The organism is Thauera sp. 2A1, from assembly GCF_009469595.2.
Classification (GTDB): domain Bacteria; phylum Pseudomonadota; class Gammaproteobacteria; order Burkholderiales; family Rhodocyclaceae; genus Thauera.
Genome location: NZ_SSXV01000005.1, coordinates 115,344 through 230,686, shown reverse-complemented (window position 1 = coordinate 230,686; position 115,343 = coordinate 115,344). Strand labels below are relative to the sequence as shown.

Genomic DNA, 115,343 nt, shown 5'->3' with positions numbered 1-115,343 from the left:
CGCCATCTGGATCAGCATGCCGGCCAGCGGCGCGAGGATCATCATCGCGATCGACACGATCGGATTGGGCCTGTCCTCGCTGTCACGATTGCCGAAGAACATGCCGAAGTTGGCCAGCATCGAGATCGCGCCGGCGACGGTGGCCGAGATTGTCGAGATCAGGATGTCGCGGTTCTTCACGTGCGCCAGCTCGTGCGCCATCACGCCGCGCAGCTCGCGCTCGGACAACATGCGGATGATGCCGCTGGTGGCCGCAACCGCAGCATGCTCCGGGCTGCGGCCGGTGGCGAAGGCGTTGGGCTGGTCCTCGTCGATGATGTAGACCTTGGGCATCGGCAGACCGGCGCGCTGCGCGAGGCCCTGCACCATGTTGTACAGATAGGGTGAGGTGGTGGCGTCGACTTCCTGCGCGTTGTACATGCGCAGCACCATCTTGTCCGAGAACCAGTAGGCCCAGACGTTCATCGCGCCGCCCATCAGCAAGGCCAGCAGCATGCCCTGCCTGCCGCCGATCGCCGCGCCCATCGCGCCGAACAGCGCGACGATGCCTGCCATCAGGATGGAGGTCTTGATCCAGTTTCCGAACATTGCGGCCTTCCTCTCGAATGAGTCCGTTTCAGCGCCCCATGTGGGGCCGCTGCGCCGCAATCTCAAGCGGCATGCGTTCCGCCGGTGGTGAAACGCTCGCCGACAGAGACCGCGAAACCGCGCAGGAATTCCCCTGAGGCCAAGCGCCGGCTGCCGGGGCGCTGTAACAGCGTGCAACGCAGTGCCCCCTTGCCGCAGGCCACGACGATGCCATCGTCACCGGCTGCGAGCACCGTTCCCGGCACGCCATCGGCATCGACCACCTGCGCCGACCAGAACTTGACCACGGTGTCGCGCAGCGAGGATGAGAGGCCGGGGAAAGGATCGAAGGCGCGCATCGCGCGCTCGATGTCGACTGCCGGCCTGGTCCAGTCGATGGAGGCCTCCGCACGGCCGATCTTGGCGGCGTAGGTGACGCCCGCTTCAGGCTGCGGCGTGGCGACGAGGCCGCCAGCCGACAGCACGCCGAGCGCCGCGACGATGCATTCGCCGCCGAGCGCGGCGAGGCGGTCATGCAGCGTGGCGGTGGTGTCGGTCGGCAGGATGGGCTCGGCACGGCGCAGCAGCATCGGCCCGGTGTCCAGCCCGGCATCCATCTGCATGATGGTGATGCCGGTCTCGGTGTCGCCCGCCTCGATCGCGCGGTGGATCGGCGCCGCGCCGCGCCAGCGCGGCAGCAGCGAGGCGTGGATGTTGAGGCAGCCCAGGCGCGGCAGATCCAGCACAGCCTGCGGCAGGATCAGGCCGTAGGCGGCCACCACCAGCACGTCGGGCGCACAGGCGACCAGGCGCGCGCGCTGCTCTTCGGTGCGCAGCTTCTCCGGCTGGTCGACCGCGATGCCTCGCGCCAGCGCAAGCTGCTTCACCGCGCTGGCGGTGAGCTTCATGCCGCGCCCGGCAGGTCGATCGGGCTGGGTGAGGACGAGCGGCACGTCGTAGCCGGCGTCGAGGATGGACCGGAGCGCGCGCGCGGCGAACTCGGGCGTGCCGGCGAAGGCAACGCGGAGGGGAGATGTCATCAGCGGACGGAAAAGGAAAGACCGGTGTGCAGGAAAGCGGACGGGATGCCGCCGCGCTCAGGCGGTGATGCGGGACTTCTTCGCCAGCTTGGACTTGATGCGCGTCTGCTTCAGCGCCGACAGGTATTCGACGAAGACCTTGCCGTCGAGATGGTCGAGCTCGTGCTGGATGCAGACCGCGAGCAGACCTTCGGCCTCGAGCTCGAAGGCTTCGCCCCTCTCGTTGAGCGCCCTCACCTTCACCCGCTCGGCGCGCCTCACGCTCTCGTAGATGCCGGGCACCGACAGGCAGCCTTCCTCGCACACCTGCTCGCCGGAGCGCTCGACGATCTCGGCGTTGATGAAGGCCATCAGCCCCGACTTGTCCTCCGTGACATCGATCACGACCACGCGCTTATGCACATTGACTTGCGTGGCGGCCAGGCCGATGCCCGGCGCCTCGTACATGGTTTCGGCCATGTCATTGATCAGTTGACGGATTTCGTCATCGACGGCGGCCACCGGCGCAGCCTTGGTGTGCAGCCGGGGATCGGGGTAGCGGAGGATGGGTAGGAGAGCCATGAATGCTTGCCGGGTTAAGCCTTTGAGTGCAGAATTTCAAGCGATTTGACATGCATTTGCATGTGCTGCGCCGGGTCGTGGCGGCGAGCATACGCCACGCGCCGCGGCCCGTTCAAACGATCGCGTTTTCACGAGCCTTGGACTCGTGAGGGTCGGCGGCGTTCCGGAGCGATCCGGACCACGCCGCGCCCCCCACCAACCGGAATCGAGCAATGATCCGAATTATATTCCCTCTCCTCGTCGGCATCGCGACGCTGCTTGCCGGGAACGCAGCAGCAGCGGGCGGCGCAACCCTGAGGAGCGATGCGCCCGACAGCCATGTGGTGGTGAAGGGCGACACGCTGTGGGGGATCTCCGGCCGCTTCCTGAACGAGCCCTGGCGCTGGCCGGAAGTCTGGCGCATGAACCGCGACCAGATCCGCAACCCGCACCTGATCTATCCCGGCCAGGTGATCCTGCTCGACCGCAGCGGCCCCTGGCTGAGCGTGGGCCGACGCATCGGCGGCACCCGCGACGACAAGCTCCATCCGAAGGTCTACAGCGAAGCGCTCAGCGAGGCGGTGCCCACCATCCCGCTGCAGGTCATCGAGCCCTTCCTCACCAAGCCGCTGGTCGTCGACCAGGCGCGCATCGACGGCGCCGCCACGATCGTCGCCACCGAGACCAGCCGCGTGCTGATGGGTTCGGGCGACACCGTGTTCGCCAAGAACGTGCGCGACGACGTCAAGGTGTGGCAGATCCTGCGTCCCACCCGACCGCTGGAAGATCCGGTGACGCACAAGGTGGTGGCCTATGAGGCGAATCACCTGGGCACGGCGCGGGTGAGCGAGTTCGGCGCGCCGGCCACGCTGGAGATCGTGTCGGCAGTGGAAGAGATCCAGGTCGGCGACCTCATGGTGCCGAGCGAGCAGCCGTCCGTGTTCGCCTATGCGCCGCACGCCCCGACGCAGGAGGTCGACGGCCGCGTGATGTCGATCTACCGCGGGGTGACGGAAACCGGGCGGTTGAACATCGTCACGCTCAACATCGGCGAGCGCGACGGGCTGGAGCGCGGCCATGTGCTGGCCCTGCACCGCAACCGTGGCGTCGCCGAATTCAAGGGCGACGAGGGCAAGGAAACCTTCGTGCTGCCGGACAAGCGCTATGGCGTCGGCCTCGTCTTCCGCGTGTTCGACCATGTCGCCTACGCGCTGGTGATGGAATCCGACGGTCCGGTGGTGATCGGCGACATGGTGCGCAAGCCCTGAACCCGAGCGATCTCCCGCGCTTGACGCCCGCCGAAGACCTTGCCGACTGGCTGCGGCTGACATCCATCCCCGGCCTGGGCGGCGAATCGCAGCGCCGCCTGCTCGCGGCGTTCGGCCTTCCCGGCCATATCTTCGCCGCAGGCCGCCCTGCGCTGTCGGGTGTCGTCGGCGGCGAGGCGGCCGACCTGCTGCTGTCACCACCCAGCCAGGCGGTCATCGACGCCGCCCTGGCCTGGGCGGCAGAACCCGGCAACCACGTCCTTACCTTGGCCGACGCCGGCTATCCACGCGCCCTGCTGGACATCGCCGACCCGCCGGTGCTGCTCTACGTGAAAGGCGATCCCGCGATGCTGCAACGCCCGGCGGTCGCCATCGTCGGCGCGCGCTCGGCCACCGCGCAAGGCGAAGCCAATGCCGAGGCCTTTGCCCGCGCGCTGAGCGAGCACGGACTGACCGTCGTCAGCGGGCTGGCGCTGGGCATCGACGCCGCAGCGCACCGCGGCGCCCTGGCCGCCGGCGAAGGCGGCACGGTGGCGGTGATCGGCACCGGTGCCGACCGCATCTACCCGGCGCGCAATGCCGCCATCGCGCGCGACATCGCCGCTCACGGCGCCATCGTCAGCGAGCTGCCGCTCGGCACCAATGCGCTGCGCCACAATTTCCCACGCCGCAACCGCCTCATCGCCGGCCTCGCGCAGGGCGTGCTGGTGGTGGAGGCGGCGCTCAACAGCGGCTCGCTGATCAGCGCGCGGCTGGCGACCGAGAACGGTCGCGAAGTGTTCGCCATCCCGGGTTCCATCCACTCGCCGCTGTCGCGCGGCTGCCACCGGCTGATCCGCGAAGGCGCCAAACTGGTGGAGACGGCCGAGGACGTGCTGGAGGAGCTGCGCGGCCGCCTCGGCTGGGCGGCGCAGACGCCCCGGACGCCCCGGGCACAACTCACAGCCGACAGAAGCGCCACTGCCGCGGCCGCGCCACCGCCTCGCCAGGCACCGCTGCCGATCGACGAGGACGCGGCCCGGGTGCTGCAGGCGATGGGCCACGACCCGGCGGACATCGACCAATTGGCGGGGCGCTGCGGCTTGACGGTGGACGCCCTCTACGCCATCCTCCTTGCCCTGGAACTGGATAGTCACATCGCCCGCTTGCCGGGCGGCCGCTTCCAGCGCGCCTGAACGGCGCAGCAACCGCACGACTCGCCAGGCTGCAGGCGGGCACCGTCGCCCAGGCACGCGACGGCAATTCAGGAGGCCTCCTTGTTCGACATCCTCGTCTATCTGTTCGAAAGCTACATCCACGCCAACGCCTGCCCCGAGTCCGAGCAGCTCGCACGCAAGCTCGCGGCCGCCGGCTTCGAGGACGACGAAATCTCCGAAGCGCTCGAATGGCTCGAAGGCCTGCGCCGCGTCACGCGCGAGCTGCAGCCGGGGATCGCGCCGGCGGAAGATTCGGTGCGGCTGTACGCCGACGACGAATGCGCGCGCCTGAGCACGGAATGCCGTGGCTTCCTGACCTTCATGGGCAGTTCCGGCGTGCTGGACGCTGCCAGCCGCGAACTGATCATCGAGCGCGCAATGGCGCTGGAGGGCTTCTCGATCACGCTGGAGCGGTTCAAGGTGATCGTCCTGATGGTGCTGTGGCAGCAGGAGCATCCGATGGACACGCTGATCGTTGACGAGCTGCTCACCGATGATGACGAGGGTGAATTCCAGCCGGTGCTGCACTGACCGGCCGGTGGCGACCACCCTCTTGCCTGTCCGCCGGACCGCTCCTTATCATCCGCCGCTTCCGAACCCCTATGCGGGATGCCTTTCGGCGTCTCCAAGCTGGCCTCGAGCATGAGCAAGCAACTGATCATCGCGGAAAAGCCCTCCGTCGCGCAGGACATCGCCCGTGCGCTGGGCGGCTTCACCAAGGAGAAGGACTACTTCGAGTCCGACGACTACGTCTTGTCGTCGGCCGTCGGCCACCTTCTCGAGCTCACCCTGCCCGAGGAATTCGAGGTTAAGCGCGGTAAATGGACCTTTGCCCACCTGCCGGTCATCCCGCCGCACTTCGCGGTGAAGCCGATCGAGAAGACCGAGGACCGCCTCAAGCTGCTGACGCGGCTGATCAAGCGCAAGGACGTCACCGGCCTCATCAACGCCTGCGACGCGGGCCGCGAGGGCGAGCTGATCTTCAACTTCATCGCCCAGCACGCCGGCGCGAAGAAGCCGATGCAGCGCCTTTGGCTGCAGTCGATGACCGCGCAGGCGATCCGCGACGGCTTCGCCCACCTGCGCGCGGCACAGGACGTCGAGGGCCTGCGCAACGCCGCGATCTGCCGCGCCGAATCCGACTGGCTGATCGGCATCAACGGCACCCGCGCGATGACCGCCTTCAACTCGAAGACGGGCGGCTTCCACCTCACCACCGTGGGCCGCGTGCAGACGCCGACGCTGGCGATGGTGGTCGAGCGCGAGGACCGCATCCGCAAGTTCCAGCCGCGCGACTACTGGGAGCTGGAGGCGCGCTTCGGCTGCGCCGCCGGCGAATACCCCGGGCGCTGGTTCGACGAGAAGTTCAAGAAGCCCGAGGGTGACGAACACGCCACCGCCTTCCGCCTGTGGGAGAAGGCACAGGCCGAGGCCATCCGCGCCAAGTGCGAAGGCAAGCCGGGCGTGGTCACCGAAGAGGCCAAGCCCTCCACCCAGCTTTCGCCGCTGCTGTTCGACCTCACCAGCCTGCAGCGCGAGGCCAACGGCCGCTTCGGCTTCTCCGCCCGCGTCACCCTGCAGCTGGCGCAAGCGCTGTACGAGAAGCACAAGGTGCTGACCTACCCGCGTACCGACGCGCGCGCCCTGCCCGAGGACTACCTCGGCACGGTGAGCGAGGTCATGCGCACCCTGCCCGACCAGTACGCGCCCTTCGCCAACGAGATCACCAGGCAAGGCTGGGTGAAGCCGAACAAGCGCATCTTCAACAACGCCAAGATCTCCGACCACTTCGCCATCATCCCCACCGGCACGCTGCCGAAGAACCTGTCCGACGCCGAATACAAGATCTACGACCTGGTCACCAAGCGCTTCCTCGCGGTGTTCTACCCGGCTGCGGAATACCAGATCACCACCCGCATCACCCGCGTCGAGGGCGAGGCCTTCAAGACCGAGGGCAAGGTGCTGGTCAACCCGGGCTGGCTCGCGGTGTATGGCAAGGAAGCCGCGAATGACGAGAAAGATGCGAAGGACGGCGGCGGCCCGCAACTGGTGCCGGTGAAGCAGGGCGAGACCGTGTCCACCGAGGACATCCTGCTCAAGTCGCTGCAGACCAAGCCGCCGGCGCGCTTCAACGAAGCCACGCTGCTCTCCGCCATGGAAGGCGCCGGCAAGATGGTGGACGACGAGGAGCTGCGTGCGGCGATGGCCGAGCGCGGCCTCGGCACGCCAGCCACCCGCGCGCAGATCATCGAAGGCCTGATCACCGAGCAGTACATCCACCGCGAAGGCCGCGAGCTGATCCCCAGCGCCAAGGCCTTCTCGCTGATCACCCTGCTGAAAGGGCTGGGCGTCACCGCGCTGACCTCGCCGGAGCTCACCGGCGGCTGGGAATACAAGCTGGCGCAAATGGAGCATGGCAAGCTCAGCCGCGAAGCCTTCATGCAGGAGATCGCCGAGATGACGCGCGAGGTCGTCGAGCGTGCCAAGCGCTACGAGTCCGACACCGTGCCCGGCGAGTTTGTCACCCTGCAGACGCCGTGCCCGAAGTGCGGCGGCGTGGTGAAGGAGAACTACAAGAAGTTCGCCTGCCAGGCGTGCGACTGGAGCACCTGGAAGATCGTCGCCGGCCGCCAGTTCGAGTACGACGAGATCGAAACCCTGCTGCGCGACGGCAAGGTCGGTCCGCTGCTGGGCTTCCGCAACAAGATGGGCCGGCTGTTCAACGCCGACATCGTGCTCAACGACGAAAAGCAGCCCACCTTCGACTTCGGCCAGCCCAAGGAAGGGGAGGAAGCCGAGGCAGTCGATTTCTCGGCCCAGCAGCCGATCGGCGCCTGCCCGAAGTGCGCCAGCCGCGTGTTCGAGCACGGCATGGCCTACGTCTGCGAAAAGTCCGTCGGCCCGGCGAAGAGCTGCGACTTCCGCTCCGGCAAGATCATCCTGCAGCAGCCGATCGAGCGCGAGCAGATGGCCAAATTGCTCGCCGAGGGCAAGACCGACCTGCTGAAAGGCTTCGTGTCGGCCCGCACCCGGCGCAAGTTCTCCGCCTTCCTGGTACGTGGCAAGGACGGCAAGGTGAGCTTCGAGTTCGAAGCCAAGGCGCCGAAGGCGAGCACGGCAAAGAAAGCTGCCGGAGCTGAAGGCGCGGCTGAAGCGGCGCCCGCAGAGGAAAAGAAGCCCGCCACGCGCAAGCGCGCAAGCAAGGCTTCCTGACTCAGGGCTTTACGCGGCCCAGCATCCGCACAGGCCGCGTTGCGGGGGTGGGGTTACCCCCTCCTGGGCTGCGGAACTCGCCTTCGCTGCGCTCGGCTCAGACAGTCCTCGCCCCTCCGGGGGTAACCCCACCCCCGCAACGCCGATCAAGCACCGGCCAAAAAGCTCCACCCCAAGACAGCACCCACGTCCCAGGGCGGAGCCGAAAGCTCACTCCTCCAGCAAACTGCGCAGCATCCAGGCGTTCTTCTCGTGGATCTGCATGCGCTGGGTCAGCAGGTCCATGGTCGGCTCGTCGCCCACCTTGTCGGCCAGCGGCACCACGCTACGCGCGGTCTTCACCACCGCCTCCTGCCCCAGCACGAGCTGGCGGATCATCTCCTGCGCATTCGGCACGCCTTCCGGCTCGGCCATGCTGGTGAGTTTCTGGAATTCCTTGTAGGTGCCCGGCGCCGGGAAACCCAGCGCGCGGATGCGCTCCGCGATCAGATCCACCGCCAGGGCCAGCTCGTTGTACTGCCCCTCGAACATCAGATGCAGCGTGTTGAACATCGGGCCGGTGACATTCCAGTGGAAATTGTGCGTCGTCAGGTACAGCGTGTAGCTGTCGGCGAGAAGACGCGAAAGCCCTTCGGCGATCTTCGCGCGATCCTTCTTGTTGATGCCGATGTCGATATCCATTTACGTCCTCCTTGTCGCTGATGAGTCGCTGAAAACACGGCGCAAAGCCGTCCGGAACGCTTCGATGCTATGCCGAGCGAAGGTTTGGCGCCAATCGAACGTGGGAATCGCCCTCATGCCGAAGGCCTATCACGTTGGACTCAGGCCGCATCGAGCACCGGTACCCGCCCGACCGGCCGCACGCCCGGCAGGGCCGACTCCATGATCGCCGCACGCAGGATGTCGATCGCCCCGCTGCGCGGATAGGTCACCCGCCAGGCCAGCGCAACACGGCGCGACGGCTCGGGATCGGAGAACGGACGCACCGCCACCAGCGGCGTCTGCATCGTCATGTCGTCGGCCGCTGAACTCGGCAGCACCGTCACCCCCAGCCCGGTCGCCACCATGTGGCGGATCGTCTCGAGCGAGCTGCCCTCCAGCGTGCGCTGCAGCCCGCCCACGTTGCGGCAGCTCGGGCACACCTCCAGCACCTGCTCGCGGAAGCAGTTGCCCGCGCCCAGCAACAGCAAATGGTCGTCGGCCAGATGCTCCGGGTCGATGTGCGTCTCCGCCGTCCACGGATGACTGGCAGGCAGCAGCACGCGGAACGGCTCGTCATACACCGGCTGCGCCACCACGCCCGGTTCCTCGAACGGCAGGCTGATGATGATGACGTCGAGCTCGCCGCGCTTGAGCGCCTCGGCCAGGCGCGCGGTGTAGTTCTCCTGGATGATCAGCGGCATGCGCGGCGCAAGCTGGTGCACGCGCGGAATCAGGCGCGGCAGCAGGTAGGGGCCGATGGTGTAGATGACGCCCAGGCGCAGCGGGCCGGCCAGCGGATCCTTGCCGGCGGCAGCGATCTCCTGGATCTGGCTCGCCTCCATCAGCACCTTCTCGGCCTGCTGCACGATGCGGCGGCCGGTCTCGGTGATCTTGACCTCGGAAGCGCTGCGCTCGAAGAGCTGGATGCCCAGCTCGTCCTCGACCTTCTTGATCGCCACCGACAGGGTCGGCTGCGACACGTGACACTTCTCGGCCGCGCGGCCGAAATGGCGTTCGTGGGCCAGCGCGACGAGGTAGCGAAGATCGGTAAGGGTCATGGAATGCTCCGGTGTTCCGCCTTGCAACGATCGGCATGACTCGAACCGACGATGTTACCCCCTTAGGGCAATCCTGCGTGCGGCCGCTGCCGGCCCGTCGGCTATACTCCGGCGCCCCCCGAAGCACGCCCCCGATCCCGAATGAGGCAGAAACTCGTCCCGCTCCGTGCCGCCGCATGCTCGATGCTGGGTCTGATCCCGCTCGCCTGCCTCGCCGTACCGGACGAGGACCCCTACCTCGAGCCGCTTCCCGTCGTGCTCAGCGCCTCGCGCCTGCCGCAGCCGTTGCGCGATGCACCGGCCGCCATCAGCGTGATCGATGCCGACCTGATCGCCGCCACAGGCTATCGCGACCTCAGCCGGCTGCTGCGGCTCGCCCCGGGCATGCAGATCGGCCAGGAAAGGGGCAACACGCAATGGGTCACCTACCACGGGCTGGGCTTCGACCTGCCGGCCCAGTTGCAGGTGCTGGTCGACGGCCGCTCGCTCAATTTGGGCTCCCTCGGCGACGCCGCCGACATCGGATCGCTGCAGAACATTGAACGCATGGAGGTGGTGCGCGGTTCCAACTCCGCGGCTTACGGTTCCAATGCCTTTCTCGGCGTGGTGAATATCATCACCCGCCACACGGCGACCGAGGAAGGCAGCACCGTGTCGCTCAACCTGGGCGACCACGGCATCGCCGACGTCGAGGCGCGCGCCGTCGCACACAGCGGCCCGTTGGGCCTGAGGCTGACGGTGCGCCATTTTGGCGATGAGGGTTTCTCAGGGCTGCACGATGGCCGCCGCGGCAATGTCCTCAACCTGCGTGGCGACCTGCGGGTGAGCGAAGCCGACGAGATCAACCTCACCGCCGGCGTCAGCGAGGCGTTCAATCAACGCGGCTACCCCGGCATGCCGTTCGAGACCGACCGCGAGCGCACCGCACGCAGCACCGACAGCACCCTGCACCTGCGCTGGCGCCATGCCCCCAGTACCGACGAGGAGTGGCTGCTGTCCTGGTATCACGCACGCAACCAGTTGCGTGACGACTGGTTCCTCGATTCGCGCGCCAACCTGCCGCCGCCGCTCGCCGCCTATCTCGCAGCCTTGCCGGCGATGCGCATCCCGGTCAGCAACACCATGGACCTGGTGCGCAACAACCTCGAGCTGCAGCATCGCATGCTGGCCGCGCCCGATCTGCGCCTGTTGTGGGGCGCGGAGTGGCGCGGCGTGTCGACCGATTCCGCCTTCTACTTTCGCGACGTGGGCAGGCATGAACGCGAAGAATTGCGCCTCTTCGGCAACCTCGAGTGGCGCAGCGCGCCCCAGTGGCTGTGGAACCTGGGCGTGCTCGCCGAACGCATAGACGGTCAGCAACCTCGCCTCGCACCGCGGCTTTTCCTGAACTGGCAGGCATCGCCGGCGAGCACCTGGCGCATCGGCTATTCGCGCGCCTGGCGCCAGCCGTCCCTGTTCGAGAACGCGGTCGACGCGCGCATCATCGACCCGGTCTACGGCCTGCTGCAGCAGCGGTTCCTGCCCAATCCCGAGTTGCGCCCGCCACGCATGGACGCCTTCGAGCTCGGCTTCCTCGGCACCCTGCCGGCGCTGGCGGGCACGCTGGACGTGCGCCTGTTCCACGAGACCATCCGCGACCTGATCGTGCGCCGGCAGGTCGACGTGACGCTCGCGCCGGGAGACAACGCCCTCGCCGATCCCAACCTGATCCAGCGCCTGCTGCGCGCGACGAGCTGGCGCAACGCGGCCGACCCGGTGCACCTCAGCGGCATCGAGTACCAGTTGCGCAGCAAGCCATGGCCGGACGGCGAGATCATCCTCAACCATTCGATGGTGCGCGCGGCGGCGAAGGATGCCGACATCCGGCGCAATGTCGCCCCCTACACCGCCAGCGTCACCTGGCTGCAGCGCTTCGGTGCCTGGCAATCGACGCTGACCCTGTTGCGCATGGGTCCGCTCGACGCCGGCTTCGGCTTCACGCCGACCTTCCGCTACACGGTGCCGGCATATACGACGCTCGACGCCAGCGTGGCGCGCAGCTTCCGCATCGATCGCCGGCCGGTGGAAATCCGCCTCACCGCGATCAACCTCCTCGGACGCCACCAGGAGTACGCCAACCGTCCGCTGCAGCAGTTGTCGCGTTTCGGCCCGGACAAGCCGGCGAACGAGCTCGGCCCGCAGGTCTGGCTGTCGCTGGGCACGCGCTTCTGAGCGACGCACAAGGTCGCGGCAGCCCTGCCGCGGCGAGCCTCTTGATACCCGCCGCAGCGATCCCTACCTTGTAGGCGTGCCCCCGCACGGGAACGGTGCACGCTGATTCGCGTCCACCGATCGTGCTTTCCTCATCGTCTTGAACGGGACTCTCATGCGCAAAGCTGTCGCCACTCGTGCCTTCGCCCTGGCCCTCGCCGCCTGCCTGCCCATCGGGGCCACCCTCAGCGCCCACGCCGCCGACGCGCCAGCGCCGGCGCCGTCCGCCACGGTGTCGCCCAACCGCTACGGCTTGCCGGATTTCGGCGACCTCGTCGAGCAGGTGGGCCCGGCCGTCGTCAACATCAGCGTCGTGCAGCGCGTCGCGCAGCCGCAGATGAACGAGGACAACCCGTTCGCCAACGACCCCTTCTACGACTTCCTGCGCCGCTTCGGCGTGCCGGTGCCGGGCATGCCGGGGTCGCCGGGCAACGGCCCGCGTGTCAATCGCGGCATCGGCTCCGGCTTCATCGTCAGCGCCGACGGCTACGTGCTGACCAACGCCCACGTCGTCGCCGGCGACCCCAACGCCAACGGCGGCGGCGCGGTGGCCTCGGAAGTGACCGTCACGCTGATCGACAAGCGCGAGTTCAAGGCCAAGGTGGTGGGCATCGACCGCCGCACCGACGTCGCGCTGCTGAAGATCGACGCGCGCAACCTGCCGGCGGTGAAGATCGGCAATGCCGACCGCAGCCGCGTCGGCGAATGGGTGATCGCGATGGGCTCGCCCTTCGGCTTCGACAACACGGTGACCGCCGGCATCATCTCGGCCAAGGCGCGCCGCCTGCCCGACGAGAACTATGTGCCCTTCATCCAGACCGACGTCGCCATCAATCCGGGCAACTCCGGCGGCCCGCTATTCAACCTCGCCGGCGAGGTGATCGGCATCAACTCGCAGATCTACTCGCGCTCCGGCGGCTTCATGGGCATCTCGTTCGCGATCCCGATCGACGTGGCGATGAACATCAAGGACCAGTTGGTCGCCCATGGCCGCGTGCAACGCGGCCGGCTGGGCATCGCCATCCAGGGCCTGGACAAGGATCTCGCCCAGTCCTTCGGCCTGCCCGACGAGCGCGGCGCGCTGGTGGCCAGCGTCGACCCCGGCAGCCCGGCGGAAAAGGCCGGTCTCAAGGCGGGCGACGTGGTGCTGAGCCTGGACGGCACCCGCATCAAGGAATCGGCCGACCTGCCGCGCATCGTCGGCGAGAAGCGACCCGGCACGCGGGTGCGCCTCGAGGTCTGGCGCGACGGTCGCAGCCGCGAAGTGGCCGCCACGCTGGAGGAGCTGAAGTCCGAATCCGCGCCGCTCGCCGCCGCCACGCCGGAGGGTGGCGAGAACATCGGTGCGAAGCTCGGGCTCAGCGCCCGTCCGCTGAACCCGCAGGAAGCCAGCCAGCTCGGCGTGCGCGGCGGTCTGGTGGTGGAAGGCAGCGGCGGTGCGGTGGCGCGCGCCGGCGTGCAGCGCGGCGACGTCATCCTGGCGCTCAACAACCAGCCGGTGACGACCGTGGCCCAGTTGCGTGAGCTGCTGCAACGCGCCGGCAACCGCTTCGCCCTGCTGATCCAGCGCGGCGGCGCGCGCATCTTCGTGCCGGTGCGCATCGAGTGAGGCACCCTCGAGCGCGGCCATGCGATACGCCTGCCGCGCTCGCCAGGGCGGCTACAGCAAGGAACAGGTGACCCGGCATCGCCACTTCCAGCATCGGCGTCGTCTCGGTGCCGATGCGAGGCGGCATCGTTTATCCTTTATCCGTCCAGTCTTCGTAAGCGACTCTCATGGCGCCGTCCTTGTACATGTAGAACAGCTTCTTCTTGCTGCTGTCGCTGAACGGATTCGACGCCAGTATCTTTTCCGGCTTCCCGCGTGGTCCGTCGACCGCCTTCTTGCCGATGAATCCTGCCGGATCCAGAACGCCCCGATCCTTCGCATTCTTCGTCTTCCACTCCCCCAGCGTCATCGGCTTCGTGTCGTCCTTGTCCTTCTTGAACATCTCGTCATTCACGACCGTCACGAAGGAACTCCACCCCGCCATCACCGGCCTGCAATCCCGGCCCTGTTCGCCCAGGTATTGGCACAGACGCCAGAGCGTACTGGGATTGCCCACGACATGGCCGTCCTTGATCGCCTCACCCGCGCTGACGCAGGCGATCAGGCACAGCTTCCTGACCGACAGCAGTTTCAGGTGCTTCAGCATCACGTAGAACTTGGCTTCGTCGACGACACCGGCCAGGCCCGCCATGCTGCCGTGCGCAAGTACATAGACGCCCAGGCTTCCCGCCGACTGCTCGAATCCGCTTGATTGCCCGCCGGTGATCCCGTCTTCCTGCGCGTTCCATTCGCCTGCCCCTTTCGTCGCGCCGAGCTTCACGAACTGCAAGGTCCATGGATTGTCCGGAAACCTGTCCATGTACTTTTGCAGCAAAGCGTAGGCGCCCGCCTCCGTTTCCCTGTCTTGAACGGGGTTCCCCGTCATCACGCCAACAATGGCCAGCCGATCCACTCGCATGATGGTCTCCGAGGCGATCGCCAGGAGCCGGCGCACGTCACCGCCTGGCCGCGTCGAGCGCCCTCACTGTGTTCGATAGACGACCAGATGGTCGGTGCCCGATTCAGGCGCCCACACCTCGCCGCTCGTGGTGTCGATGCGGGCGATGTGGCTGCCGGCAAGGGAGGCATAGTAGATGTCCCCCTCCGGCGTGCGGACGATGCCGTAGGGGCCGCGCCCGCGTGGCGCGTCGAACACGCGCAGCGCGCCAGTGGCCGGGCCGAGTCGGCCGTAGATGCCCGCTTGGCCGGTGAACCAGAGGATGCCCTTGCCGTCGAACGCAGCCGTATTCAGGTTGGCGTAGCCGCTGCGTTCCGGCAGCGGGTAGCGGGTCACCGCGAACGACTTCGGGTCCCCGCGCACGATCGCGTTCAGGCCGCTGTCGGTGATCCACGGCGCTCCATCCGGGCCGACGATCACCCCGTGCGGCGCCGAGCCCCTGCCCAGCGGAATCTGTCGCGTCTGACCGGTCGCCGGGTCCAGCACCCCTTGGCCCTGCGCCGTGTACCACACCGGCCCGCCCGGCTCCGGTGCGGGCGCCACGTCGTGCGGACGGGCGCCCCCCGGGCACACCAAAGCGCTCCATCTTCACCTCGGCGGCCATCGCGGCACCTGCCGTAACGAAGGCGAAGCCAAGAACCCATCCCTTCCAATGCATCGCGAGCACTCCCATGGCCATCAATGCCGTGCGGGATCGAACCGGATTCAGCCGCCCGGCGCAGCGACAGCATCGCGCCCACGGTGCTGACATTGCTCACGTATAGACCGCATGGATGCGACCGTCCACCTGTATGAGGCCTTCATCGTCGGTGACGCGGTCGAATCGCTCACCGAGCGCATCCGGCACCGGCCGCCTCGACGCTGATCTCGCGTCGCCTATGTGCGATGACGTCTGCCGACGCGTGGACTCGCGAGCCATCCACGGCTGCAGGACCTGGGTGGCAGGCCTCAGGGTGGAATGGTCATCGACGGGATGGCGGCGAGTATCAGGTCGTCGGCCGGTGCAGCTACTCGGAATGACCTCCGCCTGATCGCCAAAGGCGGCTACGGGGCGTTCAGCTCGAACTCGCACATTCGGCCAGGAGCCGCCGCCCGTCCTTTCATCCAGTCGGTCTGTAGAGCGTCGGCTGTGCTCAGGTAGCTGCCACACGCAACTTACTGCTCTTGTTAAGGGTTGTCTGACGCCTGCCATAACGCGTAGGCCGCGGAACATGCACAGACCTGTGTGGCAGGCGTCGGACAAGCCTCGAGGGAGGAAACCGCGAATTAGCAGGACGGGCGTGGAGTGGGTGATGTGGCTATGGGGATTTGAAGCGCAGCCTTGCCGTCCGGTTGCGCGATCGCGCTTCTGATCGTTGGGGTGAGAGCGCCACGATATGCAGGCGCACAACGGTGGCGCATCGATCGTGGGGGTGGCGGCAGAGCGAAACGTCTGTCTGGACAGCCGGGAACGCAGCCGTCGCCTTTCGGTTCCGTGTGTCGCAGAGCCGACCGTCGGTGGAAGTGGGGAGACGCGCGTGCGCTCATGGCGCACCCGGCCGATGAGGTGGCGCGCGAATCGGGGCGCTGCGCTCGAAGGTGCTGATGACGATCATCGGCGCACCGCAATCGGCACACACGAAGACCGGTTGTGGACGGCAGGCCAACCGCTCGGCCCCGTCGGGCTCGCTCGTGACGGTGGGGGCGACGTTCAGCAGCGCACGGGCCTTCGCGAGATTGTCCCGCCGCCCGGCGTTGGCAATGAGCCCGTAGTGGCGGATGCGATGAAAGCCGCCGGGCAGCACATGCAACAGGAAGCGGCGCATGAACTCGCCCGCCTCGAGCGTCATCGTCTTGTAGCGCGTGCGCCCCTTGGCCCGGTAGTCCTTCCAGCGGAACGTGACTCCGCGTTCGTCCAGCGCGACGAGCCGCTGGTTCGAGATCGCCACCCGGTGGGTGTAGCGCGACAGATAGGCGAGCACGGCAGCTGGCCCGGCGAAGGGGCGCTTGGCATAGACGACCCCATTCGCATTGACGCAGCGGTTTGAGCCACGCGGCAAAGGTGGCCGGGTCAGCCAGCTTGGTGTCCGTGCCGAAGAAGCGCAGTTGCCCGGTACCGTGGAGCTTGGCGAGTTCCTCAAGGAAGCGTCGCCGAAACAACCGTGACAGCACCCGGACCGGCAGGAAGAAGCCCGGTCGGCACGCGATCCACCGCGAACCGTCGGGTGACAGCCCGCCACCGGGGACGATCCCATGCACATGCGGATGATGCGTCAGCGCCGACCCCCAGGTGTGCAGGACCAGGGTAGCGCCAATCTGTGCGCCCAGATGTCTCGGATCGGCCGCGATCGTGCGCAGCGTCTCGGCCGCGAGCTCGAACAGCAGCCCGTAGAGGAGCGCCTTGTTCGTGTAAGCGATGGCGCTGATCGGCGCCGGGACGGTGAAGACGACGTGGTAATACTCGACCGGCAGCAGATCGACCTGACGGGCCTCGAGCCAGCGCCGTGCGGCACGCCCCTGGCACTTGGGGCAATGCCGGTTGCGGCACGAGTTGTAGGCAATCTCGACGTGTCCGCAGTCCGTGCAGCGCAGCACATGCCCGCCCAGCGCCGCACTGCGGCACTGTTCGATGGCCGACATGACCTTGAGCTGCCCCAGGCTGAGGCGGGTCGTTTGCCGCCAGGCCGGACCGCAAGTGCGAAAGATGTCGGCGACCTCCAGGGTGCCGTGCCCCACGGTGTTCCCTTACGCAGGCTGCAAGCGCTCCAGCGGACTGATCACCTCGCGCAGGATATCGGTGGCGACCTGGGTGTAGAGCGCTGTGGTCTCGAGCTTCTTGTGGCCGAGCAGGACCTGGATCACCCGGATATCGACCTTCTGTTCGAGCAGGTGCGTGGCGAAGCTGTGCCGCAGCGTGTGCATCGAGACGCGCTTGTCGATGTGGGCCGCCTCGGCAGCGGTCTTGATCGCGCGATTGAGCTGACGTGTGCTGAGCGGCTCGACCGGATTGAGGCCGGGAAACAGCCACCCGCCGTCGAGCATCTTCCCCTGGCTGCGGGCCACGCGCCACCACACGCGCAGACGCTCGAGCAATACCGGCGAGAGCATCGCGTAACGATCCTTGCGTCCCTTGCCTTGTTCGACGCGCAGCGTCATGCGCCCGCTGTCGATATCACCCACTTTGAGTGCAACGACTTCGCTTGCCCGCAGGCCGGTCCCATAGGCGACCGACAACGCCGTCTGGTGTTTCAGATTGCCGGAGGCGGCGATCAGCCGCGCCACTTCCTCGCGGCTCAACACCACAGGCAGGGTGCGCGGTACGCGCACCGGCTGCATCTTCGCCATGCGCTCGGAGTCGCCCAGCGTGACGTCAAAGAAGAACTTCAACCCGGTGATCGCGGCGTTCAGCGAGATCGGTGAGATCCCGTGATCGACCAGGTGCAACTGGTAGCACCGCAGTTCCTCGATCGTGGCCGTATCGGGCGGACGGCCTAGATAGGCGGTGAACTGCCTTACCGCGCGGATGTATGCGCTTTGCGTCTTGTCGCAGAGCTTGCGCATCCGCATATCGTCGATCATGCGCTGGCGCAACGGACTGATGGTTTGCGTCGAGGAGGTCATGGCACTGCTCCTATCGGAGAACGAGGCGGATTGCCTCTGTTCTCACCGTAGGAAACAGCGCCTCTGCTTCCGGCTACCCCAGGCGCCCGGGCGGAGTGACACTACCGCGCGAGCGGTTTAGTCCACCGACGCGTACCGGCATATCGGCCCGGTGAGTTCAGATCGATCTCATACTTTGCAGATGTCGACCTCAAGAGTTCGTCAACCGCTGATTTCGCGCCCGGAATGTTTAGCACGATCAGCGAACAACGAGCAGGTAAAGCCCGGAAGCCATCACCGTGTGCTGATGGCGGACCGGAACCATGAAAGCCATCCTATTCAGCGGCCAACAATCGGCGGCACCTTCCCGCCAACGCGAATGTATGCTCACCGACTGATGCAGTTCCGCTCGGGGGTTCTCGTGCAGCCCATTTTCATCAGCTATTCGTCGAGACATCGGAAACTCACCTGCGAACTCGTCGATGTGATCGAAGCGCAATACGGCGCCGGGTCGGTGTGGTGGGACCATGAACTCGAGAGTCGGGGATCGTACTCCGAACAGATCAAAGCCGCCCTCGAAAAGGCACGGGTCGTGGTGGTGATCTGGACGCGAGGCGCGATGATTTCGGATTACGTCTATGCGGAGGCCGTCAGCGCACAGGCGCAGGGGAAGCTGGTCAATGTACGGCCAACGGACATGCCCTTCGGCGAAATTCCCGAACCTTTCAACATCCATCATATCGACGAGATCGAGGATCACGCGGGCATCCTGGCGACAATCGCGAAGATCATGGTGGGCACGCCGCTTCCAACCCGTGTGCCGCTGTACGAAATCTACTTCCGCCAGCATGGCCATCGGCTGCTTGATCCCAAGCAGTGCCGACTTGCGCGCGATCCCCTTGAGGTCAGTCCGACAGACCTGCTGCAGGCGAAGTTCGAGATGGTCGGCTATGTCGATGCGACAGGCCTCAAGGCGCAACTGCTCGATTGGTGCGAGGACCGGCGGCCGGTTGCCGCACGACTGATCCACGGGCCGGGCGGGCTGGGCAAGACGCGGCTCCTGATCGAAGTCGCAGCAGCCCTTCGCCGACAGGGGTGGACGACCGGCTTCTTCGAGCGTGCCCACGAGCAGGTCGAATCGACGCTGAAACAGCGTTGGCAGGCGCTGGATCAGTTGATTGCCCAGAGCGATGACCAGGGGCTGTTGATCGTTATCGACTATGCGGAAGGCCGGCAGGACGAGGTGAGGCGAATCGCCGAGCGCTTGTGCGGGCGCTCTGATGACGCGCTCCGCCCGCTTCGCCTCGTCTTGCTGGCACGCAGCGCAGGCGACTGGTGGACCGCGTTGTATGACGAGATGCCCGAACTGCAGCGTTTGTTCAGTAGTAGAGGCGGCGCGTCAGCGGTGGTGGAGTTGCAGCCATTCGATGCCGAACAGGATCGACTCGGCCTGTTCGAGGCCAGCCTTGAAGCATTCGAGCCGTTGCTCGGCGCCCAGGGCTATGAGCTGCCCACCGCCGATCCCGGGCCGGAGCGACGCCGTCGCATCGGGAGCGGGGAAGACTACAGCCGGCCGCTGGCGATTCAAATGGAGGCGCTGCTATGGCTTGCGGGGGCCGCACCGAACGCCGGGCTGAGCCGTATCGACGAGTTGCTGAGCCGCGTGCTCGGCCTGGAGCGCAGCCATTGGCGTATGCTTGCCGGCCCGCTGGACGATGACGGCATGCGCGACCTGGCGCGCGGTGTCGCACAGCTTACGGCGGTGCAAGGCGTACCGTCAGAGCGGGGCACCGAACGTATCCTGATGGCCGACGCGTTTTACCAAGGGCTCCGCACGGCCCGCGCAACGGTGGAGCCTGTGGCGCGCAAACTGTACCGGCTGTATGGCCGGGACACCGGTGCGGTCGCTCCCCTCGAGCCGGATCTGATCGGCGAACATCACGTCGCCCTGGTCGGCGATGCCGAACTGATCGATGGGTGCCTGAGCTGGATCGAAGCCGAGCCCATCGACACACGATCGACATGGCGTCGTCGGTTACTCACGGTGCTGCAGCGCGCCACCCAACCTGAGCATGGTACGCGGGCCAGTGCGCGTGCCTGCACGCTGCTCGACCGACTCGTCGTACGGCATACAGCCTTGCTGGCCGAGGACCTGGTCGCGGTCATCGTCGACGTTCCGGGTGCGCTGGCCGATCGCGTTGTGCGGCAAGTGGACACCTTCGACGACGACGCGCTCGAAGCGATCGCGAGCGCGCTGCCGCAGCAATCGTTGTCGCTGATGGATCTGGCGTATCAGGTCGCCGCGCGGCGCACCCGGTCGGCCCGCGAACACTGCGCAGCGTTGAATGCTCAGCAGGACGCCACCAACGATCAGCACGGATCAGCCTTGGGCCATTTGGCCGCCAGCCTCGACACGCTGAGCATCCGCCTGTCCGATCTCGGCCGTCGGGAGGAGGCGCTGGCCGCCAGCCAGGAGGCCATCGAGATTCGACGGGAGCTGGCACGTACCCGGCGCGATGCGTTCCTGCCCGACTTGGCGACGAGCCTGAATAACACCGGGGCCATGCTTTTCGGTCTCGGCCATCGGGAGGAGGCGCTGGCCGCCAGTCAGGAGGCCGTGGAGATTCGACGGGAGCTGACACGCAACCGGCCAGACGCATTCCTGCCCCACTTGGCGGGGAGCCTGAGTAATATCGGAGCCATGCTTTCCAGTCTCGGTCGTCGGGAGGAGGCGCTGGCCGCCAGCCAGGAGTCCGTCGAGTTGTATCGGGAGCTGGCACGCACCCGGCCCGACGCATTCCTGCCCGGCTTGGCGGGGAGCCTGCATAACATCGGCGCCATGCTTTCCAGTCTCGGCCGTCGGGAGGAGGCGCTGGCCGTCAGCCAAGAGGCCTTGGAGATTCGGCGGGAGCTCGCACGCACCCTCCCCGACGCATTCCTGCCCGACCTGGCGGGGAGCCTGCATAACACCGGGGCCATGCTTTCCGGTGTCGGCCGTCGGGAGGAGGCGCTGGCCGCCAGCCAGGAGGCCATCGAGATTCGACGGGAACTGGCACGCACCCGGCCCGATGCGTTCCTGCCCGATCTGGCGGTGAGCCTGAACAACGTTGGCCTTCGCTTGTCCGATCTCGGCCGTCGGGAGGAGGCGCTGGCCGCCAGCCAAGAGGCCGTCGAATTGTATCAGGGGCTGGCGCGCACCCGGCCCGATGCGTTCCTGCCCGACCTGGCGGAGGGTCTGAATAACTCCGGGGTCATGCTTTCCGGTCTCGGTCGTCGGGCGGAGGCGCTTGCCGCCAGCCAGGAGGCCGTCGAGTTGTATCGGGAACTGGCATGCACCCGGCCCGATGCGTTCGTGCCCGACCTGGCAGGGAGCCTGAACAACGTTGGCCTTCGCCTGTCCGATTTCGGCCATCGTGAGGAGGCGCTGGCCGCCAGCCAGGAGTCTGTCGAGTTGTATCGGGAACTGGCACGCACCCGGCCCGACGCATTCCTGCCCCACTTGGCGGCAAGCCTGAATAACACCGGGGCCATGCTTTCCGATCTCGGCCGTCGGGAGGAGGCGCTGGCCACCAGCCGGGAGGCCGTCGAGATTCGGCGGGACCTGGCACGGACCCTCCCCGACGCATTCCTGCCCGACTTGGCGGGGAGCCTGAATAACACCGGGGCCATGCTTTCCGATCTCGACCGTCGGGAGGAGGCGCTGGCCGTCAGCCAAGAGGCCTTGGAGATTCGGCGGGAGCTGGCACGCACCCGGCCCGATGCGTTCCTGCCCGATCTAGCGGTGAGCCTGAATAACGTTGGCCTTCGCTTGTCCGATCTCGGCCGTCGGGAGGAGGCGCTGGCCGCCAGCCAAGAGGCCGTTGAGATTCGGCGGGAGCTGGCGCGCACCCGGCCCGACGCATTTTTGCCTGAACTGGCGACGAGTCTCGCCGTCACATCGACAGTTCTTTTCGCTTTGGACCGCCATGTGCAGTCTGCGAATGCGGCATCCGAAGCCTTGCGCCTTGTAGCCCCCTTCGTTGAACGCTGTCCGCTGCGCTTTGGTGAACTGGCGCGCTTCATCCGTGATCGCTTCCTCAAGTTCAGCGAAGCAGCGGGGCTGGAGCCGGACATTGCATTACTCGATCTGGTCGCTCAAGCGCTCGGCGAAGATCCTGTGACCAAGACAAGTGAATAGGAGGTGGCCGCCGTTCTCTAGGCGGCTAACGCGGAAGGCAAGCTCGATGAGGCTGTGCTTGCCGAGTTATCGGAGTCACGTGCCGATGGACTTCGGGCTTTCTGGGCGAGTAGGCCCACGGAGGACATCGACGCACCGGACGGGACTCCTAAGGAATCCCTGATCAATCGATGTTCTGAGCACGCCCACCCAAGCCAGCCGTTTCCACCGACTCCGATGATTGCCTTTTCCGCTTCTACCGCTGTTTTTCGAGGCCTTTTCGGCCCAGATCGCCCGTTTTCGGGCGCAGCGGGCGGATTTCGCCCATCAATTCATCAAGGCGCGCCTCGCCAGATAAAGATTGGTCAAACCGATCAGCGAGAACACCTGGGCGGCGTTCTTCTCGATCCCCTTGTAGCGCACCTTCGTATAACCGAACTGGCGCTTGATGACGCGGAAGACGTGCTCGACCCGCGCGCGGATCGACGACATCTTGTGGTTGAAGTGCTTGTTCGCGCCGGTCAGCGGATGCGGCTTGCTGGCCTTGAGCGAAACACCCCAGAACACACCGGCCTTGCGCGCCAGGCGCTTGAGCTTGTTGTTGACGTAGCCCTTGTCGCAGAACACTGCCCGATCATCTTCACGTACCAGGTGCGGCAACTGGCTGATGTCCGAAACGTTGGCCGGCGTGACCGACACTGTGTGAACAAGGCCGGAATTCAAGTCGGCTCCGACGTGGACCTTCATGCCGAAGTACCACTGGTTGCCCTTCTTCGTCTGATGCATCTCGGGGTCGCGCTTGCGGTCCTGGTTTTTCGTGGAAGGCGGGGCGTGGATGATCGTGGCGTCGACCATCGTGCCACCCTTGAGCAGCAGGCCCTCTGCTTCGAGCGTGTCGTTGATGATGTTCATCATCTGCGAGGTCAGTCCATGCTTCTCGAGCAGATGGCGGAATTTGAGGATCGTCGTCTCGTCGGGCATCGCATCGTCGGTCAGATCCAGACCGGCAAAGCGGCGCATCGACTCGATCTCGTACAGCGCGTCTTCCATCGCCGGATCCGACAGCGCGTACCACTGCTGCATGAAGTAGATCCGCAGCATTGTCGCCAGAGGCATCGGCGGACGACCGCGTCGACCCGTCGTCGGGTAGTGCGGTTCGATCACCGCAAGCAGCGCTGCCCATGGCACGACCTGCTCCATCTCGGCCAGGAAGCGCTCCCGGCGCGTCTGTTTCTTCTTCCGTTCGAAAGCCAGCGAGGCGAAGGTCGTTTGCTTCATGGGGGTAGCGCGGTTTATGACTTCAGTATTTTACCGGCTCTGAATAGATCAGAGCTTCCCTCATGAACCGGCTGGCATCCCTGACCCGTCGCGTCCATGCACGCTCAACGGGCAACGCTCGCCCCGAAGACGGCGATCAACCCGTCGAGCGCCCGATCTGGCCTGCCGTCAGGCAAAGAACAGGTCGTCTTAGTTTCCTATCCTAGAACCGCTTTGGGGGCTCCGCGATGGGATTGCGGCGGGGCCGGTTTCGTGTTCCAGTATCTGCAGTTGACAGGTCCGCACCGCGCTGAACGAAGCGTCTGGATTTCGAGCCGCCGCCGCAACTAAAGTGAGGCGCTAGTCTTACCGTCTGGCGGTGACGGTAGTGGCGGTGATGACGAAGGAATAGACTGCCATGAAACGGAACTTCATCGAGTTCACCCGCGCATCGGACACGCCTGACGCCGACTTCTCGCATTTGCGGGGCGAGGAGATGCTGCCCAAACTGCTCCGCCGCTATCCCGCCGCTGCCGAGAACCTCAAGCGTGCGCACTGCGTGTTGAAAGATGAACCGAACTACGCCTCCGCAATGCACCGCGTCGCCGACAGTCTGCACGAGGGGCGAATCATTGCCTTCATCAGCTACCGCGTCGGCGTCGACGCCGAGGCCGCACGAACCGTGGCCGAGGTCTTCCGGGCGCTATCGTCGCATCAGGTCACGGTGACATTCGCCGACGAGTTCACGACCCGCATCTCGGGCCAAGACTACAAATCGGAGATCGAGTCGGCGACCAAGGCGTCGCACTGGTTTGTGATCCTAATCTCCGAGGCTGGCGAGCCAAGCGGCTGGTGCATGTACGAGACGGGCATGTTCCGCGCCAGCGCGACATCGCGCAAGTTGGAGCGGCTGATTTGCCTACACCACCCGAATGCCTCGCTGCCTCGCGCCATCGACGGGTTCCAGTCGGTGCCCGGTGATGTCGCGCACTTGCAGCGCTTCCTAGATGGCCTTTTTCGCCGGGCCGATCCATTGCCCGGATGGGAGGCGCTAAACCCGTCGCTCGATGACGCGACGATTCTGCAGGCAGCCACGCGCATCGCCCACGTGTTGCGTCCGCCACGCATGCCCGTGGCGTTCAACTACCGGGCCACGCTTGAGGTTCGCGGTCCCGAACGGCTCGCGGTCGCCACCGACCTCGATGCCTGCGTGGTTGAGACCGATCGCCTAACAGCCAACCTGTTCGGCAAGGTCGAGCCTCCACGGATCTGGGGCCAGTTGGTGGCCAATGTGCGGCCGGCTGATGGCAACAGCCCGTGGCTCGAGGAACTTGTTGCCGTGCTGAGGAAGGCCAGTGCCGGCAACGTATTTCGGCCGATGACCGGCACATTCGAGAGCGTGCAGGGCGGCTGCGTGATGCGACCCGTGCTGCACTCGATGGAGCACGATGGCATAAGCGACGAGTTTAAGTTCCATCTGTTCTTCCTCGAAGAGTTCTCGAACACACCGGCGCACGGCATCGCGCCGCATACCCGAGTGCTGCTCCGCGCTGTTCGGATGCACAACCGCGTACGCTGGGAGGTGCTGGAGCGCTTCGCCGATGCGAACTGGTCGCCTGACGAGATCGAAGCCTGCGCCAAGGCGTTTAGCCGCATCGACCGCGAGTTGCAGGCCCAGGGGGGCATCGACAGAGAGGCGTTGCGCAGCCACTATGCGAGTGGCGCGTCCGACGAGATTGAAGCCATCACGGAAGACTGGCAGGATCTCTGCGACGCCACAATAGGTCGCTTGACCACGGCGCTAAGGCAACTCGACCCCGACGGTGTGCGACGGGGCATGACGCAATGCCGCACACTAAATCAGCGATTCTTCGCGCTGACATTCCCGGTGCTTGAGGAAGCCATCCGACGCCAGCGCTGAACTGTGGCGCCTGCTCGGCGTTGGGAGTGCGGCCTGGCCCGACGTTACGCGGCTGCCGCATTGCAACATTCGAAGGCTGGCTAGACGCGGCAATCTATGTCTGCCCTGCGGTCACTAATTCGACTTCTCGACCGACAGATGTGCCAAGACGATCAGTTCGATGCCCCGAAGACCAGCCGTTCGACAGCGCTTTACGACATGTGGCAGTTGTGCACAACACTGCTTTCGTTCAGTCGTCGCAGGCTGACCGGCAGAGGCCGAACGCGGAGTAAGTGATTACGGCGCGAGCGGCAGCGACTTGGGAAGAGCCGCACCTGCACTGCGCGGTCCATCGGGACGGCAACTCAGCGGTGTTGGCCGAGAGGGCCTCACGGACATGAAGATCAAGTTCAGACGCCCCGGCCAAACGCGATACCCCTCAGCCTCACCCGCGGATCCACCTATCCCAGCACGTCGACCAGGACGCCGAGGTCAAGCACTTCCAGATGCGGCCTCCCCGCATGCGGCCACGCCGCCTGTTCGCGATTGATCCAGACCGCCTGCATGCCAGCGTCCTGGACACCCAGCACGTCCATGACCGCGTCGTCGCCCACGTGCAGCACTTCGTGCGCTTGCACGCCGACGGCCTCGGCCGCGGCCTGGAAGATGCGGGGGTCGGGCTTGGACACGCCGACCTTGAGCGCGGCGACGCTGGCGACGAAGAAAGGTGCCAGACCCACGCGCGACAGCTCGGCGTTGCCGTTGGTCACACTCACGAGCGGATAGCGGGCGGCGAGGAATTCCAGCGCGGGGAGCGCGTCGGGAAAGAACGTGACGTTGTGGCGTTCGGCGATGAAGACGTCGAAGGCGGGCGCGGCCAGTTGCGGGTCGTCACCCGCGCTGGACAGCGCAAGCCGGATCGATTCGCAGCGCAGCGCCGTCATGTCATGGGCGAGATCGGGCCGCTGCCGCCCCACGGCGTCGCGGATCTCGCGCAGCGCGTGCGGGCTCGCGTACATGGCCGCGGTCAGCGGCGCGTTGAGCACGAGCCAGTCGTGGAGGGCCTGCTCGGCGCGCGCGATGGTGGGCCAGACGGGCCACAGCGTGTCGTCCAGGTCGAGGGAGATTGCCTTCATGTTTTCGAGCTTCAGCATGGGACCGATGGGTTCCGAGCGGGCCGGCTCCCGGACGATAATGCGAGGCTGTCGCCCGGCCCCCGGGGCGGCATCACGAGGACAACCCCATGAAGCTTTCACGGCTCATCCAGCCGCGTAATCCCCAGTTCTGGCTGCTGATCGCCCTCAACGGGCTGTCGTCGGCGATCTCCTGGGTGCTGCGTACGCGCGAGCTGCCGGCTGCGGTGAACTGGGTGCTGGCCGGCTTCGCCGTATGCAACGTGCTGCTCGGGCTGTGGATCGCATTCCGCCTCATGAACGACGAGGTCACCGAAGGATGAGGTGAGCACGCGCAGATCGCGGACGAAACGAGCTGCGGTGACTCGGCGGCGGCAGATGACTTGGCGTCCTGCGCCGACATTGACGAGCCAGACCACGCCATCAGAGATCCAACCAACACGCGTCTCTCGGTGACTTCGCTTTGTCGAAGACACCGCATAGCGGTTAATTCATTTCTGCCGATCTCGGCAACTTTCACATCGTCCAGCTGTTGGACAGCTCTTCAGCCTGCTTGAGCACCAGTTCCACAGCGTTAGGCTGCTGATCGGGTGGGTACTTCCACTTCTGCAGGCATCGCCGCACGAGGATGCGCAGTTTGGCGCGCACGCTCTCACGCACCTGCCAATCGACCGTGGTGCTGGCGCGCAGCTTCTCGGTGATCTCGATGGCGATCTTCTTCAACACCTCGTCGCCCAACTCACGCACGGCGCTTTCGTTGTTGGCGAGCGCGTCGTAGAAAGCGATCTCGTCGTGGCCCAGACCGAGCGCGGCCTCCCGTTCCAGCGTGGCCTGGAACTCCTTGGCCATCTGAATCAGCTCTTCGATGACCTGGGCGGTTTCTATCGCGCGGTTGTGATATTTGCGCAGGGTCTCCAGCAGGCGGTCGCCGTACTTCTTTTCCTGCACCACGTTGTTGCGTGCGCGCGACTTGATCTCGTCGCGCAGCAGTTTTTCCAGCAACTCCACCGCCAGATTGCGGCTTTCCATCTGGCGCACGTCTTCGAGAAATTCGTCCGACAGCAGGCCGATGTTCGGCTTGTCCAGCCCTGCCAGCCCAAACACGTCGGCCACGCCATCGGAGATGATGGCGTTGTCCAGAATCTGCTTGAGTGCGCTGTTCTTCTCGGCGTCGCTGCGCTTCTTGTCCACCGTCGTGAACTTGTTGATGGCCGCCTTGATGGCCGAGAAGAAGGCGATTTCCTTGCGCAGGACTCCTGCCTCGTCGAGCGTGCCGCATAGCGAGAACGCCTTGGCCACGGCCACCATGGTGTCGAGGAAACGCGTCTTGCCGTCCTTCAGGCCCAGGATGTGATTGGCCGCAGGCACCAGAAGCTGGATGGCCTGGGTCTCGAACGCGCCGTAGTCGAAGCCGTGCATCATGCCGCGCACGATGTCCATTTTTTCCAGCAACACGGCCAGCGCTTCCGCCGCGTTGTGCGTCGGGTCACCTTTGCCCTTGGCATCGGTGTAGGTCTTGAGCGCAGCCTTCAGCTCGTTGGCAATCCCGATGTAATCGACCACCAGACCGCCCGGCTTGTTTTTGAACACCCGGTTGACGCGGGCGATGGCCTGCATCAGGTTGTGGCCCTTCATGGGCTTGTCGACGTACATGGTGTGGCAGCACGGTGCATCGAATCCGGTCAGCCACATGTCGCGCACGATCACCAACTTCAGTGGGTCGTTCACGTCCTTGAAGCGCGCCTCCAGCCGCTTCTTCACTTGCTTGCTGTAGAGGTGCGGCTGCAGCAAGGCTTTGTCTGCGGCAGAGCCGGTCATCACGACCTTGATCGCGCCTTGCTCCGGATCGGTGCTGTGCCACTCAGGCCGCAGAGGGGGGGTGTTCTCGTCGCCCACACAAATGGCGTTGTAGAGCTGCACGCAGATGTCGCGGCTCATGCACACGATCATCGCCTTGCCGTCCACCACTGAGACCCGGGCCTCGAAGTGCTGGATCAGGTCACGCGCCACCTGCTGCAGCCGGGGCTCCGAGCCCACCAGCTTTTCCAAAGCCGCCCATTCGCTCTTGGTCTTCTCTCGGCTGGCGATGTCCTCTTCGTCCTCGACCACTTCTTCGACCTGCTCGTTGAGCGCGTCGATTTCCGCCTGATTCACGTCGAGCTTGGCCAGACGGCTCTCGTAGAAGATGGGCACCGTGGCGCCGTCGTCCACCGCATCCTGGATGTCGTAGATGCTGACATAGTCGCCAAAGACCGCGCGGGTGTCCTTGTCCTCCAGCGCAATCGGCGTACCGGTGAAGCCGATGAAGGTGGCGTTCTTCAGCGCATCGCGCAAATGCTTGGCGTAGCCGAACACGTACTTGCCGGTTCTGGTGTCCAGCCGGCCCTTGGTGCCGTACTGGCTGCGGTGAGCTTCGTCCGAGATCACCACGATATTGCTGCGGCCGGAGAGCAGCGGGTGTGCCTCCTCACCCTCCAGCAGCGCGAACTTCTGCACCGTGGTGAAGATGATTCCGCCCGCTTCACGCGAGGCCAGCATTCCACGCAGCTCGTCGCGGTCGCCGGCTTGAACTGGGGTGGTCTTGAGCAAATCACTGGCGGCGCTGAAGGTCGCGAACAACTGGCCATCGAGGTCGTTGCGGTCGGTCACCACCACCAGCGTGGGGTTCTTCATCTCGGGCTGTTGCAGCAGCTTGCCCGCATAGCAGGCCATGGTGATGCTCTTGCCCGAACCCTGCGTGTGCCAAACCACCCCAGCTTTACGCGAACCCGGCTTCACCTCTTTGCCGTAGGTCGCGCGCTCTTCGTGCACCTCCAGCACGCCTTTGTCCGTATCCCGCGCAGCAATGACCGTGGCGCGCACTGCCTCGCGCACGGCGTGAAATTGGTGGTAGCCGGCAATCTTCTTGATGATGCTGTCGCCGTCCTGCTCGAACAGCACGAAGTGCCGCACGTAGTCCAGAAACAGCTCGGGCTTGAAGAAACCACGTACCACCGTCTCCAGCTCCATCTGCAGGCGCGGCCGGTCGTCTTCGTTGGCGATGGTGCGCCAGGGCAGCATGCGCTCCGCGTTCGCGGTGAGCGAGCCCACGCGTGCCGTCCAGCCATCGCTCACCACCAGAGCGGCATTGCTGTTGAACAGGTCGCCGATCTCGTCCTTGTAGGTCTGCAACTGGTTGAAGGCATCCCACACGTCCGTCTGCTCATTGGCGGGGTTCTTCAGCTCCACCACCGCCACCGGCAGCCCGTTTACAAAGGCGATCACATCCGGCCGGCGCGGCTGCTTGGTGCCGGTGATGGTGAACTGGTTCACCGCCAGAAAGTCGTTGTTGCTGGGCTGCGCAAAGTCGATGAAGTGCACCAGATCGGTCTTCTTCTCGTTTCCCACTGAAAATTCCACCAGCACGCCGTTCAACAGCAGTCGGTGCACGCTGCGGTTACGCACCACCATCTGCGGCGCGCTCACCCTCTGCAGCGCATGCGCAGCCTGCTCCAGGGCTGCGGGTGGAATCTGCGGGTTGATCCGGGCCAGTGCGGCCAACAGGCGCTCGCGCAGAACGACCTGCCGGAAGTCGGTGCGCTCAGGCGCGCCACTGTCCGGCGCAATGTCCGGGCCGTGGGCGAAACGCCAGCCGGCCTCCTGGAACCAGCCCAAGCAGAGATCTTCGAGTTGTTGTTCGTTCAGCATCTTGAAACCCTTGTGCGCCCTCGGCTATCTGATAGCTGATCCGGTTTGCGATGAAATAAGAAAATACATAACAATCAGTTACTTATGAAATCACGCTGCCGAATCCGAGACAGGCGGCAAAGATGAAGTGGCGCAATAAGCCTGTCGTTCGTGTGTGGGCGTTGTGGGGAAGGCCAAGCTCAAAGACTTAGCCCGTACCATGGGCGACAGGTACACATTTCTGAGAGAAGCGGGTTTGCGATTCACCAGCTCAGCCAAGGCCATCAGGGTCAAGTAGTGCCCCTCGCAGACCGCCAGAACTGCCGCCTCCATGATGGCGGGGTCAAGCTTCTTCTTTTGCCGGGGCTCTGCCGCCAACGCTTCCAGCCTCGCCCGCAACTCAGGTGACAAGGCTTTCAGGTCGCTGATGACCGGCAGGGGCAACTGACCGGAGCGCAGGTATCCATCAGCATCGTGCAGTTGGCTGGTAGCTGAGGAGGTCCCGACCAAAACTGAGGAGCTGCTGGTCAAATTTGAGGAGCTGACACTCGAAATTGAGGAGCTGGCAGCCGCTCCCTGAGCGGAAGGCCCAAAAACATCGTCTGGCGTCGGCAAGTTCTGACCCGGCAGAAAATACACCGCCCCCCGCCCCGAACCTGTCGAGTTCAATACGCCCAACTGGGTCAGGTGCTGCAACGTGCGTGTCACTTCTACGGGGTGGGCAGATGACACAGCGCACAAACGGGCGTGATTGACCGTACCCTCGCTACCCGCCAGCGCAAGCGCCACGCGTTCCTCATGCGGAAGCTGGTCATACAGTGTCCCGAACCGGATACGCAAGTCTGCAATGATCTCCGCCGGGAACAGATCGATCATCCGTAGTTCCAGCAAGGTCTGGTTGTACGGTATTGACGACTCGTAGAGCTTGGGCGGATTCCAATGTTGGGAATTCCAGCCCTGGAAGATTCGGGGGATACCTGTGCCCGCCTGTTCACCGACACCCACAAACCGGAACATCTTGTGCAAGTTCCGGTTGCGGCAATCTGGCTCGCCGCCATGCAGCGCCACCTCGACCGGAATGCGCATCAGACCGGGGTTGCGAAAACCAAACATGTCGGGCCGCTTGACCACCAGCACCGACGCGCGCTCGGTGTAATCCGCATGAACCAGAACATTGGCCAACGCCTCGCGCAGGGCGACATGCACGGGCGTTTCGTCCTGACGCTCACCCTTTTCGAGCTGAAACGGCACCTTCAAATCGGCCGTGAGCTTCAGATAAACCTTGCGGTAGAAATCATAGAGGTTGCCCGACCACTTGCCGTCCAAGGTCAGGCGGTCGACCCAGCGGCGCTCCGTGCGGGCCTCGGGGCGCTCCTGATAGTCGAGCATGTAGTTGGGCAACACTTCCTGAATGACGCTCATCTGCCCGAACATCAGCAAACCCGCAAGGGTCAGGCCCGCCTCCTGGGTATCCCGGTCACGACGCCAGCCACCAATCAGGCGTAGAAACTCCTGGTCGTCCTTTTCGTTCCAAGGGTGGCCGGGTTCGCGGTTGGCAAACACCTGGCGATAGGCCCGAAAGCTGCCCATGTCCAGATCGGCAAAGCCGAAACCGCGCAGAATCCGGTCGTCGCGACTGTCCTCCACCTGCTCGGCCAGCATGCGCTTGACCTCTTCGTCGGGCAGCGGGCGATCACCCTCGTTAAGCCGCCGGTAGGTGTTGCCATCAAAGGGGTTGCGGGTGAGATAGACGGGGCGTTGCTGCCGCCGGGCACGGGGAATCTCGATGACCAGCAGCGTCTTGCCTTCCACAATCCATTCGCGTACCTGGTCGTCAGTCAGCAGGTTGATGCTGACCTTCTGCCGATTGTTCAGATTGTTGAATAGCTCCGCCCGAACCTTGTCGATACTCTCGATACCCACCGGCTCAAACAGCCCTTTGCGCTCGCGTATGCCCAGTATGACCACGCCACCGTCCGTATTGGCCATGGCGCTGTAGGTGGGCCAGAAGTCCTCCGGCAGCGCACCCTTTCCATCACGCCCGCTGGCCAGCTTGCATTCCAGCGAGACGGATTCGCGCAGCAGGGAAAGGTCTTCGAGAGACTCAAAGTTGATCATTCAAACACCACCTGTTTGCGCGCTACCGCAATGGCGAGCTTGAGAATCTGCTCCAACAGGCTGTGATCCGGCCCGTCATCGGCATCCACTGGCGTCGCGTACCACAGCGGCCGGATTTTCAGTTGCAAAAGCCGATCTTCCTTGCGGGCACGCTCCTGCAGCGTGGCGGGCTCATTGAGCAGGGCAAAGTGATCCGGGATCTCAAACGCAGCCTCGTCCACGACGGACTTGAACAGCTCGAGCGTCTTGTCCTGCTCCAGGCTGCAACCCAGGAACAGCAGCGAGTGGCTGATGAAGATTTGCCGCAGCGCCTTCGGGAGCTGATTCCGGAAAGCGAAGGGCTCGCCGCCAGCCCCGCCGTAGGCTGCCTGGTATTGCGCCTGCGTGAAGGCATGGGTGTTCGCCTGACCGGCGTCCCCATGCAGCTTCAGGATGCAACGCTCGCCCCGCAGCAGCCGCAGCACGAAGTTGTTGCCTGCCTGCGTGCCGTGCATGTAGCCATCCAGCGGCTGCCCTCGGTCACGGAAGAGGTCTTCGATGACCGTGTCGAAGTTCGTCGTGACCATGCAGCCGTTCGCCAGTTCAGGTAGAAGTCTGACCGGCCCGTTGATGGCACCCCGCTGGCGAAACTCGGTCTTGATGAAATGCTGCACCTGCTGAGCGGCGGCGTCATGCAGAACCTGCGCGGCCTGCAGGTACTCGTACCGCGCCAGCAGCGGCTCAATGTCCTGCACCTCCAGGCCATTGAGCTTGTGTGCGATCTTGCGCAAGGCCTCACCCCACATCGGGTAGCCACAGGCCTTCGAAAGCCCCGCGCCGACAAACGGCGCGATTCGCCCAAACCGCAAGGCATCAACGAGATCAAGAAAAACGGCTTGCTGATCAGAAGCCTTGATGAAAGCCGCTGCAGCTTCGTGCTGATTGACCTGTTGTTGCCCTTCCCAGTGATCCAGCTCGTCCAGATAGGCATCTCGCTCCACCCAATAAAGGGCGTCGCTCACCTTCACCAAGTACTCGTGATCCGGGTCGCGCAGACTCCTGAATGACAGCGGCTCTGCCTCATCCAGAACGGCATTGAAATCCCGGTTCGACAGATACGCCGCCTGCAAGGCTTCCTCGACCTTATCAACGATGAGTTTGTTCTCGCGGAGCTTTTTTATGTCCATCAGGCCTCCCCCACAGGATCGGCGAGCGCTTCGACTGACAACTCGCCTGAGAGGAGTTTGGGGAGAAGGGCGTCACGCAACTCGCCGAGAACTCGCATCTGTCGACCGAAGCGCTGCACCTGTCGGAACAGCGGGTCGGTCGCGGTCTGAAATGCTGCCAGCAGCTCCGGGCTTGGGGTCAGCAGGGTCAATGACTCGATGTGCGCTTTGGTGATGGCCTCGCGCGATGCCCCCGCATTCAGACCGAGCAAATAGCTCTTGATGTCTGGTCGAAGCAGGTGCATGTGAATGAAGCGCGACGGCACGCCCGCCTTGGCACGGATGATCGCCACATGCTGGTTAACGCGGGCAGGAAGAACGTCAGTCTCGACGACACAGGTACGCAGAATCGATGCTCCGGTAATGTTGAGCAGGACATCGTCTTCTTGAACCGCGACGCCCTTCAACTGGGTTGCGGCTTCGTCCGAAATGCGAGCCAAGCCTTCCCAGACGAACAAGCTGTCGTAGACGTTCTGGCTACGAATGAGCGCCACGCCATCTGCGAGATAAACCTCCTTGCCGCCTCGGGGTGTTGCCCCGCTGCCAATTTTGTCTGTGAGCTGTGCCAGCGCCTTGTGACTCCACGCCTTGGGAATCGGTCCCAACTCCGACTCTTCCATCTCATCCGGGAACAGCGCGGCGGTGGCGGCAAGCGGATCGTATTGCTCAGGCTGCAGCGCGTCGAGTTCTGCGTCGGACTTGCCGCTGATGGCGCTCATCGCAGCGCACAGCGGGTCGCGGCCGTCCTGAATGGCGGCGATCTTGGCCTTGACCGGGTCGAAATCGACAAACCACGACTTGAAGATGGCTTGCGCCATGGCTTCAAGGGTTTGGTTGATACGGAGGTTGATGTCGCCTTTCGCATCCACATCCGCCATCACCTGGGCCACGTGTCGTTGCACGGCAAGTGGAGGCAGATCGATCTCGAAGTCTGGAAACTCCTTGAGAGCAATTCGATCCACCGTGCTTCCGTGTATGGTTCGGGAAGTCAGGAAATCCTGAAATGCCGGAGACAGGTACTGGTAGAGAAAGAAATGAGGATCAAGTTTTGACGGATCTGCCCTAACCAATCCCATTCTTCGCCCAAGGCAGCAACGAAGCCCGTCCGGAATGATGGCCGCCTCACCAATGCGCGTCTCGTAAGAAAACACAACATCGCCAGATCGTGGCGTGACTCTTCGCGTCCACGTCACAAATTCGTCTTCAGACAAGTGTTCGGTATTTGACAGATCTAGACGGCCGCGATTTAGCGCGCTGATCCCTAGAAAGACCGGCCCAGCCATTGTTTTTGTCGGTGTTGCATGAGGCCCATCAAAGACTTCAGCCACCTCCCCAATTCGCACCCGAGGCCATACGCGTGGGGTGTTCTCTACTTCGTTAGAGCACATAGCCCAACCCCGCCAAGCTCCTCTTAATCTTGGCCTCGAGCTTGGCGCTCTCCGCAAACTGCTCAGCCAATTGCGTCGTCAGCCGGGCCATCTTGTCGGCGAAGCCTTCGCCATCCTCTTCCTGCTCCTCGGCACCCACGTAGCGCCCCGGCGTGAGCACGTGCTCGTGCTTGCGGATGTCCTCGAGCGAGGCGGAGTAGCAGAAACCCGGCACATCTTGATAGCCCTCGCCGTGCTGCCATGCATGGAAGGTGTCGGCGACATTCTTGATGTCGTCTGAGGTGAAGTCGCGCAGCACACGGTCCTTCATATAGCCGAGCTGGCGGGCATCGATGAACAGGAGCTCGCCGCGCCGGTCACGCTTCTTCTTGTCGAAGTTGAAGCCGTTGGCCTTGTCTTTCGTCAGGAACCAGATGCAGGCGGGAATCTGCGTGTTGGTGAACAACTGGCCGGGCAGGGCCACCATGCACTCCACATAGTCGCGCTCGACCAGTGCCTTGCGGATTTCGCCTTCGTTGTTGGTGTTGCTGCTCATCGAGCCATTGGCCAGCAGCAGCGCCATGCTGCCGGTGGGAGCGAGGTGGTAGAGCATGTGTTGCAGCCAAGCGAAGTTGGCATTGCCTTGCGGCGGTGTGCCGGCGATCCAGCGCGGGTCGTTCTCCAGCTTGGCGCTCCACCATTCCTTCATGTTGAAGGGTGGGTTGGCCATCACGTAGTCGGCGCGCAGGTCGGGGTGCAGGTCGTTCAGCAGGGTGTCGCCGGGCTGCCCGCCGAAGTTGAAGTCAAGGCCACGGATGGCCATGTTCATGGCCGCCAGTTTCCAGGTGGTGGGGTTGCTTTCCTGGCCGTAGATGCTGATCTGCCCCGTCTTTCCGTTGGCTGCCTTGCCGCTGTGCTCGGCGATGAACTCGTCGCTCTGCACGAAGAAGCCACCCGAGCCCATGGCCGGGTCGTACACCCGGCCCTTGAAGGGCTGCAGCATCTCGACGATCAGCGTGACGATGCTCTTGGGGGTGTAGTACTGGCCGCCCTTCTTGCCTTCGGCCAGGGCGAACTGGCCCAGGAAGTATTCGTAGACGTGGCCGAGGATGTCCTTGCTCTTCAGGTTCAGCGTTTGGCCGTTGTAGCGGGGCTGGCTGAAGTTGGTGTCGGAGAAGTGGGCGATCAGGTCGGCCAGCTTGTGGCTGTCGATCTGGGTGCGCGCGAAGTCCTTGTTGAGCACGTTCTTGAGCTTGGCGTTCTCGCGCTCCACGGCTTCCATGGCGTTGTCGATCAGCCAGCCGACGGTGCGCATCTTGTCCGGCACCATCTCCAGCTCACCTGCCGCGTTGCGCACGTAGCGGCCGTCGCTGTCTCGCTTGGGCACCTGCCACGGCAGCTCGCTGCCCGGTGGAAGCTGGGCGAGATCGCGCAGCGTTTGCCAGCGCGCCTCGAAGGGCACCCAGAAGACGTTCTTCTCGGTGTAGTAGTCCCGCACCTCCAACTCGGCGGCGATGTGACCTTGATAGTCGTCGGCGTAGTCCTCCGGCGCCATGTAGTAGTCGTGTTCCGCGTCCTGGAACTGTCGGCGCAGTTCGTTTTGCCGCTCCTCGAAGGCGTCCGAGACGTACTTCAGGAAGATCAGGCCCAGCACCACGTGCTTGTACACCGAGGCATCCAGGGCGGAGCGCAGCTTGTCGGCAGCGGTCCACAACTTCCTTTCGAGTTCGTTGAAAAACTGTTGTTCGATGGGGTTCATGCGGCGGTACGCCAGAGGAAGGGGTGATTAGGGTAATCGGCGGCGAAATTAGCGTTTAACGCAGTTCCGGGTTGAACGGCAGATGACCGACGCACTACTTGCTGATCAAGATCGCACAGTCAACGTCGGCTCAGGCCGATTCTGCTGACCTTCGGCCCACCCGCGAACGCTTGGCGGACTGAAGTCCGCCCTACGAATGCGGTGCGGCTTGGGGCAACACTATCCCTCCTCCCGCTCCGCAGGCACATAGGGAATTGATGCGGCCGACCGCATGGACGGCGGCCGCGGCCCAGACGTTTTCCTTGCCGCGGGTGAGGGGTGACGGGCGTTTGCGGGCGAGTGCGCCGAGGACGCGGTGGATCAGCACGCGATATTCATCGTCGAGATGGCGTGCGCAAAAGGCGTCGGTGAGTGCGGCGATTGCGGCAAATTTTTCGGCCATCGCCTTCGGGATGCGTTCGGAAGAGGTCATGGGAATGAAGTGTCGTGGTAGAGCCGGATTGTCGGCGAAGCGGTCATCGCCGTCAGCCTGACGTGACGGCAGTGCGCGCGGCCAGGAACTCGCGCAGATGGCGGCCGGTGTGCGACGCCGGCGTGGCCATCGCCACCTCGGGCGGACCTTCCGCCACCACCTGGCCGCCGCCGTCGCCGCCTTCCGGGCCGAGGTCGATCAGCCAGTCGGCCTCGGCCATCACGTCGAGGTCGTGCTCGATCACCAGCACGGTGTGGCCGGCATCAGTGAGGCGGTGCAGCACGTGGATCAGCTTGTCGACGTCGGCCATGTGCAGGCCGACGGTGGGCTCGTCGAGCACGTAGAGGCTGTGCTTGTCGGCCGGCAGCGGCACGCCGCCGGTGTCCTCCGCGTCGCCCGGACGGCGGCGCACCTTGGCGAGCTCGGTGACGAGCTTGATGCGCTGCGCCTCGCCGCCCGACAGCGTCGGGCTGGGCTGGCCCAGGGTCAGGTAGCCGAGGCCGACGTCCTGCAGCAACTGCAGCGGATGGGCGATCGCGGGATGGGCGGAGAAGAAGTCCACCGCCTCGTCCACCGGCATCGCCAGCACCTCGGCCACGGTCTTCTCCTTCCAGCGCACCGACAGCGTCTCCGGGTTGAAGCGCGCGCCGCCGCAGGCCTCGCAGGGCGTCTTCACGTCGGGCAGGAAGCTCATCTCGACGGTGGTCTGGCCGGCGCCGTCGCACACCGGGCAGCGCCCGGCGCCGGTGTTGAAGGAGAAGCGCGAGGCGTTCCAGCCGCGGGTGCGGGCGTCGAAGGTGTCGGCGAAGAGCTTGCGGATCGCGTCCCAGAAGCCGACGTAGGTCGCCGGGCAGGAGCGCGGCGTCTTGCCGATCGGGGTCTGGTCGACTTCGAGCACGCGGCCGACCTGCTGCCAGCCGTGGATGCCCTTGCAGCCGACCAGGGCCTGATTCACTTCGTCCGGCTGCGCCTGGCCGCGGCGGCGGGCGCGGGTGGCCTCGGGGTCGCCGAGGCGCGCGCGCAGGTTGGCGTGGATCACGTCGCGCGCGAGGCTGGACTTGCCCGAGCCGGACACCCCGGTCACCACCGTCAGGCGCGCGAGCGGGATGCGCACCGACATGTCGCGCAGGTTGTGCAGGGTCGCGCCTTCGATGCGGATGACCGCATGGTCGTCGGGCACCGCGCGGCGCGGGCGCAGCGGATGCTGCAGCGGGTGGCGGAAACATTCGCCGGTGGCCGATTCGGGCGCCGCCAGCAGGTCGTCGATGCGGCCTTCGGCCACCACGCGGCCGCCGCGCACGCCTGCGCCGGGGCCGAGGTCGATGACGTGGTCGGCGCGGCGGATGGTGTCCTCGTCGTGCTCGACCACCAGCAGCGTGTTGCCGCGGTCGCGCAGCGCCTCCAGCGTGTCGAGCAGCAGGCGGTTGTCGCGCGGATGCAGGCCGATCGTCGGCTCGTCGAGGATGTAGCACACGCCGCGCAGGTTGGAGCCGAGCTGCGCCGCCAGCCGGATGCGCTGCGCCTCGCCGCCCGACAGCGTGGGCGCGGCGCGATCCAGCGCGAGGTAGCCGAGGCCGACGTGCTGCAGGAAGGCCAGCCGGCCGCGGATCTCGCTGACGAGGTCGCGTGCGATGTCGGTCTCACGCTCGTTCAACGCCAGATCGGCGAAGAAGCCGGCGGCCTTATCCACCGGCTGCGCGGCGAGCTGGTGCAGACCGAGGTCGCGGAAGCGCACCGCGCGCGCGACCGGGTTCAGCCGCGCGCCGTCGCAGGCGGGACAGGGCTCGTCGCTGACGATGACTTCCTCCGCATCGCCGAGGTCGAGCGCGTCCGGGTCCTCGATGCGCGCCGCGGTCTTGAGGCCCGTGCCGTAGCACTTGGGGCACCAGCCGTGCTTGGCGTTGTACGAGAACAGGCGCGGATCCGGCTCGGGGAAGCCGGTGCCGCAACTCGGGCAGGCACGCAGCGTGGAGAAGGTGATCGGCGCGGCGCCGAGCTTGCCGATCTCCAGCACCTTGATGACGCCCTTGCCGATGTCCAGCGCCTGGCGCACGAACTCGCGCAGCGTGGCCTCGTGTTCCGGCTGCACCACCACCATGCCGGTGGGCAGCTCGATGTTGTGTTCCTTGTAGCGATCCAGCCGCGGCCACTTGGCGGTGGGCAGGTATTCGCCATCGACGCGCAGTTGCGTGTGGCCCTTGCCGCGCGCCCATTTCGCGAGGTCGGTGTACAGGCCCTTGCGGTTGATCACCAGCGGCGCCAGCACTTCGACCGAGGCGCCGCGCAGCTCGCGCTGGATCTGCGCGACGATGGCCTCGAAGCTCTGCGGCGTCACCGGCACGTTGCAGTCCGGGCAGAACTGCGTGCCCAGCTTCACGTACATCAGGCGCAGGAAGGGGTGGATCTCGGTCAGCGTCGCCACCGTGCTCTTGCGCCCGCCGCGGCTGGTGCGCTGCTCGATCGCCACCGTGGGCGGAATGCCGAACAGGCCGTCGACGTCGGGCCGGCTCGCCGGCTGCACGAACTGGCGCGCGTAGGCGTTGAGCGATTCGAGGTAGCGGCGCTGGCCCTCGCCGAACACGATATCGAAGGCCAGCGTGGATTTGCCCGAGCCGGACAGGCCGGTGATCACGGTGAACTGGTCGCGCGGGATCTGCAGGCTGACGTTCTTCAGGTTGTGCTCGCGCGCGTGGCGGATTTCGATGGCCGGGGCGGCAACGGCGCGGTACTGCGCACGCGCTTCAGCCGCTGTAGGAGCGGGCTTGACCGCGACTTGTTCTTCTTCCTCGGCACCCGACCGGTCGCGGTCAAGCCCGCTCCTACGGGTTCGTGTCAAGCCGGACGTAGCGGTTCGTGCCGGTTCGGGCGTACCGGTTGGTGCCAAGCCGGATGTGCGGGTCCGCGCCAGTGCTTCGGCGTATTCGCGCAGCGCGGCGCCGGTGTGCGAGCTTTCGTGCGCGCGCACCACCTCGGGCGGCCCCTCCACCACCACCGCGCCGCCGCCATCGCCGCCCTCGGGGCCGAGGTCGATGATCCAGTCCGACGCGGCGATCACGTCCAGGTTGTGCTCGATGACGATCAGCGAATGCCCGGCCTGCAGCAGCTTGTCGAAGGCGCCGAGCAGCTTTGCGACGTCCTCGAAATGCAGGCCGGTGGTGGGCTCGTCGAACAGGAACAGCAGACCGGAGTCGGTGTCCCGTAGGGCGGGCTTCAGCCCGCCAGCGGTACTTCCCAAAGCGCCGGCCTGGCGGACTGAAGCCCGCCCTACCTTGTCCGCCGAGCGGTTCTCAACAACATTGCCAACAAAGTTATCCACATCTCCTAGGGCGGGCTTCAGCCCGCCGGCGGTATTTTCCGAAACATCGGGGTGGCGGGCTGAAGCCCGCCCTACGGAGGGACGCCTCTTCTGCGCCGCCTCGGCGAGGTGGCCGGCGAGCTTCAGGCGCTGTGCCTCGCCGCCCGACAGCGTCGGCACCGGCTGGCCGAGGCGCAGGTAGTCGAGGCCGACGTCGGCCAGCGGCGCGAGCGCGGCCAGCACCTTGGGATGCTCGCGGAACACGTCCAGCGCCTCGTGCACGGTGAGCTCCAGCACGTCCGCCACCGAACGCCCATCCCATTGAAGTTCAAGGATTTCCGGCCGGTAACGCTTGCCTTCGCAGTCGGGGCAGCGCAGCCACACGTCGGACAGGAACTGCATCTCGACATGCTCGAAACCCGAGCCTGTGCACGTCGGGCAGCGGCCGGTGCCGGCGTTGAAGCTGAAGGTGCCGGGGGTGTAGCCGCGCTGCTTCGCCTCAGGCAGGGCGGCGAACAGGTTGCGGATCGGGTCCCAGGCGCCGACGTAGCTCACCGGGTTGGAACGCGAGCTCTTGCCGATCGGCGACTGGTCCACCATGACCACGCCGCGCAAGTTATCCACATTCTCGAGACTATCGAAAATCCCGGGTGATTCCGTCGCCTCGCCGAAGTGCTTGGCCAGCGCCGGGTACAGCACGTCCTGGATCAGCGTCGATTTGCCCGAGCCGGACACGCCGGTCAGGCAGGTCAGGCGCTGCAGCGGAAAGCCGACCGTGAGGTCGCGCAGGTTGTGCTGGCGCGCGCCGACCAGCTTCAGCCGCGGCGTGGCGGCATCGACCGGGCGCGGCGGGCGATCGACGTCGATGCGCTTCTTCCCCGCCAGCCAGGGGCCGGTCACCGAGTCCGGGTTGGCGGCGATCTCGGCCGGCGTGCCGCGGGCGACGATGTTGCCACCGCGCTCGCCGGGGCCGGGGCCGATCTCGAGCAGTTCGTCGGCGGCGACCATCACCTGCGGGTCGTGCTCGACCACCACCAGCGTGTTGCCGGCGTCGCGCAGCCGCGTCATCACGCCGAGGATGCGGCCGATGTCGCGCGGATGCAGGCCGATCGAAGGCTCGTCGAGCACGAACAGCGTATTCACCAGCGACGTGCCGAGCGCGGTGGTGAGGTTGATGCGCTGCACCTCGCCGCCCGACAGCGTGCGCGACTGGCGGTCCAGCGTCAGGTAGCCGAGGCCGACGTCGGCCAGGTAGTTGAGCCGGCTGCGGATCTCGCCCAGCACCAGCTCGGTAGCCTCGTCCGGCACGCCGGGAATATGGAGCGCCGCCACCGCCTCGCGGATGCGATCGACCGGCAAGGCCATCAGTTCGTGGATGGCGAGCCCGGCCGGCGCTTCCCGTAGGGCGGGCTTCAGCCCGCCGGACTGACCGCAAGGTTGGCGGGCTGAAGCCCGCCCTACGGATGACATCGGCAGGCGCCACAGCAGCGCATCCGGCTTCAGCCGTGCGCCATGGCAGGCCGGGCACTCCGTGTAGCTGCGATAGCGCGACAGCAGCACGCGGATGTGCATCTTGTAGGCCTTGCTCTCCAGCCAGTCGAAGAAGTGGCGCACGCCGTACCAGTAGCGCGGCCAGGAGCTGTCCCAGTTCTTCCACTTCGCGTCGCCCTCGAACAGCCAGTGGCGATGCTCCGGCGGCAGGTCGCGCACCGGGATGTCCATCGCCACGCCGTACTTCTTCGCCATCTTCTCGAGGTCGGCCTGGCACTCGCGGTAGCTCTCGGTCTGCCAGGGCTTGACCGCGCCTTCGGCCAGGGTCTTCGACTCATCGGGGATGACCAGGCCGAAATCGACTCCGATCACCCGCCCGAAGCCTCGGCAGGTCTCGCAGGCGCCGATCGGCGAGTTGAACGAGAACAGGCCGGGCGTTGCCTCCGAATAATGGATGTCGCAGTCCGCGCAATGCAGGCCGGAGGAATATCGCCACACCGCCTCGCCGGGCGTCTTCTCAGCCTTCACGCCCTCGCCCGACGCATACACCGACAGCCGGCCATGGCCCCGATGTAGCGCGGCCTCCAGCGCCTCGGCCAGGCGCGCATCCTCGGCATTCGACGCGCGGAAGCGGTCCTGCACCACCTGCAGCACGTCGTTGCCCTCGGCGCCGCCCGCGGCGATGCGTTCCTGGATGCGGGTGTAGCCCTGCGCATTGAGCAGGCCGGTCACCTCCGCCTCGCTGAAGTTGGACGGCACCGTCACCGGAAAGCACACCACCAGCCGCGGATCGTCCTCGGCCGCCGCGCGCGCGCGCAGGTCGGCGGCGATGCTGACCGCCGAATCACGCCGCACTGGCTTGCCGCAGCAGCGGCAGTGCAGGTGCGCCGCGCGCGCGTACAGCAGCTTGAAGTGGTCGGCGAGCTCGGTCATGGTGCCCACCGTCGAGCGCGAGGTCCGCACCGGGTTTGTCTGGTCGATCGCGATCGCCGGCGGCACGCCCTCGATCCGGTCCACCTGCGGCTTGTCCATGCGGTCGAGAAACTGGCGCGCGTAGGGCGAGAAGGTCTCGACGTAGCGCCGCTGGCCCTCGGCGTACAGCGTGTCGAACACCAGCGAGGACTTGCCCGAGCCGGACACCCCGGTGACCACCGTCAGGCGGTTGAGCGGCAGGTCGAGCGACAGGTTGCGCAGGTTGTTCTGACGCGCACCACGGATGCGGATGGCGTCGGCGATCGAGGCGGGGGCGTCGATCCGGGTGTAGCGGGTGTCGGAAGCGGACATGGGGCGGGAGGTGGAGACGTGAGCCGCCATTTTAGGCGGGGACCGGCATCGGACTCATGTCCAGGGGGGGAAGGTTCCCGAGGGCGTCCATGGAAGCGATCCGCGCCAGAGCATTATCGTGCGTATAATACACATCATGAACAGCGCGGAACTCATCAAGCTATTGGAACGCGACGGGTGGATCTTGGCTAACGTGCGGGGCTCGCACCACGTTTTCCGACACCCGAACAAACCCGGCCACATCAGCGTGCCACACCCGCGCAAAGACCTTGGCAAAGGTCTGGCCCACAAGCTGATGAAGCTCGCAGACATCAAGTGAGATGACCATGAAATACCCGATTGCAATCGAGCCCGGCGACGAAGATCACGCTTGGGGCGTGGTGGTACCAGACCTGCCGGGCTGCTTTTCTGCCGCCGACAGCGGCATCGACGAAGCCATCGAGAACGCGAAGGAGGCTATTGCCGCCTGGATCGAGACGGTGATGGACGAGGGTGGCGATATTCCTGCCCCTACCCGCATCGAGGCGCATCGCGCGAATCCGGAATTTGCAGGCTGGATATGGGCGGTGGCCGAAGTCGACCCGGCAATCCTGGACGACAAGGCCGAACGCGTAAACATCACCCTGCCGCGACGCGTGCTCGCCCGCCTCGACGCCCGTGCCCGGGCAGCGGGTGAAACGCGCTCGGGCTACATCGCAAAGCTGGCGATCGAGGCACGACCGCGGGTGTAAGACACATCGTGAGCATGAGGCCGCCCGGCAAGACGTCGCCGGCATGCGGGCCCCGGCGCGGGCGCCGAGTGGGCTATATTTCGTCTCCCCCCGACTTGCAGCAGCCCAGTCTCCATGCCCGCATCGCAGACCCGTCGCCAGCCCAACAACGTCGACAAGGCTTCATCGCGCCGTAAGAAAACCCACAAGAACGCCACGCCCCGCCTGTCGCCGCGCAAGGTGCCGGACGGCATGGATGCCGCGGCGTGGCAGCGTGCACTTCGGCGTCAATTCGGGCGTGAGCAGTCGTTCAACCTGGAAAATCTTGGCGACGATGCGCTGTTCTCCGAGTTCCGGGTGCACAACCCTGAATCCGGGCGGGCGTACCGCGTGCGTATCCGCGGCCTGGCCTTGGGTGACAACCAGTGCAGTTGCGCGGATTTTCAGACCAACGAACTCGGAACCTGCAAGCACGTCGAGTTCGTGCTCTCTCGGCTCGAGCGCAAGCGGGGTGCGAAGTCGGCACTGAAGCGCGGCTATCGTCCGCCGTACAGCGAACTCCTGCTGCGTCCGGGCGCGCCACGCGCCTTGCGTCTGCGGCTGGGCAGCGAGGCGCCGACGGCGGTGGTCGAGCTCGCGCGCAGCGTGTTTCGCGTCGAAGCGGTCGCGGGCGAGGAGCGCTACCTGCTCGACCGCAACGCCGTGCCTGCGTTCGAGCGCTTCGTCGCGCTGTGCGCCAAGCTCGGCTGCGAGCTGCGCATCGACGAGGCGGTGCGCGACTACATCGCCGGGCTGCGCGATGCCGAGCGGCGCCGCGAGGTGCTGGCGCAGGCCTTCCCCGAGGGTCCGGCGAGCCTGGCGCTGACTGCGCTGGTCAAGGTGCCGCTGTATCCCTACCAGGCGCAGGGCGCCCTGTTCGCGGTCGAGGCCGGGCGTGCGCTGATCGGCGACGACATGGGGCTGGGCAAGACCATCCAGGCGATCGCCGCGGCCGAGATCTTCGCCCGCCATTTCGGCGTGCGCCGAGTGCTGGTGATCTGCCCGACCTCGCTCAAGTACCAGTGGCAGCGCGAGATCGCGCGCTTCACCGGGCGCGAGGCGCGGGTGATCGATGGCGGGCGCAATGCGCGGCGCGATCTGTTCGCGCTCGAGGATTTCTGCAAGATCACCAATTACGAGAAGCTGCGCAGCGATCTAGACCTGATCCAGGCGTGGGCGCCCGAGCTCGTGATCGTCGACGAGGCGCAGCGGGTCAAGAACTGGAACACCATCGCCGCGCGCGCGATCAAGCGCATCGACAGTCCGTATGCGATCGTGCTTACCGGCACACCGCTGGAGAACAAGCTCGAGGAGCTGATCTCGATCGTCCAGTTCGTCGATCAGCACCGCCTCGGCCCCACCTGGAAGCTGATGCACGAGCACACCCAGCGCGACGACACCGGACGCGTCATCGGCTACGTCGGGCTGGATCGCATCGGCCAGACGCTGGCGCCGATCCTCATACGCCGCCGCAAGGCCGAAGTGCTGACGCAGTTGCCGGCGCGCACCGACCAGCAGGTGCTGGTGCCGATGACCGAGCTGCAGGCCGCGCTGCATGAGGACAACGCCCAGATCGCAGGGCGCATCGTGCAGCGCTGGCGGGCAAGCGGCTTCCTGTCCGAGTCCGACCAGCGCCGGCTGACCTGCGCCCTGCAGAACATGCGCATGGTGTGCGACAGCAGCTACCTGCTCGATCAGGACACTGACCATGGCGTGAAGGCGGACGAGCTCGCCGCCCTGCTCGACGAGCTGTTCGCCGACCCGGACGAGAAGGTGGTGATCTTCAGCCAGTGGCTGCGCATGCACGAGGTGTTGATCCGCCGCTTCGAGGCGCGCGGCTGGGGTTACGTGCTGTTCCATGGCGGCATCCCGGCGGACAAGCGCCAGGCCCTGGTCGACCGCTTCCGCGACGATCCCCACTGCCGGCTCTTCCTCGCCACCGACGCCGGCAGCACCGGGCTCAACCTGCAGCATGCCGCCACCCTGGTGAACATGGACCTGCCGTGGAACCCGGCGGTGCTGGAGCAGCGTGCGGCGCGCATTCACCGCCTCGGACAGCAGCGCCCGATCCGCGTGATCAACTTCGTCGCGCGCGGGACGATCGAGGAGGGCATGCTCTCGGTGCTGGCGTTCAAGCGCTCGCTCGCCGCGGGCATTCTCGACGGCGCGGGCGCCGACGTCGCCCTCGGTGGCTCGCGCCTGGCACGTTTCATGAAGGAGGTCGAGGCGGTCACCGGCGCGGCCACGCCGGGCGAGCCGATCGCCGCAGCCGAGGAAATGAGCGCCGCGCTGGACACACCGGAAGAGGCCGCGGACATCACCGATGGCGACGAAGCCGGCACGACTGTCGAGCGTGCGAGCCCGGCTGGCGAAAAGCCTGGGGAATCGGGGCAGGTCGACGGCAAGGCGACGCCGGCTTCAGCCGCCGATCCGTGGTCGGCGCTGCTTGGCGCCGGTACGCAGTTGCTGGAGGCGCTCGCCTCGGCCAGCCGGCCGGCAGATGAAGGCCCGGCTCACCCCTGGGTCGAGCGTGACGCACACAGCGGCCAGGCCCATCTCCGGCTGCCCTTGCCCGAACCGGAAGCGATTGCCCGCATCGCCGATGTGCTGACCGGGCTGGCTACCGCGCTGCGCAAACGGCCCTGAGCCTCCGATGTGGCGCCGGTTTTCCCATTCCCGGCGCGCACGGTCTTACCGTGACGAACCTTTCCGGTAAAGCCTATACCACCTCGAGTTCCAGATGGACCCGCCGGCCGAGGGCTGTTGCGATGTTCACCAGGGCATCGAGCGAAAAGCGCGACACGCGCCCGCGCAGCAGGTCATTGATGCGCGGCTGGGTCACGCCGCAGTGTTCGGCCGCCTCGGCCTGCGTCCAGCCGGCCGCTTTGACGATCTCGGCGATCTGCCGCATCAGTTCGGCACGCGCTTGAAGGTTGGCGGCCTGCGCAGGGGTATCGGCAACAGCGTCCCACACGCTCCTGAACGTCTCGACATTGCTCATTCGGCACCTCTTATCAGGTCGGTGTATCGCTTCCGGGCGAGCTCCACGTCGCGTTTGGCCGTGGCCTGCGTCTTCTTCTGGAAGGCATGGAGCACATAGACGGCATCGGCCAGGCGTGCGGTGTAGATCAGGCGGTATGTGCCCGAGTCGTCCCACACTCGAAGTTCCTCGACGCCTTTGCCAATACTGGGCATCGGCTTGAAGTCGTCCGGTTGTTCCCCGCGCTGCACCTTATCAAGCTGGTAGCCGGCATCGTGCCGGGCATCCTCGGGAAACTCCCGCAGAGATTTGAGCGAGTCGCCGAGGAACCGAAGTAGCTTCATGTTCGGATTATATCCATTTGGATATATCGCGCAAGCCTCCAGCAGTCAACGTCGGGCGCGCGCTGGGAAGGTTCCCGTCGGGGGTGCTATCGACGCTTGGTGTTCGCTATGAGCAAGTTGGATTGCTCGGTCGTGGTGTCGGTAAAGGGATGGGACGCAGCTTGTCCGTAACGGTTGTCGCGGGGCCCACTCCGTCGTATTCAATGTGCATTACCGCTTACCCGGACTTCCAATTCCCGCTACCGACCCAGTCCTGCCGCTGAGCTTTCAAGAAAGCTGTCGTTCAATGAAGGATTCCACCGAGTTGGGCCTTGTGGTGGAAGAATACCTCCTCATGTCCTTGGCCACAGATCCAACGCTCGTTTGAGGAGGGCATTCGCCCGATCCGCAATTGTCCGTTCGTCCCATACGTCGATGCTATGCAATTGTTGGTTAATTGGCAGCAGAGAATGCCGTAGCAACTCGGCTTTCTTTTCCGGCCAAGCGCTATTGGAAGCCGCAGAATTTAGCGCTTGCGTCAGAATCGTGAGGTTGCCGAATGTCTGAAGTACCGCGTTCCGGTTACGAGTGGCAGTAGCCTTCGCGTCTTGAGGCTCTGCGGCCCACAGTTCGGCTCCCGTTAAGCCCTTGCTCCCATCTTGCAAAGGCCAATGCTCGATCCAGGTCTGCGGCAGGATGTGCTCGACAGTCAGCGCTCCATCGACGGACACGAGTTCGTTCTTGCTCCCAAAGAATGTAGCGTTCAGCCGCTTGAGGATGTGAACTACCTTGGGGTTATTGAGCGTTTGATATACGTGCTTCGAGCGCCACGCTTCGCAAAATGCTGCATCTGTTGGCCATTCTGCAGATTCGCCGGTCTGTTCGGACAGTTGCTTTACGAGGTTGGCGTGAGTCAGGCCGTCGCGTCGGAGGTTCCGTGTTAGCGAAAGGAATGTGCGGTTGTAGTTCTTTGTAGTAAGACCGCACACCGCACGACGAAGGATGTAAGACTCCAATGTCGATGAAATCTTTCGCCATTCCTCATCGTCGACCCCCACATCCAAAATTGCGAGAAGTAGCGGATAGCATGTGCGGACATCGAACGTGTCGAGGAAAACCGCCAAAGAACAAATCGGGTCTCCCGCTTTGGGCTCAAGAATTCTGCGGAAATCGTTGCCTTGTCTTGATAGGGTAGCGAGTTCATCGGTAACGGTGGCGAAAGGCTGTTGGCGCTCAATCCAGAACTTGTACTCGACGAATAGATGCTTGATTGGGATGTCAACGCCCTGCCGGCTCGAAAGGAAGTGTTGCATGAACAGGTCGCTCCGAGGACGGAGAAGCCGACCTTGCTTCACTTCGACGCGCCAGAATGAGTCATCAAACTGGCGCCAGTAGTCGTTGTACAGCTCTTCCTGCGGCTCCCCTTTTCGGGCGGCACGTAGGAAGATGAAATTGCGAAGCAGGTCAGCCGGAAGCAGTGGCTCTCCGCGAGCATTTAAGGTCTCGAAAATGACCTGCGCATCGTCATCGTGGTCTAGGTCGATGGCGACAACCTGCAAGGCATTCTTAAGCGCTTGAAAGCATTCCTCGAGTCGTTGCTCTACTGGGACATCGGCGGCCAGGGGCTCGTCTTTTCCGCTGCCGTTGAAGAAATCCGCTATCTGTTCGTAGAAGAAGAGGTATGCCTCGACCATTCGAGGCCTTGGTTCTGGCCTTCGAGCGTACTTTCTGAACACCAGCGGATGCTTTTTCTCCAGGCCAATTCGAGAGCCTGACGAAATCACGTCCATGAACTGGCCGCGATCAAGCTGCGTTGGCCAGACCTTGAATTTGTCGATAGCCGGATCGGCCATCATGCCCTTGTTGAGCGTAAACGCGTCGCACTCTTTGGCAAGTTCCTCGCATTCATGCGCTCGGCAGAAATCACGAAACGATGCGATGAAAATTTGCAATGTTGTGAGGCGCTGCTGTCCATCGATTACTTGGCGTCTCTCGACATGCGTCGTCGGTGTTTGCTTTTGGTCTAAGACCATCGCGCCAAGGAAGTGCACTGGGGCATCCTTGCGGCCTTCCAGATACTCGGCGAACTTTCGGGAGATGTCTTCCCATAGAGGCTCCCATTGTTGTTCCTTGCCCCAGACGTACTGCCGCTGGAACAGAGGAACCTCCAATCGCATTTTCTTCTCGAATATTGCGAGTAGTGGAACTGCATCAGCCTTCATTCAGAGCTCCCGTCTGGATGGCGCAAAAGCCGGTGGATGGAAAAGCCAAACCTTGGTTTTGGGGAGACAGTTCTACCTCACAACATCGAAATGCCGGATAAGATGTTTTTCAGGTTACTGTTTAGAAACACAAAGTACGCGCAACACAGAATAACAAGACAGGAAAAGCAGCAGCCGACTGCCTAGCGGGTCGATCCGACCAACCTGGCACGTAGGCCGAGAGCATACCGCCTCATCCGAATGGCCGCTATCCGGATTGAGTGGTCAGTGACGGCAAGTGGCCGGCTGCCGCTATTGGAAACCGCATCCGCATAGCTACCATTGATCGCGAATCGAGGCGGGTGGCGAGCGACCACACCGACCGATCGCCTGCCTGTTGTCGATTCAGCCGGACAAGCATTCGACCATGAGACCCTGCGGCTTCCTCAGGTCGGCCAGGGTGATTCGACCTGATCGCGCACCCGTCGATGGAACTCCGACGGTGGCAGCGGGCGTCCGAACAGGAACCCTTGCCCGACATCGACGCCCAGCGTGGTCAGCAGTGAAGCCTGTGCCTCGGTTTCGACCCCCTCGGCAATCGTTTCCAGACCCAGCCCGCGGGCGAGCGCCACGACGGCCTGCGCCACGCTGACGGCGGATTGGCTCTGCGGCAGATCGCGCACGAAGGCGATGTCGATCTTCAATGCGTCGACGGCGAAATGGCGCAGGTAGGCAAGTGCGGTGTAGCCCGTGCCGAAGTCGTCCAGCGAGACGCCGATACCGAGCTGACGCAGCGCTTTCAGTCGTCCGTTGACCAAGGGCACGTCCTGCACGGCGGCCGATTCGGTCAGTTCGATGACCAGCCGGTCGGGCGGTGCCGCTGCGAGAGCCAGGGCGTTTTGCAGGCGAGCGACGAAGTCCGGGTGGTAGAAGTCCAATGCCGAGAAATTGACGGCGACGCTGATCGCCGGGTCGGGGCAGGCGGCGATCTCGGCCAGGCTGCGCTGCAGCACCAAGTCGGTGATCTCGCCCACCACGCCGAGGCGTTCGGCCAGCGGGATGAATTCGGCGGGTGGGACCGATCCGAGCTGCACGTCTTCCCAGCGAACCAACGCCTCGGCACCCACGATCCGTCGATCGGCGAGGCGGCATTTGGGCTGCAGGACGAGGCTCAGCCGGTTGTTGCGTACCGCGTCGCGCAGACGGGATTCGATGCCGAGTTCGCGCACCGTCGATTGCTGCAAGCCGTCGGTAAATGCATTGATGCGGCCACGGCCGGTGGCGCCGCAGCGATCGCAGGCCCACTGCGCAGTGCGCAACAGGTCGGCGAAGTCGCCACCACAACACGAGAGACCGAAGGTGACGGTCAGTTGGAGAACCGTAGTGTCCAGCGCATAGGGCTGCCGGAGTGCGGCGGCGACGGTTTCGATGCGCGACGCGGCATCGGCGCCCAGCCACAGCGCGAAGCTGTCCTCGCGCACCCGGCCCGCCACTTCGTGGGGGCCCAGTGTCGCCTGCAGGCGGGCGGCGATTTCCTGCAAGGTGGCAATGCTCCAGCGTTCGCCATAGGCGACGGAGAAGCGCCGGAACTCCTCGATGCGGAACACGGCCACGCGTCGCTCACCGTCGGCCGGCGCGGCGCAGTGTTCGGCAAAGCCCCGCTGGTTGAGCAGGCCGCTCTCGGCGTCGTGCAGCGCAAGGTAGCGCATGTGGTCCTCGGTGCGTTGCCGTTCGCTCATGTCGCGGACGAAGCCGGTGAAGAAGCGCCGCCCCTGACGCTCGAAGGCGGAAATGCCGACCTCGACCGGGAAGCGCGAGCCGTCCTTGCGTACGCCGTCGAGGCGCTGGCCGCTGCCGAGTACATGCTTGACGCCACGGTCGGGGCGGAAGGCTCGCAGAAAGCCGTCGTGCTGTTCCTTCAGGGGCGATGGCACGATGATCGAGATGTTCGCGCCCACGAACTCCTCCCGCTGCCAGCCGAACAGCCGGGTGGCGGCCGCATTCGTATCGACGATAAGGCCACGCTCGTCGATGGTGAACACGGCATCGAGGCTGGTGCCGAGGATGGCGGCGATGGCTTCGGGGTCGTAATCGAACATGTCTGTCTCCCGGATGTGCGCCGCCCCATCGCCGAGCCCAGGTATCAAGGACGGTGCGCTGCGTCCGTCGGCAGGTTCTGACAGCGAGCCGTGTGATTGACTTCGCGCAGGAACACGATCAGGTCCTGCCGCTCCGCGTCGTCCTTCACGCCGTCGTAGCCCATGCTGGTGCCGGGGACGGCCGTCACGGGCGAGCGCAGGAAGCGGTCGAGTGTCCTTTCGTTCCAGACGAAGCCCGCACGGCGCATCGCGGGCGAGTAGGAAAAGCCGGGAACGCTTCCTGCACGCCGCCCGAACAAGCCACAGTGCCGTGGTCCCGTGCGGTCGCTCTCCAGCGCGTGGCAGGCAGCGCAGCGTTCATACACCCGGGCACCACGCGCATAGGCGTCGTCCGCGGGGGTATCCGCCGCTGCGCGCCCGGCGAGCGCGGTACAGAGCAGCAGCCAGCACGCCAAACCTGTCGCGCGCATGATCGTGCATCTCCCGATTCAGGCAACGAAGGCGTCGGGCACCGGCACATCGCCGACGGCATTGCGCAGGATCGCCCAGTGCATCGCTTCGTCGCCGAGGATGCTGCCGGCCGCCTTGGCGAGGTCGCGGTTGCCGAACAGCGGGATGGCGCCCAGATAGGCGCTGACCGCGCCCTTTTCGAGCCCCGCCGCGAAGCGCAGCACATCGGTCTGGTTCTTCAGCGTATCGACCGGAAAGCTGTATTTGTCCTTCGCAGCGACCGCGCGTCCGCCGAGCTTGCCGATGGTGGCGGCGAGCAGCTCGGCGTGCTGCTTGTGATGGCCCTGGAAGGTGACGGCCAGGTCGAGCACGGGCTTTTGCATGAGGCCGCTTTCGGCGCCGACCTGGTAGGCGGCGATGGCTTCCAGTTCGGCCCCCAGTGCGGTGTTGAGGATACGCAGGTCGTTTTCGACCGCTTGGTCGGCTTTGGCGGCTTTGGCGGCCAGTGCCTCGCGACCGGAGAGCAGGGCAATGGCCGTACCGGAAAGCAGGAGACCGGCCTGGCTCAGGAAGGTGCGGCGGGGTTCGACTGTCGCGATGGCCTGCTTGATCAGCGTGTTCATGTTCTTCTCCTTGGGGGGCGCAGCACGGGGCTGCTCAAACGGATTTCCGCTGCAGGCGTGCCAGCACGCCGGCAACGATCCGGTCGCATCGGTCGCCGGCAAAGGCGTAAACCTCGCCGAAGACGTGGTCCATATCCTTGGCCAGCGCCTGGCTCAGGAGATGTCGAGCGCGGAAGAAACGGGTGCGTACCGTCGCCTCGGGAATGCCGAGGACGTCAGCCGTCTCTTCGCTGCTGAGCTCCTCGACGCCGCGCAGGACAAAGACCTCGCGGTACAGATCCGGCAGCGCGTCGATGTGGGATTCGAGCAGGCGCCGCAATTCGCCGTTGGCGGCGGCGGATTCCGGGTTCGGGAAACGGCTTTCGCCCATGTTGTCGTCCTCCTCATCGCCTGCGGGGGCATCGACCGCAGCAAAGATCGCCCGATCGCGGCCGAGACGTTGCCGGCGGCGGATCGCGCGATTGGCGACGATACGGATCAACCAGGTGGAAAGCCGCGCCTCGCCGCGATAGTGGTGCATGCCGCGGTAGGCGAGCAGATACGCGTCCTGAACCACCTCCTCGGCCTCCTGATCGTCACGCAGGATGCTGCGCGCCGTGCGGAACAGCATCTGGTTGTGGCGCCGCATCATCGTCGTGAAGGCGTCCTGGTCGCCCGCCGCAACCGCATGCGCCAGGTCGATGTCGGCGCGGGGAGCCGTGGTGGCTGGGTATCTGTCCGGGATCATGGCTTGCTCCGTTCTGGCCGTGTTCAACCCATTGGATGCAGGCGATGCGAACCGCGTTTCAGCCGAGGCGAAATAAGGGGGGAGACAAGAGGAGGGGGGCAATAGGCTTGGAGGCAAGCCCCATGACCGCGACGACCACCGGACCCGTCGGGCAGGGCTTGCGCCTTGCCGTGCCGCGGCCGGTGCAACGGCTCGCGGCGACGGTGATCCGGCTCACGATGCGCTGCGCGACTCGTAATACTGGGCGATGGCGGGAATCCCGGCGATCCGCTCGGTGAAGGTCGCGAGCTTGGGTGCCACGGTCTCGACCAGGTCGGCTGGAATGTGGTCCAGCTTGCCGGAGCCCAGCCAGCGCAGGATGACGAAGGCCTTGAGGTCGGCGATGGTCAGGCGACGGTCCGCAAGGAATTCGCCGCCGTGGGCTTCGAGCTGGTGCTGCAGCCATCGCAGATACCGCGGCAATACTTCCGCCGCCAGGGCCTCGCGGGCGTCCTTGAGCGCATCGCCGGTCATTCCGAAAGTCGCCACGATCTTCGTCGTGATGTCTTCCAGTGCGCCCATCACTTCGTCGCAGAACAAGGCCTGGAGGTCGTCTTCCGGGTAGAGCCCGGCCAGCTTTCCGGCATAGCGCGTGATTGCGTCGCTCTGGGTGACCTGCACGTCATTGACGTGAAGCGTCGGCACCTGGTCCAGCGGTGTCGTCTTGCGCACCTCGGCAAAATCACCGAACGCAAACCGGTTGTCCTCGAATGGAATTCCGCCGATGTGCAGGGCCAGGCGCGCGGGCTCTGCCCGTCCGCCGGAAAAGTCGAAATAGGTAAGCTTGAGTTTGTCCATGGGTCCGTGTCCTGCCAGCGTGCGGCGTTGTGGGTCGGGGAGTCTTGCAATCGGGTCGGTGCAAGGTGGGTACTGCAGGAGACACGTATAAGCGACGCGGCCGGGGCATGCAAGGGCATGCGGCTGTCGCAGCCGGCCCACGATCAACCCACCAGCGCCATCACCTTTGCACGCACTTCTGCCAGCTCGGCGGCGCTGATGCGGCCCTTCAGCTTGGCCCGTCGCGCCCGCCAGTCGAGGCTCTTGACCTGATCGGCGAGTACGGCGCTTTCGGTGTCGCCTGCAATGCGCACCTCGAACGGATAGCCCTTGATCTGCGTGGTCATGGGACAGCACAGCATCAAGCCCGTCTTGCCGTTGTAGGCCGCGGGGCTCAGCACCAAGGCGGGCCGATGTCCTGCCTGTTCGTGACCTGCCTGCGGGTCGAACTGCAGCCAGACGATGTCTCCGGCACCCGGCACAAAGGCACGCGACATCACCAGACTTCGTTGCCGACCGCCGGGCCCGTGCCCACCTCAGCGTGCAGGTTGTCGGCGGTGATGGCGGCGAGCAGGACATCCAGGTCGTAACGCTTGTGCGCCAACGGTTCGATGATGATGCGGCCGTCTTCCTCGCGCACATCCACTGCGGCGTCGAGCTTCAGATGTGCCGCCTCCATGATGGCGGCGGGGATACGAACGGCCGCGCTGTTCCCCCATTTCTTCACGGTGAGTTGCATGTTGCCTTCTCCAGAATAGATCTACATTGTAGATACTTCATTCCAGCAGATGTGCGTGATTCTGCAGATCTCGCTCACGCTGCTCGACCCGGCGCTGGTAGCTGGCCTGGTTCTTGGTACAACGCAGCTCGTACGGGCGGGTGTGGCGGAGGGTCTCGGTGTCGACATCGCAGGCATCGCGCCGGATGGAGTCCTCGACATGGCTGCGCTGCGCCTCGGCCGCCTTCAGGACCCACTGCTTGCGCGTCGGGTCGGCCAAGAAGTGGGCGAGCTGAAGGCAGTTCGGGCAGCGGCAGCGGACCTGGCTGGGACGTGAAAAGTCTGCGGGCGGCTGCAGCGGCTCGGCGATGCGTCGGGCCAGTTGCGGACAATAAGGCAGGCAAGCTCGTGCGCCTGATGCCACAAGTCGGCCACCGCCTGCTCCGCTGTTCCGCCCTGCTGCCAGCGCCGCACCAGATCGGCCAGCCAGGGCAAGGACACAGCTCGTCCTCGATGAAGGGCAAGCGCTGGAGCACAGCACGGGTATCGTCCGCCGCGCGCAGGCCGGTGAGCACGAGCCGGCGCTCGAAGACCTCGCCCATCTCGAACGCCTCGGTTTCGCTGTCGCGATGGTAGTGGTGCCGGCGGCCGTAATAGATTTCCTCTGCGCTGCCGGTTTCCTCGATATTGACCAGCGCCAGGCTGAGGTCGCACTGCGCTTTCTGCGCGGCTTTCACCAACAGTGCGCCGACCGCCGCATCTGCGTTCTTCAGCGTCTCGAATCCGATCTCGGCCGCGGTATAGACGTGCTCGAGCGGATAGATCAGCTTCTACGGCACCAGTAGCGAGTACGTGCGCGAATTGATCCGTAAGGATCAGGATCGTGAGCGCTTGCGTGAGTTGCTGCGGGCTGGGGCAGCCACTGCGCCGGCATCACCGGCGGACGCCGCTTACTTCGAAGGTCTGCGTGACCGGGTACGAAAGGTTGCACATCCGGTGAGTTGAGCTCCCTTCCACTGGCCAATGCCGATGCCGGGCCGCCGCTACTTGACGCGAAGACACCGGCCATCACGCACCCCGCTGTTTCGACTGCCATTCCACAAATTCCGACGGCCGCAGGCCGTAACGTGCCAGCACGCCTTCGTGCAGCCGTCGCAGTTCGTCGATCACCAGTGACTCGACACTGTCCCTGTCCGCGCCCAGCGCGTGGCCTGACAGGCACGCTTCGATGACTTTGAGCGGGGCGCGCTCGGGCTGGCGGACCACTTCTCGCACTGCCTGTTTGATGACTTCCCGCCAGGCCAGGCGCAACGGATCGGGCTCGGTCAGGTCCTGCTTGATGGCGAGGTATTCCTGGGTCGAGCGCTCGTAGGCCCAGACGTAGAGGTCACGCAGCAGTTCGATCCGGGTCAGTTCGTAGACGCCGAGCACGGCGCGGCTGTACGCCTGCTCGGGCACGTCGAGAAAGGTCAGCGGGCACAGGTTGACACGAATCAGCGGCAGGTTTGCTGCAAGTCGCGAGGTCCGCTTATTGACGTCGGCAAAGGGCTGCAGATAGGGCAGGTGCACCATGACGAAGAAGGATTGCTCGAAGGGATCCTCGATGCGGTTCGCCTTGTCGAGCAGAAGATCCAGACCTTCTTCGATCTGAGCCGGCACGCCCAGCGGGCGGTAGACGCTCTTGCCGATCTCGACGCCATGCTGTCGCAGCCGGCCCTCGTCGGCCGGGTTGGGCAGGAGGTTTTCGGAGAGGGCAGCGTGCAGATTGAGCACGGTGAAGCGGTTCAGTCCGGCGGTGTCGGCGTTTTCCACCAGCAGTTCGATCGCCGCCTTGTGGTTGAGGATCATCTGCGTTTCGATCGCCGCCTTGCCCTGCGCGGCGCGGCCATGCTCGATCAGCTCTCGGGTGTCGAGCCGGCTGTAGGTGTTGCCTTCCAGATGGCTCGATGCCCAGGACAGGTCGATCAGCAGGCGGTTGAGCACTGCACGGCCATAGGTGCCGGCCGGCAGCCGCGTCTGGCCGGTGTCGCCCATCTTGTGCAACTGGCGGCGCAGCGGCGCGGACAAGTACCAGGTCCGGTTGGGCTGATAGGCGGCGAGGAACTCGCGCTGGTAGCCCACGGGCTTGCGCACAGTGAGTGGCTGATCGACATACGCGAGGATGTCGCGACTGTCGGCCGACAAGGGGATGTGCCCGGGAAAACGATCCCTCGCCTCGATCGTGGCCGCGACGGCTTCGACCGCCAGCAAATAGCGACGCGATCGACCGCCACCCAGCGCGTTGATCCGTCCCTGCGCAACCAGTTCGTTGAGCCAGCGCTGGACGGTGCGGCGCGTAAACCCCGGGCGGCGCTTCAGGAGGTCGGTAATCGACAGACCGTCGCGAGCGGACCGAAGGAATCCGAGGAGTTCGTCAGGGGGGGATGGCATACGGGTAGGTGGCGCGATTACTCGACTTGGTGGCGCGATTATGGCGCGATTATGGCGCGATTAAGTTAATCGCGCCATTTCAGTGGCGCGATTCCGTCACTGCCCTTGGATGGCCTCGCCGCGATACGCATCTGCCCCCCCGTCACTGGACAGCCTCCGCGCTTTCGGGAAGATTCCGCCATGTCACGCGCCATCGCGCGAAGAACAACAACGACGGAGACGATCCCCATGACCGAAGCGACGACCGAGCCCGTCGTGCAGCACTTCCGCCTCGCCCTGCTGTGGCCGCTGCGGCTGCTGACGGCGACGGGGGCGCTGGGGCCGCAGCAGCGGCCCTGGGAGGTGCTGCGCGACATGGCCGAGGCGTCGCCGTGGCATGAGGTGGAGCACGACCTGGAGGTTGAGGGCAGCGTCTTCCAGGAGCGGCACTACAACGAGTTCGTCACCTTCCTGCCCTACGTGCAGCAGTTCCTGTACGGCGAGGGGCGCTCGCAGCACAGCGGCGCGGCGGACGCCGGGCCGGCGATGCGGGTGTTCCGCCGCCGCGACATCGCTAAGGTGCGCGTCGCCGCGCGCGAGGGCGACGCGCCGGTGACGCTGGATGTCGTCCATGTGCATCTGTATTTCTTCTTCGACGTCGATGTGGTGATCCTCAACGTCGAGGTGGCGGGCGGCGGCATGCCTTTGTCCGAGGTGCAGGAGCTGATGTACCGCATCGGCCGCGCCTACCCGTCGGGCTGGGACGAGCACGGCCGCGCGCTGCACAGCCTGGCGGTGTCGGAGCTGATCGGGCGCGACGGCTCGGTGCTGGCGCGCACCGACGCGCACGAGCGCGAGGCCTTCATGGCGCATGTGAGCCGCCACCGGGCGCCGCGCATAGCGGCGCACTGGGCCTGGCTGATGCAGCCGCTGGTAAGCGCCTACTCCGAGCAGCCCGGCGCGCTGCGCTACCGCCAGATCGAATATCACCGCATGCCGCTGACGGCCTATCTCGCCCTCGACGACCCGCTGGCGCTGACGCGCAACGACTTCATCCGCCTCGGGCTGGTCACCGGCGCGGGACCGCGCAATGGAGAGACGGTGCGCGACGGCAGCGGCAACGCCCTGCCCTATGGCGAACCGCATCTGGCCGATTTCGAGCGCCGCTACTGCTACGACCGTTTCTGGTCGAGCGGCGGGGCCGCGCCCAACACCCGCTACCTGTGCAGCGGCCACGCGCTGGTGGTGGTGGGCGATGCGAAGTCGCCCTTCTTCACCGACCGCGAGCGCGGCGTGCTGGCGCAGTTCCGCCATCAGCACTTCCTGCTGTTCCTGATCGCGCATTTCCAGAAGGCGGCGCTGCTGATGTTCTCGGAACGCCTGGTGGAGGCGCTGAAGCGGCTGCAGGTGGCCGACGCGGAGAGTGTGCGGCGCTTCAAGCGCGCGATCCGCGCCAGCTTCGAGGGCTTCCTGCGCTTCACGCACCGCTACTGGTTCCACGACATCGCCGAGCAGGCGCAGACCCGCGCCTTGTTCCGCATGACGGTAGATCACCTCGAGATCGATCCGCTGTATGCCGAGGTGAAGGAGCGCACCGCCGACATGAACAGCTACCTTGACGCCGACAGCCTGCGCCGCCAGGCGAACACCGTGGTGCGGCTGACGGTGGTGACGATCTTCGGCCTGATCGGCACCATCACCACCGGCTTCCTGGGCATGAACCTGCTCACCATCACGGAATCGCCGCTTTCCCAGCAACTGCTCTATTTCGCCGTCGTGTTCGTCGTCTCCACCGCGCTGACGATGTACACGATGGTGAAGTCCAAGCGGTTGTCGGATTTCCTCGACGCGGTGTCGGACGAACGCCTGTCGGCCTGGACCAAGGTGAAAGCTTTTGCGGCGGTATGGTGGCGCAGGACGGATTGAGCCGCGGGCTCAGATCAGCCACTCGGGGCGCAGCGCCATCACCACGCCGAGCGCCAGCATCACCGCGCCCGCCACCAGCTTCAGCACGCGGCCGCCGCGCTCGGTGAGCTTGCCGCTGCCCAGCGCCAGCACCGCGGCGGCGACCATCAGCGAGTCGTCGGCGATGTAGGCGAGGTTGTAGAGGCCCAGGTAGGCGTAGTGCGCCAGCGGCGACAGGCCCTGCTGGGTCAGCACCGCGGTGTAGATCGCCGGCAGCCCTGCGGTGCACAGCAGCTCGACGAAATTCACCACCACCGCGAGCACCGCCACCCCGAGGAGCGAGGCGAGCAGCGATTCGGCCTTCAGCACCGCGCGCACGCGGACATAGATGCCGGGCTTGGCGGCTGCCGGAATGGACAGCGACACGCCCTGCCGCAAGGCGAAGAAGTCCTTCACGTTGATGGCGCCGATCACGATCGCCACCGCCGCGAGGCCGAGGCGCAGGGCGTCGGTCATGCCCACCAGCAGGAACACGTTGAGCCACGCCGCCATGAAGGCGTAATACACCGCGCCACTGGCGAGGACGAAGGTGCCGGCAATCAGCGCCATGCGCCGCCGGTCGTGCAGCCGCACCAGCAGTGACAGCAGGAACAGCAGCACCCACATCGCACAGGGATTGAAGCCATCCAGCAGGCCGATCGCCAGCGTGAACACGGGCAGGCCGAGGCGCGAGGCGCTCAGCGTGCCGAACAGCGCGGTGTCGACTTTTCCTGCAGCCGCGCGCGGCCCTTTGCCGATCAGCGCGCGCAGTTCGGCGCCGCTGTGCCCGGCATCGTCGAAACCGACCAGCACCTGGCCGTTGAAGACGAAAGTCGGCACGCCGGGCGGCCACTCGTCGGCTTCGCGGCTGATGCGGATCAGGTCTTCACGCGCGGCTGGGTCGCGATCCACCGGCCGCAAGCGGATCTGCAGGTCGGGGCGCTCGGCCGCCAGTTGCGCGAGGAAGACCTTGGCGTCGGCGCAGTGCGGGCAGCCTTCGCGCACGAAGACTTCCAGCACCGGTTGCTCCACCTGAACCTCGCCGGGCGAAGGCACCGCTGCGCCCGCCGCGATCGACGGCCAGGGCAGGAGCATCGCCAGCAGCAGGGCGAGGAGCCAGCCCCGCAGCGGAACTGGCAGGATCGGGCGCACGCTATACATGGCTCGATCATAAGACGACGAAAGGCCCCGCAGGGCCTTTCGTCAGACAACGGAACGCGGCTTACTTGACGCGGTTCTTGTACTCGTCGGTACGCGTGTCGATTTCGATCTTGTCGCCGATCTCGACGAAGGCCGGCACCGGCAGTTCGAAACCGGTGCCGATGCGGGCCGGCTTCATCACCTTGCCCGAGGTGTCGCCCTTGACGGCGGGCTCGGTGTACACGACTTCGCGCACCACGCTGTTGGGCAGCTCGACCGAGATCGCCTTGCCGTTGTAGAAGACCACTTCGCACTGCAGACCGTCTTCGAGGTACTTCAGCGCGTCGGTCATGTTCTCGGCCTCGACCTCGTACTGGTTGTACTCGGCGTCCATGAACACGTACATCGGGTCGGCGAAGTAGGAGTAGGTGACTTCCTTGTGGTCGAGCACCACGACCTCGAACTTGTCGTCGGCCTTGTAAACCGACTCGGACGGCGCGCCCGTGAGCAGGTTCTTGAACTTCATCTTGACGACTGCGGAGTTGCGGCCGGACTTGTTGTATTCGGCCTTCTGCACCACCAGCGGGTCGTTGCCGACCATGATGACGTTGCCCGAACGGAGTTCCTGAGCGGTTTTCATGCTGATTCCTGGATTATGAGCGACGCGGCAAGTGCCGCATGTCGTTGAAAAATTTAGGCGCGGGATTCTACCGCGGCGCAGCGAGAATGTCGAAACAGAATTTTGTCAAGCCGGTCGCGAGATCGGCTCGCGCTGACAGCTCGTCGCACCAGCGTCCCGCATGGGCGCGCAGGGCCGGCAGCGCGGCGGAGAACATCGGCCACGCGTCGGCCACGCCCCGTTCCTCGTTCCACGCCAGCCAGAAGCCGCGCAAGGCCAGTGCTGCCTCGGGCGAAAGACCGGCGGTGTAGCGCGCCATGAAGGCTTCGAGCTTGTCGCGATGGGCGCCGTCCTGCTCGTGCTGCGGATAGATCTGCCACACGAAGGGCACACCCGCCCATTGCGCGCGCACGAAGGAGTCCTCACCGCGCACGAAGTTCAGATCGCAGGCCCACAGCAGGCGGTCGTAGCCCGGCTGGTCGGTGAAGGGCAGCACGACCACCTGCAGCCGGCCGTCCTGCACCTGGTCACCGGGCACGAGACGGTCGCGACCCAGCGCCCGGGCGACGTCGGCCAGCACGCGGCCTTCGGGCACCAGCGCCACCACCGGCCGCTCGCCATCGCGCCAGGCCTGCATCAGGCCGGGCAGTTCGGGCTGTTCGTAGGCGAATAGCGACAGCAGCAAGGCATCGGCAGGCAGCGCCTTCACGCCATGCCCGGCCAGCCATTGCTGGCGCCCGCCGGGTTCGCTGCGGAAGGCATCGCGCTGCGACAGCAGCTCGGGCTCGCGCAGCAGGCCGCCGGTGCGGGCGTCGAAACCCGGGAAGAAGAAATGCTTCAGCAGCGGCAGGCGCGGATGTGGCGAGGCCATCGCATGGTAGTCGCGCACCCAATCTTCGGCGGACAGGTATTCGAGGTTGATCCAGGCCGGCTTCGCCGCCCGTGCCGCCATCGCCTGCAGGTGGGCTTCGGGAATCTCGCAGGCGAAGGCCTCGATCACCACGTCCGCCGGCTCGACGGCTGCGAAGGCAGTCGTCCAGCGCCGCACCTCCACGCCCTGATGCACGAAGCTGCGCGCCGGATCCGCACCTTCCGCGGCGGGACACAGGCGCGCAAACGAGGCCCAGTCATCCACCCACAGCCGGACGCCGCGCGCATGGTTCCGGGCCAGATCCCGCGCCAGGCGCCAGCAGACGCCAATATCCCCAAAATTATCCACAACCTGGCAGAAGATCTCCCAGGTGAGGCCGGACGAAATGGAAGTAGTTTTCATTTGACGAGGTCAACTGGACAAGTCTGGAGATGAGCGCTGGAGAGCTTGTGGACAAAGGCCTTCCGGCGGCGATTCGCAAAAAACATGGACATTTGGCACACAGCGATCGAGGGGGCTTATCAACGGCCTTGTTCCGGCTGAAAAATCGCGCAGATACTGGGCACAGCAGAGTTATCCACAGAAATCGGGCCACTGTTTACATCTTTATCTTTTAAATTAAAAGAAAAACAAAAGAACAAAACCCGAACCGGCGGACGGCGTGCAGGCTGCACCGCCCCGGCCCTGCAGGCGGTGCTCCCCGAAAAGAAAAATCCCGTTTGCGCGGGATTTCGTTGGGTCAGTCGAAGTGGCTCAGGGCATCGAAGTCGGCCGGCTCCAGCCAGCGCCACTCGCCGGGCGCGAGGTCGGGGTCCAGCGCCAGGCCGCCCACCACGCTGCGATGCAGGACGACGACACGGTTGCCGATGGCGCCGATCATGCGCTTGACCTGGTGATACTTGCCTTCGGCGATGGTAAGGCGCAGGGCGTGGGAGCCCGTCTGCTCGCAGGCGACCGCAGCGATCGGCGCAGGTTCGTCGTCGAGCTGCACACCGGCGAGCAGGGCCTGCACGGTGGCGTCGCCGACCGGATCGGCCAGTTGCAGTTCATAGACCTTGGGCGTGCGCTTCTTGCCCGAGCTCCACTGGTGGATGAACTGGCCGTCGTCCGACAGCAGCAGCAGACCGGTCGTGTCCTGATCCAGGCGTCCGACGCACTGCACGCCGCGGTTGAGCAAGGGGTCGGGCAACAGGCGGAAGATCGATGGATGGAAAGTCGGCTTGTGCGAGCATTCGTGGCCGGTGGGCTTGTGCAGCATCACATAGGCCTGGGCACGGAAGCGCCAGGGTTCGCCATCGACTTCGAAGGCGAGCCCGGGATTGCCGTCGGTGCTGCCCGGATCGAAGTCGGCGTTCGGGTTGTCACACACAGTGCCGGCGATGCTGACGTAGCCGGCGCGGATGAGGGCGCGGCACTCCTTGCGGCTGCCGAAACCCTGGGAATGGAGAAGGCGTTCGAGTTGCATGGGCGCATGGTATCCCGGGCGGCACGGCGGGCGCGGTAAACTGTGCCCTCGCCTGGTTCAGGAGAAGCACCATTGAGATTCGAACACCTGATCGAGGTGAATGACCTCGAAAACCCGCTGCAGACCGCGCTGACGCGCGAGGAGCTGTGGTTCGGCCTGCTGTGCAGGGCGGAAGACGCGCGCGCCTTCCTGCCGGGCCTTGAAGCCTGCCGCGTGGTCGAGCGCAGCGACGAGCATCTGGTGCGCGACCTCCATTTCGGCAGCGCGGTGATCCGCGACCGTGTCACCTTCCGCACCCTGGACTGGATCTGTTTCGAATCCGAGGCCAACGAGGAACACGCCGGCGGCAGCCTGCGCATCACCATCGAGGAGCCGCAGCAGGGTGCGCTCTTCCTGCGCTTCCAGTACCAGACCACGCTGCCCGAAGGCGGCGGCACCGAGGATGGGCAATACGCCGCCTTCGTGCGCTCCGCCTACCACCAGTCGGATATCGACACGGTGCGCGTCATCCGCATGATCGCCGAGTCCGGCGGCTTGCAGCAGTAAGCCCTTTTTGACATGCGCCCGCCGGAGGGTGGCGGGCGCGTTTTCGTTCACGACGAGGAAGAAACGCTCCATGTGGTTCAAGAATCTGCAGATCTATCGCCTGCCCGCCAACTGGGACATGACGCTCGAGCGTCTGGAGGAGCAACTGGCGAAGAAGCCCTTCCATCCCTGCGGCAGCCAGGACATGGAAAGCCGCGGCTGGCTGTCGCCGCTGGGCAACGAGGTGCTGGTGCACGCGGTGGGCCAGCAGTGGCTCGTGTGCCTGGGCTTCGAGCATCGCCTGTTGCCGTCGGCGGTGGTCAAGCAGGAGGCCGACGAGCGCGCCGAGGAAATGGCCGAGCAGCAGGGCTACAAGCTCGGCCGCAAGCAGATGAAGGATCTGCGCGAGCAGGTCATGCAGGAGCTGCTGCCGCGCGCCTTCACCCGCCGCCGGCGGATGTACGCGTGGATCGACCCGGTCAATGGCTGGCTGGTGATCGACGCCGCCAGCCAGAGCAAGGCCGAGGACATGCTGGAGCAACTGCGCCACACGCTCGACAGCTTCCCGCTGACGCTGCTGCGCACCGAGAAGTCGCCGATGTCGGCAATGGCCGACTGGCTGGCCGGCAACGAGGCGCCGGCGGGCTTCAGCATCGACCAGGACTGCGAGCTGCGCTCGGTGGCCGAGGACAAGGCGGCGGTGCGCTATGTGCGCCATCCGCTAGAGGGCGACGAGGTGAAGGGCCACCTCGAGGCCGGCAAGCTTCCGACGCGGCTCGCGTTGACCTTCGACGACCGCATCAGCTTCGTGCTGACCGAGAAGCTCGAGATCAAGCGGCTGGACTTCCTCGATGTGGTGCGTGACCAGATCGAGGGCGAGCAGGAAGACAAGGAAGCGCTGTTCAACGCCGAGTTTGCGCTGATGACCGGCGAGCTGGCGCATCTGCTGCCGGCCGTGGTCGAGGCGCTGGGCGGCGAGACCGGTGTCGAACCGGTCGCAGCGAGCGAGCCGCGTCCGGCCGCTGCGACGGCGACGACGCCCCAGCCGGAAGGCGTTGCGGCCTACGATCCGCCGTTCTGAGCCGGAAGGCATCCCTCTGCGGTCCGTCGCGGGGGGATGCTTCTGGGTGTACACAAGATTTAAGTAATTAAAAGAATATAAAGATCATGTACCGCCAGTTTCTGTGGATAAGCCTGTTTTTCCCTTTCCATACAGATGCTTGAGAGGCCGAAAAACCGGTGCAGAAGGCGCCTTGCAGCGAAGGACCGATTGTTGATGAAAATCCGCTGCGTCGATCTTCGGTCGCTTATCCACAGACCGTGCCACTGCCCCACCACAGTTTGTCCACTGCGCTTGCAGGCCGCTCGACATGCCTGAAGGCGGACTGCCGAAGCGCGAAATCGACGCCGTTGCACCCGCACGCGGGCAGCAGGACGCCGCGCCGCAGCGCTGGGCGCTGTGGCGGCTGGACGAAAACGGCAATCACTTTCTGATGGAGACGTTCGATTCGCGCGAGCGCGCGGAGGCCGCCGCCCGCGACTACACGGCGCGGGGGCACAAGCAGACTTACTGGGTGGAACGGGGCTGAACGCCTGCGTGACGGATGCTGGGAAGACCACGATGCATGCGATGCCCTTGAATCGTGGCCTGTCCGAAGCCGGGCGCAGTCAGCTTATGCCAGCACTTCGCCGTGCTCGCGCGTGGCGTGGAAGCTCACCTTGGGCCATTTCTCGGCCGTCACTTCCAGGTTGTAGCGGCTGGTGGCCAGATAGACCGGATTGCCGTCGATGTCCTTGCCCAGGCGCAGCGCCTGCTCGCGCTCGAAGTTGCGGCGGGTGACGTCGTCGGGGAAGGTGAGCCAGCGCGCGGTGTGGATGTCGGCGGGCTCGAAGATGGCATCGACCTTGTATTCGTCCTTCAGGCGCTGGGCGACGATCTCGAACTGCAGCACGCCGACCGCGCCGAGCAGCATCTGGCCGCCTTCCAGCTCGAACACCTGGATGGCGCCTTCTTCGCCCAGTTCCTGCAGCCCTTTCTGCAACTGCTTGGATTTGAGCGGATCACGCAGCCGGGCGGCCCGGAAAAGTTCCGGCGAGAAGTAGGGGATGCCCTTGAAGCCGAGGTTCTCGCCTTCGGTCAGGGTGTCGCCGATCTGCAACTGGCCGTGGTTGTGGATGCCGATGATGTCGCCGGCGACGCCATCTTCCATGATCACGCGCTCATTGGCCATGAAGGTGAGCGCATTGGCGAGCTTCATGTCGCGGCCGGCGCGCACGTGCTTCACCTTCATGCCCGAGGCGTAGCGGCCCGAGCAGATGCGGAAGAAGGCGATACGGTCGCGGTGCTTCGGGTCCATGTTGGCCTGGATCTTGAACACGAAGCCGGTGAAGGCGGGTTCGGCCGGCTGCACCATGCGGGTGGCCGCCGCGCCCGCGGCGGCGATGCGCGCCTGCGGCGGCGGCGCCCAGTCGATCAGCGATTGCAGGATCTCCTGCACGCCGAAGTTGTTGATGCCCGAGCCGAAAAACACCGGCGTCTGCTTGCCGGCGAGGAATTCGTCGAGGTCGAATGGCGGCGAAGCGCCATCGATCAGCTCGACATCGTCGCGCAACTGGCCGACTTCCATCGGGAAGCGCTTGTCCAGCTCGGGGTTGTCCAGGCCCTTGATGATCTCGCCGTCGCTGCGGCGCTCCTCGCCCGGGGTGAAGGTCAGCACCTGGTGCTGCAGCAGGTGATACACGCCGCGGAAGGCCTTGCCCATGCCCAGCGGCCAGGTGACCGGCGCGCAGGTGATCTTGAGCACGTCTTCGATCTCGGCCAGCAGCTCGAAGGGCTCGCGCACCTCGCGGTCGAGCTTGTTGACGAAGGTGATGATGGGCGTGTTGCGCAGGCGGCAGACGTTGAGCAGCTTGATGGTCTGCGCTTCCACGCCCTTGGCGGCGTCGATCACCATCACCGCGGCATCGACCGCGGTCAGCACGCGGTAGGTGTCTTCGGAAAAGTCTTCGTGGCCCGGCGTGTCGAGCAGGTTGATGGTGTGGCCCTGGTACTCGAACTGCATCACCGAGCTGGTCACCGAGATGCCGCGCTGCTTTTCCACTTCCATCCAGTCGGAGGTGGCGTGGCGGGCGGACTTGCGCGCTTTCACCGTGCCGGCGAGCTGGATCGCGCCGCCGAACAGCAGCAGTTTCTCGGTCAGCGTGGTCTTGCCCGCGTCGGGGTGGGAAATGATGGCGAAGGTGCGGCGCTTTTCGACGTCGCGCAGCAGTTCGGGCGGGAAGGGAGTGGTGGTCATCAGCGCTCGTCGGCAGAAAACAAAAGCCGCCTGCCCGTGGTCGGGCGAGGCGGGACAAGCGCAATTATATCAAGTCATTAGCGGGAGGCAGCGGCCCTCTCGCGGGTGACCCGCTCGGTGACGTCGCGCGCTACCGCGACCGAGCCGAGGACCGTATCGCCGTCGGCGACGAGCGCGAAGCTCATCTCGACATACAGCTTGTGCCCGTCGCGATGCAGCGCGCCGGTGAGCGTGGGTCGGCCGTTGAGGCGGGTGTGGCGGTTCTCGATGGCGGCGTGAAATCCGCGCCAGTGTGCCGCGCGCAGCTTCTCGGGGATGATCAGGTCCAGGCTCTGGCCGAGCGCGGCCTCGGCGCTGAAGCCGAACAGGGCCTCGGCGGCGCGGTTCCAGCGCCGGATGATGCCTTCACGGTCGGAATAGATGAGGGCCTCGGCCAGTTGGTCGAGGATGTGCTCCGCGAGCGGCCCTGCCGCCGGATCAAGGTTTTCCATGCGCTTCTCGCTCGTCACGGGATCCAGAACTTCGCCTTTTCAGTGACGCTGACTGCAGGGTCGGTCGTATCCGTCGCGATGAAGCGTACCGGATGCGAACCCGACGCGGCGGAACCGGGCTCGAGCTGCACGCGGGCGGTCGCAGATGCGGTGGCGGCGGGGGCGACTTCCACGTCGAGCGGCTGGGCAAGGTGGATGCCTTCCAGGCCGTCGATGGCGACGCGGTAGATGCGCGTCTTCTCGCTGGCGTTGATCAGTTGCAGGCGGAAGGTGTTCTCGATGGCGCCTTCTGCGGTTTCGGTGGCGAGCGCCGCGCGGTCGCGCTGGATGTCGAGCTTGAGCGGGACGCGGGTCGCGAGCGACCCTACCGTGGCACCCAGCAGCGACAAGAAGATGGCGCTGTAGATCAGCACCCGCGGCCGCAGCGTACGGCGCAGGATGGTCGCGTGCGTGAATTGCTGCTTGACGGCGTTTTCCGTCGAGTAGCGGATCAGGCCACGCGGCTGGCTGATCTTGTCCATGACCTGGTCGCAGGCGTCGATGCAGGCGGCGCAGCCGATGCATTCCAGTTGCAGGCCGTCGCGGATGTCGATGCCGGTGGGACACACCTGCACGCAGATGCCGCAATCGACGCAGTCTCCCTGGCTCTTCGGGTCCGGGGCGGCTGTCGCTGCTGCGGCCAGCTTCTTCGAGCGGCCGCCGCGCGGTTCGCCGCGCTTTTCGTCGTAGGCGACGATCAGCGTGTCGGGGTCGAACATGACGAACTGGAACTGGGCGTAGGGGCAGATGTACTTGCACATCTGCTCGCGCATGAAACCGGCGTTGCCATAGGTGGCGCCGGCGTAGAACAGGATCCAGAACGTCTCCCAGCCGCTTTGCGAGAAGCTCAGCACGGCTTGCGACAGCTCGCGGATGGGCGTGAAGTAGCCGACGAAGGTGAAGCCCGTCCATAGCGACACCAGCAGCCACAGCAGGTGCTTGCTGCCCTTGATGCCGAGCTTGCGCGCTGACCAGGGTGCGGCGTCGAGCTTGATGCGCTTGGGGCGGTCGCCTTCGACCAGCTTCTCCAGCCACAGGAAGATTTCCGTATAGACCGTCTGCGGACAGGTGTAGCCGCACCACAGGCGGCCCGCCACGGTAGTGAACAGGAACAGCGCCAGTGCCGACAGCACCAGCAGCACCGCCAGGTAGATCGTGTCCTGCGGCCACAGCACGAGGTCGAAGACGTAGAAGCGCCGGGTATCGAGGTCGAACAGCACGGCCTGGCGGCCGTTCCAGGGCAGCCAGCACAGGCCGTAGAAGACGATCTGCGTCAGCCACAGGAAGACCCAGCGCCAGCGCTGGAAGAGGCCTTTGACGCTGCGTGGATAGACCTTGGGTTCGGCGGCGTAGAGTGGCTGGATCGGGATGACGCGCTGCGATCTGGACGGTTCTGGCATTGGGGGCATGTCGTTGGGCCAGGCTGCCCGCAGCGGATGCCGCCGTCAGCCGGTATTAAAGAAGTATTTTTTTTACGACTTTAAACCTGAGCGGATTCCGGTTCAAGCAAAGAATCTTTGTGAGAATGGGTGTATGGCGCCCGGCCCATGGTCCAGCCTGCCGGCGCAAGTGGCGGGCGGCCGCACGCAAAAACGGCGAACCCCGCGTGTGGCGGGGTTCGCCGTGAGGCAGATGTTGCCGGAAGCGCCCGCAGGCCCGTGGCGAAACCGCGTCAGCGGCGGCGATCCTTGTCCTTGCCGAGTTGGTCGCCGATCAGGCCGCCGACCGCGGCACCCCCGACGGTACCGAGGATGCCGCCGTCGGTGACGACGGCACCAGCCACACCACCGACCGCAGCACCGGTGGCAGCGCTCTTTTCGCGCGAGGACATGTTGTCCCAGGTGGCGCAGCCGGTCGCAGTGATCGAGGCTGCGGCGATCAGCAGGGCAGGAATGAGCTTGCGCGTATTCATGGCGTTCTCCTTGTTGGTCGTTGCACCGGCCGGACGGATCCGTTCCGTTCCTTTCGGTTGCCAGATTGGAACATGGGTGCGGCATGAAAGCTCCCGCGCAGTCGTGAGGCATTGTTTCCTCATGTGTCGAATGGCGGTGCGGCGCGAGGGCGGCAGTGCGGTGTAGCATCCTGCATTCCGGCGCTCGGCCGGCCAAGAATGGTGTGCCGGACCCGCAAGGGGCCGCAACTTCGCGAAACGACCCGGATGCCTCAATCCCCTCTGCTTGAACGACTTCTTCACTGGCAAGTGCGGCGGCCGCTGCATGCGATACGGTTGGGGATCGCCGTTGCCGGCGTCATCGCCCTCGGGGTGGGCTGGTACGACATGTTGAGGGACATGCGCAACGCCGAGCAGGACACGATGGAGCGGCTGCGTGTACAGGCGATCATCCAGGCGCGGGCTGCCGGCGAGGCGGTGGAAGGTGCGATCGGGCGATTCGATCTCGCCCTGCGCGCCCTGCAGACGGCGGGTGCCGAGTCGGCTGCCGACCTGAGCCTGCAGGGCCGCATCATCAAGGCGGCGATGTCCTCGGACCTGCTGCTGCAGGCCTTCGTGATCGGGGCGGATGGCTATCTCGCCTATTCCTCGTTGGGCGCGGCGCCGCGCAATTACCTGGGCGACCGCGAGTATTTCCGCACCCTGGCTGCGACCGACGAGGACCGCCTCGTCATCGCCCGGCCGGTGATCGGGCGACTCAGCAAGAAGTGGTCCATCCAGATCGCGCGCTCCATACGCCATGACGGACGCTTCGAGGGCGTGGCGGCGCTGGCCGTCTCGCCCGAAGCGTGGTCCTCGCGGCTGTTGCGCTTCGAGGCGAACCCGCTCGACACGCTGACCCTGCTCGATGGCGACGGCTACGTGCTGTTGCGCACGCTCAACGTCAACGAGCACCTTGCCAAGCAGGCACCCGGCGAACGTGAGTACAGGCTGCATCCGGAGCGCATCGAGGGACACTACGTGACCCATGGGGCGGTCGATGGCGTGCTTCGCCTGTACGGCTGGACCAGGCTGCCGTCGGGCCTGGTGATGTTGTCCGGCATTGCGCTGGAGCCGGCGCTGGCGCCGCTGCGCGCGCAGCGCAGCGGCACGCTGATGCGCGTGGTGGCGGCATCCGGCCTGTTCGTGTTCGCGATCGCCGCGCTGCTGATTGCGCTCAAGCGCTACGAACATGCCGTGCGGCGGCTGGGCGAGCGCGAGGAGCACTATCGCAGCGTGCTCGAGCACATGGATGAAGGGCTGGTGGTGGTCGATGCCGACAACCGCATCGTCAACGTCAATCCCGCCTTTTCGGCGATCACCGGCTTCACCCAGGAGGAGGTGGAAAAGCGCCCGGTGTTCCTGCTGTCGCGCGGTCGCACGCTGGATCGCGCCATGAGCGAATTGTCCGCACCGTCGAGCTCGGGGCATTGGGAGGGCGATTTCGAAGGCGTGCGCGCGGGGGGTACGAGCTATACCGGCCACGCGGTGATCTCCACGCTGCGCAACGCAAGCGGCGACGTCCGCCACCGTGTCGCGCTGATCACCGACGTCACCGAGCGCCGGCGCAGGGACGACGACATCTGGCGTCAGGCGAACTTCGACCGCCTCACCGGCCTGCCCAACCGCGCCCTGTTTGCCGACCGCCTGGACGGCATGCTGCGCCATGCCCGGCGCCACCAGTCCAGCGTGGCGGTGTTGTTCATCGATCTCGATCGCTTCAAGCCGGTGAATGACGGATTCGGTCACGAAATTGGCGACCTGCTGCTGCGCCAGGTTGCGCATCGCCTGCTCGGCGTGTTTCGCGATGAAGACACGGTGGCGCGCATTGGCGGCGACGAGTTCATCGCCGTGATGCAGGGCGAGGACGTCGAGGCCGGCGGCGAGCGGGCGGCTGCGCAGGTGGTGGAGCAGTTGTCGCAGCCGTTCCTCGTGGAGGAACGCAGCCTGCAGGTCGGATGCAGCGTCGGCATCGCGCGCTTTCCGGTCGACGGCGACTCGGTCGAGGCGCTCGTCAATGCCGCGGACCGCGCGATGTACCGGGCGAAGAACGGCGGGCGCGGGCGCTGGAGCCGATAGGCATCGGAACCTGCATGCGCTGCGCGCGGGAATCTTTCGCGTCGTGGCATGCTCTGAAGAATCATCGGAGCGTTGCAGCCTTGCAGCGACCGCATAGAGGATGACGATGTTCAAGGACGACAGGCTTGCCGGCCTCTTCCAGGCTTTCGCGCGCAGCAGGGCGCAACCGCCCTCGCTGGTACAGAAGATCATCGCCGGGATCGGCGCGGTGGCGGTGTTTGCGCTCGCGCTCACCTTCTCGGTGGTGTTGTTCGCCGTGGTGGTGAGCGTCGGCGCGATCGTGTGGGCCTACCTGTGGTGGACGTCGCGCAAGCTGCGCAAGCAGATGCGCGACAACCCGCCCGGCGGCCTGGTGATCGAGGGCGAGATCATCCGCGAGGTGCGCACCCGCGACGGCGAAGGCAGTTGAAGCGCGGATTCGGGCTGCGTCTCAGCCGATGAAGACGCGGTGCGCGGCCCAGTAGAGACCGGCTGCCAGCGAGATGGCGGCGGGCAGGGTCAGCACCCAGGCGAGCAGGATATGGGTCACCGTCTGGCGTTGCAGGCCACTGCGGTTCGCGACCATCGTGCCGGCCACACCGGATGACAGCACGTGGGTGGTGGACACCGGCAGCGAATACACGTTGGCGAGGCCGATCGCCATCACCGCGGTGATCTGCGCGCTCATGCCCTGAGAGTAGGTCATGCCCTGCCGGCCGATTTTCTCGCCCACTGTCAGCACCACGCGTTTCCAGCCGATCATCGTGCCGATGCCCAGCGCCGCGGCCACGGCGAGGACCACCCAGAAGGGAGCGTATTCGGTGGAGTGCGTGAGGTCCTTGCGCAGGTTGGAAAGGTCCTTGCGCTCCGACGCGGGCAGGTAGGCGAGTTTGGACACCTTGCGCGCGGTGTCGTCGAGGCACAGCAGGTAGCGCCGCACGTCCACCCTTGCCTGCGGCGGCATCTCGTTGAAATCGCGCACGCCCTCGAGGTCGCGCCTCAGCGCGGCGATGGTGATCTCGGTCTGCTTGGGGTCGCAGCGGAACTTGGCCGGCAGGTCGGTACCGTTGGACTTGCCGAGCGCCAGGTAGTCGGTCAGCGCCATCGCGTTGCGCTCGTAGAACTCGCTCAGGTGAACGGCGGCGTCGCGGCTGCGGTTGATGTCGTAACCGGTGCTGTCGAGGTTCAGCACGAAATGCGCGGGCACGATGCCGATCAGCACCAGCATGATGAGGCCGATGCCTTTCTGGCCGTCGTTCGAACCGTGCACGAAGCTCATCCCCATCGCCGACAGCACCAGGATGAGCCGGTTCCAGAACGGCGGATGCTTCTTGCCGACGTCACCCAGCCGGTATTCTGGCGTCTTGTGCATGGACGAATGCGGCTTGAACCACTTCAGGCCGATCAGGATCAGGCCGGCGACCACGAAGCCGACGACCGGCGACACCACCAGTGACAGGGCGATGTCGATCGCCTTCTGCCAATTCACGCCGTCGGCCACCGGAATGCCGCTGATCACCGCATTGGCGAGGCCGACACCGAGGATGGAGCCGATCAGGGTGTGCGAACTTGAGGCGGGGATGCCGAAGTACCAGGTACCCAGGTTCCATGCGATTGCCGCGGTGAGCAGCGAGAACACCATCGCCAGCCCGCGCCCGGTGTCGGTGTCGATCAGCAGCTCGACGGGCAGCAGATGCACGATGGCGTAGGCGACGCCCACGCCCCCCAGCAGCACGCCGAGAAAATTGAAGCAGCCCGAGGCGATCACTGCGACGTAAGGCGGCATCGCCCGGGTGTAGATCACCGTGGCGACGGCGTTGGCGGTGTCATGGAAACCGTTGATGAACTCGAAGGCCAGCACGAAGGCCAGGGCCAGGATGAGGCTCAGGAGGAGCCAGGGGTCGAGGCCGCTGATGAATGAGGTCATGGTGGGGGCTCGGCGAAAACACGGGGTTTTCGCGCATGGCGGAGGGCCGGACTGGCACGGGCGGCAAGCCGGCTCGCCGTTCAAGGGGATGAAGGTAACGAGGCATTTTCGCAAATTGCGCAATAAATCTGAAATCTTCCGTCTTCCATCTGGCGCAGAAACACGCGCTTGAATGAAGATGACGCGCATCCTGGGGTGTGTATCCGAGACAAAAGATGACTTCGGAACGCCGGCTCCGCCCGGCTTGACGGGCGCCGCCCGTTCCCGGCTATAATCCGCCCCCTTTTCGCACCCTCCGCTGCGTCGCTGACGCACATCACCCGGCGCAACGCCGGCTGCGCGGAGCAGGTGCCGAAGCCTTGGTGGTGAAATTGGTAGACACGCTATCTTGAGGGGGTAGTGGCGAAAGCCGTGCGAGTTCGAGTCTCGCCCAAGGCACCATTCTTCAGAAGATCCCGTTTCAGCCCGGCATCCGCGCCGCGGCCGCCAGACGGCGAGCGCCGGTCCAGAGGCCCGCGACGGCGATATCGGCAGCCGTGCTGGCTGCGGCGCATCGCGATGCGTGGTATGTTCCCGCCGACCGCAAGCGCGCCACCGTACATCGCCGCCGTACCTCGCAAGTTGGGCGATAATACGCCGCCATCGGGTCACTACTACAAGACCAGAACTGAGGGGAAACAATGGTTGCCGGGAAATCCAAGATCATCTACACGCTCACCGACGAAGCTCCGCTGCTCGCGACGTGCGCGTTCCTGCCCATCATCCGGACCTTCACCGGTCCCGCGGGCGTTGAAATCGAGAAAGCCGACATCTCGGTGTCGGCCCGCGTGCTGGCGGAGTTTCCCGAGTTCCTGAGCGAAGACCAGCGCGTGCCGGACACGCTCTCCGAACTGGGCAAGAAGACCCTCGACCCCGACGCCAACATCATCAAGCTGCCCAACATCAGCGCCTCGGTCGCGCAGCTCAAGGCCTGCGTCAAGGAACTGCAGGAAAAGGGCTACAAGATCCCGGACTACCCGGAAGATCCCAAGACCGACCAGGAAAAGGAAATCCGCGCGCGCTACGGCAAGTGCCTCGGTTCCGCGGTCAACCCCGTGCTGCGCGAGGGCAACTCCGACCGCCGAGCCCCCGCCGCCGTCAAGAACTTCGCCAAGAAGCACCCGCACTCCATGGGCGAGTGGAAGCAGTGGTCGCAGACCCACGTCTCGCACATGCACCACGGCGACTTCTACCATGGCGAGAAGTCGATGACGCTCGACCGCGCGCGCGACGTCAAGATGGAGCTCATCACCAAGTCGGGCAAGACGATCGTGCTCAAGCCCAAGGTCGCGCTGCTGGACGGCGAGATCATCGACTCGATGTTCATGAGCAAGAAGGCGCTGTGCGAGTTCTACGAGCGTGAGCTGGAGGACTGCCGCGAGGCCGGCATCCTGTTCTCGCTGCACGTCAAGGCGACGATGATGAAGGTCTCGCACCCGATCGTCTTCGGCCACTGCGTGAAGATCTACTACAAGGACGCTTTCGAGAAGCACGGCAAGCTGTTCGACGAGCTCGGCATCAACGTCAACAACGGCATGGTCGACCTGTACGACAAGATCAAGACCCTGCCCGAATCCAAGCGCGACGAGATCATCCGCGACCTGCACGCCTGCCAGGAGCACCGCCCGGCGCTCGCGATGGTCGACTCGGCCAAGGGCATCACCAACTTCCACTCGCCCAACGACATCATCGTGGACGCGTCGATGCCGGCGATGATCCGCCAGGGCGGCAAGATGTGGGGTGCCGACGGCAAGCAGTACGACAGCAAGTGCGTGATGCCCGAGTCGACCTTTGCCCGCATTTACCAGGAGATGATCAATTTCTGCAAATGGCATGGCAATTTCGACCCGCGCACGATGGGCACGGTGCCGAACGTCGGCCTGATGGCGCAGAAGGCGGAAGAGTACGGCTCGCACGACAAGACCTTCGAGATCTCCGAGGACGGCGTCGCCAACATCACCGACCTCGCCACCGGCGAAGTGCTGCTGGCGCAGAACGTCGAAGCCGGCGATATCTGGCGCATGTGCCAGGTCAAGGACGCGCCGATCCGCGACTGGGTCAAGCTCGCCGTCACCCGCGCGCGCAACTCGGGCATGCCGGCGATCTTCTGGCTCGACCCCTACCGTCCGCACGAGAACGAGCTGATCAAGAAGGTCAAGACCTACCTCAAGGATCACGACACCAGCGGCCTCGACATCCAGATCATGTCGCAGGTGCGTGCGATGCGTTACACCCTGGAGCGTGTGGTCCGCGGCCTCGACACCATCTCGGTGACCGGCAACATCCTGCGCGACTACCTGACCGATCTGTTCCCGATCATGGAGCTGGGCACCTCGGCCAAGATGCTGTCCATCGTCCCGCTGATGGCCGGTGGCGGCATGTACGAGACCGGTGCCGGCGGTTCGGCGCCCAAGCATGTGCAGCAGCTCACCCAGGAGAACCACCTGCGCTGGGATTCGCTGGGCGAATTCCTCGCCCTGGCGGTGTCGCTGGAAGACCTCGGCATCAAGACCGGCAACGCCCGCGCCAAGCTGCTGGCCAAGACCCTGGACGAGGCCACCGGCAAGCTGCTCGACGAGAACAAGTCGCCCTCGCCCAAGACCGGCCACCTCGACAACCGCGGCAGCCAGTTCTACCTGGCCAAGTTCTGGGCCGAACGCCTGGCGGCGCAGAGCGAGGATGCCGAACTGGCGGGCAAGTTCGCCCCGCTCGCCAAGGCGCTTGCGGAGAACGAGCAGAAGATCGTCACCGAGCTGTCCGAAGTCCAGGGCAAGGCGGTCGATATCGGTGGCTACTACAAGGCCGACGCCGAGAAGTGCAAGGCGGTGATGCGTCCGAGCGCCACGCTCAACGCCATCCTGCAGGCGGCACGCGCCTGATCCTGCCGGGTTGAAACCCGCAACTGTCGGCAAAGGCCGGCGAACCGGAAACCGGTTCGCCGGCCTTTTTCGCTTGGCTTGCTGCCCTGGCTCGAAGATGGCCGGGTCGCGCTCGTGAGGCCTATCCAATGGCAGATTTCCGCAAGATCCGGGTGATGATCTCGAGCCGCTGCGCGTCCACGGTGCGGCAGGGCGACGGGCGCATCTCGATGACCGAGGTGCGCAAGCGGCTGCAGCGCGAACTGAGCGTCGAGACGCTGTGCGGTGAACCGCTGTTCGAGGTGTGGATTTCGGACAATGCGCCCGATCAAGCCCAGGGCGACCTCGAGACCGCATGGGAGAAGTCGCTCGAGGAAGTGCGCAAGGCCGACATCGTGCTGGCGCTGTACACCGGCGAGGCGGGCTGGGCGCCGGCCGGGGGCATCGGCGTGTGCCATGCCGAGTTCCAGCAGGCATGGAACGATGGACCCGCGCGGCTCAAGGTGGTGCGCATCATCGATGTGCAGGGCGTGCCCAAGGACAAGGCGGAACTCGCCCGCGATGCGAGCTTCCAGACCTGGTTCGGCGAACTCAATCCCACTTCGTCGGCGACAGCCGATGCCGACGAGATCGTCGCCCGCAGCCGGGAGGCTCTGCGCGAGGCGGTCGCCGGCCTGGTGAAGCTGGGCGGACGCGAGGTGCGCAAGGGCCGCTTCGCCTACGGTACGCCGCTCGACTGGAGTCGGCTGGATTTTGCGCATCGGAAGCAGGCGATGCAGGAAGCGCTGGGCCGTGGTCTTGCCGAGTTCGGCGCAGTGGAATTCGGCGGCGGCTGGTTATGGGCCCGGGCCGGCACCGCGCTGCTGACGATCTGCCATGGCCTGCCAGGGGCTTTCGGCGTTGCCGCCGCGCGCGAGATGGTGGGTCAGCCCTTCCTGCAGGATCACCTGATCCTCGGCAAGGTGGTCAGGCGCCGCGAGAGGCCGGCCGGGCCGCTGCACCTGGTTGCCTGCCTGAAGAACGTGACCGAGACGCAGGCGATGCGCCAGTTGGGCTTCCCCGACGCGACCATCGTCGCGGCGCCTTTCGGCATCTACGTGTCCGACCCGGTGCAGAAGATCCAGATGATCTTCCTTGCCAACTGCCGCGATCCGACCACCACCCGCAACGCCCTCACGCGCCTCGTCGAGTGGCTGGAAGCGACCGGCGAGAGCGAGAACCTGGCGCGGCGCGCCGTGGGCCGGCGCAAGATCGTGCGTGCGATCCTGGATCTGAAGGGCGACTGAGCGAGGCGCTGAAGGTGCCGTGTCTGCCGCGGCTAGCGCGAGCGTGAATCCGGCTTCATGCGGAATTCGGCCAGGTTCGTGATCACGTAGCCGGTGTAGTTGCGGATCAGCTTCGCCTTGGCCGCGTCGATCCGGAACACGGGTGCACCGTCCTCTTCGCGGCCGCCGAACCAGCGGCAGAACACCGGCACGAGGGCATCGCCCCGCTTCGGCAGTTCGGTCAGATCCGGATCGGCGACGGCGTACAGGCCGTGCACGTAGGAGCCACGGTAGCAAGCGCCTTCCGAGCGCACTTCGACCACGGTGACGCCACTGACATGCTCTGGCTCCTGCGGCTCGGCCAGCTCGTAGCTGTCCTTGTCGAGGCCGAGGTCCTTGTACAGCGGCGCGTTCCAGTACGAATCCACGAGCAACTCCATCAGATCGGGCGAGGCACGAATGTAAGCCGCGCGGCATGCGAGGGCAACAGCATCGCGATGCGGTGCAAGGCGTGCTACGGATGCGCGGCGTCGGGCAAGGGCCAGTCGGGGATGGCGGGCGGCAGCAAGGCACGCAGCCCGTCACGCAGCTCACCGTGGCGTTCCAGGGCCTCGGCGAGCTGCACCACGCAATTCCAGGTTTGCGGCTCGCGCAAGGCGTCGATCGCCTGGTCGAGCGCGGTGGTGAAGGCATCGCGCGCGCTGAGCAGCCGGCTGAGGCGCAGCGCCCGCGCGACGTCGCCGAGGTCCGTCCTGTGGTGCAGGTCGTGTGCCTCGCCGCGGCACATCTGTTCGGCGATCGGTCCGCCCAGCAGGCCGACCACATGGGCGCGGATCTCGCGGCGGTGCGAGGCGGAGAAGCCGTCGAGCTGCGCCTGGCCGACTGGTGTGGCGAGGACGTCGTCGAAGCCCTGGCCGTCCGGGTGCAGCGCGCCTTCGCTGCCGAGCCAGCGCAGGAAGGGCCGCGGAAAGACCAGGTCGGCCTTCTCGCACAGGCCCCACAGGTCGCTGCAGCAGCGCCCGGTGCGGATGTCGGTGCGCCAGCTCTCGGCGCCCTCGGGCGCGACTGCCAGCTTCAGAACCGGCACGCCGCCGAGCGCGAAGGCCACCGCGTGACCGGCCTCGTGGAAGCAGGTCTCGCGCCGCAGTTCGCGCGTCAGGCGGCGCACGGCGAGGGGCCTCGCGCGGCCCGGCCCTGCCGCACACGCCCGAGCCGGCAGGCGGCCAGGACAGCGAGCATCAGCGCCAGCAGCGGCAGGCTTCCCGGCTCGGGCACCGCACGCGCGAAGGCGGCGGCGATCACCGCGTGCGCGGCGGTCGTCGGATGGAAGTCGTCCCAGAACACGAATGCGGCAGGATCGGAGCACGCCGGCCCCGACAGCAGGCAGCCGTCCGTCGCGTTGGTGAAGCCGAATGCGCCAGGATGGGCGACGACGTCGTTCAGGAACGCGAAGGTGTCGAACTGGATGATTCGCGCCGGTGAGGAGGCATCCAGCACCGACAGAAGCGAAGCCAGAGTGCTGTTGAAGAGCGTCGAGAACGCCTGTGCCGGTGCCTGCAGGCCGGGAAGCTGTCCGAAAGGGGTCAGCGACAGGTCTGGCAGATTCGGCACCAGGATGTCATGTGCGCCCATCGCGGCCAGCGCAGCGGCGTATTGCGCGACGTTCTGCGCCGCGGTGACGGGCGAATCCGCGGTCAGGAAATCGTTGGCGCCGCCCCACACGAAATACAGCGCCGTGGGGTCGGCGAAGCCGCCGGGTGCGAGCGAGGCGTAGGCGGCAAGCTGCTGGGCCATGCCTGGCAGGCCGAAGCCGCCGGCGCTCGTTGCCGTGCCGCCGTCGCCGTAGTTGCCGATGCCGGTCGTCGAGCCGGAAACAGCGAAGCTGAAGAAGTTCGCCGGCGTGGCGCCCCCGGGCAGGATCGCGGAGGCGAGGTATTCGGCGGCGGTCTGGCCATTGGTGAAATGCCCGTCCACATAGGGCGGGCAGGGATGTCCCGGATCGCAGTTTCCGCCGAGCAGCTTGTAGATGCTGCTGACGGCCGACGGATTTTTGCCGGCGTCCGACAGGCTGTCACCGAACACGTACAGACCGCTGTAAGGCATGGCCGCGGCATGCGCGGTCAGCAGCAAGGTGGCACAGCAAGAGAGGAGGAACTTCATTGCTGATTTCATCGGTAGGGCTCCCGTCGGTTCGCCTGCGTGGACATGGCGCGGCGTATCCGATGCAAATGTAGCGCACGCGGCGGGCATCACGCACGCCGGCCGGCCGCCTTCCCATGCGGGTTCGGGTGGCGTGTTCAATGGACACGGGCCGGTGCGGACGTCCCCGATCGCGCCAGCATGCCGGTCGAATTGGCTATGATGTGGGCGTGCCAAATGCATCGCGGCATGCGTCTGCCTGCCGCGGTCCGTTGCCGCTTCAATCCGATCCTCGTCGAGTGCCGCGTCGATGGCTGAAACGCCCACCCACAAATGGAATCCGTTTGCAGCCGTGCTGTTGCTGGCTGGCGGTCTCGTGCTGTTCGCAGTGCTGGCCTGGTCGAGCCATTCCAGCCTGCGCGAACTGGAGGACGAAACGGCGATGCGCGCCAGGGCGCGCATGAGCCTGCTGCAGGCGACCGTCGTGCTGTCGCTGCTCAAGGATGTCGAGACCGGGCAGCGCGGTTTCCTCTTGACCCGCAACGAGAGCTATCTGAGTACGTTCCGGGACGGGGTTGCCGGCCTCGATCCGGCGCTCGAACGTTTTCGCGAAGTTTCTTCCGGTCTGGCGGGGGTCGATGCGCTGCGCGAGGAACTGCAGCCACTGGTCATGCGTCGGGTGGCGATCGCTGCGCGCAACATCAGCATGTTTCCGCAAGGTGAGGCCGAGGTGACGACGGGGCGGAACGAGCTGCTCGACGAGGGACGCGCGACGATGGAGCTGATCCGTTCGCGCTTTCAATCGATTGAGACACGTCTGCGCGACGAGATCGACGCTCGCAACCGCCTCGTGGGCGTGACGATGAAGCGGGCGTTGCTGACCTCGGTGCTGCTGACGGCGACCGGCGCCTTCCTGATCATCGCGGCCTATGGCCTGTTGCATCGCGAGCAGGTGCGTCGCTTGCGTGCGGAAGGAGCCCTGCGCGAGGCCAATGCACGCCTGGAGGAAGCGGTGGCCAGCCGTACCGCGGAGCTGCAGCAGGCGCGTGACGAGATCGGGGCCTTCGCGCTCCACCTCGACCGCGGCATCGAGGCTGAACGGCGGCGCCTCGCACGCGAGGTGCACGACCAGTTGGGGCAGGTCTTCACGGCGACGAACATGCTGGTTCACCAGGCCCTGCAAGGCGTTCCCGGGCGTGCCCAGGATCTCGAGCGCATCGGCGGCTTGATCGGCGAAGGCATCGCGACGGCGCGCCGTATCGCCAGCGCGTTACGCCCGCCGCTGCTCGACGATCTCGGCCTCGGCGCGGCGCTCGTGCATGCCGGGCGCCAGTTCGGCGAACAGGCCGGCGTGCAGTGCAAGGTGGACATCAGCGACGGCGAGCGCCTGGGGGCCGATCAGTCCATCCAGCTTTTCCGCATCGTGCAGGAGGCGCTGACGAATGTGGCACGCCACGCCGGGGCCAGCCGGGTGTGGATCGAGGGCGAGGCCCGTGGCGATCGCTTTCGACTTTCGATCGAGGATGACGGGCGCGGCCTCGACCCCGATGCGTCGACTTCGCACGGCCTCATCAGCATGCGCGAGCGTGCGTTGCTGGCGGGGGGTGAGCTGGCACTGGGCACGGGTCGGAGCGGTGGCCTGCGTGTCGAGGTCATGCTGCCGCTGGCAGACAAGGAGGGCGCGTAGGGATGCGGATCCTGATCGTCGACGACCATCCGGTGATGCGTTTCGGAGTGCGCCAGCTCGTCGAGCGGCGCTGGCCGGAGGCCGACATCGGGGAAGCGGAAAATCTTCTGCAGGCGCTGCACTTGGCACGGGGGCAAGCGTGGCAGGTCGCGGTGCTGGACCTGTCGCTGCCTGACGCCGTTGGCCTCGAGGGTCTGGCCCAGCTTCGGCGCGCCGCGCCCGCATTGCCGGTGCTGGTGTTGAGCATGCATGGCGAGGCGGCCTACGCGACGCAGGCGCTGCAACTCGGTGCCGCCGGCTACCTGACCAAGGAGCATGCGACCAGCGAGCTGGTCACCGCGATCGATCGCGTGTGCGGCGGCGGCCGCTACATCAGCAGCGACCTTGCCGCCCGGCTGGCGGACCTGTTGACCAATCAGGGTGGGACGCGGGCGCCACACGAGACGCTGTCGCCGCAGGAGCACCGGGTGATGCTGCTGATCGCGGCGGGAAAGAGCGCGAGCGAGATCGCCGACGTGATGCACCTGTCGGTGAAGACGGTGGGGACCTACCGCAGTCGCATCATCGACAAGACCGGACTCGCCAACACCGCGGAGATCGCGCGCTACTGCGCGTCGCGCGGCCTGATCGATCTGTCCTGATGGCGCAATGCCCGGGTAGGTGATTCGCCTACATCCGGATCGGCATCTTGCCGACGACACGGTGCAGCCGCCGCCGATATGGGCCTGGCGGCTTGCCGGCGATCATGGCGGCACTCGGGTCGTCCAGGAATTGCCGCCATGCGTATCGTCGTCGTCGAAGACTCCGCCCTCGTGCGGGACAAACTGATCGAAATGCTCGGTGCGCAGCCCGGCCTGTCGGTGATCGGCCATGCGGCGGGAGAGGACGAGGCCTACCAGCTCGTCACCGCACGGCGGCCGGATCTGGTGCTGCTCGATCTGGCCCTCAGCCCGGGCAGCGGCCTGAAGCTGCTGAAGCGCCTGCGCGCGCTGCCGGGCTTCGCACCGCGTCTGGTGGTGCTGAGCAATCAACCGGCCGATCCCTACGAGGCCCTGTGCATTGCGGCCGGGGCCGATGCCTACCTGGACAAGTGTGCCGATCTGAATGCGCTGCTCGCCCAGATCGCGAGCTGGATGCCGCCGCTGCCGACGACAGAGCCGGAACGCCTGCGCAAGCTCAGGGAGCTGCGCGTGATCGACACGCCGACCGAAGAGAGCTTCGACGCGCTCAGCCGGATGGCTGCCGACATCGCGCGGACACCGATCGCCCTGATCAGTCTGGTCGACGATCGACGCCAATGGTTCAAGGCGCGTGTCGGTAGCGAGGTCACCGAAACATCGCGCTCGATTTCGTTCTGTGGCCATGCCTTGCTGCGTGACAGCCTGTTCGAGGTCGAGGATGCCGCCCTCGACCCCCGGTTTGCCGACAATCCGCTGGTGCGCGGCGAGCCGGGCATCCGCTTCTACGCCGGCATGCCGCTGGTCATGCCCGGGGGCGAAGTGATCGGCACGCTGTGTGTGATCGATCGCACGCCGCGGCGGCTGGACGATGTCCAGCGGCGCGCGCTGGCGGTGCTGGCGCGCAGCGTGGTGACCGAGATCGAGCTGCGCCAGCGCGTCCTCGCGCTCGAGGCGGAGGTGGCGCGGCGCCACGAGGCGGAAGCGCGCATCATGCACCTCGCCACGCGCGATGCGCTGACCGGCCTTCCCAACCGGGCGGCGCTGATGGACCGTCTGCGCCAGGGGATCAAGGCCGCGCACCGCGACGGCAGTCTGCTCGGTGTGCTGTTCATGGATCTTGACCGCTTCAAGTGGATCAACGACACCCTCGGCCACGACGTCGGCGATGCCCTGCTGCAGGAGATGGCGGCGCGCCTGACCGGCGTGATCCGCGACTCCGACACGGTGGCGCGGCTCGGCGGCGACGAGTTCGCCGTGATCCTGCCTTCGCTGCGCCGGGTGGAAGATGCCCAGGTCGTGGCCGACAAGATCATCGAGGCGGTGCTGCGCCCTCTCCGGCTGGAGGGGCACTGCATCCGCGTCGGCTGCAGTGTCGGCCTGGCCACCTATCCGCAGCAGGGTCACACCGAAGAAGCGCTGCTGCGGCATGCCGACCTCGCCATGTATGCGGCCAAGGAGGCCGGTGGCAACCGAAGCCAGCTTTTCGCCGAGCAGATGAACGACAGGGCGGTCGAGCGCGTGACGCTGGAATCGGAGCTGCGCACCGCAATTGAACTGGGCCAGTTCGAACTGCACTATCAACCCCAACTGCGCCTGGCCGACCAGCGGATGAATGCGGTCGAGGCGCTGGTGCGATGGAAGCATCCGCGCAACGGCCTCATGTCGCCGGCCCGCTTCATCCCGCTGGCGGAGGAAACCGGGCTGATCTGGGAACTCGGCCTGCGGGTGCTGAATCTGGCGCTGGCGCAGATGGCCGCCTGGCGCCGGCAGGGCCTGGAGGTGCCGCGCATTGCGGTCAACGTGTCACCGATGCAGTTGCGTTCCGAGCTGATCGACGAAATCGCCGCCGCGCTGCAACGCCACGACCTGCCGGCCGAGTGCCTCGAAGTCGAGCTCACCGAGAGCGCGCTGACTGCCGACGGCCCTGCCGCCAACGGCTTGTTGCAATCCCTGCGGCGCATGGGCGTGTCGATTGCCGTCGATGATTTCGGCGTCGGCTATTCGTCCCTGACCCTGTTGCGCAGGCTGCCGATCTCGGCGCTGAAGATCGACCGAAGCTTCATTGCCGAGCTGACCTGGAACCGGCAGGACCTGGCCATCGTCGAGGCCATCCTGACGATGGCACACAGCCTGGGCCTGCGCACGGTGGCCGAGGGCGTGGAGCAGGCCGACCAGAATGTCGCGCTCAGCGTCCTCGGTTGCCAAGACGCGCAGGGCTACCTGTACTGTCGCCCGACCGATGTCGACGGGATCACGCGCTGGCTGCAAGCGCCCGGCGCGTCGCACGGAAGCAGCGCGACGGAACGCCTGCCTAGCAGCGTGTCGTGAGTCGGGTACGCGCAAGACCGATGCGCACGGCACCCGCGAGTACGGTCTGGGGGGTGGCACGAAGCGCTGCGGCAGGATAGGCTGCCTTACCCGGCGCGCGTGCCCAGGCTGAGCCCGCCGGGGTTGATGATGGGCATGAACACCATGCGCATCGTCGCCAACTGGTTGTGCAGCGTTTCGTCCCAGCGCAGTCGTGTCGCCACGCTGCGCAGGTGACTCAGCACCACATCGGAGCCGATGCGCTCGACGCCAGGCACGCCGCTGAAGAAACCTACCGCGGGCGAAGGATTGCCGATGGCGACCCGATACACCGACAGGCGCTCGCGAGTTGGGGAAGCGAGATGAAGAATTCGGCACCTGCTGCATGCAGGGCGCTGCGGGGCGTCTATTGGCGAAACTCTTCGTGGCAGTTGCTGCAGGCCTTCTCGACGCGGAAGACGGCAGGCTTCAGCGTGTCGAGCGAACGCTCCTGCGCAGTGGTGGCGAGAGCACCGGTCGCATCCTCGAGCGCATGGGCGAGGCGCTTGAACTTCTCCGGTTCCTGCCAGACCGAGTCCTTCGCGTGGCCGACAGCGTCGGCCTGCATGACCTCCGGGAAGAACTGCCACGGCTGCTGCGCGAGGGCCTGAAGCTGCTGCGCGTCATGGAGGGCCGTTTCGGCGTTGAAGCGCTCCTTGCCCTTGGCGAAGGCCAGCAGACGCTCGCGCGTCTTGGTCATTTCCCTGAACACCTTGCGGCGTTGCGCGAGCGGGGAGTTGGGGTCCAGCCGGTCGCAGCCGGCCAGGCCGGTGCCGATCGCCAGAATGCAGGCTGCGGTGATGAGACGGGAGGGGCGCATCGGGGCTCCTGGCGCGTGGCAAGGGGTGGATTCAGACCTGCTCGATGCCGGCCAGGCGCCAGTGGCCCTGGCGGTCGTCGATGAAATGCCAGACTTCGTCGAGCGGTTCGGGAGGCGCATCCCTGCCTTCCGCGATGAGGCCGCTGTAGCGCACCGAGACCAGGCGCCGCGCGCCGTCGTCGGTGGCATCGATGATGCGTGCCTGCATCGACACCGCGCTGGTGCGGCCGGGGCCACCGCGCTGCGCGATGTCGGCTTCGATCTGCCCCAGCAGCGGCTCTTCCACCCGGCTGCGCAGCAGTGCGAGGTCGCCGCGGTTGTTGGCGTCCTGCAGTTCATTGAAGAGCTGCAGCGCCATGCGCTCGGTCGCGGCGTCCGCCGACGGCAGTGCGTGCGTCGCGCCGATGGAGGGTTCCTGACGCCGCTCGAGAGGCTGCACCGCCGATTCGAGCGTGCCGACCCTGGCCAGTTCGCCGCGCCGCGCGGCCTGATAGCGGCGCAGCGCCCAGTAGGCCGTGCCCGCCATCATCAGCAGTACGAGGAGCGAGGTGAAGCCGAAACCGCTCGCCGGCGGCTGCTGCGGCAGCACGCCGTAGCCATTGCCGCCGGCCGCCACGCCGCCACCGTTCCCGCCATAGGCCGAAGCGTTTGCAGGCGCGGCGCCGTGGTTGCCGAGCAGGTAGCCGGCCGCGGCGCCGGCTGCGGCAGCGCCGGCGACCGTTCCCCAGCCAGGGCCGCTGCGTGCCGTCGCCGGAGCGGGCGCGGTCGGGGCAGGCGCACCGGCGCCCGGCCGGCCAGCGTCGAATCCGTCCGCCGCGCCGCCGCGCGCCTTCGCCATCACGTCGGGACGGCTCATCCCCATGCTGCCGCCAGCGCCGAGGCGCGATGACGATGCGCTACCGATGCTCGATGACGGCGCGCCGTAAGCGGAACTCCGGCTGCTACTGCCAAGCTTGGCTTCGCTGACGAGCGGCTGTCCGATCAGCACCATGGCGAGGGTCGCCAGCACGACGCCGCGGCCTGCCCGGCGCGAAAGATCCTTGATGTCCATGTGTCCCCGCTGCATCCGTAGAGTGTTTTGTGCGGGCGACTCTAGACGGGGCTGCCTTAACGCAGACTTAAGACAGGCAGTGGCGCCGCTCGGGCGGTTGCCAGCAGGCGCGACCAGTAGCGCAGGCTGGCGGGCCAGGCGGCGCCGGCGAGAGCGATCAGGTCGACGGTCGACACATGGGTCGCGAACGCGCGCGAATCGGCCGGCGCAACGAGGCGCGCCGGCAACTCGGCGAGGAGGCGCTGCAGGCCGACACCGAACAGCGGCAGATCGGGCGCAGTGTCGGCATCGAGGTCGCGCAGCACGCCGGCGAGCGACAGCCAGCTCTTGCGGAACACCGCCAGTTGCGCGCCGAAGCCCCCGGCGCTCTGCAGCGCGAGGCGGTCGATCAGGCCCACCAGCCAGTCGAAACCGACGGGCGGTCCGCTGCGCACCAGGGCGTCGAGCGCGTCCGATACCGTCTGCACGCGCTGTGCGCAGTGCGCGTCGCGCAGGCCCAGCCGGGCGAGTCCGTCGATGATCTGCCTTTGGTCCAAGGTCAGCGCGCCCAGAGCGATGGCGACGATCGCCTCGCGCTCGGCCTTGGCGAGACGGGCGGTCAGGCTCCAGTCGAGCACCGCCAGGCGCCCGTCTTCGGCCAGCAGCAGGTTGCCGCCGTGCAGGTCGCCGTGGAATATCGCCGGGTCAGCCTGCGACCAGAACGGGCGCGCCAGCAGCGCGGCGATCATCTCGCGCGCGAGTGCTCCGCCTTGCGCACGAGACAGCTCGGCGTCGTTCACTCGGCTGCCATGTACGCGCTCCATCGAGGTGACCCCGGGGCCGCACCACGGAAGTAGCCGGGGCACGAAGACGGCGCCGTCGCGGGACATCTGCGCGGCGGCGGCGCGCATGTTGGCCTGCTCGACGTCGAGCCGGATCTCCTGCGTCAGCAGTTGCTGCACGCTGGCGAGGTGGCCGTGGTAGTCGATGGCCGGCAGCCCCAGCCGCGCACCGCGCGCGGCGAGGAAGTCGGCCAGTGCCGGCAGCACCGCAAGCTCCTGCGCGAGGTGTCGGGCGACCGCGGGCTTGAGTACCTTGAACACGCCGTCGCGCAGCCGGCCCTCCTCGCGCCAGGTGAAGGGCAGCACGACGGCGACGCTGCCCTCGGCCAGCGCGGTGTCGGCGATGCGCAGGCTGGCCGCGTCGGCGAACTGCGTGCGGAGTCGCTTCACGATCGGCGCCACCGGCAGGGTCGAGGGCATGGATTCCAGTTGCTGCAGATGCTGGCGCAGGGCGGCGTCGAGCTCGTGATGCCGCGCCACCACCTGCCCCAGCTTGTGCAGCGTCGGGCAGTGCGCGAGCAGGGCGGCGGCGCGTGCCGGCGCGGAGGTGTCGGCGTCCAGCGCGAACTGCCCGGCCAGCAGGGCCGACAGGCGTGCCTCGGGCAGGTGGTCGAGGAAGAAGGCCAGCGCCTCCACCAGCAAGGGCCGCCACGGCGCGAGCGAGGCGGGAATCAGCGCATGCACGCCGATGGATTCGAACAGCGCCTGGTAGTCGATGGCGGTATCGCCGATTGCCTTGTCCACCTGCTATTTCTCCAGCACGTAGGTTCCCGGCGCATCGCACAGCACCGGGTAGCCCAGTTCGGCTGCGCCCGCTTCCGGCGGCGGAACGGGCATGCCCGAGCGCGCGGTGAGCCAGGCCGACCATTCCGGCCACCACGAGCCTTCGTGCTGCGGCGCCAGCGCCAGCCAGTCGTCGGGCGGGATGTAGTTGCCGCCTGCTTCCCGCGTCAGCGACTGGTAGTGGCGGCGCGGCCGTCCCGGCTCGCTGACGATGCCGGCGTTGTGGCCACCGTTGGTGAGCACGAAGTGGATCTCGGACGGCAGCAGGTAGTGCAGCTTGTGCACCGAGCGCCACGGCGCGACGTGGTCAGTGAGGGTGGCGACGGCGAACACCGGCGTGTCGATGTCGGAAAGCGCCACCGGGCGGCCGCCGACGCGGTAGCGGCCTTCGCTGAGTGCGTCGTTGAGGAAGAGCTGGCGCAGGTACTGGCTGTGCATGCGCGCCGGCATGCGCGTGGTGTCGGCGTTCCAGGCCATCAGGTCGTTCATCGGCGCGCGCTCGCCCATCAGGTATTCGCCGACCATGCGCGACCACAGCAGGTCGTAGGAGCGCAGCAACTGGAAGGCGCCCGCCATCTGGCCGGCGGTCAGGTAGCCGACCTCTTCCATCTGCGCCTCGAGCAGGCTGACCTCGCCTTCGTCGATGAACAGCGCCAGCTCGCCCGGCTCGGTGAAGTCGGTCTGCGCGGTGAACAGCGTCATCGTCGCCAGGCGGTCGTCGGCGTCGCGCGCCATCGCGGCGTTGGCGATCGCCAGCAGCGTGCCGCCCAGGCAGTAGCCCGCGGCATGCACCTTGCGGCCGGGGACGATGGCGTTGATCGCGTCCAGCGCGGCGAAGAAGCCGAGCTGCAGGTAGTCGTCCATGCCCATGTCGCGCTCGGCGGGGCCGGGGTTCTTCCACGACACGCAGAACACCGTGTGGCCTTGGCCGACGAGGTATTTCACCAGCGAGTTGTGCGGCGACAGGTCGAGGATGTAGTACTTCATGATCCACGCCGGCACGATCAGGATGGGCTCGGGATGGACCTGCGCGGTGGCGGGCGAATACTGGATCAGCTCCATCAATGGCGTGCGCAATACCACCTTGCCCGGCGTCACCGCCACCTCGCGGCCGACGACGAAATTCTCCGTACCCGCCGGCGGGTCGCCCAGCGCCAGGCGCTGCAGGTCTTCGGCGGCGTTCATCGCGCCGCGCACCAGGTTGATGCCGGCGGTCTCGAAGCTGCGGCGCAGCACGATGGGATTGGTCGGCAGGTAGTTGCCGGGCGAGAACAGGTCGAGCAGTTGGCGTGCGGCAAATGAGACGACGTGCTCGTGGTGGCAGGACACGCCGGCGACGCCGGTGGTGGCCGCCTGCCACCAGGCTTCGGCGAGCAGGAAGGACTGGTGCATCAGGTTGAACGGCCAGCGCTCCCATTCCTCGCCGGCAAAGCGGCGGTCCTGCGGCACCGGCTCGACGCAGCGCTCGGCCGGGTTGCCCGGGGAGGCCAGCGCCAGTTGACCGGCGTATTCGACGAGACGACGGGCATGCTCCTGCGCCAGCGTGATCAGTTCCAGGCGCTTGCCCGGCGAACCGGCGAGGTGGCCCGCCCAGTCCACGGTGGCGAGCAGCAGCGACATCGGCGACACCGACATCGTCGTGCGCGCGATCGCGGCATGGAACTTCTGGTCCAGCGGATTGCGCGAGGGCAAGGGCGGCGAGACGGTGGCTTCGGCGACCGCCGGCAGGCTGGCCGTCGTCGTGCGCGCCGGCAGGGCGGCGGCCACGGTCGGCTTTGCGGCAGGTTTGCGTGGGGTCATGACGGGATTCTCCTCGATGGGCGATCGATGGTTGCAGTGCGGGCTCAGCCCTGCATCGTGCCGATGGTGTGGCGCAGGCGGTGGTGTGAGAGGGCGAAGAAGGCGCCGCCGATCGCCGCCACCATCAGGAACTGCGGCCACACGACGTCGATGCCGGCGTCGCGGAACAGCACGCCCTGCGCCAGGCTGACGTAGTGGGTGGTGGGGGTGAGCGACATCAGCCAGCGCACCAGCTCGGGCATGCTTTCGCGTGGCGTCAGCGCACCCGACAGGATCTGCAGCGGCAACAGCAGCAGGATGGACATCAGGCCGAACTGCGGCATGTTGCGCGCCAGCGTGCCCATGTAGATGCCGATGGAGGCCGCGGCGAACAGGTAGAGCAGCGTGCCGAGGCCGAACAGCACCGGCGAACCCGGCACCACCGCGCCGAGCAGGCCCTTCACCACCACCTGCAGCGAGAACGACGACGCCAGCAGCACCACCACGCCCATCGACCACACCTTGGACAGCATGATCTCCAGCGGCGTCACCGGCATCACCAGCAGGTGCTCGATGGTGCCGTGCTCGCGTTCGCGGATCAGCGCGGCGCCGGTGAGCAGGATGCCCAGCATGGTGATGTTGTTGATGATCGCGGTGACGCCGGCGAACCAGCCCTGGCTCAGGTTGGGGTTGAACAGCGCGCGTTCGACGATCTGCACCGGCTGCGGCGCCGGGCCGCGGTAGCGCTGCACGAAGGCGCGGATCTCGTCGTCGACGATGTACTGGATGTAGCCGGTGCCGGTCTGCGCCTGGCTCTGGCGCGTGGCGTCGACGTTGAGCTGCAGCGTCGGCGCGCGGCCAGCCAGCACGTCGCGCTGGAAATCCGGCGGGATGTCGAGCACGAAGGTGTGGCGTCCGGCGTCCATGCCCTTGTCGATCGCGGCCAGGGCGATGAGTTCCGGCGTGATGAACTGCGGCGGCTGCAGCGCGGCGACGATGCGGGCGGAAAGCTGCGAGCGGTCTTCATCGACCACCGCGATCGAGGCGCGGTGCAGGCTCTCCGGCCGCGCGCGGGCATCGGCGTAGATCGACACGGTGAACATGAACACGATCAGGAACAGCATCGTCCAGTCGCCCAGCAGGCTGTGGAATTCCTTGATGCCCAGGTGCCAGGTGTTGTGGAAGAGGCTGCGGCGTGCGCCCATGGCGGTCTCCGTGGCTCAGCGCGCCTGCTTCTTCAGCAGCAGGGCCGCGGCCAGCGTCAGCACCGGGATGGCGAGCAGCAGCGGCAGGAAGGAGGCGCCGAGGTCGCCGAAATCCAGCGCCTTGGCGAAGGTGCCGCGGCTGATGGTGAGGAAGTGGGTGGTCGGGTAGGCCTGGCCCACGACGGCCGCCAAGCCTTCGAGCGAGGACACCGGGTCGAGCATGCCGGAGAACTGGATCGCGGGCAGCAGGGTGCCGATGGAGGTGCCGGCCATCGCCGCGACCTGGCTGTCGGTGACCGTCGACATCAACAGCCCGAGGCCGGTGGTGGCGATCACGTAGAGCAGGGCGCCGGCGCACAGGGTGGCGAAGCTGCCCTTGAAAGGCACGCCGAACAGCGTGATGGCGAGCACGAACAGCAGCGAGAAGTTGATCAGCGACAGGCCGATGTAGGGCAGTTGCTTGCCGAGCAGGAACTCCAGCTTGGTCACCGGCGTGGTGTAGACGTTGAGGATGGAGCCCAGCTCCTTTTCGCGCACCACGCCCAGCGCGGTGAGCATGGCCGGGATGAACACCAGCAGCATCGGGATCACCGCCGGCACCATGGCGACGATGCTGCGCATCTCCGGGTTGTAGCGGTAGCGCACGGCGACGTCGGCGAGCGCGGCGGGGCGGCTGCCGGTGGCTTCGGCGACACCTTCGGCCAGCGTCTGCGCATGCAGGCCGAGCACGTAGCCGCGCGCCACTTCGGCACGCATCGGCATCGCGCCGTCGAGCCACACGCCGATCTGGGGCACGGCGCCGCGCGCCAGGTCGCGGCCGAAGCCGGGCGGGATCTCCAGCGCCATCGCCAGCTCGCCGGCGCGCATGCGGCGGTCGATGTCGGCATGGCTCTGCAGCGGCGCCTGTTCGGAGAAATAGCGCGAGCCGGCGATGCGCAGCGTGTACGACTGGCTGGCGGCGCTGCGGTCGAGGTCGAGCACCGCGTAGCGCAGGTTCTCGACGTCGGTGCTGATGCCGTAGCCCATCACCAGCATCAGCACGATGCTGCCGAGCAGGGCCAGCGTCAGGCGGAAGGGGTCGCGGCGCAGCTCGGTCGCCTCGCGCGCGCTGAAGCTGAGCAGGCGGGCGAGGCTGAAGCGGGCGATGGAGGGCGAAATGGAGGCAGACGGCGCGCGGGCGGCCTCGGTTGCCGCGGCGCCGGCCTGCGATTGCGCGTCGGACTGCGGCCGGGCCGCAGCGGCCGGCGGCGCCAGTTCGATGCCGCTCGCCTCGGCGAGGTAGCCGACGAAGGCCTCCTCCAGGCTGTCGGTGCCGCGCGCCGCCGCCAGCGCGGCGGGTGTGTCGCTGGCGAGGATCTTGCCGGCGTGCATCAGCGAGATGCGGTCGCAGCGCTGCGCCTCGTTCATGAAGTGGGTGGTGATGAAGATCGTCACGCCGTCGCGGCGCGACAGGTCGATGATCAACGCCCAGAACTGGTCGCGCGCCACCGGATCGACGCCCGAGGTGGGCTCGTCGAGGATCAGCACATCGGGCCGGTGCAGCACCGCCACCGCAAGCTGCAGGCGCTGGCGGATGCCCAGCGGCAGCGCGTCGGGCAGCGCGTCCATCACCGCGGCGAGGCCGAAGCGCGCGGCCAGGGCGGCGATGCGTTCCTCGCCCTCGGCCGGCGGCAGGTCGAACAGGCGCGCATGCAGCGCCAGGTTGCGGCGCACCGACAGCTCGCCGTACAGCGAGAAGGACTGCGACATGTAGCCGACGCGGCGGCGGGTGTCGATGTTGTGCGCGTCCAGCACTTCGCCCAGCAGGCGCGCTTCGCCGCGGCTGGGCGACAGCAGGCCGGTGAGCATCTTCATCGTCGTCGACTTGCCGCAGCCGTTGGAGCCGAGGAAGCCGAAGATCTCGCCGCGGCGCACCTGCAGGTTCACGTCGTCCACCGCGATGAAGTCGCCGAAGCGCATCTGCAGCCTGCTGGCCTCGATCACCACTTCGCCGGCGGTGAGCGGCGGGATCGCCAGGCGCTGGTGGCCGGCGCGGCGTTCGGCCGGCAGCAGCGCGAGGAAGGCGTCTTCCAGCGTCGCGCCGGCGCCGCGCGCGCGCAGTTCCGCCGGCGTGCCGGTGGCGAGCACGCGGCCGCTGTCGATGGCGACCAGCCAGTCGTACTGTTCGGCCTCCTCCATGTAGGCGGTGGCCACCAGCACGCTCATGCCGGGGTGGCGTGCGCGCATGCGCGCGATCAGCTCCCAGAACTGGCGCCGCGACAGCGGATCGACGCCGGTGGTGGGTTCGTCGAGGATCAGCAGGTCGGGGTCGTGGATCAGCGCGCAGCACAACCCCAGCTTCTGCTTCATGCCGCCCGACAGCTTGTTGGCGGGGCGCTCCTCGAAGCCGGCGAGGCCGGTGGAACGCAGCAGCTCGGCAATGCGGCGCGTGCGCTCGGCGCGCGACTGGCCGAACAGGCGGCCGAAGAAGTCGATGTTCTCGACCACCGACAGCGTGGGGTAGAGGTTCTTGCCCAGGCCCTGCGGCATGTAGGCGATGCGCGGGCACACCGCGCTGCGGTGGCGGGCGCCGGCCATGTCGCCGCCGAGCACTTCCACCCTGCCCTGCTGGATGCGCCGCGCGCCGGCGATCAGGCCCAGCAGGGTGGACTTGCCGACGCCGTCCGGGCCGATCAAGCCGATCATGCGGCCGGCGGGAATGTCGAGCGTGACGTCGTCGGCCGCGCGCGTGTCGCCGTAGCGATGCACGACGCCGGCCAGCCGTACCACCGGCGCCGCGGCAGACGGCAGGTCGGCACGGGCGCTCATGGCAGCCTCACCTGCAGCGCGGCGGGCCAGTCCTTGTCGGCGGCGAGCCGCACATGCGCCATGCCGGGCAGGCCGGTCTTCACCTGTTCGGGGTATTTCGCCAGCAGCTCGGGGTCGATGCGCGCCTTCACGCGGAAGACCATCTTCTGGCGCTCGCTCCGGGTTTCGACCGTCTTGGGCGTGAATTGGGCGACGCTGGCGACATAGGACACCCTGGCCGGGATCACGTAGTGCTGCGCCGCGTCGAGCACGATGCGCGCCTCGCTGCCGAGGGCGACGCGGCCGGCGGCGATCTCGGGCAGGAAGAAGGTCATGTAGACGTCGCCGATGTCGATCAGGCTCACCACCTTGCCGCCGCCGCCGACCACTTCGCCCGGCTGCACCACGCGGAACTGCACGCGGCCGCCGCGCGGCGCGCGCAGGGTGCCATCCTCCAGCTCGGCCTGCAGCCGCGCCACCACCGCTTCGGCGGCGGCGATGCCGGCATCGGCCTGGGCGACCTGCGCTTCGGTGGCGGCGAGTGCCGCCTTCGCGGCGCTGATCTGCGCCTGGGCCACCGTCACGTTGGCCTCCGCATTGCGCGCGCGCGCGCCGTCGCTGTCGGCCTGCTGGTCGGAGATGGCGTGATCCTTGAGCAGCGATTGCGAGCGCGCGTTGGTGCGGCGCGCCACGTCCAGTTCGGTGCGGCGCTGCACCAGCACGGATTCGGCCATCACCACATCGGCCCTGCGCTGCGCGACCTGGGCGAGCGCGGTCTCGCGCGCGCTGCGGGCGTTGGCGACTTCCGCCTTCGCCTGGGCGAGCTGGGATTCCAGCGTCTTGGTGTCCATGCGCGCCACCACCTGGCCCTGCTGCACGAAGTCGCCCTCGTTGACGAGGATGTCGGCGACGCGGCCTGCGGTCTTCGCGGCGACGTCCACCTCGGTGGCCTCGATGCGGCCATTACCCTGCACGAAACTGCCGTCGTCGGCCGGCGGCCTGAGCCATTGCCATGCCGCCACGGCGACGACCACGAGCACCAGGCCGGCGGCCGCCAGCCTGTTCCTGAATTCGGGTTTCATGGATGAATTCCGATGTAGTACGACACCCACGTCTGCGAGCATTCCAACACTTGTTGGATATTGTTGTCAAGGCAAGCGCGCATGTGGCATCCTGCCGCAATGACAAGGCCTGCTCACTGCCGGCGAACTGGAGCATGGTGACCCAGCCAACGATGATCATCGACCACCACAAGCCGCGTGCGCGGGGACGTCCCCGCGGGCCGCGCGGGCAGGATTCGGCGTGCCGCGAGCGCCTGCTGGCCGCCGCGCTGGCCGCCTTCGCCGCCCAGGGCTACGAAGCCGCAGGCCTGCGCGCGATCGCCGCGGCAGCCGGCTACGATGTGTCCATGGTGGCGCACTACTTCGGTTCCAAGGCGGAATTGTGGAGCGCGGTGATCGATCTCCTCGAGCGGCGCGTGCGCGCAGACCTGGCCGAGATCGCTGCGCTCGGCCACGATGGCGCACTCGAGGCGCGCCTCATTTCCGCAGTGGGGATGATGTTCGACCACGCGCTGCGCAACCGCGAGATGCTGCATTTCATCATGCACGCGACCGCCGAACCGGGTCAGCGCCTCGACCAGGTTGTCAGCCGCCTCATCGAGCCGACGCTGCACACCTATCTGCCGCTGTGGCAGGAGGCGATCGATGCCGGCCTGTTCTCGGTCGAGAAGCCGCTGATCCTGCACAACATGGTGTTCGGCGCGCTGAGTTTCCTGATCGCGTCGACGGCGGTGATGTCGCGCGTCAGCCACACGGAAATGGGGGTGGCTGACGTCAAGGCGGAATTCCTGCGCGGCCTCTTCTCGCATCTGCAGGAGCGCGTCGCAGCCACCACCGGGGCGGAGCGATGAGCGCACCGGCGGCGGCGACGCCAGGGCGTGCCGAGATTGTCGCTGGCGACGGGGTGACGGTGCTGCACGTCGCCGGCGACTGGACACTGGCGCATTACCTGCCCCTCGTCGCCGAGGTCGAGGCCTTGCGGGCGCGCATCGACGGTGTCGAGCGCATCGACGTCGCTGCCCTCGGTGCGCTCGATACCGCGGGCGCCCGTTTGCTGCACGCCCTGCTCGGCAGCCGCCGGCTGGCGGCGCTGGTGGCGGATGGCGCGGCGCTGCCGGCCGAACGCCGGGCCCTGCTGCGGGCGGTGGGCGAGGCACTCGAGGTGCAGGAGGCGGCCATGCCGCCACGCCGCGGCAGCGCGGTGGGCGACGTGCTGGAGCATGTCGGGCGGACGATGGGGGTCTTCTGGCGCCACGTCGTCGGCCTCGCCGGCTTCATCGGCCTCACGCTGGAAACCGCGCTGCGCGTGCTGCTGCAGCCGCGGCGCTGGCGCCTCACCGCGCTCGCCGCCAACCTGGAGAAGACGGCGCTGGACGCGGTGCCCATCGTCGCGCTGCTGACCTTCCTCGTCGGCGCGGTGGTCGCCTTCCTCGGCGCGACCGTGCTGGCCGACTTCGGTGCCAGCATCTTCACCGTGGACCTGGTGGCCTTCTCCTTCCTGCGCGAGTTCGGCGTGCTGCTCACCGCGATCATCGTCGCCGGCCGCACGGCGAGCGCATTCACCGCGCAGATCGGTTCGATGCGGGCCAACGAGGAGATCGACGCCATCCGCGTGCTGGGCCTCGACGCGATGGAGCTGCTGGTGCTGCCGCGGGTGGCGGCGCTGCTGCTGGCGCTGCCCATGCTCAGCTTCGTGGCGATGATCGCCGGCCTGATCGGCGGCATGTTGGTGTGCATGATGGCGCTGGACGTGTCGCCGGTGATGTTCCTGTCGCGGGTGGAGAGCAACGTCGCGCTGCGGCATTTTCTCATCGGCATCGCCAAGGCGCCGGTATTCGCCTTCCTCATCGCGGTGATCGGCTGCCTGGAAGGCATGCGCGTGGCCGGCAGCGCGCAGTCGGTGGGCGAGCACACCACTTCGGCGGTGGTGCAGTCCATCTTCATCGTCATCGTCGTGGACGCGGTCGCGGCGCTGTTCTGCATGGAGATGGGATGGTGACCGAGGGGCTGGTGACCGAGGGGATGGCGACGGATGGGCTGGTGACCAACGTCATCGAGGTGCGCGGCGTGCGCAACCAGTTCGGTGCCCAGGTGGTGCACGACGGGCTCGACCTCGACGTGCGACGCGGCGAGATCCTCAGCATCGTCGGGGGTTCGGGTACCGGCAAGTCGGTGCTGCTGCGCACCATCGTCGGCCTCAACCGCCCAGCGGCGGGCAGCGTGCGGGTGTTCGGCGAGGACCTGCTGACCCTGCCGGCGGCGCGCCGCGCGCAGGTCGAGCGCCGCTTCGGTGTGCTGTTCCAGAAAGGCGCGCTGTTCTCGTCGCTGACGGTGGCAGAGAACGTCGCCCTGCCGCTGATCGAGCATGCGCGCCTGCCGGCGGCCCAGGCCGCGGAGCTGGCCGCGCTGAAGATCGCGCTCGCCGGCCTGCCGGCCAGTGCCGGCGACAAATACCCGTCCGACCTGTCCGGCGGCATGGTCAAGCGCGCCGCGCTGGCGCGCGCGCTGGCGCTGGATCCCGACATCCTGTTCCTCGACGAGCCCACCGCCGGGCTGGACCCGATCGGCGCCGCGGCGTTCGACCAGCTCATCCTGACGCTGCGCGATGCGCTCGGCCTCACGGTGTTCATCGTCACCCATGACCTCGACACCATCTACACGATCACCGACCGCGTCGCGGTGCTGGCGCAGAAGCGGGTGCTGGTGAACGACCGCCTGGAAGCCGTCGCGGCCACCGACGACGCCTGGATCCGCGAATACTTCCACGGCCCGCGCGGTCGTGCTGCTGCCGGGGCTGCACGCCCCGGCCTTGCCCAGGAGAATCCCTGACATGGAAACCCGAGCCCATCACGTGCTGATCGGCCTGTTTACCTTGCTGGTGGTCGGCGCCGCGCTGCTGTTCGCGCTGTGGCTGGGCAAGGCCGGCAGCGACAAGCAGTACGACGTCTACGACATCGTCTTCGAGGAGGCGGTGTCCGGCCTGTCGCGCGGCGGCACGGTCGAGTTCAACGGCATCAAGATCGGCGAAGTCACCGGCCTGCGGCTGGATCCGCAGGACCCGCACCGGGTTATCGCGCGCGTGCGCGTCGACAGCGAGGCGCCGATCCGCAGCGACACGCATGCGCGTCTGGCGTCGGCCGGCATCACCGGCATCTCGATGATCCGCCTGAGCAGCGGCAAGGACCCGGCGAGCACGCCGCTGCACCCCGACAACGGCCAAGTGCCGGTGATCGTCGCCAGCCCGTCGCCGCTGAGCCGGCTGCTGGCCGATGGCGAGGACGTCATCCTGAACGTGAACGAACTGCTGATGCAGGCGCGCGCGCTCTTCTCCAAGGACAATGTGGACAGCATCGGCCGCACGCTGCAGCACTTCGAGCAGGCGACCGCCAGCATCGCCGCGCAGCGCGACGAGATCGCCACTGCCCTGCGCCAGTTGGCGCTGGCCGGCGAGCAGGCAAACAAGGCGATGCTGGAGGCGACGCGCACAATGGCCTCCGCCAACCGCCTGATCGACGGCCAGGGGGCGCAGACGCTGGAGAGCGCGCGGCGCTCGATGGCCGCGTTCGAGCGCGCGATGCAGACGGTGGACCACCTCGTCAGCGACAACCGCGGCCAGCTCGACAGCGGCATGCACGGCCTGGCCGAAGTCGGGCCGGTGCTGGCCGAGCTGCGCGGCACGCTGGCCTCGCTGCGCACCATCACGCGCCAGCTCGAAGACCGTCCCGCCGATTACCTGCTGGGTCGCGAGCCGACCAGGGAGTTCCAGCCATGAAGCTGCCAGCCAAGACCTCGCCGGCCACGCCCCCCTTCCTTGCCTCCCGGCCTGCGGCCCGTGCCCTGGCGGTTGCGGCGCTGTGTGCCGTCGCCTTGCTGCCCGCGTGCTCGGTGCTGCCGAAGGCAGAGCCGGTCGATACCTACCTGCTGCCTGCCGCGGCGCTCGCGCCGGCGGGCGGCGCCACCCTGCCCTTGTCCTTGCGCGTATCGCGCCCCGCCGCCGGCACCCAGTTGTCCGGGCAGCGCATCGCCGTGGTGCCGGAGGACGGGCGCGTGAGCGTCTACAAGGGCGCGAGCTGGAGCGAGCCCGCGCCGGTGCTGCTGCGCAACCGGCTGCTCGACGCCTTCCGCGCCGATGGCCGCATCGCCGCGCTCAGCAGCGACGACACCGTGCTGCAGGCCGACGTGGAGATCGACAGCGACCTGCGTGGCTTCCAGGCCGAATATCGCAACGGCGCGGTCGAGGCGGTGATCCGGCTGGAGGCGCGGCTGGTTCAGGTGGGCACGCGCCGCATCCTCGCCAGTCGCGGCTTCGAGGTGCGCGAGCCAGCAGCAGGCAGCGCGGTGCCGCAAGTGGTGCAGGCCTTCGGCGGCGCCGGCGACAGGCTGGCGGCGCAGGTGGTGGCGTGGGCCGTTCAGGCAGCGGCCGCGCCGAACCGAAGTTCAGTGCAGCAGCCGTGACGGTGTCAGGCGCTTGAGCTGCGCGCCGACCACCGTGCGGAAGCGCGGGCTGTGCAGGCACAGTGCGCCTGCCAGGCCGACCAGGCAGCCGAGCAGGGTGTCGAGGAAGCGCGCTTCGACCAGCGCCGCAGGGGAGCCATGCCCCAGCGTGGCGGCCTCGGCCAGGAAGATGGTCAGCGGCGTGATGAACACCACGGCGATGCCATAGTGCCGCACCACCATGCTCTCGATGATGAAGGCCAGCGCGATCATCATCAGGCCGATGCTCCACTGGTCGAGCGGCAGCGTCAGCAGTGCCCACGACACCAGCAGCCCGACGGCAGTGCCGAGCACACGCTGCAGCTGCTTGTTCCACACCGCGCGCAGCGTCGCGCCCTGGATCACCGCCAGGCAGCTCACCGGCACCCAGTAGGGGCGTTCGAGCTGCAGAAGTTGCGCCAGCGCGAGCGAAATGCCGACGAAGGCGCCGATCACCACCGAATCGAAGATGACGAAATCGAAAGTGGGCGGCGGCAGCGGCGCGACCGGCTGTGGCGGATCGAGGCGCAGCACGTGGAGGCTGTAGAAGAAGGCGATCAGGCAGGCCAGCAGCGCGCCCATGGTGACCAGGCCGACTTTCAGCGGGATGGCTTCCACTTCACCAGGAGTGAAGGCGCCGATGGCGGCCGCCATGATGAAGAACAGGCTGCCGGGCGGGCCGACCCGGTAGAAGCGGCACACCATGTTGACGAGGATGGCGATGAAGGTGATCACCCACATCAGAAGCGCCGGGAAGAAGTGGCCGATGGCGCCCAGCGCATAGCACGCAGCCATGCCGAAGCCGCAGGCCATCAGCCACACCATGCGGTGCGACAGGGCGGTGTTGGGCGCGTACAGGAACACCAGCCCGCCCAGCGACGACACCAGACCGTATTCGAGGTGGTTGAAATAGGCGCCCACCAGCAGCGGCAGACCTGTGGCCAACGCGGCAGCGAACGGCATCTGCCAGCGTCGGCTGCTGGGGGTGATCGTCGTCAGGTGGCGCAGCTCGGTCTGCACCAGCATCTTCAGGCGTTGCCAGGCGTGCATGAAGGTCATCGGGGTCGTCAGGGGCGGCCTCGCGACGGGCGGGCCGGCGTCAGGGCGCGAGCTTGCAGGCCGTCAAGGATACAGGCGATCCTCGGTCCGGTGGGCGCGGAGGCCCGTCACCCGGGCGTGAGGCGTGCGGTGCGGCCGCTAGGCTGCCTGCCGTCCCTCGGCGAGCATATCCATCAGTTGCGCGCGTGTCATTGGCGCCCTCGGCTCACCGTGCACCGCGAGGACGACCCCGTTCGCATCGGCCTGAAGCACATTCACATGCAGCGCCTGCAGCAGCTCCAAGACCGGCTTCAGGCTGGCGTCGGCCGTCGCCGGGGCGGTCTGTGCCTGCGCCATCAGCCTGAGCGCCTCCAGCACCGCCGGGCTGTCCCAGCGCCCGGTGTGCAGCGCCAGGCCGACGATGGCGCGCCATGCGGGCGGGCGATGTGCATGTCTCAACCAGGCTTCCGGGGGATGTTCTGCCGGGGCGGCCAGCGTCTCACGCACCAGCGTGTCGCGCGACGCTGGCGTGCCGAACAACTTCATCGCCTCGTAGGCGGCGCGCGCGCCTTCCGCGTTGCCGCGTTCGATCTCGGTGAGCACCACCAGCGCCAGGGCCTGTGCCGGGCGCAGCGTGCCGAGCGCTTCGGCAAGACGCGGCTCGCCGACGCCATAGGCATGGACGAAGAGGGTGGCGAGCGGCGGCGGCACGGCCCATGTCGTGCGCGCCAGTGCGGTCGCAGGCCGCGGTCCGCGCATCGCCGGCCAGTGCGCCTCGCACAGCGTGGCGAGCGTGTGGCGCAGGGCGTCCATGCGCGGACCGAGCGGCCGGCCCAGCACGCGTCGGGCTTCCTCGTCGATTTGGGAGAGCGGTGTCATGGCGGTGTCCTGATCGGCGCGACGGTCGATGAGTTCATCCTAGCCGGCCGAGGCGCGATTCCAAGCGCAGCGGGTCGCAACGAACTGCGCGCCTTTATCGACTGCAGGCTCGCTTCACGCGGAGCGCGACGGCGAAGGTCCGATTCGGCATCGCGCGCGTCGCATGCGCATGAACAGGAACGGGAGCCTCTGCTCCCGTTCCTGTTCATGCTTTCGCGAAGGTCGTATCAGGTCTTGCGCCGGCGACCCGCCGCGAGGCCAGCGAGCCCCAGACCCAGCAGCGCGAGTGAAGCCGGCTCAGGCACGGTGCCCGGTGCGCAGCCAGGCGCCGTCGGATTTGCGGCGCAAAACTCGACTGCCGTACCCTGCACGCCCACCGTGAAGCCGTTCCAGTATTCATTGCTGAGACTGCGCCAATTCACGGTGTCGAACGTTCCCTTGAACTGAAGCGTTCCGTGAGGCTCACCGGTGCCCAGCAACTGGTATTCCGTCTTACCGTTGACCGTCACCACCTGCTTGTAGGAAGTGCCACATCCCCAGTAGCCACAGGCATTGCCATCGCTGGCGTCGCCGAAGCTGAGGATGTCGAAATCCTGGTCGAAGCCGTAACCGTTGCCATTGAGGCTGACATAGGCAAAGACCGGATTCGCGATCGCCTGCGAGAAAGTGAGGGTCTGCGGGCCTGCGTACTGCAGCGCGATGATGTCCGAGGTGGACGGCCTGTTGTCCACCGCGTTGCTCGTGTATGGCGAAGTGCCGGTCGGGCCGTCCGTGCCGTTGCTGTAGTAGTAATTGCCCCCGCTCGGCTGGTAGAAGCCGATTCCCTGCGGATTCGTGTAGGTGACAGTGATCGTCGAAGTTGGGGTCGTGATCGTACCGGTGCCCTTGAAGCCGGCGCCGGGATCCAGGTCGGATCCGGTCCAGTCGGTCCAGTAGATCTGCGCCGCCGAGGCCCCGCCCGTGCACAGTGCCAGTGCCAGTGCGAGAGCACCGGTCTTGTACGTCAATACTCTTTTCGTCTTCATGTTTGTGACTGACCCGATTGTAAGTTGTCCGGAAGCTGCGAGGCATCGAAGCGAGATCCATGCCAATCCCCTTGGTGGCGAGTAACAGGCGTTAAGGAACAATGGCTTGTGCAATCGGCGCAGTCGCTATCCGGGATCGGTGCCGCCGATCTGTAAAATTTTCCGATCGCGACGTTCATGATGGATCGAACAGAAGCCGCGGCGCATCCGGGTCTCGGGATCCTGCCAAGGATGGTGCATGCGCGCCTCGGCGTGGCCAGCAGATGGACGGGTGTACGGTCGAGACCGTCCATGGAACTGCGGGAGCGATGGTCTATGTTGAAGTCACGATGGGATTGTTGAGGCGATCGAGGAGGAAGTCATGACTGAAAAGAGGCGTGTGCGGTTTGCCAGCCTGGCTAGCTGGATCGGTGCGGCCGCGATGGCGGTTGTGGCGGGCACGGCGGTGGCGGCGGCGCCGCAGGCTGCTCAGGGTCAGGCTGCCTGGGGCTGCCCCCCTGGCGGAGGGCCGGGATACGGCATGGGCCCCGGCATGATGTGGGGCCCGGGCGCAGGGGGCCCGGGACGGATGGGGCCTGGCATGGGCATTGGCCCGATGGGCGGCTACTGGGGCCGCGGTCTCGATCTCAGCGACGAACAGCGCAGCAAAGTCAACGCGATCCAGGACGAGGTGCGCAAACAGCACTGGGGCCTGATGGGTTCGATGATGGACGAGCAGTCACGCCTGCGCGACCTTTATGAGGCGGCCAAACCCGACAGCGCAGCCATCGAGCAGGCCTACAAGCGCATCGGCGAATTGCAGCAGAAGATGTTCGAGTCCTCGATCGACGCACACAAGCGCATGGATGCGGTGTTGACCGACGAGCAGCGCAAGCAGATGCACAGCCTCTGGCGCCGCGGCTGGTGACGTCACTGGCGCGCGCCAGTGCGGCGCGCGCCGGCTTCCCAGCCGATCAGCGCGAGCTTGCGCTCGCTGCCCCAGCGATACTGGCCGACGTCTCCGCCTTCGCGGATCACGCGATGGCAGGGGATCAGGTAGCCGATGCTGTTGGCGGCGACTGCGCTGCCCACCGCACGGGCGGCGTCGGGCTTGCCGAGCTGCCGTGCCAGTTGCCCGTAGGTGAGGACCTGGCCCGGCGCGGTGCGGATCAGCGCCTCCCACACCTTGATCTGGAAGTTGGTGCCGCGCAGCAGCAGATGCACCGAGCCGCGCGCGGATGATTGCGGAAAGATCTGCCGCAGCAGCACGCGCGCTTGCGTGTCGTCGCGCCGCAGGTTGGCGGCCGGCCACAGTGCCGCCAGTGCGGTGCTGATCGCGTCGTCGTCGGTCCCGGTGAAGGCGAAATGGCAGATGCCGCGCGCAGTCCAGCCCAGCAGCACGTCGCCGAAGGGCGAGGGGCCGAAGCCGTAGCCGATGTCGAGGCCAAGGCCGCCCGACTTGATCTCGCCCGGCGTCATCGCCTCGCAGCTCACCATCAGGTCGTGCAGCCGGCTGGTGCTGCTCAGCCCGGCATCTTCCGCCACCGCCAGCACGCTGGCCGCCGTGGCGAGTTGTCGTCGCGCATGCTCCTTCGTGAGGTACTGCAGGAAGCGCTTGGGCGAGATGCCGGCCCACTCGGTGAACACGCGCTGCAGGTGTTGCGGGCTCAGGTGTACCGCGGCAGCGATCTCGTCCAGCGAAGGCTGGGCTCGCGCATGGGCGCGGATGAAGGCGATCGCCCGGGCGACGACGGCGTAGTGCCGTGATCCAACGGCTTCATCCGGGGGGTGGAGTGCGGTCGCCGAGTCGTGCATGTTCTGCCTCCAGTTCGGGTGCGTGGCGTATCGGCAAGGTAGCTCCGGCAACAGGGGCCGGCAATCCGGTTCTTGCGTATCGATCGCAGGTGCGGTGGCGTTCGTCAGAACGGCGCCGGGCTGGCGAAGCTCATCGGCACCCGGGTGTGCGGATGCATGAAGGCGATGCGGGCGGCGTGCAGGTGCAGGCGGCCGTGGCGCGCTGCGCTGGCGGGCGGGGCGTAGAGCGGGTCGCCGAGGATGGCGTGGCCGATGGACATCAGGTGCACGCGCAACTGGTGCGAGCGGCCGGTGACCGGCTTCAGCTCCACCCGCGACATAGCGCCGTCACCGGATCCGCTGCGGCTGTCGACGCGGTAGCGTGTCAGCGCGTGGCGGCCTTGGACGGCGTCGACGATCTGGCGCGGGCGGTTGTCCGGGTCCTCGCGCAGCGCCAGCGCGATCTCGCCCTCGTCCTGCGCCAGATGGCCATGGGTCAGCGCGACATACTGCTTGCTCACCACCCGCTGCTCGAAGGCGAGGCTCATGCGGCGCAGCATCTCCGGTCCGCGCGCGAACAGCACCAGGCCGGAGGTCGCCATGTCCAGCCGGTGCACGATCAGCGCGTCGGCGTGCAGGTCGCGGATGCGCGCGGCCAGGCAGTCCTGGCGGCCCTCGCCGCCGGCGGGCACGGACAGCAGGCCGGCGGGCTTGTCGGTGACGATGATGAAGTCGTCCACGTACAGGATCGTGGGGGCGAGGTCGGTCATGGCGCGCGAGTGTGAGTGCGTGCGTGCCGTGTTGTCGAGAATTGAAGGAAAATGGCGGCTTCGCCGGGCGGCCCAGCCTGCCCGTCAAGGATTCTTTCTTCAGGAAGCGACCATGCTGCAGAAATTCCCCGCCTTCGAGGGCGTGAAGGGTCCCGTCGTCGTGATCGTCATGGACGGCTACGGCATTCCGAAGCACGACGTCGGCAGCGCGATCAATGCCGCGCGCAAGCCGACGCTCGACCGCCTGTTCGCCCAATATCCGAACATTGCGCTGCGCGCCCACGGCACGGCAGTGGGCATGCCCTCGGACGACGACATGGGCAACTCGGAAGTCGGCCACAACGCCATCGGCGCAGGCCAGGTGTACGCGCAGGGCGCGGCGCTGGTCGCCAACGCGATCGCCGAAGGCGCGATCTGGCAGGGCGAGGCCTGGCAGCAGATCGTCGCCGGCGCCAAGGCCGGCGCGAACGGAAAGGCGGGCGTGCTCCATTTCATCGGCCTGTTCTCCGACGGCAACGTACATAGCCACATCGACCACCTGAAGGCGATGGTGCTGCGCGCCAGGGAAGAGGGCGTGGCGACGGTGCGCATCCACGCGCTGCTCGACGGCCGCGACGTGCCGGAGACCAGCGCGCTGGACTACGTGGTGCCCTTCGAGGCCTTCCTGAAGGAGATCAGCAGCGGCGGCTTCGATGCGCGCATCGCCTCGGGCGGCGGCCGCCAGACCATCACCATGGACCGCTACGACGCCAACTGGCCGATGGTGGCGCGCGGCTGGCGCACCCATGTGCTGGGCGAAGGTCCGCAGTTCGCCAACGCGACCGACGCGGTCAAGGGCCTGCGCGAGAAGCACCCCGGCACCATCGACCAGGACCTGCCCGAGTTCGTCATCGCTGACGGTGGCAAGCCGATCGGCACCATCGAGGACGGCGACGCGGTGGTGTTGTACAACTTCCGCGGCGACCGCGCGATCGAGATCACGCGCGCCTTCGTCGAGGCAGACTTCACGCAGTTCGACCGCGTGCGCCATCCACGCGTCACCTATGCCGGCATGCTGCAGTACGACGGCGACCTGCAACTGCCCAAGCGCTTCCTGGTGGCCCCGCCGGCGATCAAGGACACTTCCGGCGAGTGGTTCAGCAGGATGGGCCTGGCCCAGTTCGCTTGCTCGGAGACGCAGAAGTTCGGCCACGTCACCTACTTCTGGAACGGCAACCGTTCAGGCAAATTCGACGGCGAGACCTGGCAGGAAGTCCCGAGCGACGTGGTGCCCTTCGAGCAGCGGCCGTGGATGAAGGCGGCCGAGATCACCGACGCGCTGGTCGCAGCACTGCAGTCCGGCCAGTACAAGGTGCTGCGCTGCAACTACGCCAACGGCGACATGGTCGGCCACACCGGCAATTTCCGCGCTGCGACGATGGCGATCGAGGCGGTGGACCTGGCGCTGTCACGCCTGCTGCCGGCGATCGACGCCGCTGGCGGAGTGGCGCTGATCACCGCCGACCACGGCAACGCCGACGAGATGTTCGAACTCGACAAGAAGACGAAGCAGCCCGCGCTGAACGAGGACGGCTCGTACAAGGCCAAGACCGCGCACACGCTGAACCCGGTGCCGCTGATCCTGTACGACAACGTCAGCGGCGGCAGGCTGTCCCTGCAGCAGACCGACACCGCCGGCCTGTCGAACATCGCCGCGACGGTGGCGAACCTGGTCGGCCTGGAAAAGCACCCGAAGTGGGACGACAGCCTGCTGGTGGTGAAATGAAGCAGTGCGTCGCACAGTCTGGAGGTTCGCCAGCATGATTTCCTTCCGTCTCTCCCTCCTCGCTGTCGCAGCCCTCGTGCTCGCGGCCTGCTCGACGCCTCAGCCCGCGCCGCCGGTGGCGCAGGCTGCGCCGGCCGCCGACGGCTATGTGCAGCGCAACGGCCAGTTCGAGTTCGGCCTGGCGAGCGGCGATTACCGCTGCGAGCTGGGGGTGAAGCTGCAGATCAGCCGCGAGGTCCGCGAGCAGGTGAACCAGCGCATCCGGCTCGCATGGAACGGGCGCGACTACGCGCTCGAACGCGATCCTTCGCATTCCGGACTGCCGCGTTTCGAGGACGCGGCGAAGAGCCTGGTGTGGATCGACCTGCCGTGGAAAGGGCTGCTGCTCGATGGCAGGACGCACAAGCCGATCGCCAACGAATGCCGGCCGGCTTGAAATCAGTGATGACGCGCTGACGCCGTGCCCTCTCGCCCCGGCCAGCGCCGCTGGCGGGCGGGAGCACGGTGATGAGTCTGTCGTTCAGGCGGCGCGCCCGAAGAAGCGCCGGAACCAGCCGGCGCCCTGGGTATGCTGCTTTTTGGCGACGACGTCGATCATCTTCGCCTTCACCGCGCCCACGTAGTCGGCGTCGTCGCGCTTGATGTGGTTCACCAGCCAGGTGGTGAGCAGCCGCACGAGTTCGCTGCCGACGTCGTCGCCGAGCCGATGGCGCTCGACGTATTCATTGACCCGGCGCGCGAAGAGTTCGTGCACCCGCTTGTGAGCCTTGCAGAACGCGTAGCCGGCTTCCTCCTGCAGGCTTTCCTCGAAGGCGAAGTGCGACATCGTGTAGTCGACCAGAGCGTCCAGCGTATGCTCGATTGCCGCGCGGTCGTGGCCGGCGTTTGCAATCTCGAGATCGTTGATGTAGTCGACGATGCGCCGGTGCTGCTTGTCGATGACGTCGATGCCGGTGTCGAGTTCGGGGTTCCACTGGATGGGCACGCTGCTTTCCTCCTTCCTGGCCGCAGCCACGAACGGCGCGGCATAGGCTGAAAGCATAGTCGGGGGAGCGTCGACCCGGTTTGAACTACATCAACCAGGCTGCAATTTCCTTGGCACGGGTCCCCTGCCCGTCGCGCCGCCATGGCGTCGAAAGATCCGTCGTCCATGAGTTCCTGATGTTCATGCCGTCGACGCGAGGCGCCGCTCGGCAGCAAGATTATTGCAGCGCAGCAAGTGATTGATGTTGAAGGCTGCAACAAATAATTTCGGAACGACATGTCCACATGGAACATCACGTGAAGCGTCCGGCGGCGCTGGCCCGTGCATCGCCTGAATGGGGTGAAATGGCTTCAGACAAGGCCTTGAAGACATCCTGGAAGACCCCCCACAGTGGCCCGTGACCGCCCCGGCGATGCTGTTTGGAGTATGTCGAAACAGTATCCAGGATGTCGGGCCAAAACAGGATTAATGAGGGGATAGAAAGATTCATCGCGCGCTTTATTGCGACGCACCATTCTTTCCATTAATCTGCAGCTGTCTCCTCCACCCTCCTCCAAATGGTGTGGATTCAGCCCGGACCCTAGAGCGTCCGGGCTTTTTTTTGGTTCATCGCGCCGTGGGCGCTTTTTCCCGTGCGACGCACGAGGTGCGGGAGTTGCACGGTCGCGTCATCGACAGCCCGGACCGTCAAGCGGTCGCGCCTTCAGGGCTGCAGCCGGGTGTCGACGCGGATCTCGCCGGTAAGCAGCTTGTGCATCGGGCAGGCATTGGCGATCCGCAGCAATTGAGCGCGCTGTTCGTCGCTGAGTTCGCCGTCGAGACGGATGATGCGCACGATATCGTTGCCGGTGGCCGGTGCGCCCGCCGGATTGAGCTGGAGTTCGACTTCGACTCCCGTCAGCGGCCATTGTCGCCGTGTCGCGACCATCTTCAGGGTGATGGCGGTGCAGGCGCCGAGGCTGGCCAGGATCAGTCGATCCGGCGTCGGGGCGGTGTTGCCGCCACCGAGTTCGGGAGGTTCGTCGGCCGTCCAGGCATGGCCGAGATCGTCGGCGAAGGAAACGATGTAGGGCGTGTTCTCCAGCGTGGCCTTGACGGTGGGGATGGCGGGCATGGGGTGGTTCCTTGGTGGGCGTGGGGGGATGATCGAGGGCGACGGGGGGTAGGGTCGGGCGCGCACACGATCGACACTGGCGGCACGGCGAGCGCCGAGCCTCATTGCCCGGCCGGCGTACCCTCCCAGCAGCGGATGATGCGCTGGAAGAAGAGACTGTTCGGCACGCGCAGCACGGTGTCGGGTTGGCCGGGCGTCGTCTCCGCCAGCGTCGTGTAGATCAGGTCGATATCGATCACGCGGCCCTTGAGCCCCGGCTTGTCGCCATTTTCCAGCAGCTCGACGTGGTCGTAGAGGCGGAACGGGCGGACGGTGAAGATCAGCAGCGCACAGAACAGGTTGGACAACACGCTCCAGGCGGCGAAGAAGGCTACCGCGGCAACTGCGGCGAAGCCGGTGATGGCGGTCCACAGCACCGTGGCCGATACGCCGAGGCGGTCAAGGATCAGCAGCACGGCGCCGCCGTAGATGAGGAAGCTGCTTCCCCTGCGCACGCCGATGACCATTTCCGGCGGCAGGCCGTAGCGCTCTGCGATGCGCCGGATCAGGCGGGTCAACACCATCCGCAGCGCCCACGCGCAGGCTATGATCAGCATGATCTGCAGGCCGAGCGTGACAGCGTCGACTTGGGAAAGGGCCCATTCGGGCAGGATCTGTCTCATGAGTCTCCGGGTCGTGCGAACCTGCGGCACGTCTCTTTGCCGCGACAGTCCGCAATTCTAGCCGCCTGCCCGCCGCGCCGCGCCGGTACGCTCAGAACACGTCTTCCGCATAGCGCCCGCCGGCCTTGAGCTGTTGAACGCTCAGGCTGACGGTGCGCAGGATGTCGTCGAGCGTCTCGACCACGCCCTGGGCCATGGGACGGCTGCCGCAGACCCTCACGATGGCGCCCCGGGCGATCAGCTCCCGCACCCGCGTAGCGTCGTGGCGCAGTGCATCCTGCACATACCCTCCACCATCGGGGGTGCGCGAGAAGGCCGTGCGCAGGCTGGCCAGCCGCCGGTCGCCCAGCCAGGCCTGAATTTCCTTGCCGAAATAGAAATCCCGCGCCGGATCGCGTGCGCCGAAGTACAGATGCATCGGCTGGTGCCTGCGGTTGCCGCGGATGAAGCCCGCCAGTGGTGCAACGCCGGTGCCGGCGCCGATCAGCACCACCGGCTGCCGAGAGCCGTCCAGGCCAAAACCGGGATTGGGCCGGATGAAGGCCCCGATCGCGTCGCCGGCTCGCAGCGCGTGCAGGTAGGTGGAGCACAGGCCATCGGGCATGCGGCGCACGCAGATCTCCAGGAATCCATCGCGATAGCCGGAGGCCAGCGAGTAATAGCGCGGCACGCTGGAACCCGGTGCCAGAACGCCGACCAGGTCGCCCGCTTCGAAGTGCGCCAGACCGCGTCCGCGCAGACGATCCAGCCAGTGCTGCGGCGGCCAGGTGAAACGCAGGATCGTCGCCGGCTGGCCGAGCTCGCCGGCGAAATCCTGCCGTGAAATCAGCGTCAGCGGGGTGGTCGGCGGCACCTGCGGCACGTACTCCAGGGGCAGGGATTCGCCCAGTGCCTGCCCCAGCGCTTCGCTCCAACGCGTGAACTGCTGGGCCGACTGTTGATGGATGCGCTCGAGCGGAAGCAGTTGCGGCCAGCCGCGCATGCGCAAGGCCTGGTCGAGCGCCTCGGCAAAGGCACAGAAGGCGGGAAACTGGCGGTCGCCGAAGCCGAGCACGGTGACCGGCGCGGAGCCTGCCGGCTGGCGGGCGATGCGCTCCAGGGCCCGCGCCGCATGGGCGGGCGCCTGGCCGTCGCCGTACGTCGCCGCGAGCACGAGAACCTGCCGGGTTGCGGTCGCCGTCTGGAAGCGCTCGACGCCGCTCCTGTGCACGCGGTGTCCGTTGCGCACCAGCGCGCGATGCAGGGCTTGCGCGAAACCCCAAGTCGAGCCGTTTTCACTGGCGACGAAGATCAGGATGTCGGCCTGGGACAGCGCGCTGTTGTCCGTGATCCTGGGTGTCTGTCGGTGGGCCTGTCGCCACAGCATCAGGCCCGATACCCAGAACACGGGGATGCTGGCACCCAGGGTCGCCAGCACCAGCGCCCAGACCACCGTGCCCTCGCCGGTGTGCAGCAGCATCACCCAGTCGTGGAGGCGCTTCGCGGCCAGGGCGCCCTCCCAGGCCAGCGTCTGGCCGGTGTGCCGGTCGATCCAGCCTGCGCCGCGATCCGTCACGACTTTCCAACTGTCTTCCGGATCGTCGCGGTAGGGGAAGTTCAGCTTGCGCAACTCCGCAACCGGGAGCTTCTGCAGCAGGGGCAGCTCGTGCCCCGGCAGGTCGGCGTGGACGTCCACCTTCGACATCACGTCCGGCTCGGCGTCGCGTTCGACCGTGACCAGGCTAAAGGTGGCGGCGCTCATGTACAGCGCGGTGATCGAGCTCAGCAGCAGCACCGCGACCAGGAAGCGCCCGCTGGTCACATGGATGCGCTGCAGCAGCGAGCCGCGCACCCGCCCGGCCAGTCGTCGCCAGCTTCCCATGCGGCGCGTCAGCAGCACCAGCCCGGACACCGACATCAGCAACATGGCCAGTGCGATGCCGGCCGCGGCAATGCGGCCGGCATCGTCGAGCAGGAAGGAGCGGTGCAGGTTCCTGATCCAGCGCAACGGCGTTGACGGCTGGTATTCCCCCAAAACGCGACCATCGGCCGGATCGACGTACGAGGCGCTGGCGCGATTGCCATCGAAGGCGTAGACGACGATGTCGCCCGTCGGCAGGCGGCGGATTTCCTCCGCCCCCGGGATGGTGGCCGAGACGCGCTGGACCAGGGTCGAGACCGGCAGCCCGGCCGGTACCGGTGCCGATTTCAGGGTATCGACCACCGGATCGAGCGCCAGGATCACGCCGGTGACACCCAGCACCAGCGCCACGGCCCCCGCCACCAGGCCCAACCAGCGATGGAGCACTCTCCAGGTCATGATCGCGTCCGGCCCTTACTGCAGTTGGTAGGTGAAGGACTGGATGTACTGGCGACCGGCGTGAGGCTTGCCGGCATTGGTCGTCGTCAGCGGGACACGGATCTCCGACGGGCTGTCGCGCAGATCCTCCACCGCTGCATCGACACGGATTTCGTAGCCGGCATCCACCAGCGCATCGGCCACGTCGGCGGTGACCTTGAGCGTGCGCCCGGCAGTGACGCTGGCGCCGGTGATGGCGTCCAGGCCCCGGGCATTGCCCGCCGACAGGCGGTTCCAGTCGCTCAGGTGTTTGTAGAACTTGGGCTTGCCGCCGGAGACCCACAGGGTGCCGGCGTAAGCGCCCTTGGCGTCGGTGACGTATACCGCCAGATAGGCGCCGTTGCCGCTGTAGTTCTTGAGCGTCGTCGAAATCGTCAGCGGACGGCTGTGGGCCAGCGCGGGGACGGTCAACGTGGTGGCGGCAAGCAAGGCAGCGATCAATGCTCTGGACATGATTGTTCTCCGCTGGGCAGTCATTCGATCCGGCCGCTTGGCGCGGTGCCGGGGGTGAACAAGGGATGGGGTCCCGCGGTGGTGTCGCCGCCAGACCGATCGTCCTGTGACGGTCCGCCATCGCTCCTGTCCGTTCGGGGGCCTTCACGGGCGCGCACGCGATCCCGGTCGCGGTCGCGGTCGCGGATTCTCATCTTCACCGGCTTCAGCGTCTCGGGATCGATCGTCGCCTTGAACTGGCGCCCTTCGGCATCCGTGCCGCGAAGCTCGTAGCAGCCGTCGTCGATTTTCAGCCGCTGCACCTGCCAGCCCTGCCGGGCGGCCATCTGCATGACCGCTTCACGCGATTGCCAGCGCTGGACGGGAACATCGCAATCATCGCCTGCCTCGGCGAGTGCAGCCGAGAGGCCCAGGGACAGAACCAGCACACCGTGGGCAAGGGGATGACGGGGTTTCATGGTGGCGGCTCCTTTTCAGTCCATCGCTTCGCCATGCTACGAGGTCGAAGATGAACGCAGGATGAAAGTGCCACGCCAGTGGCCTGCCCTCGAGCACGCCCCGGCGGTCGTCTGAGAAGCGCAGCCGGATCTGGAAGTCGCTCTCGGGTTCGATGGACACGAGCTTGATCATGCGGTGGTTTCCATCGCCCGAACAGGGTCGGGCAGGGTGGAAACGTCGAGTTCGCCGGAGATCAGCTTGGGCAGCAGGAGGTCTCGGGTGGCGCGGAGGTTGGCGTTCCTTCTCCTCAGCGTTTCGGTCATATCAAGCATCGGAGCAGCAATCGAGTGGAATCGGTTCGCGATGTCTGCATCTGGCATGAGGAGCGGTGCCGACTCGAATGTAGAAGCCGTTGCGGCTGCCAGGTGCTTAGTTACACCGAGAGGTTCTCCGGCCACAGAAAGTAAGGCCCGAACTTTGGACTCATGCGGAATTCGCCGCCCGCTTCTTTCCCCTTGGCGGTGAGGTAAGTCCTTTCATCGCGTAGCTCCAGCAGGCCGAGGGCGATCAGGCGCCCGGTCAGTTCGGCAGTCTTCATGCCGGCAGCCTTGGCCAGCCTGGATGTGGTCACTTTTGCCGTGTCGGTTGTTTCGGCGACGGCCGCAGTGGCTGATGTTGCGTCGGCAACGCCTGTCGAATCGGTGGCGGGCGATTCAGTCACGCAGGGCGTAAGCGGCGTCTCTGGGGACGCGTTCGACACCGGGCGGAGCATGTCCTCGGCGATGCCGAACTTCGCGCGGTAATCCGGTATCAGGGGGCAGTGCAGGGAGAGAAGCTGTCGGGCGATGTCGGTCAGTGTCTCGACACTGACGAGCTTTGCCATCATCAGCGGCGAGCCCGAGTCGATGTTCTTCATGATCCAGCGCTCGAACTGGTCCGATTTGAGCACGCGGTCCGTATCCAACTTTTCCGGGCGGCCGATGCGCGCATTCTTCGACACCAGCACGAGCGACTCGAAACTCGGCTGCAGGCGGATGCCCAGCCTTTTGGGCATGGCGAGGGTCTTGAAGACGTCCTTCAGCACGGCGATGTGGCGCTCGTTCTGCTCCAGCGGTGACGGGATGCCGCGCGGCTTGCCGCCGAACCAGATCGAGAACTCCCCCTGCTCGTTGATCGACAGCCCCTCGCTGAAGTGCTTCGTCTCGAGCACATACACTTCCAGTAGCCGATTCAGAACCAGATGATCGATCTGCGCGACGCGGCCGTTGTGCTCGATGCGCAGGTCGTGGATGACGATACGGTTCTTGCTCGCGCCGCTGTAGAAATCGATGTCGTAGGCCGATTCGCGCTCGCCCTTGTTGCCGGCGCGGAGGATCTTCAATTCGCGCTCGATGTACGTTCGTGCCGATGCGGGGATCCCCGGCGCAGCGAGGTAGCCCTCGAGTTCGGCGAGTTGTGCGTCCTTGCTGTCAGCTTCTTTCAGAATCATGGGGTTAAGGGGATGCTTCCGCCGGAGGAGCGGAGGAATGATCCCTGCATTGCATTGGAGACAATGTGGATGTTATCCGAGTGACGCAGGGTTGGCCGTGACATGGGGCGCGCATGCGCAGAAAGTGGAGGGTGCGCCGTTTTTTGAATCTGCAGGTCCGCAGTGCCGGATCAGCTCTCCGAGTAAGCCCTTTCAATCAGTGGCTTGGCTTTCTCCAGGTCGGCCGGTGTGTGCAGCGTGAGTTCCAGATCGCCCGTGCCCCAATGCCCGATGCTGCTCATGCCTAGCGCCCCTGCCCTTCAAACTTCGGCAACGCCGCTGCCACGTCGCGGAAGGCGGCCAGCGCGGCTTCGAGGTGTTCGATGATCTCCTGCTGCAGCACGTCCGGCGGCGGCAGATCGTCGAGCTTGTCCAGGCTGTCGTCCTTCAACCAGAACACATCGAGGCTGGCCTTGTCGCGGGCGATCAGCTCTTCATAGGCGAAGTAGCGGAAGCGCTCGGTTTCCTTGCGTTCGTGGCGGTTCGCCGGGTTGTAGCAGGCGACGAAGTCGCGCAGGTCGGCGATCAGCGCATCCGCGCGCTCGACCGAGGGCTCGCCTTCCAGCTCGCCGATGTTGTGCAGGAAGAGGTTCATCAGGCATAGGCGGCGGGTGGCCGCCACGATCTCGTTGCCGTGGAAGGGGTCAGCTCACGAAACGGGAAAAATCGTACGCTAAGGTCCGAAGGTGCCCTTTAAGGGGTCGTCTCAGAAAACGGAAAAAAACGTACGTTAAGGGGTAGCCGCCTCTCGGCTACCGACATTGCAAGGTTCTTTCTCCCCTTGCAGCGACGCAATCAGCGGGCAAGACACGTTCCCCTTCCGTGCATGGCAGGCACACACAAGCTCGGACAAGACGATTTCCATGCGAGCCAGGTCGGCCAGCTTGGCGCGCACGTCCTGGAGCTTGTGCTCGGCCAGGCGGCTGGCTTCGTCGCAGTGGGTGCCATCCTCCAGCCGCAGCAGCTCGGCGATCTCATCCAGGCTGAACCCCAACCGCTGGGCTGATTTCACGAACTTCACCCGTGCTACATCCGCCCTGCCGTAGCGGCGGATGCTGCCATAGGGCCGCGCCGGCTCGGGCAGCAAGCCCTTGTGCTGATAGAACCGGATCGTCTCCACATTGACCCCGGCCGCCTTGCCGAAGGCGCCGATGGTCAGATTCTCCAGATCGTTCTCCATACCGCTTGACTCCGTAGTTGACTACGGCAGTAACGTTACAACATCAAGCAAAGACCCGGAAGGAGAAGCTTTATGTCGGAACCCAAGAACGGTCGTGGCGCGCTGGCCACCAGCGGTGTCGCGGCCATCCTCGCCTCGA

At 66.2% G+C, this 115,343-nt stretch carries 96 protein-coding genes, 1 tRNA gene and 1 pseudogene (2 of these 98 cut by a window edge); 33 read left to right on the top strand and 65 right to left on the bottom strand.

The features are described 5' to 3' along the window. From htpX to def, 3 genes are all read right to left on the bottom strand, one after another. Window positions 1–588, bottom strand: the 5' portion of a protein-coding gene (gene htpX, locus GH664_RS07150; RefSeq protein WP_153167351.1) for a zinc metalloprotease HtpX. 252 nt of this gene lie to the left of the window's left edge; only the first 588 of its 840 coding nucleotides appear in the window; it begins with the start codon at window positions 586–588; the stop codon falls past the left edge of the window. Between the two features lie 62 nt (window positions 589–650). Further along, window positions 651–1,607 (bottom strand): methionyl-tRNA formyltransferase, encoded by a 957-nt coding sequence (gene fmt / locus GH664_RS07145; RefSeq protein WP_153167350.1) that lies wholly within the window; start codon window positions 1,605–1,607, stop codon window positions 651–653. Between the two features lie 57 nt (window positions 1,608–1,664). Then, complete coding sequence (def, locus tag GH664_RS07140) at window positions 1,665–2,168, bottom strand: peptide deformylase (RefSeq protein WP_153167349.1); 504 nt, start codon at window positions 2,166–2,168, stop codon at window positions 1,665–1,667. A 212-nt stretch (window positions 2,169–2,380) separates the two neighbouring features. Between def and GH664_RS07135 the strand changes: the two genes are divergently transcribed. From GH664_RS07135 to GH664_RS07120, 4 genes are all read left to right on the top strand, one after another. After that, entirely contained in the window at window positions 2,381–3,415 is a 1,035-nt protein-coding gene (locus tag GH664_RS07135) for a LysM peptidoglycan-binding domain-containing protein (protein ID WP_153167348.1), read from the top strand. 20 nt (window positions 3,416–3,435) lie between these two features. Beyond that, window positions 3,436–4,590 carry a DNA-processing protein DprA gene (dprA, locus tag GH664_RS07130; RefSeq protein WP_153167347.1) on the top strand — a complete coding sequence of 385 codons (1,155 nt, stop codon included), beginning with the start codon at window positions 3,436–3,438 and terminating at the stop codon, window positions 4,588–4,590. A gap of 81 nt (window positions 4,591–4,671) precedes the next feature. Further along, window positions 4,672–5,142: a DUF494 family protein gene (locus GH664_RS07125; protein WP_153167346.1), complete on the top strand. Its 471-nt coding sequence runs from the start codon at window positions 4,672–4,674 to the stop codon at window positions 5,140–5,142. Window positions 5,143–5,253: 111 nt separating this feature from the next. Then, complete coding sequence (locus GH664_RS07120; RefSeq protein ID WP_153167345.1) at window positions 5,254–7,824, top strand: DNA topoisomerase III; 2,571 nt, start codon at window positions 5,254–5,256, stop codon at window positions 7,822–7,824. A gap of 210 nt (window positions 7,825–8,034) precedes the next feature. Here GH664_RS07120 and GH664_RS07115 read toward each other — a convergent pair whose 3' ends face one another. Then, the gene (locus tag GH664_RS07115; RefSeq protein ID WP_153167344.1) at window positions 8,035–8,505 is read right to left on the bottom strand and encodes a Dps family protein; all 471 of its coding nucleotides are present in this window, start codon (window positions 8,503–8,505) and stop codon (window positions 8,035–8,037) included. 140 nt (window positions 8,506–8,645) lie between these two features. Then, the gene (locus tag GH664_RS07110) at window positions 8,646–9,584 is read right to left on the bottom strand and encodes a hydrogen peroxide-inducible genes activator (protein ID WP_153167343.1); all 939 of its coding nucleotides are present in this window, start codon (window positions 9,582–9,584) and stop codon (window positions 8,646–8,648) included. 141 nt (window positions 9,585–9,725) lie between these two features. Between GH664_RS07110 and GH664_RS07105 the strand changes: the two genes are divergently transcribed. Beyond that, the gene (locus GH664_RS07105; protein ID WP_153167342.1) at window positions 9,726–11,795 is read left to right on the top strand and encodes a TonB-dependent siderophore receptor; all 2,070 of its coding nucleotides are present in this window, start codon (window positions 9,726–9,728) and stop codon (window positions 11,793–11,795) included. A 154-nt stretch (window positions 11,796–11,949) separates the two neighbouring features. After that, window positions 11,950–13,443 (top strand): DegQ family serine endoprotease, encoded by a 1,494-nt coding sequence (locus GH664_RS07100; protein ID WP_153167341.1) that lies wholly within the window; start codon window positions 11,950–11,952, stop codon window positions 13,441–13,443. A gap of 130 nt (window positions 13,444–13,573) precedes the next feature. Here GH664_RS07100 and GH664_RS07095 read toward each other — a convergent pair whose 3' ends face one another. The 4 genes and pseudogenes from GH664_RS07095 to GH664_RS07080 form a co-directional block, all read right to left on the bottom strand. Continuing rightward, complete coding sequence (locus GH664_RS07095; protein ID WP_153167340.1) at window positions 13,574–14,377, bottom strand: hypothetical protein; 804 nt, start codon at window positions 14,375–14,377, stop codon at window positions 13,574–13,576. Between the two features lie 27 nt (window positions 14,378–14,404). Further along, window positions 14,405–14,953 carry a hypothetical protein gene (locus GH664_RS07090; RefSeq protein WP_228111417.1) on the bottom strand — a complete coding sequence of 183 codons (549 nt, stop codon included), beginning with the start codon at window positions 14,951–14,953 and terminating at the stop codon, window positions 14,405–14,407. 950 nt (window positions 14,954–15,903) lie between these two features. Then, window positions 15,904–17,095: pseudogene (locus GH664_RS07085) on the bottom strand (IS91 family transposase). Between the two features lie 9 nt (window positions 17,096–17,104). Continuing rightward, a complete protein-coding gene (locus GH664_RS07080) occupies window positions 17,105–17,980 on the bottom strand; it encodes a site-specific integrase (RefSeq protein WP_153167339.1) in 876 nt (291 codons plus the stop codon). A gap of 376 nt (window positions 17,981–18,356) precedes the next feature. On the opposite strand from GH664_RS07080, the gene GH664_RS07075 reads away from it, so the two are divergent. Continuing rightward, window positions 18,357–22,136 carry a tetratricopeptide repeat protein gene (locus GH664_RS07075; protein WP_194270345.1) on the top strand — a complete coding sequence of 1,260 codons (3,780 nt, stop codon included), beginning with the start codon at window positions 18,357–18,359 and terminating at the stop codon, window positions 22,134–22,136. Between the two features lie 306 nt (window positions 22,137–22,442). On the opposite strand, the gene GH664_RS07070 is transcribed toward GH664_RS07075, so the two are convergent. Next, window positions 22,443–23,393 (bottom strand): IS5 family transposase, encoded by a 951-nt coding sequence (locus GH664_RS07070; RefSeq protein WP_153167337.1) that lies wholly within the window; start codon window positions 23,391–23,393, stop codon window positions 22,443–22,445. A gap of 397 nt (window positions 23,394–23,790) precedes the next feature. Here GH664_RS07070 and GH664_RS07065 point away from each other — a divergent pair, with 397 nt between their 5' ends. Further along, complete coding sequence (locus GH664_RS07065) at window positions 23,791–25,293, top strand: toll/interleukin-1 receptor domain-containing protein (protein ID WP_153167336.1); 1,503 nt, start codon at window positions 23,791–23,793, stop codon at window positions 25,291–25,293. 440 nt (window positions 25,294–25,733) lie between these two features. Here GH664_RS07065 and GH664_RS07060 read toward each other — a convergent pair whose 3' ends face one another. Beyond that, window positions 25,734–26,426 carry an HAD family hydrolase gene (locus tag GH664_RS07060; RefSeq protein ID WP_153167335.1) on the bottom strand — a complete coding sequence of 231 codons (693 nt, stop codon included), beginning with the start codon at window positions 26,424–26,426 and terminating at the stop codon, window positions 25,734–25,736. An 89-nt stretch (window positions 26,427–26,515) separates the two neighbouring features. Here GH664_RS07060 and GH664_RS07055 point away from each other — a divergent pair, with 89 nt between their 5' ends. Next, window positions 26,516–26,728 (top strand): hypothetical protein, encoded by a 213-nt coding sequence (locus GH664_RS07055; protein ID WP_153167334.1) that lies wholly within the window; start codon window positions 26,516–26,518, stop codon window positions 26,726–26,728. A 193-nt stretch (window positions 26,729–26,921) separates the two neighbouring features. Here GH664_RS07055 and GH664_RS07050 read toward each other — a convergent pair whose 3' ends face one another. The 7 genes from GH664_RS07050 to uvrA all read right to left on the bottom strand — a co-directional run bounded on the left by GH664_RS07050 (window position 26,922) and on the right by uvrA (window position 43,062). Further along, window positions 26,922–30,092 carry a type I restriction endonuclease subunit R gene (locus tag GH664_RS07050; protein WP_153167333.1) on the bottom strand — a complete coding sequence of 1,057 codons (3,171 nt, stop codon included), beginning with the start codon at window positions 30,090–30,092 and terminating at the stop codon, window positions 26,922–26,924. A gap of 90 nt (window positions 30,093–30,182) precedes the next feature. Next, window positions 30,183–32,189 carry an RNA-binding domain-containing protein gene (locus GH664_RS07045; protein ID WP_153167332.1) on the bottom strand — a complete coding sequence of 669 codons (2,007 nt, stop codon included), beginning with the start codon at window positions 32,187–32,189 and terminating at the stop codon, window positions 30,183–30,185. Beyond that, complete coding sequence (locus GH664_RS07040) at window positions 32,186–33,355, bottom strand: SIR2 family protein (protein WP_153167331.1); 1,170 nt, start codon at window positions 33,353–33,355, stop codon at window positions 32,186–32,188. Before GH664_RS07040 ends, GH664_RS07045 begins: the two co-directional genes overlap by 4 nt. Next, complete coding sequence (locus GH664_RS07035; RefSeq protein WP_153167330.1) at window positions 33,355–34,782, bottom strand: restriction endonuclease subunit S; 1,428 nt, start codon at window positions 34,780–34,782, stop codon at window positions 33,355–33,357. The genes GH664_RS07040 and GH664_RS07035 overlap by 1 nt, the downstream gene beginning before the upstream one ends. Further along, a complete protein-coding gene (locus GH664_RS07030) occupies window positions 34,772–36,520 on the bottom strand; it encodes a class I SAM-dependent DNA methyltransferase (RefSeq protein ID WP_153167329.1) in 1,749 nt (582 codons plus the stop codon). The genes GH664_RS07035 and GH664_RS07030 overlap by 11 nt, the downstream gene beginning before the upstream one ends. 190 nt (window positions 36,521–36,710) lie before the next feature. Next, on the bottom strand, window positions 36,711–36,992 hold the full coding sequence (locus GH664_RS07025) for a DUF6398 domain-containing protein (protein WP_153167328.1): 282 nt from the start codon (window positions 36,990–36,992) through the stop codon (window positions 36,711–36,713). 52 nt (window positions 36,993–37,044) lie between these two features. Continuing rightward, a complete protein-coding gene (uvrA, locus tag GH664_RS07020) occupies window positions 37,045–43,062 on the bottom strand; it encodes an excinuclease ABC subunit UvrA (RefSeq protein ID WP_153167327.1) in 6,018 nt (2,005 codons plus the stop codon). A 136-nt stretch (window positions 43,063–43,198) separates the two neighbouring features. On the opposite strand from uvrA, the gene GH664_RS07015 reads away from it, so the two are divergent. The 3 genes from GH664_RS07015 (at window position 43,199) to GH664_RS07005 (ending at window position 46,457) form a co-directional block, all read left to right on the top strand. Then, window positions 43,199–43,381, top strand: coding sequence for a type II toxin-antitoxin system HicA family toxin (locus GH664_RS07015; protein WP_153167326.1), 183 nt, complete (start codon window positions 43,199–43,201; stop codon window positions 43,379–43,381). A 7-nt stretch (window positions 43,382–43,388) separates the two neighbouring features. After that, window positions 43,389–43,793 carry a type II toxin-antitoxin system HicB family antitoxin gene (locus GH664_RS07010; protein WP_039921138.1) on the top strand — a complete coding sequence of 135 codons (405 nt, stop codon included), beginning with the start codon at window positions 43,389–43,391 and terminating at the stop codon, window positions 43,791–43,793. A 114-nt stretch (window positions 43,794–43,907) separates the two neighbouring features. Further along, entirely contained in the window at window positions 43,908–46,457 is a 2,550-nt protein-coding gene (locus GH664_RS07005; RefSeq protein WP_228111416.1) for an SNF2-related protein, read from the top strand. Between the two features lie 73 nt (window positions 46,458–46,530). Here the strand turns inward: GH664_RS07005 and GH664_RS07000 are convergent, their stop codons facing one another. From GH664_RS07000 to GH664_RS06945, 12 genes are all read right to left on the bottom strand, one after another. Further along, a complete protein-coding gene (locus GH664_RS07000) occupies window positions 46,531–46,812 on the bottom strand; it encodes a helix-turn-helix domain-containing protein (RefSeq protein WP_153167325.1) in 282 nt (93 codons plus the stop codon). Beyond that, window positions 46,809–47,135, bottom strand: a complete 327-nt coding sequence (locus GH664_RS06995; protein ID WP_153167324.1) for a type II toxin-antitoxin system RelE/ParE family toxin — start codon at window positions 47,133–47,135, stop codon at window positions 46,809–46,811. Before GH664_RS06995 ends, GH664_RS07000 begins: the two co-directional genes overlap by 4 nt. A gap of 332 nt (window positions 47,136–47,467) precedes the next feature. Then, window positions 47,468–49,336, bottom strand: coding sequence for a DUF262 domain-containing protein (locus GH664_RS06990; protein ID WP_153167323.1), 1,869 nt, complete (start codon window positions 49,334–49,336; stop codon window positions 47,468–47,470). A gap of 425 nt (window positions 49,337–49,761) precedes the next feature. Continuing rightward, window positions 49,762–51,414, bottom strand: a complete 1,653-nt coding sequence (locus GH664_RS06985) for a bifunctional diguanylate cyclase/phosphodiesterase (protein ID WP_153167322.1) — start codon at window positions 51,412–51,414, stop codon at window positions 49,762–49,764. Between the two features lie 44 nt (window positions 51,415–51,458). After that, a complete protein-coding gene (locus tag GH664_RS06980; protein WP_153167321.1) occupies window positions 51,459–51,884 on the bottom strand; it encodes a cytochrome c family protein in 426 nt (141 codons plus the stop codon). An 18-nt stretch (window positions 51,885–51,902) separates the two neighbouring features. After that, window positions 51,903–52,487 carry a ferritin-like domain-containing protein gene (locus GH664_RS06975; protein ID WP_153167320.1) on the bottom strand — a complete coding sequence of 195 codons (585 nt, stop codon included), beginning with the start codon at window positions 52,485–52,487 and terminating at the stop codon, window positions 51,903–51,905. Window positions 52,488–52,521: 34 nt separating this feature from the next. Continuing rightward, window positions 52,522–53,241 carry an RNA polymerase sigma factor gene (locus GH664_RS06970; RefSeq protein ID WP_228111415.1) on the bottom strand — a complete coding sequence of 240 codons (720 nt, stop codon included), beginning with the start codon at window positions 53,239–53,241 and terminating at the stop codon, window positions 52,522–52,524. A gap of 186 nt (window positions 53,242–53,427) precedes the next feature. Beyond that, complete coding sequence (locus tag GH664_RS06965; protein WP_153167319.1) at window positions 53,428–54,051, bottom strand: glutathione S-transferase; 624 nt, start codon at window positions 54,049–54,051, stop codon at window positions 53,428–53,430. A gap of 143 nt (window positions 54,052–54,194) precedes the next feature. Further along, complete coding sequence (mazF, locus tag GH664_RS06960) at window positions 54,195–54,527, bottom strand: endoribonuclease MazF (RefSeq protein WP_153167318.1); 333 nt, start codon at window positions 54,525–54,527, stop codon at window positions 54,195–54,197. Next, window positions 54,527–54,769 (bottom strand): AbrB/MazE/SpoVT family DNA-binding domain-containing protein, encoded by a 243-nt coding sequence (locus tag GH664_RS06955; RefSeq protein ID WP_153167317.1) that lies wholly within the window; start codon window positions 54,767–54,769, stop codon window positions 54,527–54,529. Before GH664_RS06955 ends, mazF begins: the two co-directional genes overlap by 1 nt. A 37-nt stretch (window positions 54,770–54,806) precedes the next feature. Continuing rightward, entirely contained in the window at window positions 54,807–55,172 is a 366-nt protein-coding gene (locus GH664_RS06950; RefSeq protein WP_153167316.1) for a hypothetical protein, read from the bottom strand. Between the two features lie 644 nt (window positions 55,173–55,816). Next, complete coding sequence (locus tag GH664_RS06945; RefSeq protein WP_153167315.1) at window positions 55,817–57,178, bottom strand: Fic family protein; 1,362 nt, start codon at window positions 57,176–57,178, stop codon at window positions 55,817–55,819. 228 nt (window positions 57,179–57,406) lie between these two features. Between GH664_RS06945 and GH664_RS06940 the strand changes: the two genes are divergently transcribed. Continuing rightward, window positions 57,407–59,083: a hypothetical protein gene (locus tag GH664_RS06940; RefSeq protein ID WP_153167314.1), complete on the top strand. Its 1,677-nt coding sequence runs from the start codon at window positions 57,407–57,409 to the stop codon at window positions 59,081–59,083. A gap of 9 nt (window positions 59,084–59,092) precedes the next feature. Here GH664_RS06940 and GH664_RS06935 read toward each other — a convergent pair whose 3' ends face one another. From GH664_RS06935 to GH664_RS06920, 4 genes are all read right to left on the bottom strand, one after another. Then, window positions 59,093–60,262, bottom strand: coding sequence for a glutaredoxin family protein (locus GH664_RS06935; protein WP_228111414.1), 1,170 nt, complete (start codon window positions 60,260–60,262; stop codon window positions 59,093–59,095). A gap of 61 nt (window positions 60,263–60,323) precedes the next feature. Continuing rightward, window positions 60,324–60,881: an elongation factor P gene (gene efp, locus GH664_RS06930; RefSeq protein ID WP_153167313.1), complete on the bottom strand. Its 558-nt coding sequence runs from the start codon at window positions 60,879–60,881 to the stop codon at window positions 60,324–60,326. 67 nt (window positions 60,882–60,948) lie between these two features. After that, on the bottom strand, window positions 60,949–62,133 hold the full coding sequence (gene earP / locus GH664_RS06925) for an elongation factor P maturation arginine rhamnosyltransferase EarP (protein WP_153167312.1): 1,185 nt from the start codon (window positions 62,131–62,133) through the stop codon (window positions 60,949–60,951). Between the two features lie 337 nt (window positions 62,134–62,470). Further along, the gene (locus GH664_RS06920; protein WP_153167311.1) at window positions 62,471–63,196 is read right to left on the bottom strand and encodes a 16S rRNA pseudouridine(516) synthase; all 726 of its coding nucleotides are present in this window, start codon (window positions 63,194–63,196) and stop codon (window positions 62,471–62,473) included. A gap of 72 nt (window positions 63,197–63,268) precedes the next feature. Here GH664_RS06920 and GH664_RS06915 point away from each other — a divergent pair, with 72 nt between their 5' ends. From GH664_RS06915 to GH664_RS06905, 3 genes are all read left to right on the top strand, one after another. Continuing rightward, a complete protein-coding gene (locus GH664_RS06915; RefSeq protein WP_153167310.1) occupies window positions 63,269–63,742 on the top strand; it encodes an SRPBCC family protein in 474 nt (157 codons plus the stop codon). Window positions 63,743–63,812: 70 nt separating this feature from the next. Further along, window positions 63,813–64,802, top strand: a complete 990-nt coding sequence (locus GH664_RS06910; protein ID WP_153167309.1) for a recombination-associated protein RdgC — start codon at window positions 63,813–63,815, stop codon at window positions 64,800–64,802. A 289-nt stretch (window positions 64,803–65,091) separates the two neighbouring features. Further along, window positions 65,092–65,310: a hypothetical protein gene (locus tag GH664_RS06905; protein WP_228111413.1), complete on the top strand. Its 219-nt coding sequence runs from the start codon at window positions 65,092–65,094 to the stop codon at window positions 65,308–65,310. 84 nt (window positions 65,311–65,394) lie between these two features. Here the strand turns inward: GH664_RS06905 and GH664_RS06900 are convergent, their stop codons facing one another. From GH664_RS06900 to GH664_RS06885, 4 genes are all read right to left on the bottom strand, one after another. Beyond that, window positions 65,395–67,017, bottom strand: a complete 1,623-nt coding sequence (locus GH664_RS06900) for a peptide chain release factor 3 (protein ID WP_153167308.1) — start codon at window positions 67,015–67,017, stop codon at window positions 65,395–65,397. Between the two features lie 77 nt (window positions 67,018–67,094). After that, window positions 67,095–67,508, bottom strand: coding sequence for a PAS domain S-box protein (locus tag GH664_RS06895; protein ID WP_153167307.1), 414 nt, complete (start codon window positions 67,506–67,508; stop codon window positions 67,095–67,097). 14 nt (window positions 67,509–67,522) lie between these two features. Continuing rightward, window positions 67,523–68,947, bottom strand: coding sequence for a cytochrome c oxidase accessory protein CcoG (gene ccoG, locus GH664_RS06890; protein ID WP_153167306.1), 1,425 nt, complete (start codon window positions 68,945–68,947; stop codon window positions 67,523–67,525). 272 nt (window positions 68,948–69,219) lie between these two features. Continuing rightward, window positions 69,220–69,459, bottom strand: coding sequence for a glycine zipper 2TM domain-containing protein (locus GH664_RS06885; protein ID WP_153167305.1), 240 nt, complete (start codon window positions 69,457–69,459; stop codon window positions 69,220–69,222). A 315-nt stretch (window positions 69,460–69,774) separates the two neighbouring features. On the opposite strand from GH664_RS06885, the gene GH664_RS06880 reads away from it, so the two are divergent. Both GH664_RS06880 and GH664_RS06875 read left to right on the top strand, forming a co-directional pair. After that, a complete protein-coding gene (locus GH664_RS06880; RefSeq protein WP_194270343.1) occupies window positions 69,775–71,556 on the top strand; it encodes a diguanylate cyclase in 1,782 nt (593 codons plus the stop codon). 100 nt (window positions 71,557–71,656) lie between these two features. Then, entirely contained in the window at window positions 71,657–71,965 is a 309-nt protein-coding gene (locus GH664_RS06875) for a hypothetical protein (RefSeq protein WP_228111412.1), read from the top strand. Window positions 71,966–71,986: 21 nt separating this feature from the next. On the opposite strand, the gene GH664_RS06870 is transcribed toward GH664_RS06875, so the two are convergent. Next, entirely contained in the window at window positions 71,987–73,462 is a 1,476-nt protein-coding gene (locus GH664_RS06870) for an inorganic phosphate transporter (protein ID WP_153167303.1), read from the bottom strand. A gap of 356 nt (window positions 73,463–73,818) precedes the next feature. Here GH664_RS06870 and GH664_RS06865 point away from each other — a divergent pair. From GH664_RS06865 to GH664_RS06855, 3 genes are all read left to right on the top strand, one after another. Next, window positions 73,819–73,903 (top strand) — tRNA-Leu (locus GH664_RS06865). Between the two features lie 239 nt (window positions 73,904–74,142). Then, complete coding sequence (locus GH664_RS06860; protein WP_153167302.1) at window positions 74,143–76,380, top strand: NADP-dependent isocitrate dehydrogenase; 2,238 nt, start codon at window positions 74,143–74,145, stop codon at window positions 76,378–76,380. A gap of 128 nt (window positions 76,381–76,508) precedes the next feature. After that, entirely contained in the window at window positions 76,509–77,645 is a 1,137-nt protein-coding gene (locus GH664_RS06855; protein WP_153167301.1) for a hypothetical protein, read from the top strand. Between the two features lie 32 nt (window positions 77,646–77,677). Here GH664_RS06855 and GH664_RS06850 read toward each other — a convergent pair whose 3' ends face one another. From GH664_RS06850 to GH664_RS06840, 3 genes are all read right to left on the bottom strand, one after another. Continuing rightward, on the bottom strand, window positions 77,678–78,052 hold the full coding sequence (locus GH664_RS06850) for a hypothetical protein (RefSeq protein WP_153167300.1): 375 nt from the start codon (window positions 78,050–78,052) through the stop codon (window positions 77,678–77,680). Between the two features lie 86 nt (window positions 78,053–78,138). Continuing rightward, window positions 78,139–78,792 carry a hypothetical protein gene (locus GH664_RS06845; RefSeq protein ID WP_153167299.1) on the bottom strand — a complete coding sequence of 218 codons (654 nt, stop codon included), beginning with the start codon at window positions 78,790–78,792 and terminating at the stop codon, window positions 78,139–78,141. Further along, complete coding sequence (locus tag GH664_RS06840) at window positions 78,780–79,784, bottom strand: SGNH/GDSL hydrolase family protein (protein WP_153167298.1); 1,005 nt, start codon at window positions 79,782–79,784, stop codon at window positions 78,780–78,782. Before GH664_RS06840 ends, GH664_RS06845 begins: the two co-directional genes overlap by 13 nt. 289 nt (window positions 79,785–80,073) lie before the next feature. Here GH664_RS06840 and GH664_RS06835 point away from each other — a divergent pair, with 289 nt between their 5' ends. The 3 genes from GH664_RS06835 to GH664_RS06825 all read left to right on the top strand — a co-directional run bounded on the left by GH664_RS06835 (window position 80,074) and on the right by GH664_RS06825 (window position 84,458). Next, a complete protein-coding gene (locus GH664_RS06835; RefSeq protein ID WP_153167297.1) occupies window positions 80,074–81,450 on the top strand; it encodes a CHASE3 domain-containing protein in 1,377 nt (458 codons plus the stop codon). Window positions 81,451–81,452: 2 nt separating this feature from the next. Then, complete coding sequence (locus tag GH664_RS06830) at window positions 81,453–82,091, top strand: response regulator transcription factor (RefSeq protein WP_153167296.1); 639 nt, start codon at window positions 81,453–81,455, stop codon at window positions 82,089–82,091. Between the two features lie 138 nt (window positions 82,092–82,229). Then, window positions 82,230–84,458 (top strand): EAL domain-containing protein, encoded by a 2,229-nt coding sequence (locus tag GH664_RS06825; protein ID WP_153167295.1) that lies wholly within the window; start codon window positions 82,230–82,232, stop codon window positions 84,456–84,458. Window positions 84,459–84,544: 86 nt separating this feature from the next. Here the strand turns inward: GH664_RS06825 and GH664_RS06820 are convergent, their stop codons facing one another. The 8 genes from GH664_RS06820 to GH664_RS06785 all read right to left on the bottom strand — a co-directional run bounded on the left by GH664_RS06820 (window position 84,545) and on the right by GH664_RS06785 (window position 94,804). Next, window positions 84,545–84,769, bottom strand: a complete 225-nt coding sequence (locus GH664_RS06820; protein ID WP_153167294.1) for a hypothetical protein — start codon at window positions 84,767–84,769, stop codon at window positions 84,545–84,547. A gap of 74 nt (window positions 84,770–84,843) precedes the next feature. Beyond that, window positions 84,844–85,296, bottom strand: coding sequence for a cytochrome c (locus GH664_RS06815; RefSeq protein WP_194270342.1), 453 nt, complete (start codon window positions 85,294–85,296; stop codon window positions 84,844–84,846). Window positions 85,297–85,327: 31 nt separating this feature from the next. Then, on the bottom strand, window positions 85,328–86,347 hold the full coding sequence (locus GH664_RS06810) for a Tim44 domain-containing protein (protein WP_194270341.1): 1,020 nt from the start codon (window positions 86,345–86,347) through the stop codon (window positions 85,328–85,330). A gap of 56 nt (window positions 86,348–86,403) precedes the next feature. Continuing rightward, window positions 86,404–87,912 carry an AarF/UbiB family protein gene (locus tag GH664_RS06805; protein WP_153167292.1) on the bottom strand — a complete coding sequence of 503 codons (1,509 nt, stop codon included), beginning with the start codon at window positions 87,910–87,912 and terminating at the stop codon, window positions 86,404–86,406. Between the two features lie 3 nt (window positions 87,913–87,915). After that, complete coding sequence (locus tag GH664_RS06800) at window positions 87,916–89,751, bottom strand: alpha/beta hydrolase (RefSeq protein ID WP_153167291.1); 1,836 nt, start codon at window positions 89,749–89,751, stop codon at window positions 87,916–87,918. A 44-nt stretch (window positions 89,752–89,795) separates the two neighbouring features. Next, window positions 89,796–90,935 (bottom strand): ABC transporter permease, encoded by a 1,140-nt coding sequence (locus GH664_RS06795; RefSeq protein WP_153167290.1) that lies wholly within the window; start codon window positions 90,933–90,935, stop codon window positions 89,796–89,798. Between the two features lie 15 nt (window positions 90,936–90,950). After that, a complete protein-coding gene (gene rbbA / locus GH664_RS06790; protein ID WP_153167289.1) occupies window positions 90,951–93,743 on the bottom strand; it encodes a ribosome-associated ATPase/putative transporter RbbA in 2,793 nt (930 codons plus the stop codon). Further along, on the bottom strand, window positions 93,740–94,804 hold the full coding sequence (locus tag GH664_RS06785) for an HlyD family secretion protein (protein WP_153167288.1): 1,065 nt from the start codon (window positions 94,802–94,804) through the stop codon (window positions 93,740–93,742). Before GH664_RS06785 ends, rbbA begins: the two co-directional genes overlap by 4 nt. 134 nt (window positions 94,805–94,938) lie before the next feature. Between GH664_RS06785 and GH664_RS06780 the strand changes: the two genes are divergently transcribed. From GH664_RS06780 to GH664_RS06760, 5 genes are read left to right on the top strand one after another with little or no spacing between them, the layout of a single operon-like run. Then, entirely contained in the window at window positions 94,939–95,634 is a 696-nt protein-coding gene (locus tag GH664_RS06780; protein WP_194270340.1) for a TetR/AcrR family transcriptional regulator, read from the top strand. Beyond that, window positions 95,631–96,782 (top strand): ABC transporter permease, encoded by a 1,152-nt coding sequence (locus GH664_RS06775; protein WP_153167287.1) that lies wholly within the window; start codon window positions 95,631–95,633, stop codon window positions 96,780–96,782. The genes GH664_RS06780 and GH664_RS06775 overlap by 4 nt, the downstream gene beginning before the upstream one ends. Next, window positions 96,776–97,612, top strand: a complete 837-nt coding sequence (locus tag GH664_RS06770) for an ABC transporter ATP-binding protein (protein WP_255424915.1) — start codon at window positions 96,776–96,778, stop codon at window positions 97,610–97,612. Before GH664_RS06775 ends, GH664_RS06770 begins: the two co-directional genes overlap by 7 nt. Before the next feature lies 1 nt (window position 97,613). Then, complete coding sequence (locus GH664_RS06765) at window positions 97,614–98,555, top strand: MlaD family protein (protein ID WP_153167286.1); 942 nt, start codon at window positions 97,614–97,616, stop codon at window positions 98,553–98,555. Beyond that, window positions 98,552–99,238: an ABC-type transport auxiliary lipoprotein family protein gene (locus tag GH664_RS06760; RefSeq protein WP_153167285.1), complete on the top strand. Its 687-nt coding sequence runs from the start codon at window positions 98,552–98,554 to the stop codon at window positions 99,236–99,238. Before GH664_RS06765 ends, GH664_RS06760 begins: the two co-directional genes overlap by 4 nt. Here GH664_RS06760 and GH664_RS06755 read toward each other — a convergent pair. The 3 genes from GH664_RS06755 to GH664_RS06745 form a co-directional block, all read right to left on the bottom strand. Continuing rightward, window positions 99,221–100,315, bottom strand: a complete 1,095-nt coding sequence (locus GH664_RS06755) for an FUSC family protein (protein WP_153167284.1) — start codon at window positions 100,313–100,315, stop codon at window positions 99,221–99,223. The two genes, GH664_RS06760 and GH664_RS06755, sit on opposite strands and share 18 nt — an antisense overlap. A 138-nt stretch (window positions 100,316–100,453) precedes the next feature. Beyond that, entirely contained in the window at window positions 100,454–101,173 is a 720-nt protein-coding gene (locus GH664_RS06750; RefSeq protein ID WP_153167283.1) for a hypothetical protein, read from the bottom strand. Window positions 101,174–101,400: 227 nt separating this feature from the next. Further along, on the bottom strand, window positions 101,401–102,180 hold the full coding sequence (locus tag GH664_RS06745; RefSeq protein ID WP_228111411.1) for a PEP-CTERM sorting domain-containing protein: 780 nt from the start codon (window positions 102,178–102,180) through the stop codon (window positions 101,401–101,403). 379 nt (window positions 102,181–102,559) lie between these two features. Between GH664_RS06745 and GH664_RS06740 the strand changes: the two genes are divergently transcribed. Then, complete coding sequence (locus GH664_RS06740) at window positions 102,560–103,105, top strand: Spy/CpxP family protein refolding chaperone (RefSeq protein ID WP_228111410.1); 546 nt, start codon at window positions 102,560–102,562, stop codon at window positions 103,103–103,105. Between the two features lie 2 nt (window positions 103,106–103,107). Here GH664_RS06740 and GH664_RS06735 read toward each other — a convergent pair whose 3' ends face one another. Together GH664_RS06735 and GH664_RS06730 are read right to left on the bottom strand one after the other, a co-directional pair. Then, window positions 103,108–103,992, bottom strand: coding sequence for a bifunctional transcriptional activator/DNA repair enzyme AdaA (locus GH664_RS06735; protein ID WP_153167281.1), 885 nt, complete (start codon window positions 103,990–103,992; stop codon window positions 103,108–103,110). A gap of 104 nt (window positions 103,993–104,096) precedes the next feature. Then, window positions 104,097–104,741: an RluA family pseudouridine synthase gene (locus GH664_RS06730; RefSeq protein WP_153167280.1), complete on the bottom strand. Its 645-nt coding sequence runs from the start codon at window positions 104,739–104,741 to the stop codon at window positions 104,097–104,099. Between the two features lie 112 nt (window positions 104,742–104,853). On the opposite strand from GH664_RS06730, the gene gpmI reads away from it, so the two are divergent. Continuing rightward, window positions 104,854–106,506 carry a 2,3-bisphosphoglycerate-independent phosphoglycerate mutase gene (gene gpmI, locus GH664_RS06725; protein ID WP_153167279.1) on the top strand — a complete coding sequence of 551 codons (1,653 nt, stop codon included), beginning with the start codon at window positions 104,854–104,856 and terminating at the stop codon, window positions 106,504–106,506. A 34-nt stretch (window positions 106,507–106,540) separates the two neighbouring features. Then, window positions 106,541–106,942 carry a hypothetical protein gene (locus GH664_RS06720; protein WP_153167278.1) on the top strand — a complete coding sequence of 134 codons (402 nt, stop codon included), beginning with the start codon at window positions 106,541–106,543 and terminating at the stop codon, window positions 106,940–106,942. Window positions 106,943–107,026: 84 nt separating this feature from the next. Here the strand turns inward: GH664_RS06720 and GH664_RS06715 are convergent, their stop codons facing one another. From GH664_RS06715 to merR, 10 genes are all read right to left on the bottom strand, one after another. After that, window positions 107,027–107,548 (bottom strand): bacteriohemerythrin, encoded by a 522-nt coding sequence (locus GH664_RS06715; RefSeq protein WP_256219460.1) that lies wholly within the window; start codon window positions 107,546–107,548, stop codon window positions 107,027–107,029. 646 nt (window positions 107,549–108,194) lie between these two features. After that, window positions 108,195–108,605 (bottom strand): OsmC family protein, encoded by a 411-nt coding sequence (locus tag GH664_RS06710; protein ID WP_153167276.1) that lies wholly within the window; start codon window positions 108,603–108,605, stop codon window positions 108,195–108,197. A 101-nt stretch (window positions 108,606–108,706) separates the two neighbouring features. Beyond that, window positions 108,707–109,267 carry a mechanosensitive ion channel family protein gene (locus GH664_RS06705; RefSeq protein WP_153167275.1) on the bottom strand — a complete coding sequence of 187 codons (561 nt, stop codon included), beginning with the start codon at window positions 109,265–109,267 and terminating at the stop codon, window positions 108,707–108,709. A 91-nt stretch (window positions 109,268–109,358) separates the two neighbouring features. Beyond that, the gene (locus GH664_RS06700) at window positions 109,359–111,566 is read right to left on the bottom strand and encodes a PepSY domain-containing protein (protein WP_153167274.1); all 2,208 of its coding nucleotides are present in this window, start codon (window positions 111,564–111,566) and stop codon (window positions 109,359–109,361) included. Window positions 111,567–111,581: 15 nt separating this feature from the next. Beyond that, the gene (locus tag GH664_RS06695; protein WP_153167273.1) at window positions 111,582–112,058 is read right to left on the bottom strand and encodes a DUF2271 domain-containing protein; all 477 of its coding nucleotides are present in this window, start codon (window positions 112,056–112,058) and stop codon (window positions 111,582–111,584) included. Between the two features lie 20 nt (window positions 112,059–112,078). Continuing rightward, window positions 112,079–112,516, bottom strand: coding sequence for a PepSY domain-containing protein (locus tag GH664_RS06690; RefSeq protein ID WP_153167272.1), 438 nt, complete (start codon window positions 112,514–112,516; stop codon window positions 112,079–112,081). A gap of 168 nt (window positions 112,517–112,684) precedes the next feature. Next, window positions 112,685–112,819: a restriction endonuclease subunit S gene (locus tag GH664_RS06685; RefSeq protein ID WP_255424914.1), complete on the bottom strand. Its 135-nt coding sequence runs from the start codon at window positions 112,817–112,819 to the stop codon at window positions 112,685–112,687. A gap of 110 nt (window positions 112,820–112,929) precedes the next feature. Then, window positions 112,930–113,985 carry a nuclease-related domain-containing protein gene (locus GH664_RS06680; RefSeq protein ID WP_228111409.1) on the bottom strand — a complete coding sequence of 352 codons (1,056 nt, stop codon included), beginning with the start codon at window positions 113,983–113,985 and terminating at the stop codon, window positions 112,930–112,932. 283 nt (window positions 113,986–114,268) lie between these two features. Further along, window positions 114,269–114,646: a hypothetical protein gene (locus tag GH664_RS06675; RefSeq protein ID WP_228111408.1), complete on the bottom strand. Its 378-nt coding sequence runs from the start codon at window positions 114,644–114,646 to the stop codon at window positions 114,269–114,271. Between the two features lie 108 nt (window positions 114,647–114,754). Beyond that, window positions 114,755–115,204 carry an Hg(II)-responsive transcriptional regulator gene (gene merR, locus GH664_RS06670; RefSeq protein WP_153167271.1) on the bottom strand — a complete coding sequence of 150 codons (450 nt, stop codon included), beginning with the start codon at window positions 115,202–115,204 and terminating at the stop codon, window positions 114,755–114,757. Between the two features lie 72 nt (window positions 115,205–115,276). On the opposite strand from merR, the gene merT reads away from it, so the two are divergent. Continuing rightward, a protein-coding gene (gene merT / locus GH664_RS06665) for a mercuric ion transporter MerT (protein ID WP_153167270.1) crosses the window boundary here: on the top strand, window positions 115,277–115,343 show its start. 284 nt of this gene lie beyond the right edge of the window; only the first 67 of its 351 coding nucleotides appear in the window; its start codon is at window positions 115,277–115,279; the stop codon falls past the right edge of the window.

Coding starts and splice junctions, on each gene's coding strand:
- fmt (WP_153167350.1), bottom strand. CDS start 1,607: ATGACATCTCCCCTCCGCGTTGCCTTCGCCGGCACGCCCGAGTTCGCC.
- def (WP_153167349.1), bottom strand. CDS start 2,168: ATGGCTCTCCTACCCATCCTCCGCTACCCCGATCCCCGGCTGCACACC.
- GH664_RS07135 (WP_153167348.1), top strand. CDS start 2,381: ATGATCCGAATTATATTCCCTCTCCTCGTCGGCATCGCGACGCTGCTT.
- GH664_RS07120 (WP_153167345.1), top strand. CDS start 5,254: ATGAGCAAGCAACTGATCATCGCGGAAAAGCCCTCCGTCGCGCAGGAC.
- GH664_RS07115 (WP_153167344.1), bottom strand. CDS start 8,505: ATGGATATCGACATCGGCATCAACAAGAAGGATCGCGCGAAGATCGCC.
- GH664_RS07110 (WP_153167343.1), bottom strand. CDS start 9,584: ATGACCCTTACCGATCTTCGCTACCTCGTCGCGCTGGCCCACGAACGC.
- GH664_RS07105 (WP_153167342.1), top strand. CDS start 9,726: ATGAGGCAGAAACTCGTCCCGCTCCGTGCCGCCGCATGCTCGATGCTG.
- GH664_RS07100 (WP_153167341.1), top strand. CDS start 11,950: ATGCGCAAAGCTGTCGCCACTCGTGCCTTCGCCCTGGCCCTCGCCGCC.
- GH664_RS07080 (WP_153167339.1), bottom strand. CDS start 17,980: ATGACCTCCTCGACGCAAACCATCAGTCCGTTGCGCCAGCGCATGATC.
- GH664_RS07075 (WP_194270345.1), top strand. CDS start 18,357: ATGCAGTTCCGCTCGGGGGTTCTCGTGCAGCCCATTTTCATCAGCTAT.
- GH664_RS07070 (WP_153167337.1), bottom strand. CDS start 23,393: ATGAAGCAAACGACCTTCGCCTCGCTGGCTTTCGAACGGAAGAAGAAA.
- GH664_RS07065 (WP_153167336.1), top strand. CDS start 23,791: ATGAAACGGAACTTCATCGAGTTCACCCGCGCATCGGACACGCCTGAC.
- GH664_RS07060 (WP_153167335.1), bottom strand. CDS start 26,426: ATGCTGAAGCTCGAAAACATGAAGGCAATCTCCCTCGACCTGGACGAC.
- GH664_RS07055 (WP_153167334.1), top strand. CDS start 26,516: ATGAAGCTTTCACGGCTCATCCAGCCGCGTAATCCCCAGTTCTGGCTG.
- GH664_RS07050 (WP_153167333.1), bottom strand. CDS start 30,092: ATGCTGAACGAACAACAACTCGAAGATCTCTGCTTGGGCTGGTTCCAG.
- GH664_RS07045 (WP_153167332.1), bottom strand. CDS start 32,189: ATGATCAACTTTGAGTCTCTCGAAGACCTTTCCCTGCTGCGCGAATCC.
- GH664_RS07040 (WP_153167331.1), bottom strand. CDS start 33,355: ATGGACATAAAAAAGCTCCGCGAGAACAAACTCATCGTTGATAAGGTC.
- GH664_RS07035 (WP_153167330.1), bottom strand. CDS start 34,782: ATGTGCTCTAACGAAGTAGAGAACACCCCACGCGTATGGCCTCGGGTG.
- GH664_RS07030 (WP_153167329.1), bottom strand. CDS start 36,520: ATGAACCCCATCGAACAACAGTTTTTCAACGAACTCGAAAGGAAGTTG.
- GH664_RS07025 (WP_153167328.1), bottom strand. CDS start 36,992: ATGACCTCTTCCGAACGCATCCCGAAGGCGATGGCCGAAAAATTTGCC.
- uvrA (WP_153167327.1), bottom strand. CDS start 43,062: ATGTCCGCTTCCGACACCCGCTACACCCGGATCGACGCCCCCGCCTCG.
- GH664_RS07015 (WP_153167326.1), top strand. CDS start 43,199: ATGAACAGCGCGGAACTCATCAAGCTATTGGAACGCGACGGGTGGATC.
- GH664_RS07010 (WP_039921138.1), top strand. CDS start 43,389: ATGAAATACCCGATTGCAATCGAGCCCGGCGACGAAGATCACGCTTGG.
- GH664_RS07005 (WP_228111416.1), top strand. CDS start 43,908: ATGCCCGCATCGCAGACCCGTCGCCAGCCCAACAACGTCGACAAGGCT.
- GH664_RS07000 (WP_153167325.1), bottom strand. CDS start 46,812: ATGAGCAATGTCGAGACGTTCAGGAGCGTGTGGGACGCTGTTGCCGAT.
- GH664_RS06995 (WP_153167324.1), bottom strand. CDS start 47,135: ATGAAGCTACTTCGGTTCCTCGGCGACTCGCTCAAATCTCTGCGGGAG.
- GH664_RS06990 (WP_153167323.1), bottom strand. CDS start 49,336: ATGAAGGCTGATGCAGTTCCACTACTCGCAATATTCGAGAAGAAAATG.
- GH664_RS06985 (WP_153167322.1), bottom strand. CDS start 51,414: ATGTTCGATTACGACCCCGAAGCCATCGCCGCCATCCTCGGCACCAGC.
- GH664_RS06980 (WP_153167321.1), bottom strand. CDS start 51,884: ATGCGCGCGACAGGTTTGGCGTGCTGGCTGCTGCTCTGTACCGCGCTC.
- GH664_RS06975 (WP_153167320.1), bottom strand. CDS start 52,487: ATGAACACGCTGATCAAGCAGGCCATCGCGACAGTCGAACCCCGCCGC.
- GH664_RS06965 (WP_153167319.1), bottom strand. CDS start 54,051: ATGGACAAACTCAAGCTTACCTATTTCGACTTTTCCGGCGGACGGGCA.
- mazF (WP_153167318.1), bottom strand. CDS start 54,527: ATGTCGCGTGCCTTTGTGCCGGGTGCCGGAGACATCGTCTGGCTGCAG.
- GH664_RS06955 (WP_153167317.1), bottom strand. CDS start 54,769: ATGCAACTCACCGTGAAGAAATGGGGGAACAGCGCGGCCGTTCGTATC.
- GH664_RS06945 (WP_153167315.1), bottom strand. CDS start 57,178: ATGCCATCCCCCCCTGACGAACTCCTCGGATTCCTTCGGTCCGCTCGC.
- GH664_RS06940 (WP_153167314.1), top strand. CDS start 57,407: ATGACCGAAGCGACGACCGAGCCCGTCGTGCAGCACTTCCGCCTCGCC.
- GH664_RS06935 (WP_228111414.1), bottom strand. CDS start 60,262: ATGTATAGCGTGCGCCCGATCCTGCCAGTTCCGCTGCGGGGCTGGCTC.
- efp (WP_153167313.1), bottom strand. CDS start 60,881: ATGAAAACCGCTCAGGAACTCCGTTCGGGCAACGTCATCATGGTCGGC.
- earP (WP_153167312.1), bottom strand. CDS start 62,133: ATGAAAACTACTTCCATTTCGTCCGGCCTCACCTGGGAGATCTTCTGC.
- GH664_RS06920 (WP_153167311.1), bottom strand. CDS start 63,196: ATGCAACTCGAACGCCTTCTCCATTCCCAGGGTTTCGGCAGCCGCAAG.
- GH664_RS06910 (WP_153167309.1), top strand. CDS start 63,813: ATGTGGTTCAAGAATCTGCAGATCTATCGCCTGCCCGCCAACTGGGAC.
- GH664_RS06905 (WP_228111413.1), top strand. CDS start 65,092: ATGCCTGAAGGCGGACTGCCGAAGCGCGAAATCGACGCCGTTGCACCC.
- GH664_RS06900 (WP_153167308.1), bottom strand. CDS start 67,017: ATGACCACCACTCCCTTCCCGCCCGAACTGCTGCGCGACGTCGAAAAG.
- GH664_RS06895 (WP_153167307.1), bottom strand. CDS start 67,508: ATGGAAAACCTTGATCCGGCGGCAGGGCCGCTCGCGGAGCACATCCTC.
- ccoG (WP_153167306.1), bottom strand. CDS start 68,947: ATGCCAGAACCGTCCAGATCGCAGCGCGTCATCCCGATCCAGCCACTC.
- GH664_RS06885 (WP_153167305.1), bottom strand. CDS start 69,459: ATGAATACGCGCAAGCTCATTCCTGCCCTGCTGATCGCCGCAGCCTCG.
- GH664_RS06875 (WP_228111412.1), top strand. CDS start 71,657: ATGACGATGTTCAAGGACGACAGGCTTGCCGGCCTCTTCCAGGCTTTC.
- GH664_RS06870 (WP_153167303.1), bottom strand. CDS start 73,462: ATGACCTCATTCATCAGCGGCCTCGACCCCTGGCTCCTCCTGAGCCTC.
- GH664_RS06860 (WP_153167302.1), top strand. CDS start 74,143: ATGGTTGCCGGGAAATCCAAGATCATCTACACGCTCACCGACGAAGCT.
- GH664_RS06855 (WP_153167301.1), top strand. CDS start 76,509: ATGGCAGATTTCCGCAAGATCCGGGTGATGATCTCGAGCCGCTGCGCG.
- GH664_RS06840 (WP_153167298.1), bottom strand. CDS start 79,784: ATGAAGTTCCTCCTCTCTTGCTGTGCCACCTTGCTGCTGACCGCGCAT.
- GH664_RS06835 (WP_153167297.1), top strand. CDS start 80,074: ATGGCTGAAACGCCCACCCACAAATGGAATCCGTTTGCAGCCGTGCTG.
- GH664_RS06830 (WP_153167296.1), top strand. CDS start 81,453: ATGCGGATCCTGATCGTCGACGACCATCCGGTGATGCGTTTCGGAGTG.
- GH664_RS06825 (WP_153167295.1), top strand. CDS start 82,230: ATGCGTATCGTCGTCGTCGAAGACTCCGCCCTCGTGCGGGACAAACTG.
- GH664_RS06815 (WP_194270342.1), bottom strand. CDS start 85,296: ATGCGCCCCTCCCGTCTCATCACCGCAGCCTGCATTCTGGCGATCGGC.
- GH664_RS06810 (WP_194270341.1), bottom strand. CDS start 86,347: ATGGACATCAAGGATCTTTCGCGCCGGGCAGGCCGCGGCGTCGTGCTG.
- GH664_RS06800 (WP_153167291.1), bottom strand. CDS start 89,751: ATGACCCCACGCAAACCTGCCGCAAAGCCGACCGTGGCCGCCGCCCTG.
- GH664_RS06795 (WP_153167290.1), bottom strand. CDS start 90,935: ATGGGCGCACGCCGCAGCCTCTTCCACAACACCTGGCACCTGGGCATC.
- rbbA (WP_153167289.1), bottom strand. CDS start 93,743: ATGAGCGCCCGTGCCGACCTGCCGTCTGCCGCGGCGCCGGTGGTACGG.
- GH664_RS06785 (WP_153167288.1), bottom strand. CDS start 94,804: ATGAAACCCGAATTCAGGAACAGGCTGGCGGCCGCCGGCCTGGTGCTC.
- GH664_RS06780 (WP_194270340.1), top strand. CDS start 94,939: ATGGTGACCCAGCCAACGATGATCATCGACCACCACAAGCCGCGTGCG.
- GH664_RS06775 (WP_153167287.1), top strand. CDS start 95,631: ATGAGCGCACCGGCGGCGGCGACGCCAGGGCGTGCCGAGATTGTCGCT.
- GH664_RS06770 (WP_255424915.1), top strand. CDS start 96,776: ATGGTGACCGAGGGGCTGGTGACCGAGGGGATGGCGACGGATGGGCTG.
- GH664_RS06765 (WP_153167286.1), top strand. CDS start 97,614: ATGGAAACCCGAGCCCATCACGTGCTGATCGGCCTGTTTACCTTGCTG.
- GH664_RS06760 (WP_153167285.1), top strand. CDS start 98,552: ATGAAGCTGCCAGCCAAGACCTCGCCGGCCACGCCCCCCTTCCTTGCC.
- GH664_RS06755 (WP_153167284.1), bottom strand. CDS start 100,315: ATGACCTTCATGCACGCCTGGCAACGCCTGAAGATGCTGGTGCAGACC.
- GH664_RS06750 (WP_153167283.1), bottom strand. CDS start 101,173: ATGACACCGCTCTCCCAAATCGACGAGGAAGCCCGACGCGTGCTGGGC.
- GH664_RS06740 (WP_228111410.1), top strand. CDS start 102,560: ATGACTGAAAAGAGGCGTGTGCGGTTTGCCAGCCTGGCTAGCTGGATC.
- GH664_RS06735 (WP_153167281.1), bottom strand. CDS start 103,992: ATGCACGACTCGGCGACCGCACTCCACCCCCCGGATGAAGCCGTTGGA.
- GH664_RS06730 (WP_153167280.1), bottom strand. CDS start 104,741: ATGACCGACCTCGCCCCCACGATCCTGTACGTGGACGACTTCATCATC.
- gpmI (WP_153167279.1), top strand. CDS start 104,854: ATGCTGCAGAAATTCCCCGCCTTCGAGGGCGTGAAGGGTCCCGTCGTC.
- GH664_RS06720 (WP_153167278.1), top strand. CDS start 106,541: ATGATTTCCTTCCGTCTCTCCCTCCTCGCTGTCGCAGCCCTCGTGCTC.
- GH664_RS06715 (WP_256219460.1), bottom strand. CDS start 107,548: ATGCTTTCAGCCTATGCCGCGCCGTTCGTGGCTGCGGCCAGGAAGGAG.
- GH664_RS06710 (WP_153167276.1), bottom strand. CDS start 108,605: ATGCCCGCCATCCCCACCGTCAAGGCCACGCTGGAGAACACGCCCTAC.
- GH664_RS06705 (WP_153167275.1), bottom strand. CDS start 109,267: ATGAGACAGATCCTGCCCGAATGGGCCCTTTCCCAAGTCGACGCTGTC.
- GH664_RS06700 (WP_153167274.1), bottom strand. CDS start 111,566: ATGACCTGGAGAGTGCTCCATCGCTGGTTGGGCCTGGTGGCGGGGGCC.
- GH664_RS06695 (WP_153167273.1), bottom strand. CDS start 112,058: ATGTCCAGAGCATTGATCGCTGCCTTGCTTGCCGCCACCACGTTGACC.
- GH664_RS06690 (WP_153167272.1), bottom strand. CDS start 112,516: ATGAAACCCCGTCATCCCCTTGCCCACGGTGTGCTGGTTCTGTCCCTG.
- GH664_RS06685 (WP_255424914.1), bottom strand. CDS start 112,819: ATGACCGAAACGCTGAGGAGAAGGAACGCCAACCTCCGCGCCACCCGA.
- GH664_RS06680 (WP_228111409.1), bottom strand. CDS start 113,985: ATGATTCTGAAAGAAGCTGACAGCAAGGACGCACAACTCGCCGAACTC.
- merR (WP_153167271.1), bottom strand. CDS start 115,204: ATGGAGAACGATCTGGAGAATCTGACCATCGGCGCCTTCGGCAAGGCG.